The sequence below is a fragment of the Caballeronia sp. GAFFF1 genome (assembly GCF_023630705.1).
Classification (GTDB): domain Bacteria; phylum Pseudomonadota; class Gammaproteobacteria; order Burkholderiales; family Burkholderiaceae; genus Caballeronia.
Map to the genome: position 1 here is coordinate 1 of NZ_JALQEM010000002.1, position 110,949 is coordinate 110,949.

General features: G+C 64.0%; 112 protein-coding genes, 1 tRNA gene and 1 pseudogene (1 of these 114 only partly in view). 78 read left to right on the forward strand and 36 right to left on the reverse strand.

Annotation, left to right across the window (positions count from 1 at the left end):
- Positions 1-240, forward strand: a 240-nt coding sequence (locus NCR37_RS00835) for a hypothetical protein (protein ID WP_250471238.1), incomplete at its 5' end; no start/stop codon positions are given.
- A 376-nt stretch (positions 241-616) separates the two neighbouring features.
- Here the strand turns inward: NCR37_RS00835 and NCR37_RS00845 are convergent.
- The gene (locus NCR37_RS00845; RefSeq protein ID WP_250471091.1) at positions 617-1,432 is read right to left on the reverse strand and encodes an IclR family transcriptional regulator; all 816 of its coding nucleotides are present in this window, start codon (positions 1,430-1,432) and stop codon (positions 617-619) included.
- A 75-nt stretch (positions 1,433-1,507) separates the two neighbouring features.
- Between NCR37_RS00845 and NCR37_RS00850 the strand changes: the two genes are divergently transcribed.
- From NCR37_RS00850 to rfaE2, 7 genes are all read left to right on the forward strand, one after another.
- Positions 1,508-2,494, forward strand: a complete 987-nt coding sequence (locus NCR37_RS00850) for a fumarylacetoacetate hydrolase family protein (RefSeq protein WP_250471092.1) — start codon at positions 1,508-1,510, stop codon at positions 2,492-2,494.
- A 126-nt stretch (positions 2,495-2,620) separates the two neighbouring features.
- Positions 2,621-3,781 carry an ABC transporter substrate-binding protein gene (locus tag NCR37_RS00855; protein ID WP_250471093.1) on the forward strand — a complete coding sequence of 387 codons (1,161 nt, stop codon included), beginning with the start codon at positions 2,621-2,623 and terminating at the stop codon, positions 3,779-3,781.
- 16 nt (positions 3,782-3,797) lie between these two features.
- Positions 3,798-4,625 (forward strand): enoyl-CoA hydratase/isomerase family protein, encoded by an 828-nt coding sequence (locus NCR37_RS00860; protein WP_250471094.1) that lies wholly within the window; start codon positions 3,798-3,800, stop codon positions 4,623-4,625.
- 52 nt (positions 4,626-4,677) lie between these two features.
- The gene (locus NCR37_RS00865; RefSeq protein ID WP_250471095.1) at positions 4,678-5,445 is read left to right on the forward strand and encodes a PhaM family polyhydroxyalkanoate granule multifunctional regulatory protein; all 768 of its coding nucleotides are present in this window, start codon (positions 4,678-4,680) and stop codon (positions 5,443-5,445) included.
- A gap of 233 nt (positions 5,446-5,678) precedes the next feature.
- Entirely contained in the window at positions 5,679-6,692 is a 1,014-nt protein-coding gene (locus tag NCR37_RS00870; protein WP_250471096.1) for a MerR family transcriptional regulator, read from the forward strand.
- A gap of 428 nt (positions 6,693-7,120) precedes the next feature.
- Complete coding sequence (locus NCR37_RS00875) at positions 7,121-7,996, forward strand: ferritin family protein (RefSeq protein WP_250471097.1); 876 nt, start codon at positions 7,121-7,123, stop codon at positions 7,994-7,996.
- A 134-nt stretch (positions 7,997-8,130) separates the two neighbouring features.
- A complete protein-coding gene (rfaE2, locus tag NCR37_RS00880; RefSeq protein WP_250471098.1) occupies positions 8,131-8,613 on the forward strand; it encodes a D-glycero-beta-D-manno-heptose 1-phosphate adenylyltransferase in 483 nt (160 codons plus the stop codon).
- 10 nt (positions 8,614-8,623) lie between these two features.
- Here the strand turns inward: rfaE2 and NCR37_RS00885 are convergent, their stop codons facing one another.
- From NCR37_RS00885 to NCR37_RS00895, 3 genes are read right to left on the reverse strand one after another with little or no spacing between them, the layout of a single operon-like run.
- The gene (locus NCR37_RS00885; protein WP_250471099.1) at positions 8,624-8,866 is read right to left on the reverse strand and encodes a hypothetical protein; all 243 of its coding nucleotides are present in this window, start codon (positions 8,864-8,866) and stop codon (positions 8,624-8,626) included.
- Positions 8,867-8,894: 28 nt separating this feature from the next.
- Positions 8,895-9,722 carry a type III pantothenate kinase gene (locus NCR37_RS00890; protein ID WP_250471100.1) on the reverse strand — a complete coding sequence of 276 codons (828 nt, stop codon included), beginning with the start codon at positions 9,720-9,722 and terminating at the stop codon, positions 8,895-8,897.
- Complete coding sequence (locus NCR37_RS00895) at positions 9,719-10,624, reverse strand: biotin--[acetyl-CoA-carboxylase] ligase (protein WP_250471101.1); 906 nt, start codon at positions 10,622-10,624, stop codon at positions 9,719-9,721. The genes NCR37_RS00890 and NCR37_RS00895 overlap by 4 nt, the downstream gene beginning before the upstream one ends.
- A gap of 117 nt (positions 10,625-10,741) precedes the next feature.
- Here NCR37_RS00895 and NCR37_RS00900 point away from each other — a divergent pair, with 117 nt between their 5' ends.
- From NCR37_RS00900 to NCR37_RS00965, 14 genes are all read left to right on the forward strand, one after another.
- Positions 10,742-11,869 carry an MlaE family ABC transporter permease gene (locus NCR37_RS00900; RefSeq protein ID WP_250471102.1) on the forward strand — a complete coding sequence of 376 codons (1,128 nt, stop codon included), beginning with the start codon at positions 10,742-10,744 and terminating at the stop codon, positions 11,867-11,869.
- A 4-nt stretch (positions 11,870-11,873) separates the two neighbouring features.
- The gene (locus NCR37_RS00905; protein ID WP_250471103.1) at positions 11,874-12,749 is read left to right on the forward strand and encodes an ABC transporter ATP-binding protein; all 876 of its coding nucleotides are present in this window, start codon (positions 11,874-11,876) and stop codon (positions 12,747-12,749) included.
- A 30-nt stretch (positions 12,750-12,779) separates the two neighbouring features.
- Positions 12,780-13,739 carry an MlaD family protein gene (locus tag NCR37_RS00910; protein ID WP_250471104.1) on the forward strand — a complete coding sequence of 320 codons (960 nt, stop codon included), beginning with the start codon at positions 12,780-12,782 and terminating at the stop codon, positions 13,737-13,739.
- Positions 13,740-13,773: 34 nt separating this feature from the next.
- Positions 13,774-14,400 (forward strand): ABC-type transport auxiliary lipoprotein family protein, encoded by a 627-nt coding sequence (locus NCR37_RS00915; protein ID WP_250471105.1) that lies wholly within the window; start codon positions 13,774-13,776, stop codon positions 14,398-14,400.
- 49 nt (positions 14,401-14,449) lie between these two features.
- Complete coding sequence (locus NCR37_RS00920) at positions 14,450-15,598, forward strand: VanZ family protein (protein WP_250471106.1); 1,149 nt, start codon at positions 14,450-14,452, stop codon at positions 15,596-15,598.
- Positions 15,599-16,383: 785 nt separating this feature from the next.
- Complete coding sequence (locus NCR37_RS00925) at positions 16,384-19,083, forward strand: type VI secretion system Vgr family protein (RefSeq protein WP_250471107.1); 2,700 nt, start codon at positions 16,384-16,386, stop codon at positions 19,081-19,083.
- A gap of 12 nt (positions 19,084-19,095) precedes the next feature.
- Positions 19,096-20,196 (forward strand): DUF2515 family protein, encoded by a 1,101-nt coding sequence (locus NCR37_RS00930; RefSeq protein ID WP_250471108.1) that lies wholly within the window; start codon positions 19,096-19,098, stop codon positions 20,194-20,196.
- On the forward strand, positions 20,193-21,110 hold the full coding sequence (locus NCR37_RS00935; protein ID WP_250471109.1) for a hypothetical protein: 918 nt from the start codon (positions 20,193-20,195) through the stop codon (positions 21,108-21,110). Before NCR37_RS00930 ends, NCR37_RS00935 begins: the two co-directional genes overlap by 4 nt.
- Before the next feature lie 9 nt (positions 21,111-21,119).
- Positions 21,120-21,398, forward strand: coding sequence for a PAAR domain-containing protein (locus NCR37_RS00940; RefSeq protein ID WP_250471110.1), 279 nt, complete (start codon positions 21,120-21,122; stop codon positions 21,396-21,398).
- A gap of 292 nt (positions 21,399-21,690) precedes the next feature.
- A complete protein-coding gene (locus NCR37_RS00945) occupies positions 21,691-22,020 on the forward strand; it encodes a (2Fe-2S) ferredoxin domain-containing protein (protein ID WP_206467402.1) in 330 nt (109 codons plus the stop codon).
- A gap of 11 nt (positions 22,021-22,031) precedes the next feature.
- Entirely contained in the window at positions 22,032-22,658 is a 627-nt protein-coding gene (locus NCR37_RS00950) for an alpha/beta hydrolase (RefSeq protein ID WP_250471111.1), read from the forward strand.
- A gap of 487 nt (positions 22,659-23,145) precedes the next feature.
- Positions 23,146-24,378: a D-alanyl-D-alanine carboxypeptidase family protein gene (locus NCR37_RS00955; protein ID WP_250471230.1), complete on the forward strand. Its 1,233-nt coding sequence runs from the start codon at positions 23,146-23,148 to the stop codon at positions 24,376-24,378.
- Positions 24,379-24,409: 31 nt separating this feature from the next.
- Positions 24,410-25,327, forward strand: a complete 918-nt coding sequence (locus tag NCR37_RS00960) for a D-amino acid aminotransferase (protein ID WP_250471112.1) — start codon at positions 24,410-24,412, stop codon at positions 25,325-25,327.
- A gap of 10 nt (positions 25,328-25,337) precedes the next feature.
- Positions 25,338-25,652: a DUF493 family protein gene (locus tag NCR37_RS00965; protein ID WP_248320979.1), complete on the forward strand. Its 315-nt coding sequence runs from the start codon at positions 25,338-25,340 to the stop codon at positions 25,650-25,652.
- Here NCR37_RS00965 and NCR37_RS00970 read toward each other — a convergent pair.
- On the reverse strand, positions 25,636-26,595 hold the full coding sequence (locus NCR37_RS00970; protein WP_250471231.1) for a transcriptional regulator GcvA: 960 nt from the start codon (positions 26,593-26,595) through the stop codon (positions 25,636-25,638). The two genes, NCR37_RS00965 and NCR37_RS00970, sit on opposite strands and share 17 nt — an antisense overlap.
- A gap of 123 nt (positions 26,596-26,718) precedes the next feature.
- Here NCR37_RS00970 and NCR37_RS00975 point away from each other — a divergent pair, with 123 nt between their 5' ends.
- The 6 genes from NCR37_RS00975 (at position 26,719) to NCR37_RS01000 (ending at position 34,007) form a co-directional block, all read left to right on the forward strand.
- Positions 26,719-27,045 (forward strand): DUF2917 domain-containing protein, encoded by a 327-nt coding sequence (locus tag NCR37_RS00975; protein WP_175939120.1) that lies wholly within the window; start codon positions 26,719-26,721, stop codon positions 27,043-27,045.
- A gap of 71 nt (positions 27,046-27,116) precedes the next feature.
- Positions 27,117-27,920 (forward strand): lipoyl(octanoyl) transferase LipB, encoded by an 804-nt coding sequence (lipB, locus tag NCR37_RS00980; protein ID WP_250471113.1) that lies wholly within the window; start codon positions 27,117-27,119, stop codon positions 27,918-27,920.
- Positions 27,917-28,921 carry a lipoyl synthase gene (gene lipA, locus NCR37_RS00985; protein WP_250471114.1) on the forward strand — a complete coding sequence of 335 codons (1,005 nt, stop codon included), beginning with the start codon at positions 27,917-27,919 and terminating at the stop codon, positions 28,919-28,921. Before lipB ends, lipA begins: the two co-directional genes overlap by 4 nt.
- Positions 28,922-29,352: 431 nt before the next feature.
- On the forward strand, positions 29,353-30,639 hold the full coding sequence (locus tag NCR37_RS00990; RefSeq protein WP_175939127.1) for a dicarboxylate/amino acid:cation symporter: 1,287 nt from the start codon (positions 29,353-29,355) through the stop codon (positions 30,637-30,639).
- Positions 30,640-30,662: 23 nt separating this feature from the next.
- Positions 30,663-32,645 carry a sensor histidine kinase gene (locus NCR37_RS00995; RefSeq protein ID WP_502800465.1) on the forward strand — a complete coding sequence of 661 codons (1,983 nt, stop codon included), beginning with the start codon at positions 30,663-30,665 and terminating at the stop codon, positions 32,643-32,645.
- Positions 32,646-32,666: 21 nt separating this feature from the next.
- A complete protein-coding gene (locus NCR37_RS01000) occupies positions 32,667-34,007 on the forward strand; it encodes a sigma-54-dependent transcriptional regulator (protein WP_250471116.1) in 1,341 nt (446 codons plus the stop codon).
- A 48-nt stretch (positions 34,008-34,055) separates the two neighbouring features.
- Here the strand turns inward: NCR37_RS01000 and NCR37_RS01005 are convergent, their stop codons facing one another.
- Positions 34,056-34,595 (reverse strand): TlpA disulfide reductase family protein, encoded by a 540-nt coding sequence (locus tag NCR37_RS01005; RefSeq protein WP_250471117.1) that lies wholly within the window; start codon positions 34,593-34,595, stop codon positions 34,056-34,058.
- 229 nt (positions 34,596-34,824) lie between these two features.
- Here NCR37_RS01005 and NCR37_RS01010 point away from each other — a divergent pair, with 229 nt between their 5' ends.
- On the forward strand, positions 34,825-35,337 hold the full coding sequence (locus NCR37_RS01010) for a hypothetical protein (protein ID WP_502800467.1): 513 nt from the start codon (positions 34,825-34,827) through the stop codon (positions 35,335-35,337).
- 365 nt (positions 35,338-35,702) lie between these two features.
- Here the strand turns inward: NCR37_RS01010 and NCR37_RS01015 are convergent, their stop codons facing one another.
- Together NCR37_RS01015 and NCR37_RS01020 are read right to left on the reverse strand one after the other, a co-directional pair.
- A complete protein-coding gene (locus NCR37_RS01015; protein WP_250471119.1) occupies positions 35,703-37,250 on the reverse strand; it encodes a YifB family Mg chelatase-like AAA ATPase in 1,548 nt (515 codons plus the stop codon).
- 96 nt (positions 37,251-37,346) lie between these two features.
- A complete protein-coding gene (locus NCR37_RS01020; protein ID WP_159835097.1) occupies positions 37,347-37,607 on the reverse strand; it encodes an accessory factor UbiK family protein in 261 nt (86 codons plus the stop codon).
- Between the two features lie 396 nt (positions 37,608-38,003).
- On the opposite strand from NCR37_RS01020, the gene NCR37_RS01025 reads away from it, so the two are divergent.
- The 7 genes from NCR37_RS01025 (at position 38,004) to ptsP (NCR37_RS01060) (ending at position 45,473) form a co-directional block, all read left to right on the forward strand.
- Positions 38,004-38,342: a P-II family nitrogen regulator gene (locus tag NCR37_RS01025; RefSeq protein ID WP_014190273.1), complete on the forward strand. Its 339-nt coding sequence runs from the start codon at positions 38,004-38,006 to the stop codon at positions 38,340-38,342.
- A gap of 30 nt (positions 38,343-38,372) precedes the next feature.
- Positions 38,373-39,842: an ammonium transporter gene (locus NCR37_RS01035; protein WP_284506744.1), complete on the forward strand. Its 1,470-nt coding sequence runs from the start codon at positions 38,373-38,375 to the stop codon at positions 39,840-39,842.
- A 294-nt stretch (positions 39,843-40,136) separates the two neighbouring features.
- Positions 40,137-41,426, forward strand: a complete 1,290-nt coding sequence (gene gshA / locus NCR37_RS01040) for a glutamate--cysteine ligase (RefSeq protein WP_175939214.1) — start codon at positions 40,137-40,139, stop codon at positions 41,424-41,426.
- Between the two features lie 50 nt (positions 41,427-41,476).
- Complete coding sequence (gene gshB / locus NCR37_RS01045) at positions 41,477-42,433, forward strand: glutathione synthase (protein ID WP_250471122.1); 957 nt, start codon at positions 41,477-41,479, stop codon at positions 42,431-42,433.
- Positions 42,434-42,690: 257 nt separating this feature from the next.
- Positions 42,691-43,179 carry a PTS sugar transporter subunit IIA gene (locus NCR37_RS01050; RefSeq protein WP_248321004.1) on the forward strand — a complete coding sequence of 163 codons (489 nt, stop codon included), beginning with the start codon at positions 42,691-42,693 and terminating at the stop codon, positions 43,177-43,179.
- A gap of 36 nt (positions 43,180-43,215) precedes the next feature.
- Entirely contained in the window at positions 43,216-43,485 is a 270-nt protein-coding gene (locus NCR37_RS01055; protein ID WP_159835102.1) for an HPr family phosphocarrier protein, read from the forward strand.
- A gap of 227 nt (positions 43,486-43,712) precedes the next feature.
- Positions 43,713-45,473, forward strand: coding sequence for a phosphoenolpyruvate--protein phosphotransferase (ptsP, locus tag NCR37_RS01060; protein ID WP_250471123.1), 1,761 nt, complete (start codon positions 43,713-43,715; stop codon positions 45,471-45,473).
- 3 nt (positions 45,474-45,476) lie between these two features.
- Here ptsP (NCR37_RS01060) and NCR37_RS01065 read toward each other — a convergent pair whose 3' ends face one another.
- Entirely contained in the window at positions 45,477-46,232 is a 756-nt protein-coding gene (locus NCR37_RS01065) for a HesA/MoeB/ThiF family protein (RefSeq protein WP_250471124.1), read from the reverse strand.
- 234 nt (positions 46,233-46,466) lie between these two features.
- Between NCR37_RS01065 and NCR37_RS01070 the strand changes: the two genes are divergently transcribed.
- The 3 genes from NCR37_RS01070 to NCR37_RS01080 are packed head-to-tail and all read left to right on the forward strand — an operon-like array spanning position 46,467 to position 51,578.
- A complete protein-coding gene (locus NCR37_RS01070) occupies positions 46,467-46,718 on the forward strand; it encodes a PAAR domain-containing protein (RefSeq protein WP_250471125.1) in 252 nt (83 codons plus the stop codon).
- An 11-nt stretch (positions 46,719-46,729) separates the two neighbouring features.
- Entirely contained in the window at positions 46,730-50,734 is a 4,005-nt protein-coding gene (locus tag NCR37_RS01075; RefSeq protein WP_250471126.1) for a type VI secretion system Vgr family protein, read from the forward strand.
- A gap of 1 nt (position 50,735) precedes the next feature.
- A complete protein-coding gene (locus tag NCR37_RS01080) occupies positions 50,736-51,578 on the forward strand; it encodes a hypothetical protein (RefSeq protein WP_250471127.1) in 843 nt (280 codons plus the stop codon).
- A gap of 176 nt (positions 51,579-51,754) precedes the next feature.
- Here NCR37_RS01080 and NCR37_RS01085 read toward each other — a convergent pair whose 3' ends face one another.
- Together NCR37_RS01085 and gpmA are read right to left on the reverse strand one after the other, a co-directional pair.
- Positions 51,755-53,338, reverse strand: a complete 1,584-nt coding sequence (locus NCR37_RS01085; RefSeq protein ID WP_250471128.1) for a S41 family peptidase — start codon at positions 53,336-53,338, stop codon at positions 51,755-51,757.
- 258 nt (positions 53,339-53,596) lie between these two features.
- Positions 53,597-54,343 (reverse strand): 2,3-diphosphoglycerate-dependent phosphoglycerate mutase, encoded by a 747-nt coding sequence (gene gpmA / locus NCR37_RS01090; RefSeq protein ID WP_175939225.1) that lies wholly within the window; start codon positions 54,341-54,343, stop codon positions 53,597-53,599.
- A gap of 184 nt (positions 54,344-54,527) precedes the next feature.
- Here gpmA and NCR37_RS01095 point away from each other — a divergent pair, with 184 nt between their 5' ends.
- From NCR37_RS01095 to NCR37_RS01115, 5 genes are read left to right on the forward strand one after another with little or no spacing between them, the layout of a single operon-like run.
- Entirely contained in the window at positions 54,528-54,953 is a 426-nt protein-coding gene (locus tag NCR37_RS01095) for a rhodanese-like domain-containing protein (protein WP_248321010.1), read from the forward strand.
- Positions 54,950-55,210 (forward strand): glutaredoxin 3, encoded by a 261-nt coding sequence (gene grxC, locus NCR37_RS01100; protein ID WP_175939229.1) that lies wholly within the window; start codon positions 54,950-54,952, stop codon positions 55,208-55,210. The genes NCR37_RS01095 and grxC overlap by 4 nt, the downstream gene beginning before the upstream one ends.
- A 57-nt stretch (positions 55,211-55,267) precedes the next feature.
- Positions 55,268-55,738, forward strand: a complete 471-nt coding sequence (gene secB / locus NCR37_RS01105) for a protein-export chaperone SecB (RefSeq protein ID WP_175939231.1) — start codon at positions 55,268-55,270, stop codon at positions 55,736-55,738.
- Positions 55,739-55,776: 38 nt separating this feature from the next.
- On the forward strand, positions 55,777-56,775 hold the full coding sequence (locus NCR37_RS01110; protein WP_250471129.1) for an NAD(P)H-dependent glycerol-3-phosphate dehydrogenase: 999 nt from the start codon (positions 55,777-55,779) through the stop codon (positions 56,773-56,775).
- Between the two features lie 25 nt (positions 56,776-56,800).
- On the forward strand, positions 56,801-57,331 hold the full coding sequence (locus NCR37_RS01115) for an O-acetyl-ADP-ribose deacetylase (RefSeq protein ID WP_250471130.1): 531 nt from the start codon (positions 56,801-56,803) through the stop codon (positions 57,329-57,331).
- On the opposite strand, the gene trmL is transcribed toward NCR37_RS01115, so the two are convergent.
- Positions 57,304-57,774 (reverse strand): tRNA (uridine(34)/cytosine(34)/5-carboxymethylaminomethyluridine(34)-2'-O)-methyltransferase TrmL, encoded by a 471-nt coding sequence (trmL, locus tag NCR37_RS01120; RefSeq protein ID WP_250471131.1) that lies wholly within the window; start codon positions 57,772-57,774, stop codon positions 57,304-57,306. The two genes, NCR37_RS01115 and trmL, sit on opposite strands and share 28 nt — an antisense overlap.
- Positions 57,775-57,800: 26 nt before the next feature.
- Positions 57,801-58,574: a ComF family protein gene (locus tag NCR37_RS01125; RefSeq protein ID WP_250471132.1), complete on the reverse strand. Its 774-nt coding sequence runs from the start codon at positions 58,572-58,574 to the stop codon at positions 57,801-57,803.
- Positions 58,575-58,691: 117 nt separating this feature from the next.
- On the opposite strand from NCR37_RS01125, the gene NCR37_RS01130 reads away from it, so the two are divergent.
- The 8 genes from NCR37_RS01130 (at position 58,692) to NCR37_RS01165 (ending at position 65,736) form a co-directional block, all read left to right on the forward strand.
- Positions 58,692-59,687: a methyltransferase domain-containing protein gene (locus NCR37_RS01130; protein ID WP_250471133.1), complete on the forward strand. Its 996-nt coding sequence runs from the start codon at positions 58,692-58,694 to the stop codon at positions 59,685-59,687.
- A 269-nt stretch (positions 59,688-59,956) separates the two neighbouring features.
- Entirely contained in the window at positions 59,957-60,433 is a 477-nt protein-coding gene (locus tag NCR37_RS01135; protein WP_248321022.1) for a DUF2244 domain-containing protein, read from the forward strand.
- Between the two features lie 51 nt (positions 60,434-60,484).
- Positions 60,485-62,104: a cytochrome c oxidase subunit II gene (coxB, locus tag NCR37_RS01140; protein WP_250471134.1), complete on the forward strand. Its 1,620-nt coding sequence runs from the start codon at positions 60,485-60,487 to the stop codon at positions 62,102-62,104.
- Positions 62,105-62,199: 95 nt separating this feature from the next.
- Positions 62,200-63,813: a cytochrome c oxidase subunit I gene (gene ctaD, locus NCR37_RS01145; RefSeq protein WP_175939245.1), complete on the forward strand. Its 1,614-nt coding sequence runs from the start codon at positions 62,200-62,202 to the stop codon at positions 63,811-63,813.
- A 62-nt stretch (positions 63,814-63,875) separates the two neighbouring features.
- A complete protein-coding gene (locus NCR37_RS01150; protein WP_244847767.1) occupies positions 63,876-64,016 on the forward strand; it encodes a cytochrome oxidase small assembly protein in 141 nt (46 codons plus the stop codon).
- A gap of 1 nt (position 64,017) precedes the next feature.
- On the forward strand, positions 64,018-64,590 hold the full coding sequence (locus tag NCR37_RS01155) for a cytochrome c oxidase assembly protein (protein ID WP_350029036.1): 573 nt from the start codon (positions 64,018-64,020) through the stop codon (positions 64,588-64,590).
- Between the two features lie 5 nt (positions 64,591-64,595).
- Positions 64,596-64,799: a DUF2970 domain-containing protein gene (locus NCR37_RS01160; protein ID WP_250471135.1), complete on the forward strand. Its 204-nt coding sequence runs from the start codon at positions 64,596-64,598 to the stop codon at positions 64,797-64,799.
- Between the two features lie 79 nt (positions 64,800-64,878).
- Entirely contained in the window at positions 64,879-65,736 is an 858-nt protein-coding gene (locus NCR37_RS01165; protein ID WP_250471136.1) for a cytochrome c oxidase subunit 3, read from the forward strand.
- Between the two features lie 130 nt (positions 65,737-65,866).
- Here NCR37_RS01165 and NCR37_RS01170 read toward each other — a convergent pair whose 3' ends face one another.
- Positions 65,867-66,076, reverse strand: a complete 210-nt coding sequence (locus NCR37_RS01170; RefSeq protein WP_175939254.1) for a twin transmembrane helix small protein — start codon at positions 66,074-66,076, stop codon at positions 65,867-65,869.
- 130 nt (positions 66,077-66,206) lie between these two features.
- Between NCR37_RS01170 and NCR37_RS01175 the strand changes: the two genes are divergently transcribed.
- From NCR37_RS01175 to NCR37_RS01195, 5 genes are read left to right on the forward strand one after another with little or no spacing between them, the layout of a single operon-like run.
- Complete coding sequence (locus tag NCR37_RS01175; RefSeq protein ID WP_250471137.1) at positions 66,207-66,956, forward strand: SURF1 family protein; 750 nt, start codon at positions 66,207-66,209, stop codon at positions 66,954-66,956.
- Between the two features lie 22 nt (positions 66,957-66,978).
- Complete coding sequence (locus NCR37_RS01180) at positions 66,979-67,617, forward strand: SCO family protein (protein WP_250471138.1); 639 nt, start codon at positions 66,979-66,981, stop codon at positions 67,615-67,617.
- Between the two features lie 21 nt (positions 67,618-67,638).
- Positions 67,639-68,751, forward strand: a complete 1,113-nt coding sequence (locus NCR37_RS01185) for a COX15/CtaA family protein (RefSeq protein ID WP_250471139.1) — start codon at positions 67,639-67,641, stop codon at positions 68,749-68,751.
- A 12-nt stretch (positions 68,752-68,763) separates the two neighbouring features.
- Positions 68,764-69,669 carry a heme o synthase gene (gene cyoE, locus NCR37_RS01190; protein WP_250471140.1) on the forward strand — a complete coding sequence of 302 codons (906 nt, stop codon included), beginning with the start codon at positions 68,764-68,766 and terminating at the stop codon, positions 69,667-69,669.
- Positions 69,666-70,256, forward strand: coding sequence for an SCO family protein (locus tag NCR37_RS01195; RefSeq protein ID WP_250471141.1), 591 nt, complete (start codon positions 69,666-69,668; stop codon positions 70,254-70,256). The genes cyoE and NCR37_RS01195 overlap by 4 nt, the downstream gene beginning before the upstream one ends.
- Positions 70,257-70,320: 64 nt before the next feature.
- On the opposite strand, the gene NCR37_RS01200 is transcribed toward NCR37_RS01195, so the two are convergent.
- Positions 70,321-70,617 (reverse strand): YciI family protein, encoded by a 297-nt coding sequence (locus NCR37_RS01200; protein ID WP_250471142.1) that lies wholly within the window; start codon positions 70,615-70,617, stop codon positions 70,321-70,323.
- A 188-nt stretch (positions 70,618-70,805) separates the two neighbouring features.
- On the opposite strand from NCR37_RS01200, the gene NCR37_RS01205 reads away from it, so the two are divergent.
- Positions 70,806-71,618, forward strand: a complete 813-nt coding sequence (locus tag NCR37_RS01205) for a MetQ/NlpA family ABC transporter substrate-binding protein (RefSeq protein WP_250471143.1) — start codon at positions 70,806-70,808, stop codon at positions 71,616-71,618.
- A gap of 60 nt (positions 71,619-71,678) precedes the next feature.
- On the opposite strand, the gene NCR37_RS28480 is transcribed toward NCR37_RS01205, so the two are convergent.
- The gene (locus tag NCR37_RS28480) at positions 71,679-72,269 is read right to left on the reverse strand and encodes a GNAT family N-acetyltransferase (RefSeq protein ID WP_250471233.1); all 591 of its coding nucleotides are present in this window, start codon (positions 72,267-72,269) and stop codon (positions 71,679-71,681) included.
- Positions 72,270-72,386: 117 nt separating this feature from the next.
- A pseudogene (locus NCR37_RS28485) lies at positions 72,387-72,605 on the reverse strand (winged helix DNA-binding protein); the annotation flags it as partial.
- Between the two features lie 334 nt (positions 72,606-72,939).
- Here NCR37_RS28485 and NCR37_RS01220 point away from each other — a divergent pair.
- The 5 genes from NCR37_RS01220 (at position 72,940) to nagE (ending at position 80,415) form a co-directional block, all read left to right on the forward strand.
- Positions 72,940-73,674: a GntR family transcriptional regulator gene (locus NCR37_RS01220; protein ID WP_250471144.1), complete on the forward strand. Its 735-nt coding sequence runs from the start codon at positions 72,940-72,942 to the stop codon at positions 73,672-73,674.
- Between the two features lie 183 nt (positions 73,675-73,857).
- A complete protein-coding gene (nagA, locus tag NCR37_RS01225; protein WP_250471145.1) occupies positions 73,858-74,964 on the forward strand; it encodes an N-acetylglucosamine-6-phosphate deacetylase in 1,107 nt (368 codons plus the stop codon).
- Positions 74,954-75,961, forward strand: a complete 1,008-nt coding sequence (locus tag NCR37_RS01230; protein ID WP_250471234.1) for an SIS domain-containing protein — start codon at positions 74,954-74,956, stop codon at positions 75,959-75,961. The genes nagA and NCR37_RS01230 overlap by 11 nt, the downstream gene beginning before the upstream one ends.
- 11 nt (positions 75,962-75,972) lie before the next feature.
- Positions 75,973-78,561: a phosphoenolpyruvate--protein phosphotransferase gene (ptsP, locus tag NCR37_RS01235; protein ID WP_250471235.1), complete on the forward strand. Its 2,589-nt coding sequence runs from the start codon at positions 75,973-75,975 to the stop codon at positions 78,559-78,561.
- A 72-nt stretch (positions 78,562-78,633) separates the two neighbouring features.
- The gene (gene nagE / locus NCR37_RS01240) at positions 78,634-80,415 is read left to right on the forward strand and encodes an N-acetylglucosamine-specific PTS transporter subunit IIBC (protein ID WP_250471146.1); all 1,782 of its coding nucleotides are present in this window, start codon (positions 78,634-78,636) and stop codon (positions 80,413-80,415) included.
- A 136-nt stretch (positions 80,416-80,551) separates the two neighbouring features.
- On the opposite strand, the gene rpoH is transcribed toward nagE, so the two are convergent.
- Positions 80,552-81,487, reverse strand: coding sequence for an RNA polymerase sigma factor RpoH (rpoH, locus tag NCR37_RS01245; protein WP_206468175.1), 936 nt, complete (start codon positions 81,485-81,487; stop codon positions 80,552-80,554).
- Positions 81,488-81,837: 350 nt separating this feature from the next.
- On the opposite strand from rpoH, the gene NCR37_RS01250 reads away from it, so the two are divergent.
- Together NCR37_RS01250 and NCR37_RS01255 are read left to right on the forward strand one after the other, a co-directional pair.
- Positions 81,838-82,404 (forward strand): acyloxyacyl hydrolase, encoded by a 567-nt coding sequence (locus NCR37_RS01250; protein WP_250471147.1) that lies wholly within the window; start codon positions 81,838-81,840, stop codon positions 82,402-82,404.
- Between the two features lie 45 nt (positions 82,405-82,449).
- Positions 82,450-82,833, forward strand: coding sequence for a nuclear transport factor 2 family protein (locus NCR37_RS01255; RefSeq protein WP_250471148.1), 384 nt, complete (start codon positions 82,450-82,452; stop codon positions 82,831-82,833).
- A gap of 19 nt (positions 82,834-82,852) precedes the next feature.
- Here the strand turns inward: NCR37_RS01255 and leuA are convergent, their stop codons facing one another.
- Together leuA and ybiB are read right to left on the reverse strand one after the other, a co-directional pair.
- Positions 82,853-84,505 carry a 2-isopropylmalate synthase gene (leuA, locus tag NCR37_RS01260; protein ID WP_250471149.1) on the reverse strand — a complete coding sequence of 551 codons (1,653 nt, stop codon included), beginning with the start codon at positions 84,503-84,505 and terminating at the stop codon, positions 82,853-82,855.
- A 432-nt stretch (positions 84,506-84,937) separates the two neighbouring features.
- On the reverse strand, positions 84,938-85,909 hold the full coding sequence (gene ybiB / locus NCR37_RS01265) for a DNA-binding protein YbiB (protein WP_250471150.1): 972 nt from the start codon (positions 85,907-85,909) through the stop codon (positions 84,938-84,940).
- Between the two features lie 298 nt (positions 85,910-86,207).
- Here ybiB and NCR37_RS01270 point away from each other — a divergent pair, with 298 nt between their 5' ends.
- The 3 genes from NCR37_RS01270 to NCR37_RS01280 are packed head-to-tail and all read left to right on the forward strand — an operon-like array spanning position 86,208 to position 88,195.
- Entirely contained in the window at positions 86,208-86,906 is a 699-nt protein-coding gene (locus NCR37_RS01270; protein ID WP_250471151.1) for a fumarylacetoacetate hydrolase family protein, read from the forward strand.
- A 15-nt stretch (positions 86,907-86,921) separates the two neighbouring features.
- On the forward strand, positions 86,922-87,566 hold the full coding sequence (gene maiA, locus NCR37_RS01275) for a maleylacetoacetate isomerase (protein WP_175939292.1): 645 nt from the start codon (positions 86,922-86,924) through the stop codon (positions 87,564-87,566).
- Complete coding sequence (locus NCR37_RS01280) at positions 87,563-88,195, forward strand: LysE/ArgO family amino acid transporter (RefSeq protein ID WP_250471152.1); 633 nt, start codon at positions 87,563-87,565, stop codon at positions 88,193-88,195. The genes maiA and NCR37_RS01280 overlap by 4 nt, the downstream gene beginning before the upstream one ends.
- A gap of 159 nt (positions 88,196-88,354) precedes the next feature.
- Here the strand turns inward: NCR37_RS01280 and NCR37_RS01285 are convergent, their stop codons facing one another.
- Positions 88,355-89,098, reverse strand: coding sequence for a TetR/AcrR family transcriptional regulator (locus NCR37_RS01285; protein WP_250471153.1), 744 nt, complete (start codon positions 89,096-89,098; stop codon positions 88,355-88,357).
- A 548-nt stretch (positions 89,099-89,646) separates the two neighbouring features.
- Here NCR37_RS01285 and NCR37_RS01290 point away from each other — a divergent pair.
- Genes NCR37_RS01290 through NCR37_RS01305 form a run of 4 tightly spaced genes read left to right on the forward strand, consistent with a single transcriptional unit; the run spans position 89,647 to position 94,099 of the window.
- Positions 89,647-90,573: an HlyD family secretion protein gene (locus NCR37_RS01290; RefSeq protein ID WP_250471236.1), complete on the forward strand. Its 927-nt coding sequence runs from the start codon at positions 89,647-89,649 to the stop codon at positions 90,571-90,573.
- Entirely contained in the window at positions 90,570-91,514 is a 945-nt protein-coding gene (locus NCR37_RS01295; protein ID WP_250471154.1) for an ABC transporter ATP-binding protein, read from the forward strand. The genes NCR37_RS01290 and NCR37_RS01295 overlap by 4 nt, the downstream gene beginning before the upstream one ends.
- Entirely contained in the window at positions 91,511-92,653 is a 1,143-nt protein-coding gene (locus NCR37_RS01300; protein WP_250471155.1) for an ABC transporter permease, read from the forward strand. Before NCR37_RS01295 ends, NCR37_RS01300 begins: the two co-directional genes overlap by 4 nt.
- 12 nt (positions 92,654-92,665) lie before the next feature.
- Entirely contained in the window at positions 92,666-94,099 is a 1,434-nt protein-coding gene (locus NCR37_RS01305) for an efflux transporter outer membrane subunit (protein ID WP_250471156.1), read from the forward strand.
- Between the two features lie 305 nt (positions 94,100-94,404).
- On the opposite strand, the gene ftsY is transcribed toward NCR37_RS01305, so the two are convergent.
- Positions 94,405-95,628 (reverse strand): signal recognition particle-docking protein FtsY, encoded by a 1,224-nt coding sequence (ftsY, locus tag NCR37_RS01310; protein ID WP_250471157.1) that lies wholly within the window; start codon positions 95,626-95,628, stop codon positions 94,405-94,407.
- Between the two features lie 207 nt (positions 95,629-95,835).
- On the opposite strand from ftsY, the gene rsmD reads away from it, so the two are divergent.
- Positions 95,836-96,471, forward strand: a complete 636-nt coding sequence (gene rsmD, locus NCR37_RS01315) for a 16S rRNA (guanine(966)-N(2))-methyltransferase RsmD (RefSeq protein WP_250471158.1) — start codon at positions 95,836-95,838, stop codon at positions 96,469-96,471.
- A 100-nt stretch (positions 96,472-96,571) separates the two neighbouring features.
- Complete coding sequence (gene coaD, locus NCR37_RS01320; RefSeq protein WP_250471159.1) at positions 96,572-97,078, forward strand: pantetheine-phosphate adenylyltransferase; 507 nt, start codon at positions 96,572-96,574, stop codon at positions 97,076-97,078.
- 30 nt (positions 97,079-97,108) lie between these two features.
- Here the strand turns inward: coaD and NCR37_RS01325 are convergent, their stop codons facing one another.
- Complete coding sequence (locus tag NCR37_RS01325; protein ID WP_250471160.1) at positions 97,109-97,459, reverse strand: winged helix-turn-helix domain-containing protein; 351 nt, start codon at positions 97,457-97,459, stop codon at positions 97,109-97,111.
- Between the two features lie 92 nt (positions 97,460-97,551).
- Between NCR37_RS01325 and NCR37_RS01330 the strand changes: the two genes are divergently transcribed.
- The gene (locus tag NCR37_RS01330) at positions 97,552-98,121 is read left to right on the forward strand and encodes a hypothetical protein (RefSeq protein WP_250471161.1); all 570 of its coding nucleotides are present in this window, start codon (positions 97,552-97,554) and stop codon (positions 98,119-98,121) included.
- A gap of 13 nt (positions 98,122-98,134) precedes the next feature.
- Here NCR37_RS01330 and NCR37_RS01335 read toward each other — a convergent pair whose 3' ends face one another.
- A complete protein-coding gene (locus tag NCR37_RS01335) occupies positions 98,135-98,281 on the reverse strand; it encodes a hypothetical protein (protein WP_250471162.1) in 147 nt (48 codons plus the stop codon).
- 300 nt (positions 98,282-98,581) lie between these two features.
- On the opposite strand from NCR37_RS01335, the gene NCR37_RS01340 reads away from it, so the two are divergent.
- Positions 98,582-98,839: a YfhL family 4Fe-4S dicluster ferredoxin gene (locus tag NCR37_RS01340; protein ID WP_159835144.1), complete on the forward strand. Its 258-nt coding sequence runs from the start codon at positions 98,582-98,584 to the stop codon at positions 98,837-98,839.
- A gap of 3 nt (positions 98,840-98,842) precedes the next feature.
- On the opposite strand, the gene hisC is transcribed toward NCR37_RS01340, so the two are convergent.
- The 8 genes from hisC to NCR37_RS01380 form a co-directional block, all read right to left on the reverse strand.
- Positions 98,843-99,913 carry a histidinol-phosphate transaminase gene (gene hisC / locus NCR37_RS01345; protein WP_250471163.1) on the reverse strand — a complete coding sequence of 357 codons (1,071 nt, stop codon included), beginning with the start codon at positions 99,911-99,913 and terminating at the stop codon, positions 98,843-98,845.
- Positions 99,914-99,933: 20 nt separating this feature from the next.
- Positions 99,934-100,536 carry an aminoacyl-tRNA hydrolase gene (gene pth / locus NCR37_RS01350; protein WP_248321068.1) on the reverse strand — a complete coding sequence of 201 codons (603 nt, stop codon included), beginning with the start codon at positions 100,534-100,536 and terminating at the stop codon, positions 99,934-99,936.
- A gap of 140 nt (positions 100,537-100,676) precedes the next feature.
- Complete coding sequence (locus tag NCR37_RS01355) at positions 100,677-101,294, reverse strand: 50S ribosomal protein L25/general stress protein Ctc (RefSeq protein ID WP_250471164.1); 618 nt, start codon at positions 101,292-101,294, stop codon at positions 100,677-100,679.
- A 147-nt stretch (positions 101,295-101,441) separates the two neighbouring features.
- Positions 101,442-102,395 (reverse strand): ribose-phosphate pyrophosphokinase, encoded by a 954-nt coding sequence (locus NCR37_RS01360; protein WP_250471165.1) that lies wholly within the window; start codon positions 102,393-102,395, stop codon positions 101,442-101,444.
- A gap of 47 nt (positions 102,396-102,442) precedes the next feature.
- Positions 102,443-102,519, reverse strand: a tRNA-Gln gene (locus NCR37_RS01365).
- A gap of 55 nt (positions 102,520-102,574) precedes the next feature.
- Positions 102,575-103,456, reverse strand: a complete 882-nt coding sequence (gene ispE, locus NCR37_RS01370) for a 4-(cytidine 5'-diphospho)-2-C-methyl-D-erythritol kinase (protein ID WP_250471167.1) — start codon at positions 103,454-103,456, stop codon at positions 102,575-102,577.
- Positions 103,457-103,474: 18 nt separating this feature from the next.
- Positions 103,475-104,110: a lipoprotein insertase outer membrane protein LolB gene (gene lolB, locus NCR37_RS01375; RefSeq protein ID WP_250471169.1), complete on the reverse strand. Its 636-nt coding sequence runs from the start codon at positions 104,108-104,110 to the stop codon at positions 103,475-103,477.
- Positions 104,110-105,966 (reverse strand): tetratricopeptide repeat protein, encoded by a 1,857-nt coding sequence (locus NCR37_RS01380; RefSeq protein ID WP_250471170.1) that lies wholly within the window; start codon positions 105,964-105,966, stop codon positions 104,110-104,112. The genes lolB and NCR37_RS01380 overlap by 1 nt, the downstream gene beginning before the upstream one ends.
- Positions 105,967-106,050: 84 nt before the next feature.
- Here NCR37_RS01380 and mutM point away from each other — a divergent pair, with 84 nt between their 5' ends.
- Entirely contained in the window at positions 106,051-106,881 is an 831-nt protein-coding gene (mutM, locus tag NCR37_RS01385) for a bifunctional DNA-formamidopyrimidine glycosylase/DNA-(apurinic or apyrimidinic site) lyase (RefSeq protein ID WP_250471171.1), read from the forward strand.
- 5 nt (positions 106,882-106,886) lie between these two features.
- Complete coding sequence (gene mutY, locus NCR37_RS01390; RefSeq protein WP_250471173.1) at positions 106,887-107,948, forward strand: A/G-specific adenine glycosylase; 1,062 nt, start codon at positions 106,887-106,889, stop codon at positions 107,946-107,948.
- On the opposite strand, the gene NCR37_RS01395 is transcribed toward mutY, so the two are convergent.
- From NCR37_RS01395 to ptsN, 4 genes are all read right to left on the reverse strand, one after another.
- Complete coding sequence (locus NCR37_RS01395) at positions 107,945-108,586, reverse strand: LON peptidase substrate-binding domain-containing protein (RefSeq protein ID WP_250471174.1); 642 nt, start codon at positions 108,584-108,586, stop codon at positions 107,945-107,947. The two genes, mutY and NCR37_RS01395, sit on opposite strands and share 4 nt — an antisense overlap.
- A gap of 34 nt (positions 108,587-108,620) precedes the next feature.
- Complete coding sequence (gene rapZ / locus NCR37_RS01400; RefSeq protein ID WP_250471175.1) at positions 108,621-109,517, reverse strand: RNase adapter RapZ; 897 nt, start codon at positions 109,515-109,517, stop codon at positions 108,621-108,623.
- Between the two features lie 79 nt (positions 109,518-109,596).
- A complete protein-coding gene (gene hprK / locus NCR37_RS01405) occupies positions 109,597-110,565 on the reverse strand; it encodes an HPr(Ser) kinase/phosphatase (protein WP_008351692.1) in 969 nt (322 codons plus the stop codon).
- Positions 110,566-110,748: 183 nt separating this feature from the next.
- Positions 110,749-110,949 carry the 3' portion of a PTS IIA-like nitrogen regulatory protein PtsN gene (ptsN, locus tag NCR37_RS01410; protein ID WP_350029039.1) on the reverse strand. It continues 291 nt past the right edge of the window, so only the last 201 of its 492 coding nucleotides appear in the window; its start codon lies off the right edge, out of view — the gene reads right to left on this strand; its stop codon occupies positions 110,749-110,751.

Genomic DNA, 110,949 nt, shown 5'->3' on the forward strand with positions numbered 1-110,949 from the left:
CCCGGGGAAGGATTCCGGCATGCCGGCGACGATCACCTGATCGCCCGTGACGAGGTACCCACACACCCCCCCCCCCCCCCCCCCCGCCCCCCCCCGCCCGCCCCCCCCCCCCCCCCCCCCCCCCCCCCCCCCCCCCCCCCACGCCCGATGCCGCCGCGGGTTCACCGGGCAGCGGCGTCGCCGCGCTCAACACGGGCGCGGGCGAAGCGGGCTTCGGAGCCGGCGCAGGCGCGGCTTTGAGCGGCGCAGGCCGCGCCACATGCGCAGGCGCGGCTGGTTTGACAGGCGCAAGCGGCGCCACGGGCTTGGGCGTCAGCAATTCCACCTGAACCGGCGGCTTCTGCTCCGGCGTGCTGTTCGCCGGCTGCTTCGCGTGTTCGATCCAGCGCATCGCGGTCCAATGCAGCCCGGCGACGATCAGCGCCGCCGCAACCCAGCGCGCCCAGCGGCGAGGCGCATCCGGCGCGGACGCGGCAGCGGAAGGCTCGCCCGGCGCAGCAGGCGGACGATGAAACGAAAACAGGGGCATCGAGGAAGCGGAGAGAGAAGGGATTGCGCGACGACAGAAGCGGTTATGACACGCGCGCTCGCAGCGATGTTCCGCGCGCAGGAGCGATCACCGTTCGCCCGCCTTGTACCCCAGTTCATACGACAGACTGCGCGCGCATTCCCGCAGCGCCGAATCGATCTCGCCGCCCCAGCGCGTATCGAACGCGCCTTCGTGTCCGAGCGCGATGAGCCCGAGCGCGAGTTCGCCGGTCGAATCGAAAACGGGCATGCAGAAGGCGTGAATCGACGGCAGCAGCATGCCTTCGACGCGCGCCGCGCCATGTTCGCGGACATCGGCGAAAAGCGGCTCAACATCAGCGAGTGTTTGCTTGCTCGCAGCGAGTTCGCGTTCGAGCATGGGCTGCGTCTTACTGCGCGGCAGATACGCGGCAAAGAGCAATCCCGTGGCCGACGACAGCAGCGGCATTACGTCGCCGAGCTTCAGCGATGCCTTCGCCGGGTAGCTCGACTCCATCCAGTGGACGACCGTCGGGCCCTGATTGCCCCATACCGCGATGCCCACGGTCTGATCGATGCGCTCGCGCAACTCGGCCAGCGCAATGCGCGCGAGCTTCACGCCATCGACGCGTGCGAGGCGCGCGAGGCCCATCTGCAAGGCAAAGCCGCCGAGTTCGTAGCGCCCCGTGAGCGGGTCCTGCGAAGCGAGCCCGAGCCGCACGAAGCTCACCAGATACCGATGCGCCTTCGCCGGGCTCATGCCCGCGCGCTGCGCGAGATCACGCAGCATCATGGCGCGCGGCTCGTGAGTCAGCACGTCGAGCAATCGGAAGCCGACTTCGATCGACTGAATGCCCGAGCGCAGCTTCTCTTCGGATGCGTCGAGGTCGAGTTCGTCGCCGGTGGCGGGCGCGTTGGATGGCATGGAAAGCGTGAAGGCGGTGGATTCACCATCGTAAAATAGATTTCCCTCAACGTCATCTCAGCCCGACTCCGCCTTATGAAACTCGCCACGCTGAAGGACGGCACGCGCGACGGCCAGCTCATCGTCGTATCGCGCGATTTGCGCACGGCTGTCATTCCCGATGGAATCGTCTCCACGCTGCAACGCGCGCTCGACGACTGGACGTTCTATGCGCCGCAGCTTTACGACGTCTACGAAGCGTTGAATCAGGGCCGCGCCCGCCACGCGTTTTCGTTCGATGCCAAGTCTTGCATGGCGCCGCTGCCGCGTGCGTTTCAATGGGCCGATGGCTCGTCCTACGTGAATCACGTGGAACTCGTGCGGCGCGCACGCGGGGCCGAAATGCCGTCCGAGTTCTGGACCGACCCGCTCATGTATCAGGGCGGCAGCGACGACTTTCTCGGGCCGACCGACGACATCGTGTGCGCGTCGGAATCGTATGGCATCGACTTCGAGGCGGAAGTCGCCGTCATCACCTCCGATGTGCAGATGGCGCCCACGCCCGACGAAGCATTGAAAAGCGTGCGCTTGCTGATGCTGGTCAATGATGTCTCGCTACGCAACCTGATCCCCGCCGAACTCGCGAAGGGCTTCGGCTTTTTCCAGAGCAAGCCCGCCACCGCGTTCTCGCCCGTGGCCGTCACGCCCGACGAACTCGGCGACGCGTGGCGCGAAGGCCGCGTGCATCGCCCGATGACCGTGCACTGGAACGGCAAGAAGGTCGGCCAGCCGGATTGCGGCGTGGACATGGTGTTCCACTTCGGCCGGTTGATCGCGCACGCGGCGAAGACGCGCAATCTGCGCGCAGGGTCGATCGTCGGTTCGGGCACGATCTCGAACAAGGACACGAAGCGCGGCTACTGCTGTATCGCGGAGAAGCGGTGCCTGGAGACGATCGAGCACGGCGCGCCGCAGACGGAGTTCATGAAGTTCGGCGACAGCGTGAAGATCGAAATCTTCGACGACGCGGGCAAGTCCATCTTCGGCGCGATCGATCAGGCCGTCGTCCAACTCGAACGCTGATATCGCGCGATGAAACAAACGGCGCAACGGGTTTCGCCCGATGCGTCGAGAGCATCGGCCACCGTACACTCTCCGGGCGTTGCGGCTTACGCGCCGCGCGACGACAAAAAACAAAAGGAGACTTCCATGCGCAGAAGCAAGTGGGTGGCGGCAGCCGTGCTCGCATTCGCCGCGACGACAGCGGCGTTCGCGCAGAGCCCGCACGTCAAGATCGGGCTCGTGCTGTCGCTGACGGGACCGGCCGCGTCGCTCGGCATTCCCGCCCGCGATACCGTCGCGCTTCTGCCGAAGGAAATGGGCGGCGCGAGCGTCGACTACATCGTGCTCGACGACGCCTCCGACACCACGCAAGCCGTGCAGACCACGAAGAAGCTCATCAGCGAAAATCAGGTCGATGCGATCATCGGCTCGTCGATCACGCCGAATTCGCTCGCGATGATCGATGTCGTCGCGCAAGGCCAGACGCCGATGATTTCGCTGGCTTCGTCGGCGAAGATCATCGAGCCTGTCGACGACAAGCGCCGCTGGGTGTTCAAGACGCCGCAAACCGACGCGATGATGGCCTCCGCCATTGCCGAGCACGCGAGCAATCACGGCGTGAAGACGCTCGCGTACATCGGCCAGGCGGACGCGCTCGGCGAAACCTTCTACGCGGAAGTCGCGAAGTTCGCGCAACTGCACAAGATCACGGTGGTCGCCAACGAGCGGTTCAATCGCACGGACCCGAGCGTGACCGGGCAGATTCTGAAGATTCTCGCGGCCAAGCCGGATGCCGTGGTGGTCGGCGCGGCCGGCACGCCCGCCGCGCTGCCGCCGAAGACGCTCGCGCAGCGCGGCTTCAAGGGCAAGGTCTATCACAATCACGGCGTGGGCAACCGCGACTTCCTGCGCGTGTGCGGCGCGGATTGCAACGGCACCTTCCTGCCGACGAGCCCGGTGCTCGTCGCGGCGCAGTTGCCGGACGATCATCCGGCCAAGCGCCTCGCGCTCGACTACATCAAACTGTACGAAGGGAAGCAGGGCGCGGGCACCGTTTCCGCGTTCGGCTCGTATGCGTGGGACGCGGGCATGCTGCTTCAACGCGCCGTTCCCATCGCGATGAAAGCCGGCGCGCCGGGCACGCCCGCCTTTCGCGGCGCGCTGCGCGATGCGCTCGAAGGCACGAAGAACTTCGCGGACACGAACGGCGTCGTCAACATGACGCCCAACGATCATATCGGCCTCGACCAGCGCGCCCGCGTGATGGTCGAGATTCGCGACGGCAAGTGGGTGTATCAGCCGCGCTAGACCACATCGAACGGACATGAGCGATCTCTCCTTGTATTCGGGCTACACGTCGCTGCGCTTGCGCCGTCACGCGCATGGCGTGCTGGAAGTCGTCATGCCGGGCGCGGGCGCGAACAAGAGCGGCCTGTCCACCGCCGACGCCAACATGCACCGCGAACTCGCGGAGATCTGGCGCGACATCGACCGCGATCCCGAGACGCGCGTCGCGCTGATTCGCGGCGAGGGCAAAGGCTTCTCGGCGGGCGGCGACCTCGCGCTCGTCGAGGAGATGGCGAACGACTTCGACGTGCGCTCGCGTGTCTGGCGCGAGGCGCGCGATCTCGTGTACAACGTGATCAATTGCAGCAAGCCGATCGTTTCCGCGATGCACGGTCCGGCGGTCGGCGCCGGGCTGGTCGCGGGCTTGCTCGCGGATATCTCCATTGCGTCGAAGTCGGCGCGCATCATCGACGGACATACGCGGCTCGGCGTCGCGGCGGGCGATCACGCGGCGATCATCTGGCCGCTGCTGTGCGGCATGGCGAAGGCCAAGTACTATCTGCTTCTGTGCGAGCCTGTGAGCGGCGAAGAGGCGGAGCGCATCGGGCTGGTATCGCTTGCGGTGGAAGAGAACGAACTCATGCCGAAGGCGATCGAAGTGGCGAACCGGCTCGCGCAGGGATCGCAGACGGCCATCCGCTGGACCAAGTACGCGCTGAATAACTGGCTGCGCATGGCGGGGCCGACTTTCGATACATCGCTCGCGCTGGAATTTATGGGCTTTGCCGGACCCGACGTGCACGAAGGCATGCGTTCGCTACGCGAGCGCCGCTCGCCGGACTTTCCCGGCGGCGCGCCGTTCTGACGCGGCCCGGCGTGGCTAGCCGAAGCGATCAACCAATCAAGAGGAGCGACGAATGACGGACACCTCAGGCGGCACCCCGCCGTGTTTGATTACCGGCTTCCCCCGTTTCTCCGGCTTGGGCCAGGCGGACATGATGGGCAAGATGTGGGAGATGATGCGCCTGAATCCGTTCGCGGCCGCCATGTCGGGCGGCGCGCAGGGCGCGAATCCCTCGCTTTCGATGATGTCGGACATGCTCGCGCCGCTCACGAACATCGAGGAACTGGACAAGCGCGTGACGGACATGCGCGCCGTCGAGCAGTGGCTCAAGCTCAACCTGAACATGCTGCAATCGGCGATTCAGGCGCTCGAAGTGCAGCGCGCGACGCTCGCCACGCTGCGCGCGTTCGGCGCGTTCGCGCAGACGTCCGTCGAGAACGCGCACAACGCGGCGGCGGAGACATCGAAGGCGGCGGGCCGCTGGCCGATGGGCGGCGCCGCATCGAGCGACGCGCCCAAGGCTGCGCCGGGCGAGCGCGCGGCGCCCACGGAAAGCGACAACCCGGAAGCGGGCGCGAAGCCGGACGCGCCGCTGCCGCCGGGCTTCGATCCGAGCGGCTGGTGGAACGCGCTGCAATCGCAGTTCAACCAGCTCGCGCAACTGGCGATGATTCAGCCGGGCATGGCGGGCGCGCCGGCGGGCGAGGCTACGACTTCGGCCGAAGAAAGCGGCACCGCGCCAGCCACGGGCAGCCAAACCGGCGACGACACCTCAGCCGCCGCAGCCGCGGAAAAAAAAGCGGCCGCGCGTAAGACGCCGCCGCGAAAAAAACCCGAGTAGGCATCGCGCGGGTGTCGCGCGAGCGGCATCGGCTGGTACACAACGCCTGGCGGCCCGCGGTCGCCAGGCGTTTTCATTTGGATGCGCGCCGACTCATGTGGCGTCGTGACGTCGCTACCCATTGACATAATTTGTCTATCATTCACTATGCAGTAAGAACGGTTTTGTCCACCTGCCGACGCAGGCATGCAACGTGCAACGGACCGTCCGTGTGTTCAATTACCGTTTTGTCCATGACAAACTCATCGGAAGAAAACCTGCAGTCCGAGCCCGACGCGGATGATTCGGGACAGGCTGAATCGCCGTCGGAGGCTCCGCTTCTGCGTTCCATGGGATCGAGCTTGAGCGGCGTCGGCATCGGCGCCATCGCTCAGGAGATTGGTCTGACGAAGGACACGCTGCGCGTCTGGGAACGACGCTACGGGTTTCCGCAGCCCATGCGCTCGCCCGGCGGCGAGCGTCTGTATCCGCAGGAACAAGTGACGAAGCTGCGGCTCGTCAAACGCCTGCTGGACGCGGGGCATCGGCCGAGCAAGGTCCTCGCGCAGCCGATCGAGGCGTTGCAGCAGCTCGCGGAGTCGTCGGGCGTCGGGCAGGACGCGCCGGACGCCGAGCTGGACCACTTCATCGCGCTGTTGCGCAACGGCGCCTACGAGGACTTCCGCTTCGGACTGCTGCGACGCGCGACGCGCGACGGTCTGGAACGCTTCGTGGTCGACGTCGCCGCGCCGCTTGCCGCGCGGGTGGGGAACGCGTGGGCGGCGGGCACGCTCCAGGTCTACCACGAGCACTTGTTCAGCGAGTCGATCCAGTTCACGCTGCGCACGCTGATGCGCCCGCTTTCCGAAGCGCTGCGCGGTCGCGGCGGCCGGCCGCGCGTGCTGTTGACGACGCTCTCCGGCGAAGGCCACGGTCTCGGCATTCTGATGGCCGAGGCCATGTTCAGCCTCTGCGAGTGCGAATGCGTGCAGTTGGGGTTGCAGACGCCGCTGCACGATATCGTCAGCGCGGCGGTGGCGCACGAGGTGGATGTGGTCGGGTTGTCGTTCACGGCGGTGCTTCCGGCTCAGGTCATCGCGAACGGACTGACCGAGTTGCGCAGCATGTTGCCGTCGCACATCCGCATCTGGGTCGGCGGCAGCAGCCCGGCGCTGCGCCGCAAGCTGAACGAGGGCGTGGAGCATCTCGCTGGTTTGACGCCGATCGAGGAGTTCGTGGCGGCTTGGCGCGAAAGCGCCGTGCTATGATCGGGAAGGCTTGCTAGCGCGAGCCCGAGCGGGCCTGCGGACGTCGCGGCATCGACCCAACGTGCGTCCGCGCGCCGGCGCTAAGTCGCATCGCCGCGCTGTCGTGGCGCACGTAGGCGTCATGCTGCAAATCGGCGAGCAGGCGGCACGGCGAAAGCCTCGACGGAACCTGGGCACAGGTTTCGCTTCTCACCCAAGGTAGAACACGACGCACGCAAGGCGGCACGCGCGCAAGAACGCGCATGTCGAAGGCGGCTGGCGCGTTGCCACGGCGCTGCATCGGATGCTTCCTTGTCGTTTTTCGCCTGTGGCCGCCGGAATCCCGCGTAAAATTGAAAGCTTGGTTGCGCGTGCGCAGCGGTTATCGCGCACGTTTGGCCGACCGTCATACAGATATAACGTCGCATAAGTGGCTTCAGGGGTGGACTATGAACACCATGCTTTATCCGGAACTTTATAAATCGCTGGAATCCGTCCGTTGGGATATGGAGAAGGACATCCCTTGGGACACGTTCGATGCGTCCCTGCTCACCGACGAGCAGGCCCGGACCATCAAGATGAACGCGATCACCGAATGGTCCGCTCTTCCCGCAACCGAAATGTTCTTGCGTGACAACCACCATGACAGCGACTTTTCCGCGTTCATGAGCGTGTGGTTTTTCGAAGAGCAGAAGCATTCGCTGGTGTTGATGGAATATCTGCGCCGCTTCAGGCCCGAACTCGTGCCGACGGAAGAAGAACTGCACGCCGTGCGCTTCGAATTCGATCCGGCGCCGCCGCTCGAAACGCTGATGCTGCACTTCTGCGGCGAAATTCGCCTGAATCACTGGTATCGCCGCGCGGCCGAATGGCACACCGAGCCGGTCATCAAGCACATTTACGAAACCATTTCGCGCGACGAGGCGCGTCACGGGGGCGCGTATCTGCGCTACATGAAAAAGGCGCTCGCGAATGCAGGCGATTCGGCGCGGGCCGCGTTCGCGAAGATCGGCGTGCTGATGGCCTCCGCCCGTCGCACGGAAAAGCCGCTGCATCCGACGAACCTGCACGTCAATCAGGCGCTCTTTCCGCGCGATACCGTGCAGTCGCGTTTGCCCGACCCCGAGTGGCTCGAACGCTGGCTCGACGATCAGATCCGCTTCGACGATAGCTGGGAGAAGAAGGTCGTCGAGCGCATTTTGCACAACCTCTCGATTCTCTTCGAGCGGTCGTTCGTCACCGCGCAGGAGTTGAACCGCTATCGCAAGGAAGTGGTGCAGCGTCTGCAAGCCGCGTCCGGCGGTTCGAGCGGACAGCCCGCGTAACAGCGTGTCGCTCGCATGAACACACGGCCTGCCGGCTTACGTCGGCGGGCCGTTTTGCTTTCCAGGCCGCGTGCTTCGCCGGCGAACCGCCGTGGCACAATGCGCGCTTTCCGAACCATCCGTTGAGCATCGCCATGCCCGCCATTTTCGAACGCAAGATCACCACGCGCGACGCGCTCGCCGCGCTCCGCCCGACGCTCGCGGGGCCGGTCGTGTTCACCAACGGCGTGTTCGACATCCTGCATCGCGGACACGTGACCTATCTTGCCGACGCGAAGGCGCTCGGCGCGACGCTGATCGTCGGCGTGAACAGCGATGCCTCCGTGCGCACGCTCGGCAAGGGCGACGATCGCCCGATCAACCGCGAGGACGACCGCATGGCGCTGCTCGCGGCGCTAGAAAGCGTGGATTGGGTCGTGAAGTTCGAGGAATCGACGCCGCTGCAACTGATCGGCACCCTGCGCCCGGACGTGCTCGTCAAAGGCGGCGACTACGACATGGACAAACTCGCGGAATCGGCGCTCGTGCGCGGCTGGGGCGGCAAGGCGCTCGCCATTGCGTTCGAGCATGACCGCTCCACCACGGCGCTTTTGAAGAAAGTCCGCGCGCAGTCCTGAACGCGGCGCGTTACTGGCCGAGCGGCTTCGTCTCTACGTTCGCGGCGGGCGCGGGACCGCCGACCTGCGGCTGATCGGCTGCTTCCTCGGGGCGCAGCGGCCGCGTCGTCAGCGTTTCGGGCCGCACCTGTTGCAAGAGATGATGCGGCTCGCGCGCGCCCGCGGCGGGCAGCGACGATCCGAACATGCCGTGCACGAGCGCGAACACCAGCACGTTGGCCAGAATGAGAAAGGCAATGAGCCAGCGCAGCATGCTAGGGGCTCCGTCAGTCGGTCGGTAATCAGTCAGTTCGATGTGCGGCCGATTCGCGCGCGATGAGCGCGAGGCCGGCGAGCACGAGGGAATCGTGGCGAGTGTGCGGCACCGCGAGCGCGCCCGCAATCTCGTTGGCCGCGCCGCCGCCCAGCACGAGCCGAACGTCCGCTTGCCAGTCCGCGCGCAAATCGCGCCATGCGCGTTCGATCAGGCTCGCTTGCGCGAGCAGGCAGCCGGCCGAAAGCGCGGCGGCCGTATCGGCGGCGAAGAGGCTGCGCGGGGCCGCTTCCGCGTGGCCGAGGGCGCGGCGCGCGGCGGCGGCATCGAGTGTCGGCAGTTGCGCGGTGTGGCTGCCGAGCGATTGCATCATCAGCGACCAGCCCGGCGCGATCAATCCGCCGGTGAAGACGCCGTCGGCACGCAATGCTTCGAGCGTCGTCGCGGTGCCGAAGGTAGCGATCAGCACGTTCTCGCCGGGAAACGCGGCGCGCGCGCCGATCAGGCCCGCCCAGCGGTCGCTGCCGAGCTTCTCCGGTTCGGCGTAGCAGTTCTTCACGCCGCATTGCGCGGCCTTCGCGCGCACGACGGTGCGCGGCAGCGCCGGCCAGTGCGCGTCGATCATGCGTTCGATGCGCGCCTGCGCCGCCGCGCCGGCCACGTTCGAGATCCACGCGCTGTCGGGCCGAGGCAGCGCCGACCATGCGGCGAGCGCCGGATCGGCGGCATCGCGCGGCGCGGATTCACGTTCGTGCTCCAGCGCGCCGCCCGCGATGGCCGCGCCGTCCGCATCCACGAGCGACCACTTGACGCGGCTGTTGCCCGCGTCGATCAGCAGCACCGGCGCGTCGCTCACGGACGCTCCTTCGCGAGCCGCAGCGACAGTTCGCCCGTCGCGACGGCGCGCGGTCCTTCGGGCGCGTCGATCAGCAAGTGCCCGCTGTCGTCGACGCCAGCGGCGATGCCGCGCGTCACTTCCTGTCCTTGGTCGATCAGCACGACTTCGCGGCCCGCGTAGGCGTGCGCGTCGGTCCAGCGCTGGCGGAACGGCCGGAAGCCGTCCGCTTCGAAGCGGGGCAGCGCCGTGTCGAGCGCATTCAGCAGCGCGGCGAGCGTGTCCGTGAGATTCGCGTCCGGCCACGCGCGGGCGAGCGCGGCGGGCGAGGCACCGGGAATGGCGGCGGACGGCGACTGGCGGTTGGCGTCGTCCACTTGCGCGGCGAGTTGCTCCGCGCCGTGCAGATTCACGCCGATGCCGATCACCACGGCCGTCGCGCCCGGCGCATTCCACGCCGTCTCGATCAGGATGCCGGCGAGCTTGCCGTCGTCGAGCAGCACGTCGTTCGGCCACTTCAGCGCGGGGCGCGCGGACGGCGTGAGCGGCAGGCGCGCGAGCGCGTCGAGCACGGCAGTGCCGATGGCGAGACTCAAGCCCGATAGCCCTTCGATGGGCCGCCGCAGCACGTATCCAACCGACATCAGGAGCGCATTGCCCGGCTCGGCGAGCCACGCGCGGCCGCGCCGCCCGCGCCCGGCGGTCTGCGCATACGCGATGCGCGCCACCGGCGCGGGCGGCGTGCGTTGCGCGATGTCGCGGGCGAGCGCGCGCATGCGCTCGACGAGATCGGCGTTGGTGGAGCCGGTCTCGTCGACGATCTCGATGGTCCAGTCGCGCGCAGGACGCTCGGCGAGCGTGGCGAGCCGGTTACGGTCGATGCGCCAGGGCGCGTCGGGGGCGAAGGCGGGAGTCGGGGTCATCGGGATATTGTAGCGGGCGGGGTCGGCGCTTTCGCGTGGCGGATCGCGCCGCCGCGCAACGAACCTTCGTTACAATGTCCCTCTCCCTCAACCCGCGTTCCAACGCCCCTTCGATCCTTGAACTTCGACACGCCGCCCCGCCTGCGAGTGGAAGCCGGTCAGCAAGGCAAGGTGGTCCGTCTTTCGGGCCAGTGGACGGCGCTCGCGCTCGCGCGTGACCGCTCGAAAACCGGCGTCACGCGGCGGCTGCGCGCCATCGGGCGAGAGGCTATCGGGCAGTGGGACTTACTGTCCATCGAACGGCTCGATCACGTCGGCGGGCAGGCGCTCTGGCGCATCTGGGGGCGCAAGATGCCCGCGACCGTCGCGCTGTCGGACACCCAGCGCGAAATCTTCGAGCGCGTCGCGCTGCTCGACGCCGAGCGCGAGGAGCCCGAGGCCATCGATCGCGTCGATCCGGTCACGCGGCTCGGACACCTGATTTTCGCGTTCTTCGATCATCTGCACGGCGGTCTCGCCATGTTCGGCGGCTTCGTGCTCGATCTGCTCGGATTGATTCGTCGCCCACAGCGTACTCCGTGGACGGAGATCTCCGCGAACATCTATAGCGCCGGCGCGCAGGCGCTCGCGATCACGGCGCTTGTCGCGTTTCTGATCGGCATCGTGCTCAGTTATCTGTCGGCGCAGCAGTTGCGCATGTTCGGCGCGAACCAGTACATCGTGAATATTCTCGGGCTGTCGGTGATTCGCGAGCTCGGGCCGGTGCTGTCCGCGATTCTGGTCGCCGGGCGTTCGGGCTCCGCGATCACCGCGCAAATCGGCGTGATGCGCGTCACCGAGGAACTCGACGCGATGCAGGTCATGGGCATTCCGCACGGCCTGCGCCTCGTGCTGCCGCGCGTGCTCGCGCTCGGCGTCGCCATGCCGCTGCTCGTGATGTGGACCAACATCATCGCGCTGACGGGCGGCGCGCTCGCGGCGAAGCTCGTGCTGTCCATCGACATTTCGTTCTTCATCCGCTCGCTGCCGTCCGTCGTGCCGATTGCGAATCTGTGGATCGGGCTCGGCAAGGGCGTCGTGTTCGGCATGTTGATCGCGCTCGCCGCGTGCCACTTCGGCTTTCGCATCAAGCCGAATTCGCAGAGCCTCGGCGAAGGCACGACGACGTCCGTGGTCACGTCGATCACCGTCGTGATTCTCGCGGACGCGGTGTTCGCCATTCTCTTTCAGAACGTGGGGCTCTGACGCCATGTCGACGACGCTCGCCACCGCCGTGCGCCATCAGCCGCCGCCCGTGATCGCGGAGCCGGTCATCGAAGTGCGCGATGTCACCAAGCGCTACGGCAGCACGGTGATTCACGAGCATCTGAATTTCGACGTGCGCCGTGGCGAGATCGTCGCGCTGCTGGGCGGCTCGGGCTCCGGCAAGACCACGCTCGTGCGGCAGATTCTCGGTCTCGAATCGCCGACCTCGGGCGTGATTCGCGTGCTCGGCGAGGAATGGGCGCGCATGGACGCCGAGACCGCGAAGATGCTGCGCACGCGCTCCGGCATGATGTTCCAGCAAGGCGCGCTCTTCTCGTCGCTGTCGGTGTATGACAACATCGCGCAGCCGTTTCGCGAACTCGGCAAGATTCCCGAAGACCTGATCCGCGAATTCGTGATGTTGAAGCTCGAAATGGTCGGCCTCTCGTGCAAGCACGCGACCAAGATGCCGTCCGCGCTCTCGGGCGGCATGGTCAAGCGCGTCGGCATTGCGCGGGCCATCGCGCTCGAACCCGAATTGCTCTTTCTCGACGAGCCCACGGCCGGCCTCGATCCGAAGGCATCAGACGAGTTCGTCGATCTGATCGCGACGCTGCATCGCGCGCTCGGTCTCACCGTCGTCATGGTCACACACGATCTCGATACGATGGTCGCGCTTTCCACGCGCGTCGCCGTGCTCGCGGACCGGCGCGTGCTCGTCGCGGCCCCGGTGGAAGAAGCAGTCGCGGTGGATCATCCGTTCATCCGCGAGTATTTTCTTGGGCGGCGCGGACGGCGCGCGCTTCAGGCGCTGCCGCCCGAACGCCGCGCGAAGCTGCCCGCCGCCGCGCTCGACGACGCCACCATCACCGTGAAGTAGTCCAGCGCAAAAGGGACAAGGAACCTGCCGATGGAAAACAAATCACACGCGTTTTGGACCGGGCTTTTCACCATCGTTCTCGTGCTGGCCATTGCGTTCGCGGCGTTTTTCTTCAACGTGGACCGCACGGTGCGCGTGCCGTATGACCTGATCGCGCGGACCAACGTGACGGGCCTCTTCACCGATGCCGCCGTGCGTTATCGCGGCCTCGGCGTCGGCAAGGTCGAGTCGATCCGCTTCGACCGGGCGCATCCGGGGCAGATCCGCATCCGCATTCTTGTCGATAAAAACGCGCCGATGACGCACTCCACCTTCGCGACGCTCGGCTTTCAGGGCGTGACGGGCATCGCGTTCGTGCAGCTCGACGACAGCGGCAAGGACACGACCGCGCTCGCGTCGTCGCCGCAGCACGTCGCGGAAGTGCCGATGCGTCCGGGGCTTTTCGAGCAGTTGCAGGAACGCGGCGATGTGATCCTGCGCAAGTTCGAACGCCTTTCGGAAGACGCGGACAAGTTCCTCTCCGACGACGTGCGCGATCAGCTGCTCGACACCACGAAAAGCCTGAAGGGCGCGGCGGACGGCATCGCGTCGCTCGCGAGCCAGGTCGCGCCCGCAACCGCGCATCTGCCGCAGACGCTGAATCAGCTCGATCGCACGCTCGCTTCGACGAACGCGCTGATCCAGAACCTGAATCGCGAGAACGGACCGTTCGTGACCAACCTGAACAAAGCGGGCGACGCGGCGCAGCAGGCGGCAGCCGCGCTCGCGGACATGAACGAATCGCTGCGCGACGTGACGGCGCGCGTGAGCTTCGAGGCATTGCCGCGCCTCTATTCGTTCACCGAAGATCTCGGCGCCGCCGCGCGCTCGCTCGACCGCGCCGCCGATACGTTCAGCGCGAGTCCGCGCAGCGTGCTGTTCGGCGCGCCGTCGATGCCGCCGGGGCCGGGCGAGCCGGGCTTCGCGTGGCCCGCGAATCCATCGCGCTGAACGAGGCCATGGAACAGGACAACGAAGGATTCATATGTCACGTGCTGAGTTGAAACGACCGTTGGCGCTTGCGCTCGCCTGCATCGCGATGCTCGCGGGCTGCGCGACAAGCCCGCCCGCGACGCCGGACGCGCGGTACGACCTCGGCGCGCGGCCCGCCGCCAATCCTGCGAGTCCTGCGACTGAAGCGCCGATGCCGCCGGTCAAAGTGCTGGCGGTGCGCGCGTCGCGCGATCTGGAAACCGACGCGTTCGTCTATCGCCTGGGTTACGTCGATGCCCAGCGCACCGGCAGCTATGCGACGAGCCACTGGACGATGCCGCCCGCGCAGCTTCTCACGCAGCGTTTGCGCGATACGCTTTCGCAACGCGGCCCGGTGCTCACGGGCGCGGACACGGTGCGCGCGCCGTTGCTGGAGATCGAGCTGACCGGCTTCGAACAGGTCTTCGATGCGCCGGAAAAGAGCCACGGCGTCGTCTCGGTGCGCGCGACGCTCACGCAGCATGGCCGCGTCATCGCGCAGCGCATGTTCACGGCGAGCGCGCCCGCGCCGAGGGCCGATGCATCGGGCGGCGCGCGGGCGCTGGCGGCGGCATCGGACGATCTGATCGCGCAACTGGGCGCGTGGCTCGGCGCGCAGCCGCTCACTGCATCGCGATGACGGCGCGTTTCATCGCCCTTCCGCTCGGATGGACGCGCTTGGGCGGCTCATGACGATCAAGCAATGGCAGCGCCGACCGTCGGCGTTCTCGCGGCAGGCGCTCGTCGCGTACGCGGTGCTCGTCGTGTACGGCTCGCTGTATCCGTTTTCCGGCTGGCGCTCCCTCGGCCTCGGGCCGTTCGCGTTCTTGACCGATCCGCTGCCGCGTTACCTGACGGCCTTCGATGTCGTCACCAACGTGCTCGGCTATATGCCGCTCGGCGCGCTGATCGTGCTCGCGCTGTATCCGCGCTGGCGCGGCTCGCTGGCGGTGTGCGCGGCGTTCGCGGGCGGCGCGCTCTTGTCGGGCGCGATGGAATCCATCCAGACGTATCTGCCGACGCGCGTCGCGTCCAACCTCGATCTCGCCGCCAATGCGCTCGGCGCTTTGATCGGCGGCGTGCTGGCCGCGCCCGCGACCAGTTCGCTGCTCGACCGCGGCTTGCTGCGGCGGATTCGCTTCACGTGGTTCGAGCGACACGCGGCCTACGTGATCGGGCTGTCGGCGCTGTGGCCGTTCTCGTCGATGTTTCCGGCGCCGTATCTCTTCGGCGGCGGCGACTTGCCGCGCGTCCTGTGGGATCAGCTCGATCCGGCGATGCAGGACGCGATTCTCGCGTGGACGCCCGCCGCGTGGGACGTGGAAACGTGGCCTGACCGGCTCGGCGCGCTGTTGCCCGACGAATCGTGGGAAGCGATGATCACGTCGTCGAATCTGTTCGCGGCGCTCGTGCTCGTCACGCTGCTCACGCGCGAGCGCGCGCCGCGCATCCGGCTGATGCTCGGGCTGATCGTCGCGACGCTGGTGGCGAAGGCGGGCGCGTCGTTCCTGCAGTCGCGCGCCGGGCTCACCTTCGACTGGGCGACGGACGGCGCGCTCGAAGGCATCGGGATCGGCGCGGTGGCGGGCTTGCTGGCCGTGTCGCTGCCGCGTGCGCTGCGGGCGGCGCTGGCGGGCGCGGCGCTCGTCGCGGGGCTCGCGCTCGTGAACCTGCTGCCGGTGAATCCGTACTTCGACATCGTGCTCGCGGATTGGCGGCAGGGGCGGTATCTGCATTTCAACGGGCTGCTGCACTGGCTCGCATGGGTGTGGCCGTATGCGGCGCTCGGGTGGCTCGCGTCGGCGGCGGAAAGGGCGTGGATGGGAAGGCGGGGTTAGAGCGAAGGCGTGCGCGCTCCCCAGCACCGCTCTGATGAACCAATGGCGTTGCGTAAAACGCCGTCGTTAGACGATTGCCGATCCGGGCGGACATCTTGGCGGCGTGGCGTTGCCGTTACCCGCGACGTTCAGCGCTGAGCCTGCTTGCGCATCGTTGATGCGGCGCGGCCTGTGCCGACCTCGGGAATCGACGAGAAGGCCCAAGCGCCTATTGCGGGCGCTAAAAGAACAGAACATGCATCGATAAGCTGCAGACGCGCACGCCAATTTTCTTTAGGAAAAGTCGTATCCCACTATTAGGGCCCGACTGGTAACTTACGGGCATCTTTGCCGCGTGATCGCTTACGCGCTTGCCGTTCGCATTCCTATGCTTCTCTTGACCGCCGTACGACCACGGCGTCGGCCGGCTGCGGAATGTCGCGCATCGGCCGGCGTGAGTCGTATCAATCCGCGCGTTCGCCACGTCTAGCTTGGCGCGTCGCGTCTCACGTAAGCGACGGGGCACGAGTTCGCTCAGCATCATCCATAGACTCGCGCACTCTGAGATGGTCATTGGAAGCATCGGCGATCCGCACCTTATTTGTGCTGCTTCGGAGCATGCCTATTAGCAGACGGTGCGTCGAGATGCGTCTCGATGACAAGTCGCGTGGCTTCGTCTCGTCGCTGCGGCAGTTATTTGCATAACCTGACGCCGAGCGTTGGTTGATATGAGGCAAGGAAAATTCAAGTCACTCTTCACACGGCACAAGCGGTGACTCAGTTGAAAGAACCTGGAGAAGTATCCGATGTTCAACCCGCTGCAAAGCCGCACGCTGAGAATCGAGTGCGACGCGCTGCCCGCCTGGGGCTGCAAGGAGATCCTCATCCCTCAGCGGGTGCGGGGCGTCGAGGCGCTCGGCGAGCTGTTTCAATATGAGGTGGACTTAGCATCCGTCGACAGCCCGACGTTTCGCATCTGGGACGCACGCAAGCTCCTCAAGCCTGATGATTTGATTGGTAAAACGATCGCCATCCAGATCGAATTCGAGGGCAAGGGAACGTTCATTCCCGGGCTACCCGGCGATCTCGGCGCGGGCAACGTCGGCGCGGGCGTGCGCACGATCAACGGCATCATCACCGAAGTGCAGCAGACCGGCAGCGATGACCGGCGCGTCTACTACCGTTTCACGGTGAGGCCGTGGCTGTGGCTCGCCACGCAGAATCGAGATAGCCGGGTGTTCCAGGACATGAGCGTCTTGGACGTAACCGAGAGTGTTCTCAAGAGCGGAAACTATAAGTTCCCGTGGAAGACGCGCCTCGCGGCGGTCGCGCTGAACAACAACGTCTTTCCGAAGCGCGACTTCATCCGACAGTTCTGGCAGAGCGACTACGAATTCCTACAGCAGCTCTGGACTGAGTGGGGCCTTTATTACCACTTCGATGGCATGACGCTCGTCTTGTGCGATTCGCCCGGCTCGCACAAGAAGCGCGGCAACGCCTACGACACGGTCCTGTATCACGCGCCCGAAGATAAGCGCATTGACGAGGAGCACATCCATAGCCTCAAGGTGCTGCGTCAGATCACGCCGGGCGACGTGACCGTCAACGACTACGACTATACGTTGTCGAACGGCTCCTTCGATCGCAACCAGCAACGTTACAGCGAGTCGTCGTTCGACAACATCGCGCAGTACCACTGGGGCGATTACACGCAGCCGCTCGCAGGCGCGATGGGACTGGACGGCCAGCCGAACGATCATCGCAATGAGGCCGATTATCTGGCGCGCGTGCGCGTGGAGGCGCTACGCAGCGAAGGCTTTCGTGTGCACGCCACGGCGAACGCGCGCGGCATCATGACGGGCAGAAGGCTCAAGATCGAGGGGCATCCCGAGCAAAAGCTCAATGCGAACTATCTAGTGGTGTCGACTTCGATCGACATCCGCAATCCCGATGAACTCACGGTCACGCCCGGCAGCGATGCCCAGTACCACTGCGTGACGGAGATGGTGCTGCAGCCGGCCACCATCTTCTTCAAGCTCGTGCCGACGCAAAAGCCACGTGCCCATCCGGAGACGGCGGTCGTCGTGGGACCCGAGAAGCAACCGCTGTGGCTGGACGGTTACGCGCGCGTACGCGTGCAGTTCAAGTGGGACCGGCTCGGGCAGATGGACCAGAACTCGAGCTGCTGGGTGCGCGTGTCGTTGCCGTGGCACGGCGGGCCGCATAGCTTCGTGTCGGTGCCGCGCATCGGCGATGAAGTGACCATCGGCTATCACGAGGGCGATCCCGATAAGCCGTTCGTGATGTCGAGCAAGGTCAATCAGTTCAATCCGCCGCCGTTCGAGCTGCCGAAGAACATGGCGCTCACGGGGCTGGTGAGCCATGCGTTGCAGGGGCAGGGGCACAACTATGTCGTGACCGATGACACGCCCGGTCAGCAGCAGGTGCAGGTGGCGAGTGATCAGGCGAACTCGCGGCTCGTGCTGGGTTACAACACGCGAATCGTGTACCAGGCAGGGCGCCAGCAGGCGCGGGGGCTCGGTTGGGAGTTGGCCACGGACGCGTGGGGCGTGTTGCGGGCGAATCGGGGCATGCTCGTGACCACGGAGAGGCGCGACGGCGCAAGTTGCCCTGCGATGGACATAGGCGAGACGATTCAACGTTTACAGCAGGCTCACGAGCAGCAGGATGTGCTTGCCCGTGCGGCCGTCGAGGCTAATGTACGAGAAGCGCCGGATCGGCGCGACGTATCGCAGGCTCTTGAAAAACAGCTATCCGCGTTGCAGAGTTCGATTGCCTCCGGCGCCGCGGATCTTCCGGGGCCCAGCAGTCCACATGTCGTTCTTGCGTCCGCTGCGGACATCGTGCAGACCGCTGCAGATAATGCAGTCATCCATAGCGGCGCACATACCGTCGTAACCACCGGGGGGCATCTGGCGGCGAGCACGGGCGGGAGCCTGTTGGCCTCCGCCCATAAGGCAATTCGCTTTTTTGCCTACAAGCTAGGTATACGCATGGTGTCTTACGCAGAGGACATCGACGTGCAGGCTCTTAAGAAGAGCATCCACCTGTTAGCGAAACTTGACATCACACAGACGGCCAATCGCATAACGATCAAAGCCAGCGAAGAGGTAATGATTCATGGCGGCGACAGCTATATCAGCTTAAAAAACGGGAAGGTCACGGTAGGTGCAGGCGTCTACGAGGTTAACGCAAGAGCCAGGAACATGCCTCCCAAGCCGATCGGTTTGAGTCTGCGGGGGCTGCCGGACGTACAGGCGAACGATCAAGTGTTCCGGGTTCTTTCACCTACCGGCCAGCCGTTGCCGGGAGTGGACTACGTCGTGCAAGCGGCATCCGGCGGACACGTTTCTCGCACAGACGCTGCGGGACGAACGCCGTCACTAAACACCGAACAGTCAGAAAGCGTGAAATTCGCGCTGCATTGGGACGAGTTCGCAGCTGCATCCGGCGCAGCGGCGGATCCGGGCGCGCAACAACGATGAAGAGGAATTCTTGTGGCTGACAACCTTACTGTTACCGGCGAGACAAATCCCGAGCCAGATACCTGCGTGGATGCGAAATGTTGTTGCAACATCATTTGGTCGCTCGCACAACAGTTTGCGATGCGACAGATCGTGACTCACGCGCCGACGCACAATCACATGCCCGACTATCGCGAGGGAGATCGTTGCCTTTCGCGCAGACAACTGGAAACGTCCGCTCCCGAATTCGTTAGCAACTACGAGCTACGTGCACGCCGGATCGCAGCTGCCTACGCACGCGTGTTTCTCGAGGACTTTCACCTTGGAGACAAAAGCAAGATCGGCCGATTTTATTGGCTTGGTTTGGGCGCTTTCGCGTCGAAACAGGTAGCGGCGACATTACATCAATGGCAGGTGAAGTATTTAGCAAGATGGTCCGAGCTCTATGAAGGGCTGGGTCGAGGTAATCTTTGGCTCTTTAATGATGTATTGGCCTGGTTCTATGGGTATGCCGCAGGTTCAGATACCTTCATGGCCTGCGCGCCGTCGCGGAACAGCGAGAAATTTGTCGCACAGGTTTCGGCTAACTTCAAGCGTCAGAAGGGTTATGCTGAATCAATTGACAAAATTCCTTACGTTATAGATGCGGAGACCGGAGAGAAGAAAAAGCAGCTGGGTTACTTGCAATGCACGCCCACAGTAATGCGAGGTTTCAACGCGATCGCTATGTGGGAACTAATCCAGGATCCCATCCTGAAGGCTACATACGCTTTCGCGCACTTGCTAGCGATTGCTCAACACGAGCAGGGCGAGGTGTTGCAAGGTCTGATTTATGACGATCCTTCCTTTTGCGGATGGTTGGGAACCCAGCGAATCGCTTCGAAGGCGCCGCTCGTTGGCGCGTTAGTGCCAAGCCTTCGACTTGTATTGAGCCCCGAGTATCAGACCGATGACGAGGAGTTGAACTCTGATGCACCTGAGGGACTTGTCCTTGAAGATTACAGGCAGCGTATGAGTTGGATAAAAGGTGCAGCCCGAAAATACCATAATCTCATGCAAGGGAAGAGAAGATCGCAGATGTACGTCTTCTTGACGGAAATAAAGAGCTGGGGCGATGCCGAGGTGTCTTCATGAGAGGGGTCTCTGCAGCAGGTATTCTTCTCGCAGTACTGGTGGTCTGCGCAACGATTCTTCATGCGCCGCACTGGGCGCTCGGCTCAACCGCAATTTTAGGGAAAGAGATGTCTCAGACGCACACACTTATCCGCCTTGGCAATCCCCAGCTGTCTGACCTCGATGGTCCCGGCGCGTCTATCGATAAGCATCCAACTGGCACGACGTTTTATCAGCGTGAGTGGCAGAGAGGTAGCTTGGGTACAGTCGAATTTGCTCATGGAAAGCACACCTTTGTACTGGACAATGTGTTGTCCGTGCTTGGGACTGCGGATGAGGACGTGCCCAAAGGAATCTATCAGTGGGACATCAATTTCGGCGTGAGTCCAGAACAGGCTGACACGCACGAAGCTGCGCGCGGTCGTGTCATGTCGTTGCTGGCGCTACTACGTGCTGTGGGATGGAAACGTTACATTCCTGCGAGCCTGCCTCGTTTAAAAGGTAGAGAAGCGTGGATCTACAATGCTTCTTCAGGAGTAGGCGGCGTTTACTCCCTAGATTCCACTTACACTCCCACCATTGAAGAGTGGAAGTCGATGTTGCCGAACCGTCCCCGATGGTTATTCCAAGCCGATGGCGTGTATCTGGAAGTCGTCGTCGATGAGAGCAATATGGCAGGACTTGTCGGTAAGAGTACCTATTTACTAGGCGTGGATGCGCAGAGCGAATTCGGTTTTTACGGGATTGGTTACTTTGCAGGTAATGCTGAGCGAATCGACAATTGGAAAGTACTGATCTCCGCTGAACTTGCAAAATACCACGAGGACCGCATCAAGGCAGAGGCAAGATTGCGTGCTGCGGGTTATACAATCGACACGACTTACCAAGATCCGCCCATCTTGAGCCTTAAAGCCTCAGAAAACCGCACGCAATAGGAGATGCGAATGGAACGCTCAACGGTGGCTGGCAGGGCGCAGATTGTCGTCGGCGATGCCACCGATCATGGAGGTCGAGTTGTTTCCGGTAGCCCGTCATCGACTTGGGGCCCGAGTGATATTCCGATCGCCCGCAAAGGCGACAAAGTCACGTGCCCTCGGTGCACACCGCACGTGTTCGTGATCGCTGAAGGCTATGACGATAGCTTGGACTTCGGCGCTCCGGTTGCACTCGAAGGGCATTCGACGACATGCGGTGCGTTACTCATTGCTCGACTTGTCGATTAGCAACTGGAGGAAGATCACGGCACCGTTTGCGCAAGCTGCTCAAAGTCGCCGGTTGCGAGGGGGCTCGAATCCGCCAACTCCCGCCGAGCGTCTTGCATCGGGCACGAGTAAGGCGCTGAAGCGCCAACTCCCGCCGACCGCTCTGCATGGGGCGGGAGTAAGGCGCTAAAGCGCCAACTCCCGCCGACCGCCTTGCATGGGGCGGGAGTAGGCGCTGAAGCGCCAACTCCCGCCGACACGTCCCCCGACATCGCTCGCTATAATCGACCGACACCCCCATCGCCGGACGCTCATGGACTCCTTCTACAAGTACCACGTGTTCTTCTGCCTGAATCAGCGCGATGCCGACGCCTCGCGTCCCAGTTGCGCGAACTGCAACGCGCAAGCCATGCAGGAGCACGCGAAAAAGCGCGTGAAGAAGCTCGGCCTCGCCGGCGAAGGCAAAGTGCGCATCAACAAGGCCGGCTGTCTGGACCGCTGCGAGCAAGGGCCGGTCGTCGTCGTGTATCCGGAAGGCACGTGGTACACGTATGTCGATGAAACCGACATCGACGAAATCGTCGATTCGCATCTCGCCAACGGCAAGATCGTCGAGCGTCTTCTGATCGATCAACCCGTCTGACGCCCGCCTTCATGAACGCGCAAACAGAAAAGTTTCTCATCGACGGCCCGGCGGGCAAGATCGAAGTCGCGCTCGATCGCACGGAGTCCGCGCCGCGCGGCATCGCGCTCGTCGCGCATCCGCATCCGCTCTTCGGCGGGACGATGGACAACAAGGTCGCGCAAACGCTCGCGCGCACCTTCGTGCAGCTCGGCTATACGACGTATCGCTCCAATTTCCGCGGCGTCGGGCAGACCGAAGGCGAGCACGACAACGGCATCGGGGAGCGCGAAGACCTGCTCGCGGTCATCGAACACATGCGCGCGCAGCCCGGCCAGCGCGACGTGCCCATCGTGCTCGCGGGCTTTTCCTTCGGCACCTTCGTGCTGTCGCATGTCGCGAAGCGCATGCAGGAAAGCGGGCAGGCAATCGAGCGCATGGTGTTCGTCGGCACGGCGGCGAGCCGCTGGGAAGTCGCGCCGGTGCCCGAGAACACGCTCGTGATCCACGGCGAAGTGGACGATACGGTGCCCATCGCCTCCGTCTACGACTGGGCGCGGCCGCAGGAACTGCCGGTCGTCGTCATTCCGGGCGGCGAGCATTTCTTCCATCGCAAGCTGCATATTCTCAAGCGCGTGATCGTCGACGCCTGGCGTTAGCCTTCCGAAGGCTTTCGCCGCGCGCCGGCTCAGGCCGTCATCGCAATTCGACTTTTCGCTTAAGGCATCGCCTGAAAAAGCGCGGATTGGCGCCGGTCTCACGCAGATTCGCCGTAATCACGCTCTTGGCCGCGCGTATAATGGCGCAGAATTTTTTCGCCGCGACTCCGTGTCACAACGCTGCTTTCCAACGCTGCTTTCCAACGTTGTGTCCGCACGCTGTGACCCGACGCTGCGGCGAAAAGCCCGACGCCAGAGCGCCGGCTCATTGCCGGCCTACGCGACGTTCGAAAACAAACGTTTGAGAACCGATGGCGCGGCCGTCTGTCGAATGTGCGCTCCTTCGCCGCGGTACCCCCGCGTGCCCGTTTCCGCCAGCAGGCGAAGAGCGCGACCGGCACGAACGGTCTGCCTGTTCAACCCGCGCTTCGCCGCCTTTCGGATCATCCCGGGCGGAGCGCCGATGCTCTTTCTGCCGACCGATCCTATGCGCTTTTTCCCTTCCGGCTTTTCTGTTTCGCCCGTCTCCGCTTTCGTTTCCACTACCGCCATTCACCGCCGCGCATTCAAGGCCGCCGTCGTGCTGCCGGCCATGCTCGCTGCCGCGAGCGCGTTCGCGCAGGTGCCGCCGCCCGCGGTGACGGCGCATTCGTGGGTGCTCGTCGATGCCACCAGCAATCAGGTGCTCGCATCCGGCAATCCGGATGAACGCGTCGAGCCGGCGTCGCTCACGAAGCTGATGACCGCGTATCTCGTCTTCGACGCGCTGAAGTCCAAGAAGATCAACATGGACCAGACGGTCATGCCGACCGAGGCGGTGCGCCGCGTGAGGACGGACGAGTCGCGCATGTTCATCGAGGCGAACAAGCCGGTCACGGTGCATGACCTCGTGTACGGCATGATCATCCAGTCGGGCAATGACGCGGCCATCGCGCTCGCGGAACTCGTCGGCGGCAGCGAGGCCAACTTCGTCAATCTGATGAACGGCGCGGCGCAGCGCATCGGCATGAAGCACACGCACTATGCCGACGTGAACGGCATGCCTGATCCGCAGCACTACACGACGGCAGGCGACCTCGCCGTGCTGTCGACGCGCCTGATCCGCGACTTTCCCGAGTACTACAGCATCTTCTCGGAGAAGGAATTCACGTACAACAAGATCAAGCAGCCGAACCGCAACCGCCTGCTGTGGCTCGATCCGAGCGTCGACGGTCTCAAGACCGGCCACACGAAAGCGGCGGGCTATTGCCTGATCGCCACGGCCAAGCGTTCGCTGCCGGGCATGCCGGACGCGAGCCGGCGTCTCGTCGCCGTCATGATGGGCGAGCCGAAGGAATCGGCGCGCGTGCAGGACAGCCTCAAGATGCTGAACTACGGCTACACCGCGTATGACGCGCTGCGCCTCTACAAGGCGAACCAGGTGATCGAATCGCCGCGCGTGTACAAGGGCGCGACCGACAACGTGCAGGCGGGCGTCGAGACGGATCAGTACATCACCGTGCCGAAGGGTCTCGGCGACAAGGTCAAGCCGACTATCACGCGCAACGACTTGCTGATCGCGCCGATCAAGAAGGGCCAGCAGATCGGCACCGTGCGCATGATGGCGGACGGCCGTGACGTAGCGCAGTTCCCGCTCGTCGCGTTGCAGGACGTGCCGCAAGCCGGCCTCTTCGGCCGCCTGTGGGATTCCGCGCTGCTGATGTGGCAAAAGAAGAAGTAATCGCGTTTTCTGTTCCAACGGAGCGGTCCGAATGAGTCAAAGCCAAGCCGACGACTTCAACCCGACGGTCTATCTGAACGGCGAGTGGGGACCGCTTTCCGAAGCGCGCATTCCGGTGCTGGATCGGGGCTTCATCTTCGGCGACGGCATCTATGAAGTCGTCCCGCTCTACGCGCAGGGCGGCGGCGCGCGTCTGCCGTTCCGGCTCACGCAGCATCTCGCGCGGCTGAACCGGAGTCTCGGCAAGATCCGCATCGAGAATCCGTTCGACGACGCCGGCTGGCGCGCGCTCATCGCCCGCGCGATCGAGGCGAACGCTGGTCCGGGCGACGCCCTTGTCTACATTCAGGTGACGCGCGGCGTCGCGAAAAAGCGCGGGCACGCGTTCCCGGCCGGCATCACGCCGACCGTTTTCGTGATGCTGAGTCCGCTCGTGCTGCCGAGCGCCGCGAGCCGCGCGCAAGGCGCGGTCGCCGTGACGGCCGAGGACAAGCGCTGGCTGCACTGCGACATCAAATCGGTCTCGCTGCTCGGCAACGTGCTGATGGCGCAGCACGCGGCGGAAAACGACGCGCTCGAAACCATCCAGTTGCGCGACGGCTTGCTTACCGAAGGTTCGTCCTCAAATGTGTGGGTAGTGAAGGACGGCGCGCTGCTGGGCGTGCCGCGCGGCCCGCGCATCCTCGAAGGTATCCGTTACGGGCTCGTCGAGGAACTCGCGGCCGAGGCGGGCATTCGGTTCGAGGAACGCGACATCACCGAGGCCGAGCTGCGCGCCGCCGACGAAATCATGATCAGCTCGGCGACGAAGGAAGTCATGCCGATCACCACGCTCGACGGCCAGGCCGTCGGCGACGGCCGTCCCGGCCCGGTCTATGCTGCGCTGTACGACGCCTACCAGCGGGCGAAGTCGCGCGAGTTCGCGCAGCAGGCGAGCCGCGCCGGTTAAGGAGAAACCCATGTCCGATTCATTCGATTCCAAGCCGCAGTCGGCCGATCCGACGCAGGCCAGCAGCACCGACGAGCTGTTCAACTTCCCCTGCGATTTCCCGATCAAGGTGATGGGCAAGTCGCATCCCGAGTTTCAGGACACCATCGTCACCGTGATCCGCGAGTTCGACAACGAGTTCGACGTGACGCGCGTCGAAGCGCGGCCGTCGTCCGGCGGCAACTACACGGGTCTGACGTGCACGGTTCGCGCGCAGAACCGCGCGCATCTGGACGACATCTATCGCGCGCTCACCGGGCACCCGATGGTCAAGGTAGTGCTCTGAGATTGCCTGCGGCTGCGGGCGCATCGCACACGGCGGGCGTGCGCTCGTAAAGCTGCCTGAACTTCTCCGCTTCGGAGAAAATCCACTCCCTGAAAGCCTGCACGCGCTTGGTCGCCAGCAACTCCGGCGGACACACGAAGAAGTAGGTCCACGGACTCGGACCATCCACGTTGAAAAGCCTCACGAGCCGCCCGTCGATGATTTCCTGCATCGCGAGCGAGCGCCGCACGAGCGCGATCCCCTGGCCGTCGATGGCCGCCTGCAGCGAATTCGACGAATCCTCGAACAAGACGCCGCGCTTGGGCTCCGGCATGTCCGGCAAGCCGGCCGCGTCGAACCACGGACGCCATAGTTCGTCGCCGGAGCGCAGGAGCGGCATGTTCGCGAGATCGGCGGGCGCGCGCGGCAACGCGCCGCCGTTGAAGCGCGGCGAGCACGCCGGAAAAAACACTTCGTCGAGCAACGGCTCGGCGTGCACGCCCGAATACTTGCCATAGCCGAAGCGGATGGCCACGTCCACGTCGTCGCGGCTGAAGTCGGTGAGCGCGTTCGTCGACAGCAGTTCGAGATCGAACTCCGGATGCTTTTCGATGAATCCGCCCACGCGCGACGTGAGCCACCGCGCCGAAAACGACGACAGCATGGACACGACGAGCCGCCGGTCCCGGTCGCCCGAGCGCATGCGCCGCGTCGATTCCGCGAGCGCCACGAGCGCCGCGCGCACGTCGGCTGCGTACTGGCGGCCGCGGTCGGTGAGGCGCACGCGCTTGCCGTCGCGGGCGAAAAGCGCCACGCCGAGTTCGGCCTCCAGCGCGCGTATCTGATGACTGACCGCGCCGTGCGTGACGAAAAGCTCGTCGGCAGCGCGCGAAAAGCTTTCGTGACGGGCGGCGGCTTCGAAGGCCCGCAGCGCGTTCAGCGCGGGAAGCTGGCGCAGGTCCATGTGGATGTTCGCGGATGCGTTTGTCAATGCGGCTCACATAGCGGTGAAAATTGATCGTTTGGTCCCATGCCTTGCTACGCCTAGGATTGTAGTCATCGAAACGTTCCGTTGGCGGAGTCGATCATGCGAGAAATATCAACAAGCGTCACGTTCGAAATCAATCCCGGCGAAACCGTGCCGATGCGCATTGCGCGCGGCACGCGGCTCACCGTGCACGGAAGCCCGGTCTGGGCGACACGCAGCAACGACATCGAAGACTACTGGCTCGCGCCCGGCGACCGGCTAAACCTGCGCGAGCGCGAACGTCTATGGCTTTCGGCGGAAGGCGAGAAGCCCGCGCGCGTCGTGTTCACCATCGTGCCGCGTCGCGACGAGCGCGCGATTCGTTGGCTGTCCGCGCGCATCGAGCGGCTCGCGCTGCGCTTTCGCGCCGGCTGGCGCACCGTCTGAGCGTGCGCATTGGTCTATCTTCGTCTTCACGGCCGGCGGGCATGAAGCGATTTCGGTAAACTACCGGGATCATGTCCGCCACGCCGCTTGCATTTTCTACCGAGCTTATCTCCGAGCCTGCCATCGACCTCGCTGGCGAGCTCAGGCTGCGCTGGCGCGGCCTCGAACCGTACGGCGAGAGTTTCGACGCGATGCGCGCGTTCACCGACGCCCGCACGCCCGACACGCCCGACGAAATCTGGCTCGTCGAGCATCCGCAGGTCTTCACGCTCGGTCTCGCGGGCGATCCCGCGCATCTGCTCTTAGCCGACAGCGGCATTCCGCTCGTCAAGGTGGATCGCGGCGGACAGATCACCTATCACGGGCCGGGGCAGATCGTCGCGTATCTGCTCATCGACTTGCGCCGTCGCAAGCTCATGGTGCGCGAGATGGTGCGGCGTATCGAAGAGGCCGTGATCGAAACGCTTGCAACGTATAATCTGGCGACCGACCGCAAGGCGGGCGCGCCGGGCATTTACGTGGCCGCGCCGACGGCGCTTCAGGCGCAACGCGGCGCGAACGTTCGGTTGCACGAACTGCATGAGGGCGCGAAGATCGCCGCGCTCGGGCTCAAGATCCGCAACGGCTGCAGCTACCACGGCGTCAGCCTGAACGTGAAGATGGACCTTCGGCCGTTCCTCGCGATCAACCCGTGCGGCTACGCGGGACTCGAAACGGTCGACATGGCGACGCTCGGCGTCGTGGCCGGCTGGCGCGATGTCGCACTCACGCTCGCCGAAAAACTGGCGCATCAGATGGACGGCACGCCGAGCGCCGCCGCTCAACCGCAAGACGGCGCGAGCCGTCCCGCTGCATCTACCGGATCAACCGAATGACTGACGCAACCGCAAACCTGGCAGGCGACACCGCTCCCGCTTCCCCGACGATCCCCGCGCCCTACGACGCCACCGCGAAACAAAAGGCGCAGGCGAAGACATCGCGCATTCCGATCAAGGTCGTGCCGATCGAGAAGCTGAAAAAGCCGGAGTGGATTCGCGTGCGCACGGCGACCGGCAATTCGCGGTTCAACGAAATCAAGCAGATTCTGCGCGAGCACAACCTGCACACCGTCTGCGAAGAAGCGAGCTGCCCGAATATCGGCGAATGCTTCGGCAAGGGCACGGCCACGTTCATGATCATGGGCGACAAGTGCACGCGCCGCTGCCCGTTCTGCGATGTCGGCCACGGCCGTCCCGATCCGCTCGATCCCGAGGAGCCGCTGAACCTCGCGCGCACCATCGGCGCGTTGAAGCTAAAGTATGTGGTCATCACCAGCGTGGACCGCGACGATCTGCGCGACGGCGGCGCGGCCCACTTCGTCGAGTGCATCCGGCAGGTGCGCGAACATTCGCCGGAAACGCGCATCGAGATTCTGACGCCGGATTTTCGCGGGCGTCTGGACCGCGCGATCAATATTCTGACCGCCGCGCCGCCCGACGTGATGAACCACAATCTCGAAACGGTGCCGCGTCTTTATAAGGAAGCGCGTCCGGGTTCGGATTATCACCATTCGCTGAGGCTGCTGAAGGACTTCAAGGCGCTGCATCCGGAAGTGGCGACCAAGTCGGGCCTGATGGTCGGATTGGGCGAAACGGAAGAGGAAATTCTTCAGGTGATGCGCGATTTGCGCGCGCACGATGTCGATATGCTGACCATCGGCCAGTATTTGCAGCCGTCGGAGCACCATCTGCCGGTGCGCGCATATGTGCATCCGGATACGTTCAAAATGTACGAGGAAGAAGCGTACAAGATGGGCTTCACGCACGCGGCGGTCGGCGCGATGGTGCGGTCGAGTTATCACGCGGATTTGCAGGCGCACGGGGCGGGGGTGGTTTGATTGGGCTGCGGCGTGCTGCTAACGAAAACCCACGGTGACGTGGGTTTTTTTTCGCGCTCTTGAATCGGCAAGGAAGCGGGCGGCGTCCAGATCATCGGACAGCCGCGCAGCGCTTTTCCGGAAACCCGGAGCCGCATTAGCCCGCGTTCGGCGCGGCGCCTTTGGTTTCAACGGCTTGGAGCTATTCGCACACTGGCATCTCCCTTGCATAAAAAGACCCAAGGCCCGCGAAGCCGCCCATAAAACCCAAGGAGACAAGCCGATGCCCCCCTTCGCACTCAACCGACCCTGATCCGTCGACGTAGCGGCTCTCGCTAACGCGACGCGATCCGGCACGCGCGGTTTCTCACCACGCGTCGCCGCTTTGCCCGCACTTCGCGGCTCGCCGCTGGCGCTTTCATTGCCAACTGCTGATATTGCCTGGAACCATCGTGAAGAAACCTTTCTACAAAGTCCTGTACGTGCAGGTGCTCGTGGCCATCGCCATCGGTATTGCGCTCGGGCATTTCTATCCCTCGCTCGCCACCGACATGAAGCCGCTCGGCGACGGCTTCATCAAGCTCATCAAAATGGTGATCGGGCCGATCATTTTCTGCACCGTCGTGACCGGCATCGCCGGCATGGAGGACATGAAGAAAGTCGGGCGCGTCGGCGGCAAGGCGCTCTTGTACTTCGAAGTCGTCTCGACGTTCGCGCTGATTCTCGGCCTCGTCGCCACGCACCTGCTGCGGCCGGGCGTCGGCTTCAACGTCGATCCGGCGACGCTCGATCACAAGGCCATCGACACGTACGCCGCGAAGGCCGCGCACGGTCAGAGCGCGGTCGATTTCTTCCTGCACATCATTCCGGACACGCTCTCGTCCGCGTTCGCGCAGGGCGAAATCCTTCAGATCCTCTTGATCGCGCTGTTGTTCGGCGCGGTGCTCGCACATCTCGGCGAGCGCGGCAGGCCGGTGACGAGCTTCATCGAAAGCCTGTCGAGCGTGCTCTTCGGCATGGTCGGCATCATCACGAAGCTCGCGCCCATCGGCGCGTTCGGCGCGATGGCGTTCACCATCGGCAAATACGGCATCGGCTCGCTCCTGCCCATGCTCAAGCTCATCGGCACGTTCTATCTGACGTCCGTCGTGTTCGTCGTGGTGGTGCTCGGCATCATCGCGCGAATGGTCGGCTTCTCGGTGCTGCGCTTCGTCGCGTACATCAAGGAAGAGTTGCTGATCGTGCTCGGCACGAGTTCGTCCGAAGCCGCGCTGCCGCAACTGATGCTGAAGCTCGAAAAGCTCGGCTGCTCGCGCTCGGTCGTGGGTCTCGTCGTGCCGACCGGCTATTCGTTTAATCTCGACGGCACCAACATCTACATGACGATGGCGGTGCTTTTCATCGCGCAGGCGACCAACACCGACCTGTCGTGGGGGCAGCAGTTGACGCTGCTCGCGGTGACGATGCTGACCTCGAAGGGCGCGAGCGGCGTGACCGGTGCGGGCTTCATCACGCTGGCCGCGACGCTTGCGGTGGTGCCGACCATTCCGCTCTCGGGCATGGTGCTGATTCTCGGCGTCGACCGCTTCATGAGCGAATGCCGCGCGCTGACCAACATCGTCGGTAACGGCGTGGCGACGGTGGTTGTCTCGGCGTGGGAGCGCGAACTCGATCGCGCCAAGCTGCGCGCGGCCTTGCATCGCAATGTGGACGTGACCGAAGAGGCCGAAACGGTCTGAAGCGACTCGGGACGGACGCGAACATGCGAGCGGCGAAGCTTCCGACTGCGGACGCTTCGCCGCGCGCGTGTAGGCAGGCTTATCCCGAAAACGCCTATGCCACAATGAGGGATTCTCAATCGCGGGAATCTCATCACGTGACGCGCCGTATCCTCGTGTTCTTTGCGCTCGCCGCGTTGCTCACGGCGTGCTGCGCGCTCACGTGGCACGTCGAGCGGCAGCGCGGCATCGACGAGTTACGGCGCAACGCGGCGGCGCGCGTCGATCGCACGACGAGCACGCTGAAAAGCACGCTCGACCGCTACGAATATCTGCCGTATCTGCTGTCGCGCCATCCGTTCGTGCAGGACGTGCTCGTCTCGCCCGATGCGCGCAATGTCGATCGCGCGAACCGCTATCTCGAAGACCTCAACCGCCGCTCGCATGCCACCGCGACTTACCTGATTCGCGCCGACGGCTACTGTGTCGCGGCAAGCAACTGGAGCGGGCCGGACAGCTTCATCGGCGTGGAATATCACTTCCGGCCGTATTTCGTCGATGCCGTGAAAGGCGGCGTCGGACGGTTCTTCGGACTCGGGACGATTTCGCTCGAACCGGGTTACTACATCTCGCAGCCGGTGTATCAGGAAGGCGGGCACGAGCTGATCGGCGTCGCGGTCGTCAAGCTCAATCTCGAATGGCTGCAAGGCGCGGATGCGTCCGAGCCGCTCCTCGTCACCGACGACCACGGCGTGATCTTTCTGTCCTCGGTGCCGTCGTGGAAATATCACACGGTGCGGCCGTTGCCGCAGAGCGTCGAGGCGTCGGTGTATCAGACGCGACAGTACGCGCAGCAGCCGATCACGCCGCTGCCTCTGTCCGTCGTCGAAACGCTCGAAGGCGGCGCGCAGATCGTGCGCGTCGGCGGCGGACACAACGCGCCGAGTTTTCTGGCGACGCGCCGTTCCATCGGCGAGCCGGACTGGCAACTCATCACGATGGCGCCGCTCGATCCGGTCGAAAGCGCGGCGCAGACGGCGGTCGTCGTGACGGCGCTCGTCTTCGTTTCGCTCTGTCTGCTCGCCTTTTACTGGCGCATGCGGCGCGCGCGCGTGCGCGAGATGATCCGCAGCCGCGAGTTGTTGCAGGCGGCGTATGCGGAACTGAACCAGCGCGTGGCGGAGCGCACGGCGGATTTGTCTGAGGCGAACGCGCAACTCACGAAGGAAGTGAACGAGCGCACGCGCGCCGAGCAGGACCTGCGCGCCGCGCATGACGAACTCATTCAGGCGAGCAAACTGGCCGCGCTCGGGCAGATGGCGGCGGGCATCACGCATGAGTTGAATCAGCCGCTAGCCGCGTTGCGCAGTTTTTCGGACAACACGCGCGTCTTGATCGAGCGCGGCGATCAGGCGGCGGCGCGCGAGAATCTCGAAGCCATTGCCGCGCTGACCGAGCGCATGGGCAAGATCACGAATCAGCTGAAGCTCTTCGTTGCCAAGGCGCGGCCGAAGAACGCGCGCACGGACGTCGCGCGAGCGCTGCGTAATGTGCTCGGCATGCTCGGGCCGCGTCTTGCGAACGTCGTGCTCGACATTGCGCCGGAACTGGAAGGCGACGGCCCGCCGATCATGGTGCGCTGCGAAGATTTGCGACTGGAGCAGGTGTTCATCAACCTGATCGGCAATGCGCTGGATGCCGTCGCCTCCTGCGACGCCCCGCGCATCGTGATCGAACTGGACGCGCGGGCGGATGCGGTCGAGATCGTCGTACGCGACAACGGGCCGGGCATTCCCGCCGACGCGCTGCCGCACCTGTTCGAGCCGTTCTTCACGACGAAGGAGACGGGTCATGGGCTCGGCCTGGGGCTGGCGATTTCATCGGCGATCGCGCGGGACTACGGCGGCACGCTCGTCGCGCGCAATCGCGTGGCGCCCATCGTCGCGGACGGCCCGGAAGGCGGCACGCAAGCCGACGCCGATCACTCGCACGGCGCGGAATTCGTTTTGACGCTGCGACGCGCGTAGCAACTTGAATCGAGGCAAGACATGACTGCCGGTTTGCAGGTGATCTTTATCGAAGACGACGAGCTCGTGCGCCGCGCGAGCGTGCAGAGCCTGCAACTCGCGGGCTTCGAGGTGGCGGGCCACGGCAGCGTCGAATCGGCCGCGCGCGTCATCGACGCGAATTTTCCCGGCGTGATCGTGAGCGACATCCGGCTGCCGGGCGCGAGCGGCCTCGATTTGCTCGCGCAGTGCCGCGAACGCGCGCCGGACGTGCCCGTGATTCTCGTCACCGGACACGGCGATATTTCGATGGCCGTGCAGGCGATGCGCGACGGCGCGTACGACTTCATCGAGAAGCCGTTCGCCTCCGAGCGTCTCGTGGAAGCGGTGCGGCGCGCGCTGGAACGTCGCACGCTTGTTCTTGAGAATCAGGCGCTGCGGCGCGAGTTGGCCGATCAGAGCGGCGTCGCGCCGCGCATCATCGGGCGCAGTCCGGCCATCGAACAGGTGCGCCGGCTGATCGCGAACGTCGCGCCGACGGACGCCTCCGTGCTCATCAACGGCGACACGGGCGCCGGCAAGGAACTGATCGCGCGCAGTTTGCACGAGATGTCGCCGCGCCGCGACAAGCCGTTTATCGCGGTGAACTGCGGCGCGCTGCCCGAGCCGATGTTCGAATCCGAAATGTTCGGCTTCGAAGCGGGCGCGTTCACGGGCGCGCAAAAGCGGCGCATCGGCAAGCTGGAGCACGCATCCGGCGGCACGCTTTTTCTCGACGAAATCGAAAGCATGCCGCTCTCGCTGCAAGTGAAGCTGCTGCGCGTGTTGCAGGACGGCGTGCTGGAACGGCTCGGGTCGAACCAGCCGGTGCAGGCGAATCTGCGCGTGGTGGCCGCGGCCAAAGGCGACATGAACGAGCACGTCGCGGACGGCACGTTCCGGCGCGACCTGCTGTACCGGCTGAATGTCGTGACCATCACGCTGCCGCCGCTCAACGAGCGCCGCGAGGACATCGTGCCGCTTTTCGAACACTTTCTGCTCGATGCCGCCGTGCGCTACGGCCGGCCCGCGCCGCTCATCACGGACCGGCAGCGCGCCGAACTCATGCAGCGCGACTGGCCCGGCAACGTGCGCGAACTGCGCAACGCGGCGGATCGCATGGTGCTCGGCGTGATGGACGACGCGAGCGCGTCGCTCGACACGGCGACGCAATCGCTCAAGGAGCGCGCCGAGCAGTTCGAGCGCGCGGTCATCGCGGAAACGCTGGAGCAGTGCGGCGGCGCGGTCGCGATGGCGGCGGACCGCTTGCAGGTCGGCAAGGCGACGCTCTACGAGAAGATCAAGCGTTACGGGCTTGCCGCGAAAGGCGATTCCGACCGCTAGAAAAAGCAACGCCCGCGCGAGCGGGCGTTGTCTCGAGACGGGCTGCGCTCACGCCGCAGAGCCGAGCGCCTTGTCCAGCAAGGCATCCAGTTCCGCGAACGTCGGCTCGCCGACATAGCGTTTCAGGATCTTGCCGTTCTTGTCGATGACGAAGGTAGTCGGCGTCAGTTGCACGTTGCCGAACTGCTTGGCGGCGCTGCCGTCGTCCATCGCGACCTTGAACGGCAGATTGCGCGTTTGCGCGTAATTGCTGACGTACATCGGCGCGTCGTAGTTCATGGCGACGGCGACGAACTCCAGCCCGCGCCCCTTGAACTTGTTGTACGTGTTGATCATCTCGGGCATTTCCTTCATGCAGGTCTCGCAACTCGTCGCCCAGAAGTTGACGAGATAGACCTTGCCCTTCAGATCCGCGGATGTCGAAATCTTCTGTCCCGACAGCAGCGTGAACGTGGCGTCCGGCACGCGCTGCTGGCCGCCGAACGCGAAGTAGCCGGTACAGGCGATCACGCCCGCGACGAGCGCCATGACGACATAGCGCAGCGGGCTTTTGGCGCGGCCGGAAGTATCTTGCGTGGTTTGGGACATGGGAACCTCGGATTGCAGAGTCCAGCGCCCTGAGCGGCGCAACCGCAATAGGAAAGTGCCGGTTATTTTAGCGCCAAACGCCGGGCGGCATCATGACAGAACGGAAAGCCCGGCATCGCGGCGCGATAATGATGCTTTCTCACGCAAAAAATCGGACATGAAGCAGGCTTTTCTCCCCGTGGTAGCCGTAGTGCGCCATTTTGCCGCGCTCGGCGCGTGGCGCGCGTCGATGGCGGCTGTTGCCTGTGGCGCGCTGCTGGCCTGCACGCCCGCCTATGACTGGCGCACCGTCATGAACAACGACGACGGCTACGAAGTGACGCTGCCCGCCAAGCCTCGCGCGGACGAACGCAAGATCGAGATTGCCGGCCAGCCGATGACCATGCGCATGCAGACCGCCGAAGCGAACGACGCGGTCTTCGCCGTCGGCACGGTCGTGCTGCCGAGCGCGGACCCGGCGCTGCAACGCGCGGCGCTCGACTACCTGGAGCAGGGCCTCGCGCACAACGTGAATGCGCATCCGGCAGCGCGCGCGACGCAGATCGACCTGGCGGCGGGCGGGCGCGTGCTCGGCAGCGAGATGCAGGTGGCAGGCCAAAGCGGCGAAAAGCGCGAGCCCCGGACGATTCACGCGCGTTTCGTCGCCCGCGGCATGCATGTGTATCAACTGGCGATCGTCTCTGACAAAGCGCCGCCCGCCGAGCAAGCGGATCAGTTCTTTACGTCCTTCAAACTTTTTTAGAGGGCACGCTCGAATCCATGCAAGTGCTGGCTTAAAACCGCCGCGCGCACGCGAAATGAAATGCAAGTCGATTCGCAAAACTGAGCCGTAATACACGGATTTGTCAGGACTTTTTCGTCTATCCACAAGTTCTGTGGATAACTTTGTGGAGAAGAGCGTGCGCTGGCCCTCAAAAGCCCGAGATAAGCGGCTGGCGTTACTTTGCCTCCGATGACGGCAATTTAATTAGTTCAATAAAATCAATGGGCTGCGGAATCGAGGTCTAGCCAGCGTCAAATCCGATGAAAGAGGGGCGCGGATCGCGTCGGTGTGCATAAGTCAAGACTTGACAAGCATTTTTGCGCTGGCGCGAACTGCCTCAATCCTCATGCGATGCCGAGCGCGCGCCGGTACTGGACCGCCTCCGCGACGTGCGCCGCGTCCGGCGTGTCGACGCCGGCGAGATCCGCGATGGTTCGCACCACTTTCAGCACGCGGTAGTAGGCCCGCGCCGACCAGCCGAACCGCTCTCCCGCCGAGCGCAGTAGCGCTTCGCCGGCGGAATCGGGGCGGCAGACGTCGTCGGCTTCGCGGCCATCCAGCTCGCGATTCGTCTTGCCTTGCCGGCGCCACTGCGCCTCCCGCGCGACGGCCACGCGCGCCGCTACCTGCGCGCTCGATTCACCGCGCTTCGCGCTGCGCGCTGACAATTCCGCCGGCGAGAGCGCGGGCAGTTCGATCTGAATGTCGATGCGGTCCATGAGCGGCCCGGACAGCTTGCGCAGGTAACGCGCGGCGATCTCCGGCGAGCATCGGCAACGGCCCGAGGGGTCGCCGCGCCACCCGCACGGACACGGATTCATCGCGGCGACGAGTTGGCAGGCGGCAGGGAAGTCGGCTTGCTGCGCGGCGCGCGAAATGGTGATACGGCCGGCTTCGAGCGGCTCGCGCAGCGTTTCGAGCACCTTGCGATCGAATTCGGGAAGCTCGTCGAGAAAGAGCACGCCCAGATGCGCGAGCGTGATTTCGCCCGGTTGCGGCGGATTGCGCCCGCCGACGAGCGCCACGGAACTCGACGAATGATGCGGCGCGCGAAACGGCCGCTGCCGCCACTGCGCCGGGTGAAAGCCGAGCGAGCTTGCCGAGAGAATGGCGGCGGACGTGAGCGCTTCGTCGTCGGACATCGGCGGCAGAAGGCCGGGCAGACGCGCGGCGAGCATCGACTTGCCCGCGCCCGGCGGCCCGACCATCAGCAGATGATGCCCGCCCGCCGCCGCCACTTCGAGCGCCCGCCGCGCGCCCGGATGACCGATGACATCGGCGAGGTCGGGCGTGGGCACGGACGACGCGTCTGAAAGCGTTGCGGCTTGCGCGGGTCGCAACCGCGCGTCGGGGACTCCGTTGAGGTGGGCGCACAGCGCAGGCAAGTCGGCTGCGCCGTACACGTCGATGCCCGGGACCAGCGCGGCCTCCGCCGCGCTCGCCAGCGGCACGTAGACCTCGGGCACGCGGGCGCTAGCGGCTTCGGCAACTGCGTACTGGCGCGCCGCGCCGCAGACCATCGCGAACGCGCCGCGCATCGGGCGCAGCGCGCCGGTCAACGATAGCTCGCCCGCGAATTCACGGTCGGCGAGCGATTCCGCGGGAATTTGCCCGCTCGCGGCGAGAATGCCGAGCGCGATCGGCAGATCGAAGCGGCCCGATTCTTTCGGCAGATCGGCGGGCGCGAGATTGACGGTGATACGGCTGACGGGAAAATCGAAGCCGCAGTTCTGCAACGCGGCGCGCACGCGCTCCCGGCTTTCGCGGACTTCGAGATCGGGCAGGCCGACGATGGAGAAAGACGGCAGCCCGTTGGCAAGATGGACTTCGACGACAACTTCCGGCGCGCGCCCAGGAGCGGGCGCGCGGCTGCGTACCACGGCAAGCGACATGATTTCACCTGAAACGGCGCGCGCCGGAAACGGCCGCGCCGACAATAAGACTAGGACTTCACGGCTCGCCGGCCGGGTACCAGAGAAACAGCGGGCTTAGTCTTGCGCCGCGCCGGTGCTTGTCAACCGTTGTTCCAGTTGAGCGACGCGCTTTTCCAGTTCTTCGAGACGCGCGCGCGTGCGCACGAGCACTTGCGTCTGCGTATCGAATTCTTCGCGCGTGACGAGATCGAGCTTCGAGAAGCCTTGAGAAAGCATCGCCTTCATGTTTCTTTCGACGTCCTTCGCGGGCGAGTTCTTGAAAAGCTCGCTCATTTTCTGCTGCAGGTCGTTGAACACGTCGTTGGGCTGCTTCATCGTTTCTCCCTTCTGCACAAATAAAGTGCATTCATTGTTAGGTCAGTGCCCCGAAATATCGAATGTTCGATCTTGGTGCGCGCGCCTATATCGCGAACGCACGCCGGGGACATCTCACAGGCGACGCGATTTTAGCGCCGGCTCGCGGCTGCGATGGCCGTCCATGCCCTTTTTGCGGACCTCGCGACCACTCTAGCAATGAACCTGCCCCCGCGCCAGCACGCGCGGCGCGCGTTAGCCGTTCGGCAGAGGGGCGCCCCGCATTTTGTCGCAGCTTTGCTGGAAGGCTTGCCAGTACTCGATTGGCATACGAGTTGCATAAGTGGCGCGACCTTTTCTGAACGCGTTCTTAAGCGGAACGGCAGGCGGAAGGAAGGCAACCACAGCGAGGGACACATGAAACTCATCACCGCAATCATCAAGCCGTTCAAGCTCGACGAAGCGCGCGAGGCGCTTTCGGCCATCGGCGTTTCGGGCATTACCGTCACGGAAGTGAAGGGCTTCGGCCGCCAGAAAGGGCATACCGAGCTGTATCGCGGCGCGGAATACGTCGTCGACTTCCTGCCGAAGGTGAAGATCGAGGCAGCCGTTTCGGACGACATCGTGGATCAGGCAATCGAAGCCGTCGAACGCGCGGCCCGCACGGGCAAGATCGGCGACGGCAAGATCTTCGTCACCGCAATCGAACAGGTGATTCGCATTCGTACCGGCGAGACCGGCGCGGACGCGCTCTAAGAAAAATCGGCGATAAGAGGAACCAGAAGAATGCGCAACTTTTTGATGTCATTGATGGTGGCGGGCGCGCTGATCGGCGCGAATGTCGGCACCGCACTCGCAGAGGACGCGTCCGCTCCGGTCGCCGCCTCCGCACCCGCGTCCGACGCGGCTTCGACGGCAAGCGCGCCCGCCAGCGCTAACACGGCGATGGCTTCGTCGGCAGAAGCGGCTGCTGCGGCATCGGGCGCGTCTGAAGCGGCGCCCGCCGCGCCGACCGAGCCGTTCTCGGTCGATTCATCCAAGATCAGTTCCGGCGACACCGCGTGGATGCTGACCTCGGTTGCGCTCGTGCTGTTCATGACGATTCCCGGTCTCGCGCTCTTCTACGCCGGCATGGTGCGCAAGAAGAACGTGCTCGCGACCGCCATGCAGAGCTTTGCGATCTGCTGTCTCGTGACGATCCTCTGGACGGTCGTAGGCTACAGCATCGCGTTCACGCCGGGCGGGTCGTTCATCGGCGGCTTCTCGCGCGTGTTCCTGCACGGCATGGCCTACATCAAGGGCGACAAGGCGACGACGCTCACCGTCAGCCATCTCGCCTCGACGATTCCGGAGTCCGTCTACTTCGCGTTCCAGTTGACGTTCGCTATCATCACGCCCGCGCTCATCACCGGCGCGTTCGCGGACCGCATGAAGTTCTCCGCGATGCTCGTGTTCATGGCGCTGTGGTCGCTGATCGTCTATTCGCCGATCGCGCACATGGTCTGGGAACCGACCGGCTGGCTGGCGACGGCAGGCGTGCTCGACTTCGCGGGCGGCACGGTGGTGCACATCAACGCGGGTATCGCGGGTCTGATGTGCTGCCTCGTGCTCGGCAAGCGCGTCGGCTATGGCCGCGAAGTGATGGCGCCGCATAACCTCGTGCTCTCGCTGATCGGCGCGTCGATGCTGTGGGTCGGCTGGTTCGGCTTCAACGCAGGTTCGGCGGTCGCGGCCGACGGCCGTGCCGGCTTCGCGATGCTCACCACGCAAATCGCCACCGCATTTGCCGCCTTCGGCTGGATGTTCGCGGAGTGGATCACGAAGGGCAAGCCGTCGGTGCTCGGCATCATCTCGGGCGCGGTCGCGGGTCTGGTCGCGGTGACGCCGGCTTCAGGCTTCGTCGGCGTGCCGGGCGCGATCGTGATCGGCATCGTCGCGGGCGTGGTCTGCTTCTGGTCGGCGACGTGGCTCAAGCACAAGTTCAACTACGACGACTCGCTCGACGCGTTCGGCGTGCACGGCGTGGGCGGGATCATCGGCGCGCTGCTGACGGGCGTGTTCGCGGTGAAGGACATCGGCGGGTTCGACGGCTCGGTGCTCGTGCAGGCGAAGGGCGTGCTTGTTACGCTGGTCTACTCGGGCGTGGTGAGCTTTGTCCTGCTCAAGATCATCGACATGACCATGGGCCTGCGCGTCACGGAAGAACAGGAACGCGAAGGTCTCGACGTGACGCTGCACGGCGAACACGTCGAGTGACGAATGTGCCGGCAAGCGTGCGCGTATCGATCACGCGCGCGCTACGGCTACAAGAACGAGCGCAGCGACTTGGCCCGCCTTCATGGCGGGTTTTTTTCGTTTGAAGGGGAATAAAGACCGCGCGTCCGGGTTTCGTCCATTGACGTTCGTCTTGCATTGCCGGACGGGGCGCAGGAGACCTTGGTAATTGCCGGCTCATCCCCAATTAGGCAAAACAATTGCTCTACAATCTTTGGTCTTCTATCGGCCGGGCGTCACGCTCCGGTCCCGTGCAAAGCTGTCCGCGAGAAATCAATGGTCCCGCACTTAGTTACGGCGTTGAGTGGCCCTCTGCTCGATCTCGAGCGGAAAATCCTCGAGGCCACGCCAGCCATCGAGCGGTGGTTCCGTCTCGAATGGCAAGAGCACACGCCGCCGTTTTACTGTTCCGTCGATCTGCGTAACGCAGGGTTCAAGCTCGCGCCTGTCGACACCAACCTCTTTCCCGGCGGATTCAACAATCTGCCGCAGGAAGTGCTGCCGCTCGCCGTGCAGGCGGCCATGGCGTCCATCGAGAAGATCTGTCCCGACGCGAAGAATCTGCTCGTGATTCCGGAGCGCCACACGCGCAACGCGTTCTATCTGGAAAACGTCGCGCGGCTCGCGACCATCATGCGGCAGGCGGGACTGAACGTCCGCTTCGGCACGCTCGATGAAAACATCCACGGCCCGGTGACGATTCCGCTCGCCGACGGCCAGAAGATCGTGCTGGAGCCGCTCGAACGCACGCCGCGCAGGCTCGGGCTGAAGAACTTCGATCCCTGCTCGATTCTGCTCAACAACGACCTTTCGGCGGGTATTCCGCCTGTCCTCGAAAACCTGCACGAGCAGTATCTGCTGCCGCCGCTGCATGCGGGGTGGGCCGTGCGCCGCAAATCGACGCACTTCGCCTGCTATGACGACGTGGCGAAGAAGTTCGCGAAGATGGTCGAGATCGATCCGTGGATGGTGAACCCGTACTTCGCGCATGTGGAAGGCGTGGACTACGAAGCGCGCACGGGCGAAGAGGCGCTCGCGGACGCCATCGACGGCGTTATCAAGAAGATCGCGAAGAAGTACCGCGAATACGGCATCAGCGAGAAGCCGTACGTGGTCATCAAGGCCGACGCCGGCACGTACGGCAAGGGCGTGATGACCGTGCACGACGCGAGCGAAGTGGCCGCGCTCACGAAGCGCGAGCGCGCGAAGATGAACGACGCGAAGGACGGCCTGCAAGTCCACGACGTGATCGTGCAGGAAGGCGTGCATACCTTCGAGCGCGTGGAGAACGCGGTGGCGGAGCCGGTCGTGTACATGATCGACCGGTATGTCGTCGGCGGGTTTTATCGCGTACACGATTCTCGCGAGCGCGATCAGAACCTGAACGCGCCGGGCATGCACTTCGTGCCGCTCGGTTTCGAGCATACGGCGCTTCCGGACGCGCACGCGAAGCCAGGCGCCGCGCCGCCGAACCGCTTCTACATGTACGGCGTCGTCGCGCGGCTGGGGCTGCTCGCGGCGTCGGTGGAACTCGAAAAGACCGATCCGGAAGCCATTCAGGTATAAGCGCGCGGCTTGCGGTAAGCTCGCAGGCCGCGTGAACCCAAGCGAAGACCATGGACATTCTTTTTATCGCCGACCCGCTCGATCACTTCAAGATCTACAAGGACACGACCTACGCGATGATGGCCGAAGCCGCGCGCCGCGGTCACGTGCTCTACGCGTGCGAGCCGCAGCACCTCGCGTGGACGGGCAGCGCGGTCGAGGCGAACGTGCGCCGCATCCAGATTGTCGGCGACGAAGCGGACAGCGACCGCTCGCCGTGGTTTTCGGCGGCGGAGCCCGAAAATCTGCCGCTCGCGAAGTTCGGCGCGGTGCTGATGCGCAAGGACCCGCCGTTCGACCTCGAATACGTGAACGCCACCTGGCTGCTCGAAATCGCCGAGCGCGCGGGCGCGCGCGTGTTCAACAAGCCGCAGGCCATTCGCGATCATTCGGAGAAACTCGCCATTGCCGAATGGCCGCAGTTCGTCGCGCCGACGCTCGTCACCCGGGACCCGGCGCGCTTGCGTGCATTTCACGCCGAGCACGGCGATGTCATTCTGAAGCCGCTCGACGGCATGGGCGGCATGGGCGTGTTCCGCGTGAAGGCGGACGGCATGAATCTCGGTTCGATCATCGAGATGCTGAGCGAGAACGGCGCGCGCATGGTGATGGCGCAGAAGTTCATCCCCGAGATATCGGATGGCGACAAGCGCATTCTGGTGATCGGCGGCGAGCCCGTGCCGTATTCGCTCGCGCGTATTCCTCAAGGCAGCGAAGTGCGCGGCAATCTCGCGGCGGGCGGGCTCGGCCGTGCGCAGCCGTTGACGGCGCGCGACCGCGAGATCGCCGAAACGCTCGGTCCGGTGCTGAAGGCGCGCGGACTGCTGCTCGCCGGGCTCGACGCCATCGGCGACTATCTCACCGAAGTCAACGTGACGAGCCCGACATGCTTTCGCGAGATCATGGATCAGACGGGCTTTGACGTGGCGGGCATGTTCATCGACGCGCTGGAGCGCGCAGCCGGCTGACGCCTCTCGCCGCATGCGCCTCCATGCGTTTGGCGCACTGCAAAACGCGCGCTGCCAGCACTGTTACAATTGACTTCCCGATGGCTTGCGATCTGGGGCTGGAACAGCTTCTGCAAGCCGGCAAGACGGGAAGGCCGCTTGCGCCCGCCGGTTGATTTCCCGACCGGCCGGATGCATATATGGCCTGTAACACGCGACGCTCGCGCGTTTCGAGCGATCTCTGACGTATTCGTCGCTACAGAGGTAGCAATCCCGACATGGCTGGCATTCTGATCATCGCGCACGCACCATTCGCCACGGCGCTTCGTGAGTGCGTCGCTCATATCTACGGCGGCTTGCCCGCGCGCATCGGCGTCATCGACGTGACCGCCGACTGCGATCCGGTGGAGGTCCGCGCATTCGCCCGCTCGGAAATCGACCGCCTGAAGGAAGACAACGGCGCGATCGTGCTCACCGACGTCTTCGGCGCGACGCCCGCCAACATCGCGGCGAGCCTCGCTGAAGCCGACGTGCGCGTGCTCGCGGGCGTGAATCTGCCGATGCTCGTGCGCGCCGTCTGCTATCGCGCCACGCCGCTCGACACGCTCACGGAGAAAATCCTGCAAGGCGGGTCGAAGGGAATCCAGGAGCTCGATTCTTCCACGCCGCTCAATCCTTGCGCGCTTGCAACCAAGGTGGCCGGCTCGCCGGATCCCGCCTGTTCCGCGAGCGCCGATCTCGCCGCCGCGAAGGCGGCCAGCCACTGACGCCGCTTCCCTCATCCATTCGCGTTCCGGAGCATCATGCAGCAACAAGAAACAACTATCGTGAACAAGCTCGGGCTGCACGCGCGGGCATCCGCGAAGCTCACGCAACTCGCCGGCAACTATCAGTCTGAAATCTGGATGAGCCGCAACGGCCGCCGCATCAACGCGAAGAGCATCATGGGCGTGATGATGCTGGCAGCGGGCATTGGCAGCACGGTGACGATCGAAACCGAAGGCCCGGACGAAGCCGAAGCCATGCAGGCGATACTCGGCCTGATCGCCGACAAGTTCGGGGAAGGGCAGTAAGCGCATCATCGAAAGCCGTACGCATGCAACGAAAAGCCGCGCATCGACGCGGCTTTTTTGCGGCCGCTTCATTTGGTCTCGCGGTAACGCGGGGAAATCGCCTCGTTCCCGCCGCGACAGGCCGTGCAGGGACTTTCCATAGGTTCGAACTTATAATTGCCTGTGCGGCCAAGCGCCCGCCGCGGGTCTGAGAGGCCGCGGATACATCACAACTAGAGGAGGTGCGCGTGTCCTTCACGCTGCATGGAATTCCCGTATCACGAGGCATCGCCATCGGGCGAGCGTATCTCATTGCGCCGGCCGCGCTCGACGTCGCCCATTATCTGATCGAGCCGGATCAGATCGACGCGGAAATCGCGCGTTTCCATGCGGCGCAGGCCGCCGTAGCGCAGGAACTCGAAGCACTGCGGGAAGACCTCTCCGCCGACGCGCCGACCGAAATGGGCGCGTTCATCGACGTCCACATGATGATCCTGAACGACGCCATGCTCGTGCAGGAGACCATCGACCTCATTCGCGCGCGCCGCTACAACGTCGAATGGGCGCTTACCGAACAACTCGAAATTCTGGGCAGCTTCTTCGACGACATCGAAGACGAATACCTGCGCGAGCGCAAGGCGGACATTCAGCAAGTCGTGGAGCGCCTGCTGAAGGCGCTGGCGGGTGCGCCGACGGCGGCGTCGCTCGTCGTGCACACGGCCGCGAGCAACGGACACAACGAGATGATCGTCGTCGCGCACGATATCGCGCCGGCCGACATGCTCCAGTTCAAGACGCAGGCGTTCAAGGGCTTCGTGACCGATCTCGGCGGGCGCACGTCGCATACGGCGATCGTCGCGCGCAGCCTCGGAATTCCGGCGTCGGTCGGCGTGCAGCAGGCGAGCGCGCTGATTCGCCAGAACGATCTCATCATCGTGGACGGGGATCATGGCATCGTGATCGTCGATCCGGCGCCCATCGTTCTCGAAGAATATTCGTATCGGCAAAGCGAAAAGCTGCTGGAACAGCGCAAGCTCCAGCGCCTCAAGTTTTCGCCGACGCAGACGCTCTGCGGGACGAAGATCGAGCTATGCGCGAACATCGAACTGCCGGACGACGCGCAAGTCGCAGTCGAAGCCGGCGCGATGGGCGTCGGCCTCTTTCGCACCGAGTTCCTGTTCATGAATCACAAGGACCAGCTGCCGGAAGAGGAGGAGCAGTTCGAGGCGTACAAGCGCGCGGTCGAGCTGATGAACGGCAAGCCGGTGACGATCCGCACCATCGACGTGGGCGCGGACAAGCCGCTCGATTCCATGACCGGCGGCGACGGTTACGAAACCGCGCCGAACCCGGCGCTCGGCTTGCGCGCGATCCGCTGGAGCCTGTCCGAGCCGCAAATGTTCGTGACGCAACTACGCGCGATTCTGCGCGCGTCGGCGTTCGGCCCGACCAAGATTCTGATACCGATGCTGGCGCACGCGCAGGAGATCGATCAGACGCTCGATTTGATCCGCGAAGCGAAGCGCCAGCTCGACGACGCGGGCATCGCGTATGACCGCAAGGTGCAGATCGGCGCGATGATCGAGATTCCGGCGGCGGCTATCGCGGTGCGGCTGTTCCTGAGCCGGCTCGATTTCCTGTCGATCGGCACGAACGATTTGATCCAGTACACGCTCGCCATCGACCGCGCGGACAACTCCGTCGCGCATCTTTACGACCCGCTGCATCCGGCGGTGTTGCATCTGATCGCGCTGACCTTGCGCGAGGCGAAGCGCGCAGGTGTTCCCGTCTCGGTATGCGGCGAAATGGCGGGCGATCCGGCCGTCACGCGCCTGTTGCTCGGACTGGGCCTGACCGAATTCTCGATGCATCCGAGCCAATTGCTCGTGGTGAAGCAGGAGATCTTGCGCTCGAATCTGAAGGCGCTGGAGAAGCCGGTTGCCGACGTGCTCGCGGCGTACGAGCCGGCCGAGCTTCAGGCTGCGCTCGCGCGTTTGCAGAAAGCCTGAGCTTTAGAGATGACGCGCGCCGCAGACCGGGCAATCCGGCTGCCGCGCGATCTTCATCGTGTTCCATTCCATGCGCAGCGAGTCGAGCATCATCAGCCGGCCAGCGAGCGTTTCCCCGAATCCGCCGATCACGCGCAGGGCTTCGGCCGCCTGCATCGCGCCGATGATGCCGACCGTCGGCGAGAACACGCCCATCGTCGAGCACGCGACTTCCTCGAACGCCTGATCCGGCGGAAACACGCATGCGTAGCAGGGCGACGCGGGCGAGCGAAAGTCGAATGTGCTGATCTGTCCGTCGAAGCGCAAGGCCGCGCCCGACACGAGCGGCACGCCATGCGCGACGCACGCGGCGTTGATCGCGTGGCGCGTGGCGAAGTTGTCGCTGCAATCGAGCACGACGCTCGCGTGCGGCACGTTGGCGTCGAGCCAGGCGGCGTCGGCTCGGGCGTTGATCGCCTGAATTTCGATGTCCGGGTTCAGCGCGTGCAGCGTGTGTCGTGCGGATTCCACTTTCGGTTGACCGACCGATTGCGTCGCATGGACGATCTGCCGCTGGAGGTTCGTGAGGTCGACGGTATCGGCATCGACGAGCGTGAGCTTGCCGACGCCCGCCGCGGCCAGATACATCGCGGCCGGCGCGCCCAGTCCGCCCGCGCCGACGATGATCGCGTGCGCATCGAGGAAGCGCTGCTGCGCTTCGATGCCGATTTCATCGACGAGAATGTGGCGGGAATAGCGGAGGAGTTGGTCGTCGTTCATCGGCTCGGGGGTGCTGCGAGGGGCGCGGGGAGACGGTGCGGTTCCGAGAGATTCTAAGCTAGAAGATGCGCCGTCCATTGAATTCGAGGTGCCATGTTCTGCATGCGCTCGTTTCTCGACTCCGGGAACAAAGATGGCGACCGGGCTGGTTTAAGCGGACTCCGATAGCGACCACAATGCCCGTGCGCTGAAATGTTCTAGAGTTTCACTAGCGAGCAATAAGGACAACAAAGGATGAGAGATGCAAGCGGTCGCGAAGCCGCGCGCCTTGGCGACAAGACCGACCACGGCGGCGTAGTCATTCAAGCGGCGCCAGATTTCAGGCATTTAGGGATTCCCATCGCGCTCGATCAACACCTGACCGAGTGCCCGAAGTGCGGCGGAACGTCTCCAATCATCGCTTCCGGCAGCATGACCCATAAAGGACGGCGTGTCGCGTACATCGGCGACAAGACGGCTTGCGGTGCAACGCTAGTTAAGCCGTGAGGACGTAATCCATGTTCAACCCGCTGCAAAGCCGCACGCTGAGAATCGAGTGTCAGGCGCTGCCTACCTGGGGCGGCAACGAGATCCTCATCCCTCAGCGGGTGCGGGGCGTCGAGGCGCTCGGCGAGCTGTTTCAATATGAGGTGGACTTCACGTCCGTCGACAGCCCGACGTTTCGCATCTGGGACGCACGCAAGCTCCTCAAGCCTGATGATTTGATTGGTAAAACGATCGCCATCCAGATCGAATTCGAGGGCAAGGGAACGTTCATTCCCGGGCTACCCGGCGATCTCGGCGCGGGCAACGTCGGCGCAGGGGTGCGCACGATCAACGGCATCATCACCGAAGTGCAGCAGACCGGCAGCGATGACCGGCGCGTCTACTACCGGTTCACGGTAAGGCCGTGGCTGTGGCTCGCCACGCAGAATCGAGATAGCCGGGTGTTTCAGGATATGAGCGTCTTGGACGTAACCGAGAGTGTTCTCAAGAGCGGAAACTATAAGTTCCCGTGGAAGACGCGCCTGGCAGCGGTCGCGCTGAACAACAACGTCTTTCCGAAGCGCGACTTCATCCGACAGTTCTGGCAGAGCGACTACGAATTCTTACAGCAACTCTGGACCGAGTGGGGCATCTACTACCACTTCGATGGCATGACGCTCATGCTGTGCGATTCGCCCGGCTCGCACAAGAAGCACGGCAACGCCTACGACACGGTCCTGTATCACGCGCCCGAAGATAAACGCATCGACGAGGAGCATATCCATAGCCTCAAGGTGCTGCGCCAGATCACCCCGGGCGACGTGACGGTCAACGACTACGACTACACGTTATCGAACGGTTCGTTCGATCGCAACCAGCAACGTTACAGCGCGTCGTCGTTCGACAACATCGCGCAGTACCACTGGGGCGATTACACGCAGCCGCTCGCAGGCGCGATGGGACTGGACGGCCAGCCGAACGATCATCGCAATGAGGCCGATTATCTGGCGCGCGTGCGCGTGGAGGCGCTGCGCAGCGAAGGCTTTCGTGTGCACGCCACGGCGAACGCGCGCGGCATCATGACGGGCAGAAGGCTCAAGATCGAGGGGCATCCCGAGCACAAGCTGAATGCCGACTATCTCGTGGTGTCGACCTCGATCGACATCCGCAATCCCGATGAGCTCACGGCCACGCCCGGCAGCGATGCGCAGTACCACTGCGTGACGGAGATGGTGCTGCAGCCGGCCACCATCTTCTTCAAGCTGGTGCCGACGCAAAAGCCACGTGCCCATCCGGAGACGGCGGTCGTCGTTGGACCCGAGAAACAACCGCTGTGGCTGGACGGTTACGCGCGCGTACGCGTGCAGTTCAAGTGGGACAGGCTCGGGCAGATGGACCAGAACTCGAGCTGCTGGGTGCGCGTATCGCTGCCGTGGCACGGCGGGCCGCATAGCTTCGTGTCGGTGCCGCGCATCGGGGACGAAGTGACCATCGGCTATCACGAGGGCGATCCGGACAAGCCGTTCGTGATGTCGAGCAAGGTCAATCAGTTCAATCCGCCGCCGTTCGAGCTGCCGAAGAACATGGCGCTCACGGGGCTGGTGAGCCATGCGTTGCAGGGGCAGGGGCACAACTATGTCGTGACCGATGACACGCCCGGTCAGCAGCAGGTGCAGGTGGCGAGTGATCAGGCGAACTCGCGGCTCGTGCTGGGTTACAACACGCGAATCGTGTACCAGGCAGGGCGCCAGCAGGCGCGGGGGCTCGGCTGGGAACTAGCCACGGATGCGTGGGGCGTGTTGCGGGCGAATCGGGGCATGCTCATCAGCACCGAGACGCGTGACGCGGCGACCGCCCCGGCGAGGGACATGGGCGAGACCTTGGCGCGGCTCACGCAGGCGCGCGATGTCCACGAGAGTATGGTCCAACTCGCGCGGCAGCACGGGGCGCAGGACGCAAGCGGTAATCAAAGCGAGGTGGCGAAGTCCATCAAGACGGCCAACGACGAGCTACGCGGCACCGGCAAGGCGAACCGGAACGCAGGCGACTTTCCCGAATTCGCTGCGCCGCATCTGACACTGGCGAGTCCGGCCGGTATCCAAACAACGGCGGCGGGCAGCACACACATTGCGAGCGACCGAGACTTTGCGGTGACGACGGGCGGAAACGTCAGTTTCGCGGCGGCGCGGTCGTTCTTTGCAAGCGTCATGACTGGCTTCGCGCTGTTCGTGCGCAAGGCGGGAATCAAGCTCGTGGCAGCGGCAGGAAAAATCCGTATCGAGGCGCAAGCCGATGGTGCGCAGATTGTGGCCAAGCAAAACGCGGACATCATTAGTTCAGACGGCTGGATCAATCTAACTGCCGCCAAGGGCGTCCGCATCAATGGGGGCGGTAGTGCCATTGAGATCAGCGCGCAAGGCTTGATGGGCTATACCAACGGTGCGTTTCTCGTTCATGCGGCGAGTCATTCGACGGACGCACCGAAGGAGAAGCCGGTCAAGATGACACTGACGGATGTTGGGGATGCGAAGGTGGCTGAGGTGTTCACGCTCGTGGACAACCGTTCTGGTCTGCTGATCCCAAATCAGCCATACCGCATTACGCTCGACGACGGACAGGTCGTTCAAGGGCGGACCGACGCCGATGGGCGAACGGCGCTCGTGTTATCCGAGTCGATCCAAGCCGCGACAGTCGAGATACTCCATAACGACGGCACGGGAAATCCGGTTGCCATTCTCCCGGCTATGTTGACGATGCCAGCAGACGAAGTGCAGGCGCCTACTATGGTCAGTCAAAGGAAGGAGGTTAGCCCAATCAACGGTCGGGACCTCCGGCGCAATGAGGCAGACCAACTCAAGTTCGATTGGTATCTCGCTTCGTGCCAGCCCTACAACTGGGGAATGCGGTACAGCACGAGGAAAAGCAAAGACTCGGCGCGTCTTGACTTCCCGGTGATGCGCCATTACGCGGTTGAACTGAGAGATGTATTGATCGAGCAGATCAAATGGGGAGACAACTACTTCGGAAAAGGCACCCCGACGTTGACCATCACGCCGATCTGGAAGGAGGTCACGGCGCTCATGCCGAATGGTAAAACGGACAACATCAAGTGGGTTCAGGTGGACGAGGACGGAACCAAGGAACTATCGAAACGAATAAAGCAGGTTCTGGCTAAAACTCTTACCTCTAGTGAGTCCGGTGCCTTTGCGCTTCCAAGCGATGCTCTGCCTGATGTTATCGTCACAAATCAAAAACTGAGAGACGATGCGCAAGGTGAGTTCTCGGGTTCGACCTGGACTCTCCAAGTTAGTACGGCCACGTTCAAGCAATTATTCGTAAGTTCCGACAGGAAGGAGGCGTCTCTACGCGAATTCGATGCAAGGGTTGCGCTGCGAGACTTTGCGGATACCATTTATCACGAAACGCGTCATTGTCAACAATATTTCTGGATATATGCAATGGCGCAGAAACCCGAGGAAAACTTTCCAAGAACGCCAAGGATTCTGTATTGGCCCGGGCTTGTCGTAGCAGGACAGAATCCCAAGGCTTTCGATGTGGTGCGAATAGCGAGAGAACAAGTGCTGCCTGACGATAACCTCGCATTGGCGGGGCTAAAAAGGATGGCGGCGGGGATGTACGTGTGGAACCTAGGTAGTTGGAAACGCTACAACCAGCAGGCGCCTCAGAAATGGTATCCCGCTCCCATCGCAACTACAGAGGAGGAATTCGAAAGCGAGTATAAGAACGCGTTCGATCAGGCAGCGGAAATCTTGCACACAGTTGGAGCGGGAGGCACACAAATCGATGTCGAAAACATGGTCTACGAACACACGAGCGAGGGTTATAAATCTCGTCCATGGGAAGACGATGCGTTCTACTGTGGCGAGAACGCAGGTAGTTATTGGCTCAAAGATGAGGCACCTGATGGCATGTCTGATAGTCAGTGCAGCCGCGCTTATGCATCCGCATATCACGCGCGCGCAGGCGCTTCAACCGTCAACAGCGCAGGCAGCAACGGAAACAGGCAAGAAGGCTAATATGTCGCCGAGCTATGAAATCAATCAACATGAGATTACTGCGGACAGCCGCACGCGGCTTATAGAACTCGCGAAGATCGGGGTAGCGTGGGTTGCGGGTAGAGCACGGTTGGAAGACGTTGAAAAGCGTTTCGGTGCGTCACGGCTCATTGGACCACTGGACGATGAAAAGACGTACTCCTTCAGCAACAGTGACTATGGCGTATTCTTCAATTGGAATCCGCGCCTCGAGAATGCGAACCAGCGACTTGGGAGTAGGACGGTCGAGATTCGACTACAGTCTGACACCCGAGTCAAGATCAAAGGTGACGAATTGATGGAGGCATTGGGTCTTCGGCCAACCAAGGCCGGGGAACTTATTGATGGAGTGAGAAGGGAATCGCTAGAACATTACGCTTTCGTTCCAATCCCTGATGCAAACGCAAATCGCGTCCATTTGAATTACCGATTACCGCAGGCGGACGATTCGGATTTTGAAGTGTATGCGGGCTTCGAATATGAACGCTTTCCCGGACAGTTAAACACAGCGGTCGACAACATGGACAGTTTTCGACAATTGGAGGTTTCGCGCCAATACCTCACACCCGAGGAACTAAACCAGCGTAATCATGCAAAGCGCCAGAAGTACGGCTATATGGATCTGCGAACGGGCATGCTATGCCCCGAAACTGGATGGTGGGAAGGATGGACGATACACAATCATGTCGATAAAGCGATCATACGCGCGGGCCAGGCTTTTCCCAAAGCCAACCTACCGATAGGCGCCAATGCATCGCAAGGCGCGTGGTTTGTCGACGCTCAATGGCTGTGGCACGGTCCGTATGAGGAGGAGGGCGACACTTGACGGCGTGGGTTAGAAAGCTGCACGGTAACGGCGCTATCGCCTTAACCCCAGTTTCTCGAAGCTCACCAACATACGCCGTCTTCTGCTGCCGCTTCGTCCGCTAATCCTGGATACACAGACGCGATGCGTGCGTAGCCAAGCTTCGCGGCGCGATGCCGCGAAGCCCTCGACCAAAATTACTTCGACTGCTGAGCCGTAGGCGACGAAGCCGGCGCCGCGCCCGATGCCGGCGACGAACCCGGCGTCGCGGGCAATGCCGGCTGAGCCACCACCGGCGCCGATGCCGAACGCGCCGGCTTGTTCTGCGCGAGCTTGCGTTCGCTGAACGACTTCGACTCCACGACCGTCTTGCCTTCCAGCTTGTTCAGCGCCTGCTGAAGCATGAAGTCGTCGTTGCTGCCGAACTCCACCGGCTTGCGGTCGCGGTCCTTGCGGCGCTGCTCCGGCGTCTTCTTGTCGTTCTGCTCTTCCAGCAGACGCAGTTGATCCAGACGATCCTGCTCGCGCTGCTCCTGTTCCTTCTTCTCGTTCGGATCCTGCGTGTTCGCGAGGTGATTCGAATAATCCACTTCGCGGGTCACGAGCGCGTCGTCCGGATCGCCGTCCGCGTATTGATCGACCGGCACGTCCGGGCGCACGCCCTGATTCTGGATCGACTTGCCGCTCGGCGTGTAGTAGTACGCCGTCGTCAAACGCAGCGCGGTGTCGGCGGTCATGGGACGAACCGTCTGCACCGAGCCCTTGCCGAACGTCGTCTTGCCGACGATCAGCGCGCGATGATGATCCTGCAGCGCGCCCGCGACGATCTCCGAAGCGGAAGCCGAATACGCGTTGGTCAGCACGACCATCGGCACCTTCTTGAAGATGTCCGGCACGTTCTTCAGCGGATCGGAATCGAAGGAAGGCAGGCGATAGTTGTCGTAGGTATCGCGGAACGTCTGCTTCGCGTCCGCGATTTGTCCATTCGTCGAAACGACGACCGCGTTATCCGGAAGGAACGCGCCCGCCACACCGACCGCGCTCTGCAGCAAGCCACCGCCGTTATTACGCAGGTCGAGCACGAGACCCTTCAGGTTCGGCTGCTGACGCGCGAGGTCTTGCAGCTTCGCCGCGAGATCCGGCACCGTGCGCTCCTGGAAGCTCGTGATGCGGACGTAGCCATAGCCCGGCTCCGGCACCTTCATCTTGACCGACTGCACGCGGATCAGCGCGCGCGTGACGGTGAGCGGGAACGTGCGGTCGTCGCTCTTGCGGAAGATGGTCAGCGTGACCTTGGTGCCCGGTTCGCCGCGCATCTGCTTGACGGCCTTGTCGAGCGTCATGCCGCGCACCGGCTTGTCGTTGATGCGCGTGATGAGGTCGCCTGGACGGATGCCGGCGCGGAACGCGGGCGTGTCTTCGATCGGCGAGATGACCTTGATGAGCCCGTCTTCCGACGAAATTTCGATGCCCAAGCCCGCGAATCGGCCCTTGGTCTGTTCCTGAAGCTCTTCGTAGTCCGTCTTGTCGAGATACGACGAGTGCGGATCGAGGCTCGACACCATGCCCTTGATCGCGGCGGTGAGCAGCTTCTTGTCGTCGACGGGCTCGACGTATTCGTGCTTGATCTGCCCGAACACTTCGGCGAAGAGCCGCAGTTGATCGAGCGGAAGCGGTGACGATGCGGCTTGCTGAGCGGACGCGGAGATCTGCAGGGTTGCGAGCGCGCCAGCAGCAACGCCTGCGGCGATCAGGCTGAAGTTTTTCAGGTTCTTTCGCATAGAGGAGTGCGTGCGGAATCGAATGGGCTGCATCGTGGGTGACGGGCCAGTATACCCGCTCGCTTTCAAAGGCGACTTAAACGCAACTTAAATGCCTGGCGCCGCGTGCCGCGACAACTATCGCTCGTTGCGGGCGACGCACGCGCCTGTCGACGGCGACGGCGCGCGGTCAGGTGGGAGCCATCCGGGGCATTCGGATGCAAAACGGGCGCCGCCAAGCGACGCCCGCCAACGCCAACTTCGGCGCTCATGCGCGCTTTAGCCCGCCTTGCCCTGCTTCGCGACGGCAGCTTGCGCCGCAGCAATGGCGTCCGCGTCGCCGAGGTAGTAGTGCTTGATCGGCTTCAGGTTTTCGTCGAGTTCATAGACGAGCGGCACGCCGTTCGGAATGTTGAGCCCGACGATGTCCGCGTCGGAGATATTGTCCAGATACTTCACGAGCGCGCGCATGGAGTTGCCGTGAGCGGCGATCAGCACCTGCTTGCCTGCCTTGATGGCTGGCGCGATGGACTCGTTCCACACCGGCAGCACGCGCGCGACCGTGTCTTTCAGGCACTCGGTCAGCGGCAGTTGCTCGCGGGGAACCTTGGCGTAGCGCGGATCGTTGAAGGACGCGCGTTCGTCGTTCGGATCGAGCGCGGGCGGCGGCGTGTCGTAGCTGCGGCGCCAGATGAGAACCTGTTCGTCGCCGTACTTTTTCGCTGTCTCGGCCTTGTTGAGACCGGCGAGCGCGCCGTAGTGGCGCTCGTTCAGACGCCACGAATGGACGACCGGGATATACATGAGGTCCATTTCGTCCTGCACGTGCCACAGCGTGCGAATGGCGCGCTTGAGCACCGACGTGTACGCGATGTCGAACGTGTAGCCGGCCTCGCGCAGCAGCACGCCTGCCTGACGCGCCTCGCGGTTGCCCTGTTCGGTGAGATCGACGTCGACCCAGCCGGTGAACCGGTTTTCCTTGTTCCACGTCGATTCGCCGTGGCGGATGAGCACTAGCTTGTACATGTTTGATAGGTCGGTCAGTTGAGAAATCGGGTGCCCGATCGCACTCCGCCATCCTGCCCTCACGCGTGGAGTGCCGCCATCGGCCGGATGGCCAGGGCCATCGCGGGAAAGGGATATTTTATAATGCCCGGATTGCCCTCATTTCTCTTTCTCCCTTCTCCACTATCTTTCGGCGGCCCTAGACGTGAAGTTCTTCACCGATTACTCGAATATTGCACTCATCGTCATTGCGCTGGTTTCCGGCGCGCTGCTGCTCTGGCCGGCCATCACGCGACGCGGTCGCGGCGGCGTCTCCGCTGCGGAAGCCACCACGCTCATCAACCGTCGCAACGCCGTCGTCGTGGATTTGCGGCCGGCCGCGGAGTTCGCGAAGGGACATCTGCCGTCCGCCCGAAACATCGAGGCGTCGGAGCTTCAAGCAAAAATCGGCCAGATCGCGAAGAATAAGAGCAATCCGGTCGTGCTTGTCTGCCAGACCGGCCAACAGTCGCAGCGTGCCAGCCGCGCCGTGTCGGAAGCCGGCTACGCTGAGGTCCACGTCTTGCAAGGCGGGGTTGATGCCTGGCAGAAGGCAGGAATGCCGGTCGTGAAACAAGGAGCCGTCAAGTGAAAAAAGTCGTCATGTACAGCACGCAAGTGTGCCCGTATTGCCAGATGGCCGAACGTCTTTTAAAGTCCCGCGGGGTCGAAACCATCGAGAAGGTGCTGATCGACCGTGAACCGGGCCGCCGCGAGGAGATGATGCAGCGCACCGGGCGCCGCACCGTGCCGCAGGTTTATATCGGCGACACGCACGTCGGCGGTTACGACGATCTCTCGGCGCTCGACCGCAAAGGTGGTCTCGTGCCGCTGCTCGAGTCGGCCTGACATCACCACACGCTGCCCGGCCACGCGCCGGGCAACCGATTTACCTAGGAAATCACTATGTCCGACGAGAACAACCAGCCGTTTTTCAACATCCAGCGCATTTACCTGAAGGATATGTCGCTCGAGCAGCCGAACTCGCCCGCCATCTTCCTCGAACAGGAAATGCCGTCGGTTGAGGTCGAAGTCGACGTGAAGGCGGACCGTCTCGCGGAAAGCGTGTTCGAAGTGCTGGTCACGGGCACGGTCACGGCGAAGGTCGCCGACAAGGTCGCGTTCCTGATCGAAGCCAAGCAAGCGGGCATCTTCGACATTCGCAACATCCCGGCCGAGCAGATCGACCCGCTCGTCGGCATTGCATGCCCGACCATTCTGTTCCCGTATCTGCGCTCGAATATCGCCGATGCGATCACGCGCGCAGGCTTCCCGCCGATCCACCTGGCGGAAATCAACTTCCAGGCGCTGTACGAACAGCGCATCGCCCAGCTCGCGAGCGCGCAGGAAGGCGCGGCGAACGGCGCGACGCACTGAGCGTCACCCGCACTGACTCTGCCGAACCGGAGCCGAGCATGAAAGTAGCCGTTCTCGGCGCCGGCGCGTGGGGCACCGCACTGGCGGGCCACCTCGCGACGCGGCACGACACCCTGCTTTGGGCGCGCGACGCCGCGCTCATCGAATCCCTCTCTTCCTCGCACGAAAACACGCGCTATCTGGCGGGCGTTGCGTTGCCGCGCGCGCTTTCGTTCGAAGCGGATCTCGACGTCGCGCTCGCGCATGCCGCCGCGTCGGATGCGCTCTGCGTCGTCGCCACGCCCGTGGCCGGCTTGCGCTCGCTATGTCGCGCGATGCGGCAGGCGGGCGTCGTGCCCGCGCATATCGTCTGGCTGTGCAAAGGCTTCGAGGCGGACACGCACTGTCTGCCGAACGAGGTCGTCGCGGCTGAACTGCCCGCGCATCGCAGCAACGGCACGCTTTCCGGACCGAGCTTCGCGCGGGAAGTGGGGCGCGGTCTGCCGGTCGCGCTGACGGTGGCGAGCGCTTCGGCGTCGCTGTGCGCGCAGACGGTCGCCGCGTTTCACCACGGCGCCATGCGCATCTATACGGGCGACGACGTCATCGGCGTCGAAGTGGGCGGCGCGGTGAAGAATGTGCTCGCCATTGCCACCGGCATCTCCGATGGCCTCGGCCTCGGTCTGAACGCCCGCGCGGCGCTCATCACGCGCGGGCTCGCGGAAATGTCGCGGCTCGGCGTCGCGCTGGGCGGGCGCGCGGAGACGTTCACCGGCCTCACGGGTTTGGGTGATCTGATTCTCACCGCCACCGGCGATCTGTCGCGCAACCGCACGGTCGGCGTGCAACTCGCGTCCGGCCGCACGCTCGACGAGATTCTCGCCGCGCTCGGTCATGTGGCCGAAGGCGTGCGCTGCGCCCGCGCGGTGCTGTCGCTCGCGCAGTCGCGCGGAATCGACATGCCGATCACGCACGCGGTATGCCGCGTGCTCTTCGAAAACGTCGCGCCGCGCCACTCGGTGCAGGCGCTGCTCAGCCGCGATTCGAAGGCGGAATAGCGCGACGTTTCTCTCGGAGACGCGCATGGCGAAGCTCGAAGCCGTTCTGGCCGACATCACCACGCTTCCCGTCGATGCTATCGTCAACGCGGCGAACAAATCGCTGCTGGGCGGCGGCGGCGTCGATGGCGCGATTCATCGCAAGGCGGGCAAAGGTCTCTTGCGGGAGTGCGAAACGCTCGGCGGCTGCGAAACCGGCGACGCCAGAATCACCGGCGGCTACGATCTTCCCGCGAAACATGTGATTCACGCCGTCGGTCCGCGCTGGAGCGGCGGCAAACGCAACGAGGCGCAATTGCTCGCGAACTGCTACCGGCGTTCGCTCGAACTCGCTGCCGATGCGCGGTGCGCGTCCATCGCGTTTCCGGCCATTAGCTGCGGGATTTATCGCTTTCCTGTCGAGGACGCCGTGAAGATCGCCGTATCGACGGTCATCGAGAATTTGCCGCTCGCGCCTTCAATCGAGCACGTCGTCTTCGCGTGCTTCAGCAGCGACATGCTGGCGCTTTATCGCGCCGAACTCGACGCTCACGCGCCGCCCTCGAAGCCCGACTGACGCCACGCTTCGAACGTCACGATTGCCACCGTATTCGACAGATTCAGACTGCGATTGCCCGGACGCATCGGCAGCCGCACGCGCTGCTCCGTCGGAAAGCGTTCGAGCAATTCCGCCGCGAGGCCGCGCGTCTCCGCGCCGAATATGAACCAGTCGCCGGGCCTGAACGCATGATCGAAGAACGGCGTCGAGCCGCGCGTCGTGAATGCGAACATGCGCGTGGCGTCGGGCGATTCCTTCGCGATGAACGCATCCCAGTTCGCGTGGACGTTCATTTCGGCGTACTCGTGATAGTCGAGACCGGCGCGGCGCATCTTCGCGTCGTCGAGCGGAAAGCCGAGCGGCTCGATCAGATGCAGCCGTGCGCCGGTGTTCGCGCACAGGCGGATGACATTGCCGGTGTTCGGCGGGATTTCGGGTTCGACCAGTACGACGTTGAACATGGATGGCAGGGTTTCTGGCTGACGGGTTAGTCTTTCGGGGTGCGCAGCGCGACGAAGTTCGTCACGCGCCGCGCACCCGCGAGCTTGAGCGTGCGGGCGAGGGCATCGAGCGTTGCGCCGGATGTCATCACGTCGTCCACGACGCCGATATGTTTGCCGCGAACGTCGCCCTCGACGACGAACGCGGACGCGACATTGCGCCTGCGCGTCTCGGCATCCAGCCGCGACTGCTGGGCCGTGTGGACGGTGCGAGCGACGCGCATCGGATCGGCCGGCACGCATAGGCGCCGGGCGAGCGGACGTGCGATGGCCCACGCCTGGTTATAGCCGCGTTCGACGAGCCGCTTGCGCGAAAGCGGCACCGCAACGATCACATCGGGCGTCGGCAGGCCGCTGTCTTCGAAGCGCGCGTGCAAGTGCCGCGCGAACTCCGCGCCCGCCGCGAGACGCACGCGGAACTTCAATTCGACCGCCAGTGTATCGAGCGGCGCGCGATAGTCGGCGACGGTGAGCGTGTCGTTGAACGCGGGCGGATTGTCGAGGCACTCGGCGCAGTGCGCGCGCGTGTCTACGCGTTCGCGTCGCAGATAGGAAGGCGCGAGCGGCATCGCGCAGGTCGCGCATCGGAAACGCGGCTCGTTCCAGTACTGGTCATCGCAGCCGGCGCACAGCAATTGCTGCGACACATTGCCGCATAACGCGCACTGGTTAGGCAGCGCGAGTTCGAACGCGCGCTTCGCAAAGGCCGCAAAGGCGAAGGCGCGCGCCGACGACGGCAGCAAATCGCGGAGGACGTACATGAATGAAAGCGCGTGAGGCGGGCTCGGGTGATCGATTGCAACGGCACGCGCGAAGGCTGCGCCGGGCCTATTTCAAGACGACCGAGTATACTTCGCACTCTTCGCGAACAGATCGTCATGTCCCCAACGTCTCCCAAAACTGGCCGACCGGCCTATGATCCGCGCCGTTTGCGCGAGATCTTCGACCGTCGCGCCGCCACTTTCGACGACGTCGCGTTTCTGCCGCGTGAGATCGCGGACCGCATGCGCGAGCGTCTCGAATACATCAAGGTGGCGCCGGCGCGCGTCCTCGATGCGGCCTGCGGCGCGGGCGGGGACCTGCCGCGCTTGCGCGAGCGGTTCCCGGAGGCGTCGGTGCTGGGGGTCGATATGTCCTCCGCAATGCTCGCGCGCGCGCGTGCGGCCGAGACCGCGGAAGCGGAAAGCGGCGCGGGCTGGCGGCGCTTGCTGCCGGCGACGCTCGCCAAAGCGTTCGGCGCGCGCGGTCCGCAACTCGCGCAGGCCGACTTCTCGGCGCTGCCCTTCGCGTCCGCTGCATTCGAATTGCTGTGGTCGAACCTCGCGCTGCACTGGCATTCGCGGCCGGATGTCGTGTTTCCGGAATGGCAGCGCGTGCTCAAAGTCAATGGCTTGCTGATGTTCAGCACCTTCGGGCCGGACACGCTTCGCGAACTGGCCGCGGCTTATCGCGAAGCCGAGCGCACGCTCGGCCTCGCGCCGATGCGGCACACCATCGACTTCGTCGACATGCATGATCTGGGCGACATGCTCGTCGAGAGCGGCTTCGAAATTCCGGTGATGGATCAGGAAGTGCTGACGATCACCTACCGTTCGCCCGAATCGCTGCTCGCGGATGTCATGCGCTGGGGCGCGTATCCGTTCGAGCGTGAAGCGTTCGAACGCGAGGCCGCGAGCGCCCGCGCGGACGGCCAGGCCTTGCGCAAAGCGGTGCACGAGGCGCTCGAAGCCCTGCGCCGCGACGACGGCACGATCCCGCTCACGTTCGAAGTGATCTATGGTCACGCGTGGAAGGCGGCGCCGCGAACGACGGCGGAAGGACATGGAATCGTGCGGCTGGAAGACATCGGACGCGGTCCGAAAAGGAATCGCTAGCGCGTCGGAAAGGAGTTCGGGAGGCAGATCGACGAGGCGGTAAAGAGGGCACGTGTTATGTCATAAATTTGCGCGCGAAGGACACGTCAAAAGGTGCGTCAATTCGGCGCAGAGGCTTGTGCCGTCTGGCTTTGCGACGTTTGCGCCCTTGCTTGTGGATGCCACCTAACCCGCCTATAATGCGTCAGTTTGTCGCCTGAAGTGACACAAATTTGGGCAAAATCCGAGCAAAAGTATGTGATTGCATGTGCGGATGGATGGAGGCAGCGATGCAGGTCAGCCAGACGCTGACGGAGTCCGAGCCGGTCATCAAGGACTGGCTGATGAAACGCAACTGCTCGGTGTCGCCGCGTCAGTTCGTGGGCTTTTATGTGTCGCTGGCGCTCTTCTCTCTTGCCGTCGCGACGCCGCTTTTTCTGAACGGCGCCTGGCTGGTGCTGCCGTTCACCGGAGTCGAGTTGACGGTCGTGACCGTCGCGTTCCTGATTCATGCGCGACACGCCGTCGATTACGAACGAATCCGGCTGTTTGAGAACCGGTTGTTGATCGAACAGATGAACGCCGAAGAATTGACGCGCTTCGAGTTCAATCCGCGCTGGGTGCGGGTCGAAACGGGCGCGACGCCGAGGGAACCGCTCACGATCGTATCGCGCGGCCAGTCGGTGAAAGTCGGACAACACCTTGCACAGCATCGTCGCAAACAATTTGCTGCCGAACTGCAGGCGTCACTGAGGCGCCTCGCTTGAGGAGGAACCGGGTGTGGCAGGCGCGATGCGCAACGGGGGTCGAGGGTTTGAATGGAAATTTTGGGTAAGGATGCTATGAAAACAATCAAGCGAGCCCTCTCGGGCGTGCTGGCGGCGGGCGCACTGCTCAATGCCGGCGTAGCCCTGGCGGTCAACGACAGTCCTGGCGGTCCCGCTGTGAATGAGATCAATTTCCAGCAGCCAGTGACGAAGATCGCCGAGGAGCTCTACGGCCTCCATATCTTCATGCTCATCATCTGTACCGTCATCTTCATCGGCGTGTTCGGGGTGATGTTCTATTCGGTCGTCAAGCATCGCAAGTCCAAGGGTTTCAAGCCCGCGCACTTCCATGAAAGCACCACGGTCGAAATCATCTGGACGATCGTGCCGTTCATCATCGTCATTCTGATGGCGCTGCCGGCCACCAAGGCCGTCGTCGCGATGAAGGACACCACCAACGCCGATCTGACCGTGAAGGTCACGGGCTATCAGTGGAAGTGGGGCTACGACTACGTGAAGGGTCCGGGCGAAGGCATCAGCTTCCTCTCGACGCTCTCCACGCCGCGCAGCCAGGTGAACGGCCAGACGCCGATTTCCGATACGTATCTGCAGGAAGTCGACAACCCGCTCGTCGTGCCGGTCGACAAGAAGATCCGCATCATCACCACCGCGAACGACGTCGTTCACTCGTGGTACGTGCCGGCGTTCGGCGTGAAGCAGGACGCGATTCCCGGCTTCGTGCGCGACACGTGGTTCAAGGCGGAGAAGGTGGGCACGTATCGTGGCTTCTGCACGGAACTGTGCGGCAAGGAGCACGCGTACATGCCGGTCGTCGTGGAAGTGCTGTCCACCGACGACTACGCGAAGTGGGTCGACACGCAGAAGAAGAAAATGGCTTCTTCCGCCGACGATCCGAACAAGACTTACACGATGGACGAGCTGAAGACGCGCGGCGCGCAGATCTACGCGTCGAACTGCGCGGTCTGCCACCAGCCGACCGGCAAGGGCGCGGGCCAGTTCCCGGCGCTCGACGGCAGCAAGGTGGCGAACGGTCCGATCGCCGGTCACGTGAATATCGTGCTGCACGGCAAGGGCGCCATGCCGCCGTGGCAGACGACGCTGAACGACGTCGAAATCGCGTCGGTCGTCACGTACGAGCGCAACACCTGGGGCAACCACACCGGCGACATTTTGCAACCGAAGCAGGTCGCGGACGCGCGCAACGGCAAGATGCCCGAGGGCGGCGATCACACGGCGGCGGCGGGCGGCGAAGCGGCAAGCGGCGCGGCGGCAAGCGGCGCGGCAGAAGCCAGCGCGCCGGCTGCAGCGTCCGGCGAACAGTCGGCGCAGGCGGGCGCGCTGCCGGCCAGCATCTACTTCGAGACGGGCAAGAGCGATCTGCCCGCCGATGCAAACAACGCAGTGCAGGCAGCCGCCGCTTACGTGAAGGCGCATCCGGACGCGAAGATCGCGCTCTCCGGCTTCACGGATGCAACCGGCGGCGCCGACCTGAACGCGGACCTGGCCAAGAAGCGCGCGCAAGCCGTTCGCGACGCGCTGAAGGCGGCCGGTGTCTCGGAAGAACGCATCGTGTTGAAGAAGCCCGAGTCGGTGACGGGTGGCACGGATGCGAAAGAAGCACGCCGCGTGGAAATCAGTCCGGCTGCTTGACATGCTCCGCGTGCGCTTCTCCTTCGCCCAAGGCAACGGAGAAGCACGCGGGCAACGCCAAGTGCCTCGAGTATTCGCTTTAGGAGATGATTGTCATGTCTAGCATCGGACACGATGTAGTCGCGGGTCACGACCACGCGCACGACGACCATGCGCACGAAACGCCGCATGGTTGGCGCCGGTGGCTTTTCGCCACCAACCACAAGGACATCGGTACCTTGTATCTGCTGTTCTCGTTCATCATGTTCCTCTCCGGGGGCGTGATGGCGCTCGGCATTCGTGCCGAGCTGTTCGAACCGGGCCTGCAGATCATGCGCCCCGAGTTCTTCAATCAGCTGACCACCATGCACGGCCTCATCATGGTGTTCGGCGCGATCATGCCGGCGTTCGTCGGCTTCGCGAACTGGATGGTGCCGCTGCAGATCGGCGCATCGGACATGGCGTTCGCGCGCATGAACAACTTCAGCTTCTGGCTGCTGCCGGTCGCGGCCGTGCTGCTCGTCGGCTCGTTCTTCGTGCCGGGCGGCGCAACCGCCGCGGGCTGGACGCTGTACGCGCCGCTCTCGACGCAGATGGGCCCCGGCATGGACTTCGCGATTTTCGCGGTTCACATCATGGGCGCGTCGTCGATCATGGGCGGCATCAACATCGTCGTGACGATCCTGAACATGCGCGCGCCGGGCATGACGCTCATGAAGATGCCGATGTTCGCGTGGACGTGGCTCATCACCGCATATCTGCTGATCGCCGTGATGCCGGTTCTGGCAGGCGCCATCACGATGGTGCTGTTCGACCGTCACTTCGGCACGTCGTTCTTCAACGCGGCGGGCGGCGGCGATCCGGTCATGTACCAGCACATCTTCTGGTTCTTCGGCCACCCCGAGGTGTACATCATGATCTTGCCGGCGTTCGGGATCGTGTCGCAGGTGATCCCGGCGTTCTCGCGCAAGCCGCTCTTCGGCTATAGCTCGATGGTGTACGCCACCGCGTCGATCGCGATTCTCTCGTTCATGGTGTGGGCGCACCACATGTTCGCCACCGGCATGCCGGTGACGGGCCAGCTCTTCTTCATGTACGCGACGATGCTGATCGCCGTGCCTACGGGCGTGAAGGTGTTCAACTGGGTCGCGACGATGTGGCGCGGCGCGCTGACCTTCGAAACGCCGATGCTCTTCGCGATCGGCTTCCTGTTCGTGTTCACGATGGGCGGCTTCACGGGCCTGATCCTCTCGATGGCCCCCCTCGACATCCAGATGCACGGGACGTATTACGTGGTCGCGCACTTCCACTACGTGCTGGTGGCGGGTTCCCTCTTCGCGCTGTTCGCGGGCTGGTACTACTGGTCGCCGAAGTGGACCGGCTGGATGTACAACGAAATGCGCGGGAAGATCCACTTCTGGGCGTCGATGATCTTCTTCAACATCACGTTCTTCCCGATGCACTTCCTGGGTCTCGCGGGCATGCCGCGCCGCTATGCGGACTACCCGGCGCAGTTCACGGACTTCAACCAGATCGCGACCATCGGCGCGTTCGGTTTCGGTCTCGCGCAGGTGTATTTCCTGTTCGCGGTCGCGCTGCCGACGTATCGCGGCGGCGGCGAGCATGAAAAGGCCAGCGACAAGCCGTGGGATGGCGCGGAAGGACTCGAATGGACCGTGCCGAGCCCGGCGCCGTTCCATACGTTCGAGAACCCGCCGACCGTCGAATAAGTCGTCTCTCCGTTCTGTGAGGCTTCCGCGCGAAGCCTCACAGACTCCCGAGCAAGAAACGCATGGCCCCGAATCCACAAAAAAGACGCTCCCGCGAGGACATCCGCGCGGGCAACAAGCGGCTCGGTCTCATCATGGTGCTGATCGCCGCCGTCTTCTTTCTGGGTATCGTCGTCAGGCAATACCTGTTGTCGCGAGGCTAACGTGTCCACTCAGCAGGAAGATTCTCATATCGACCGCTCGTTCAACCGGTCGATGCTGCTCAAGCTGTTCGTCGTCGCGGCGATGATGTTCGGCTTCGGCTTCGCGCTCGTGCCGATGTACCGCGCGATCTGCCAGATTACGGGCATCAACAATCTGGTTCAGCGCGATGTCGGCGCGCGCGAAGCGAAGAACACGCAGGTCGACGCGAGCCGCACCGTGTCCATCGAATTCGATGCGAACGCGCGCGGGCCGCTGCAGTTCAAGCCGGAGCAGTCGAACCTCGACATACACCCCGGCGAAGTGATGACGGTGATGTATCAGGTGACGAACGAGCAGCCGCGCACGGTGAAGGCGCAGGCCATTCCGAGCTATGCGCCGAAGCAGGCCACCGAGTTTTTCAAGAAGATCGAATGCTTCTGTTTCACCCAGCAAACGCTCGCGCCGAACGAAACGAAGCGCATGCCGGTGGTGTTCGTCGTCGATCCGAAGCTGCCGAAGGACGTGAAGACCATCACGCTGTCGTACACGTTCTTCGAACTCGACGCGCCGAAGACGGCCGCCAAGGGATCGTGAACATCATGAACGGACAGACGCAGAAGAGCGGCGGGTTCGTGAAGCTGGTGAAGGCCGTATTCTGGTCGTTCTTCGGCGTGCGGCGGCGGGCCGACCTGGAAAACGACGCCGCGCAGCTGAATCCGCTGCATCTGATCGCGGCTGGCGTGATTGGTGCTGCGCTTTTCATCCTCGTGCTGCTGGTGATCGTGCGCGCGGTGGTTCGGTAGGGCAACGCGAAACGCGCTCGCGCCGTTGGGCGCTGCGGCAAAATAATTCAAGCAACTGGATCGAAGTGGAGAATCAACGATGAGCGGTCAAAACGAGAGCCCGTACTATTTCGTGCCGCATCCGTCACGGCATCCGATCATGGCTGCGTGCGGATTACTGGTAATGCTGTCGTCGCTGGCAGCGTGGGTCAACGGGCATTCCTTTGCGCCGTTCGGCACGTTCCTCGGCCTGCTGTTTCTGCTCTTCGTGCTGTGGCACTGGTTCGGCGACGCGATCTCCGAATCCGAAGGCGGCATGTACGGCAAGCGCGTGGATGTGTCGTACCGCTGGAGCATGAGCTGGTTCATCTTCTCCGAAGTCATGTTCTTCGGCGCGTTCTTCGGCGCGCTCTTCTATGCGCGCGCCATCGCGCTGCACGAACTCGGCAGTCTCGACTACAAGCTGATCTGGCCGGATTTCTCCGCCGTGTGGCCGAACAACGGTCCCGCCGCGCTGGTCCCGCATTTCCGCGCGATGGTGCCGTGGCCTCTGCCGACCATCAACACGGCGCTGCTGCTTTCGTCGGGCGCGACGCTGACGGTGGCGCACCACGCGCTGCGCGAAGATCATCGCAAGAAGGCGATCGGCTGGCTCGCCGCGACCGTGCTGCTCGGCGTCATCTTCCTGTTCTGCCAGGGCTACGAATACTTCCACGCGTACAACGAACTGAACCTGACGCTCGCATCCGGCGTGTACGGCTCGACGTTCTTCCTGCTCACGGGCTTCCACGGCTTCCACGTGTTCCTGGGCGGCACGATGCTGGCCGTGGTGATGGTCCGGCTGATTCGCGGACACTTCACGCCGGAGCATCACTTCGCGTTCGAAGGCGCCGCGTGGTACTGGCACTTCGTCGACGTCGTGTGGCTCGGGTTGTACGTCGTCGTCTACTGGCTGTAACTGCGCGTCTCCGGCGGGCTTCAGGCCCGCAGCGCAACCACGCCGCCCCGACGTTCGAGGGCGGCGTTTTGTTTTGTTCCGCGACGTTGCCGCGACAATACGCCTCGTTCTTGCGAACCTTCGCGGCGGGTTATCGTCCGAGGGGAATGCCCGTCGACTGAATCCAGCCCATCCAGTGAGCGAACAGGATGAACAGGAAGAGCGAGATGGACAGCCCGACGCGCATGGCGAGCGACCACACCATCCGCTTGGTCTTGCCGCGGTCGGTCATCATGAAGTACAGCGCCGAGGCGAGGCTGCCGAGAATGAGGATGAAAGCGATGGCGACGATAATGTGCATAAACCAGCCGGCAAAGTTGCTCAACTTGCCCGGATAACGCATTGAGCAGTATGGAAACGAGTCATCTCATTATCTCACTCGACGGATTGCGCCGCGCGGCGGCGCACCGCGTCGCGCGGCGGCTGCGGTCATGAAGATCCGCTTCTGGCCCACGCTCGTCATCTTGATCGTCGTTGCTGTGACGGTGCGCCTCGGATTCTGGCAGCGCGACCGCGCGCATCAGAAGGAGGCGCTCAACGCGCGCATCACGGCGTTCGCGAATGCGCCGGCAACGCGCGTGGGCGTCGATCCGATTCCGCTGCAATCCGTCGAATTCCACCGCGTGAAGGCGCGCGGCGAGTTCATTCCGGAGCGCGCCGTTTATCTCGATAATCGTCCGTATAACGACCAGCCGGGGTTTTATGTCGTGATGCCGCTTAAACTCGAGGGCGGCGGCTACGTCCTCGTCAATCGCGGGTGGCTGCCGCGCAATCTGGCTGATCGCACGGGCATCGAGCCGTACGAGACGCCGAAGGGCACCGTGGAAGTCGAAGGCATTGCGCGCGCCAATCCGTCGCAGGCGTTCGAACTGGGAACGGGCGGATCGGCCGGGCATCAGCAGATTCGCCAGAATCTCAGCATTCCGGCCTATGCCGCCGAAACCGGACTCGCTTTTCAGCCGTTCGTGATCCAGCAGACGAACCACACGCGCGACCGGCTCGTGCGCGACTGGCCCGCGCCGACGACGGGCGTGGAGCGCAATTACGGCTACATGCTCCAGTGGTGGGGCATGGCCGCCGCCGCCGTGGGCTTCGGGCTATACGCCGCCCGCCGCGCCGCGAAGAAAGACGACACGCGTCTCGTAGACGACCCCGACGACGAAGCCGCCGACCACGCGTGACCCAACTCTCACCGAATTTCTGATGCCATCTCAACGTCCCACGACTGCCGACAAGCCCCGCACGCCTCAAAAAGGATCGTGGATCAGCGGGCGCTGGATGCTCGTGCTGCTCGCGCTCGTCTGCGCGGCGCCGGTCATCGCTTCGTATCTGATGTACTACGTGTTCAAGCCGGCTGGCGGCACATCGAGCTATGGCGCGCTGATCGACCCGCAGCGGCCCATTCCGGCGCAACTCGTCGTGACGGACGAAAAACGGCAGGCCGTGCCGCTCAGGTCACTCGAAGGCAAGTGGCTGATGATCATCGTCAACGGCAGCGCCTGCGACGAGCAATGCGTCACGCGCCTCTACTACATGCGGCAAGTGCGCGTGCTGCAATCGGCGGAACGCGACCGCGTGGTGAACGTCTGGCTGCGCACGGATGACAAGCCCGTGGCCGATGTCATCAAGACGGCGTATCCGCAGCCGGACACGCGCATGCTGATCGCCGATCCGCGCGCGGTCGCCGACTGGCTGCCGGTCGCTGACGGCACGAAGGTGACGGACCACATCTATCTGGTGGATCCGAACGGCAATCTGATGATGCGCTTCCCGAAGAATCCCGATCCCAAGAAGATCAACGCGGATCTGGCGAAGCTGCTGAAGTGGTCGCGGATCGGCTAAAACGCGGGTTGAAGGTGAAACATGAGTTATGTATTGCAATTGGGGATGATCGGCTTGTGCATTGCGCTGCTGCCGCTGTCCTTCGTCTGGGTGAAGGCCGATGACAACAGGTTTCGCAAGCTCGTCTGGCTGACCACGTTTCTGACGCTCGATCTGATCATGTTCGGCGGCTTCACGCGCCTGACCGATTCCGGCCTCGGCTGCCCGGACTGGCCGGGCTGCTACGGCACGTCGTCGCCGTTCATCGCGCACGCGCAAATCGCTGCCGCGTATCAGGCGATGCCCACCGGCCCGGTCAGCATGGTCAAGGCGTGGATCGAGATGCTGCACCGCTATTTCGCGATGGCGATCGGCGTGCTCATCATCGCGCAGGTCATCATTGCGTGGACGGCGCGCATCAAGCGTCGTCCGCTGCATGTGTCGCCGTGGTGGCCCACCGGCATCCTGCTGCTGATCTGCCTGCAAGGCGCATTCGGCGCGTGGACCGTCACGTTGAAGCTGCAACCGGTCATCGTCACGACGCATTTGCTGCTCGGACTCGCGCTGCTCGGCGCGCTCGGCTGGCTCGCGGCACGCCAGACGCCGATTCCGTCGCTCGATCCCGCGGCCGCGCGCTGGATGCCGGCCGCGCTCTTCGGCCTCGCGTTGCTCGTGGTGCAGATCGCGCTGGGCGGCTGGGTGAGCACGAACTATGCTGTGCTGGCCTGCACGGACTTTCCGCTTTGCAACGGCCAATGGATTCCGCCGATGAACTTCGAACACGGCTTTCACCTGTGGCGCGCGCTCGGCATGACGGGCGACGGCGATGTCATCTCGCAGGACGCGCTCGTCGCGATTCACTGGACGCATCGCACGTTCGCGGTCGTCGTCGTGCTGTATCTGCTGTGGCTGGCGGCGAAATTGCGCCGCTTCGAATCGCTCCGCAAGCCGGCGAACGGCGTGCTGGCGGTCATCGTCATTCAGTTTTTGACCGGCATGTCGAACATCGTGCTGCAATGGCCGCTGCCGATTGCCGTCGCCCATAACGGCGGGGCGGCGATCCTGTTGCTCCTGCTCGTCATGCTAAACTTTCGAATCTCTTCCAGCCGTCCCGGCCGCGCCGCGCTCCCCGCACGCGACGTCGTTTCAGCGTGATGGCGCCTTCCCATGGATAGCACGACACTCAATTCCCCTCTCGGCAGCCGCGTCTCGCAATACATTGCGCTGACGAAGCCGCGCGTCACGCAACTCGCCGTGTTCTGCGCCGTTATCGGCATGTTTCTGTCGACGCCCGGCATGGTTCCGTGGACGAGGCTGCTCGGCGGCGCCATCGGCATCTGGCTGCTGGCGGGCGCGGCGTTCGCCATCAACTGCCTCGTCGAACAGAAAGTCGATGCGAAGATGCGCCGCACCGCATGGCGTCCGTCGGCGCGCGGGCAGATCACGAGCGCGCAGATTCTGACCTTCTCGGCAGTGCTCGGCGGCATCGGCATGTGGACGCTGTACCGCTTCACCAATCCGCTGACGATGTGGCTCACGCTCGCGACTTTCGTCGGCTACGCGGTCATTTACACGCTGCTGCTCAAGCCGTACACGCCGCAAAACATCGTGATCGGCGGCGCATCGGGCGCCATGCCGCCCGCGCTCGGCTGGGCCGCGGTCACGGGCGCGGTGCCCGGCGACGCGTGGATTCTCGTGCTTATCATCTTCGTCTGGACGCCGCCGCATTTCTGGGCGCTGGCGCTTTATCGCCGCAAAGACTACGAGAACGCCGGCCTGCCGATGCTGCCCGTCACGCATGGCGAAAAGTACACGCTGCTGAACATTTTTCTGTACACCATCGTGCTTTTCGCCGTCACGTTGATGCCGTTCGTTTCAGGCATGAGCGGCGTCGTTTATCTGGCGAGCGCGGTCGGACTGGGTGCGGTGTTCTTGGGCTATACGTGGAAGCTGTACCGCGAATACTCGGACGCGCTCGCGCGCAAGACTTTCCGCTATTCCATCGTGTATTTGTCGCTGCTTTTCGGCGCGCTGCTCGTCGATCACTACGTTCGCACGGTGATCGGCGCATGAGGCGGATCGTTTTTCGGCTGTTCGCGCTGTTTGTCTGCGCGTTTGCGCTGTGCGCGTGCGATAAGGCGCCCGATTTCAAGAATCTCGACATTACCGGCAACAAGCAATTCGGCAGCGACTTTTCGTTGCCGGATACGACCGGAAAGATGCGCACGCTCGCTGACTTCAAAGGCAAGGCGGTCGTGCTGTTCTTCGGCTACACGCATTGCCCGGACGTCTGCCCGACGACGCTCGCCGAGCTGTCGCAAGCCATGCAGCAGCTCGGCGACAAGGCGAAGGACGTGCAAGTGCTGATGGTCACCGTCGATCCCGCGCGCGATACGCCCAACCTGCTCGGCCAGTACGTGACCGCGTTCAATCCGACGTACATTGGTTTGCGCCCGGCCAATGACGCGGAACTGCAGAAAGTCGCGAAGGACTTCCGCGTGTACTACGCGAGGGCGGCAGGCAAGACGCCCGGCGACTACACGATGGATCACACCGCCGCGAGCTACGTGTTCGACAAAGACGGCAAGCTGCGGCTTTTCGCCCGCGACGGACAAGGCGTCGAACCGTGGGTCCACGATCTGAAGTTGCTGATCGACTGATCGACTGATCGACGGATCGACTGACCGACGGATCTCGACAAGCGGCCTGCGGGCCGCTTTTGCTTTATGGCTTCGTCGGCTGCGGCAGGTTCCATCCCGGCGCAAGACGCGTCGCCTTGAATTCGATGATCTCGTAATGCGCGAGTTGCTGCCGGGCGAACGGATCTTCCGCGATGATCTCGTCCAGCCGCGCGCGGTCGATGCCCGACGCGACGATCACGCCGCCGTCGCGCGGAACCTTCGGCCCCGCCATTACGAATACGCCCGCCGCGAAGTAGCGCTCGAGGAAGAGGCGATGTTCTTCGAGCGCATCGTCGATTTCGGCGAGCGCGCCGGTGTATCGCAGGTTGATCACATACATGTTTATCGCCGTCCGAGAGTGGGTCCCAGGCCCGATTCTAAGCGGACAGTGCGCCGGATATTCACATGAGGAAACTGTATTTCCGCTCGCACCAAGGCTGTGCGAACATGCGGCACGCCGGCCCGAGGCTCGCGCCGGAGCCGGCGTCAAGTTATCCCGCAGTCATTTGCTTTTGAAACAGGAAGACCATGCAGCGCAGAAATATGCTTAAAGCTTTGGCGGCCGTCGCGGCGTCGGCCGCGTTCGCCACGAGTCTCTCGGCACACGCCGACGACAAGGTCATCAAGGTCGGCACGATCAGCGGCCCGGACGCTCAAATCTGGCAAGTCGTGCAGAAGGTCGCCAAGCGCGAGGGCCTCAACGTGAAGGTGGTCGAGTTCAACGACTACATTCAGCCGAACGCCGCGCTCGATGCCGGCGATCTCGATGCGAACAGCTTCCAGCATCAGCCGTATCTGGACAGTCAGATCAAGCAGCGCGGCTACAAGATCGTGAGCGCCGGCCTCACCTACATCTCGCCGCTCGGCGTGTACTCGAAGAAGCTGAAGTCGCTGAAGGACTTGCCGCAAGGCGCGAGGGTCGCGGTGCCGAACGATCCGTCGAACGAGAATCGCGCGCTGTTGCTCCTGCAATCGCAAGGCGTCATCAAGCTGAAGGCGGGCGCGGGCGCAAACGGCAATAATGCGACGGCGCTCGACGTCGCGGAAAATCCGAAGAAGATCAAGCTCGTCGAACTCGACGCCGCGCAATTGCCGCGCACGCTCGCGGATGTCGACGCCGCCGCCATCAACACCAACTTCGCGCTGGCCGCGGGCCTGCAGCCGACGAAAGATGCGATCGCGCTAGAAGACGTGCATAGCCCGTACGCGAACCTGATCGCGGTGCGCGTGAAGGACAAGGATCAGCCGTGGGTGAAGAAGCTGGTCGCCGCATATCAGTCCGACGACGTGCGCCAGTTCCTGAAGAGCGAGTTCAAGGGCTCGGTCGTGCCTTCGTTCTGAGCGACGGCAAACTCATGTGCGAAACGGCGTCTTCTGAGACGCCGTTTTCATTTGCGAGCGCTAGTCTGCGTAGATGCGCCGCAACTCGCGCTCCCAGACAAGGCTTGCGTCCACGCCCTGTTGCGCCTTGAAACCGGTGCGCATGAAAAGCCCGCACAGATCTTCGCGCGCTTGATCGAGCCGGCACACGACGCTCTCGTAGCCCGCGCCCTGAGCGAAGTTCGTACACGCGGCGACGAGTTGTTCGCCGAGCCCCCGACGGCGCGCGCCCGGCTCCACGAACAACAACTCGATGCACGCCCGGCCGTCCGAAGCGGCGGTCAGCAACGCGGCGCCGACGCGCGCGTCGCCTTCCTGTTCCGCGACCCAGCACGCGATACGCGGCGTGTTCGTCTGCATGGCGCCGAGAAAGCGGGACACCACTTTTGCCGCGTGGGCCTCGTAGGCGAGACTCGCGCGGTCGGAAACGTCGAGGTGCGCGTGACGTTCGATCATCCACCCGAAGTCGCCGCAGCGGGGGCTGCGCAAGCGCGTGGCGGCGTTGTGCGATGCCGGCGACAAGAGTCGCTCGATGTCCGCCATCGCCAGCGACAACTGCTCGATCTCGCCCGGCGCGAGGCAATCCAGCAGCGACGCAGTTTCGGCGGACACGTGGAGATCGAGCTCGTCCACCTTGGCTTTCGCTTCGGGTGTCATGGTGAGGAGATGCGCGCGGCCGTCCGATTCGTTCTTTCGGCGCACGACCAGGCCGAGCTTCTGAAAATTGGTGATGAGGCGGCTGAGATAGCCCGTATCCAGCCCGAGGTTGCGCGACAGATCCGCGGCGGTGTGCGCGCGGTCGTGCGCAAGCTCGTGAAGAATGCGCACTTCCGTCAACGAAAAATGGCTCTTGTGCAGGCGTTCGTGAAAAGCGCCTGCGTGACGCGCGTAAAACCGGTTGAAGCGCCGCACGGCCTCGACAGCCCGACTCCGATCAAAACATCCCATTGTGCCTTTGCTCTCTCAAAAATATGTGGTTCTATTTGAATTAGTTGCGATTCCGAACTAATGGACGCATTGTGCCAAAGAAAGCACGCTCGTGCGAATACGAAAATGCCCGAATTTCCGGACCCATCCGGCGGTGAATGGCGACTGGTTCCATTCAGCCCGGTATGCGGGTAAGTCCCGATAGCGGTTGTGTTGCGAAATCACTGTCTAAACAAGTTGTAACTTATTGATTAAAGACGCGATTTGACTTCCGTCACGAGGCGTTTATTGCTCGTTGACTGGTATTATGTTGGTTATATAATGGGCTCCACTCAAGGCCGCGTGAGGCTCTTTCATGAGAGGAAGTTGGAAGAATCTCACTCCGGATGAACGCAGTGATACGCCGCTTTATCTTCAGCTTGCCGCGCGCCTGGCGTCCGCGATACACGCAGGAACGTGGTCGGCGGGAGAGGCGCTGCCTTCGGAGCGCACGTTGTCGGAGGGTGTCGGCGTATCGCGTATCACGGCGCGCAAGGCCATCGCTTTGCTCGTCGAGCAAGGGCTGATCAAGCGGGTGCGCGGCGCGGGCAATTTCATCACGCCGCGCGTGGAAGATCCGTTGTCCCGACTGACTGGCTTCACGCGCAAGATGGAGCAGCGCGGCTTTCTGCCGGATTCGGTGTGGCTCGGCCGCGGACTGAGGCCCGCGAATCGCGACGAGACGGTGCAACTGGGTTTGTCGCCCGGCGCGGTCGTCGCGAGTCTTAGGAGATTGCGGCGCGCGGACGGCATCGTGATGGCGGTGGAGCATTCCACGCTGCCCGCGTGGCTGGTGCCGGACCCGTTTCTCATCGGCGCGTCGCTATACCGGTATCTGGAGGCGCGCGGTCAGGCAGTGGTGCGCGCGTTGCAGCATTTTCGCGCGGTGAACGCGGGCGCCGAAGTTGCCCGGCTGATGGACGTGGCGCCCGGCGCTGCGCTGCTCGTCATCACGCGCATCGGTTATTCGGCGGAACGGCGGGCGATCGAACTAACGGATACGTATTGCCGCGACGACTACTACGACTTCGTCGCGGAGCTGCATCGATGAGCGCGGGTGCAGCACGGCCGGCGTCATCAGGCATCGAAAGAAGAGAGCAAGAAAGAGAACGAGAGGACCAAAAGAAGCCGTTCGCCGGCCGCGCGCCGAAGCATCCGCGCGGACCAGCGTGCTCGCAGCACGGCGCGAACCGCACCTGAACCTCCTACGCATTGCGTACTTCCAGAGAACTTCATGCTGAAAGGAAACATACTGACGAACGACGGCTGGATTCACGGCACCGTGCGTTTCGAGAACGGCCGCGTGACGGCGCTCGAAGGTCACATAGCCGATCCCACGTCGAACGACGCGCCGTACATCCTGCCGGGCTTCATCGACCTGCACGTGCACGGCGGCGGCGGCCGCGACATCATGGAAGGCGGCGACGCGGCCGATACCGTCGCGCGCCAGCATGCGCAGCACGGCACGACGAGCCTGCTCGCCACGACGATGACCGCGCCGCGCGACGAATTGTTGCAGGTCGTCGCTGGCCTCGGCGAACAAGCGAAGCGCCGCGCGCCGAGCGGCGCGCGCGTGCTCGGCGTGCATCTCGAAGGGCCGTACATCAATCCGGGCAAGCTCGGCGCGCAGCCGGACGCCGCCGCGGTCGCCGTGCGCGACGAAGTGCTCAAGTACCTGGACCTTGCGCCGATTCGCGTCGTGACTATCGCGCCGGAGATCTCGGGTCATCTCGACATCATCTCCGAGATGGCGGCGCGCGGCGTGCGCGTGCAGCTGGGCCATTCGCTCGGCACGTACGACGACGCCGTCAACGCGCTGAAGCACGGCGCGCGCGGCTTCACGCATCTCTTCAACGCGATGTCGCCGCTGCATCATCGCGATCCCGGCATGGTCGGCGCGGCGCTCGCGCATGCGGAGTACGCCGAACTGATTCCCGACCTGCTGCACGTTCACCCCGGCGCGATCCGCGCCGCCATGCGGGCCATTCCGCGACTCTACGTCGTGACCGACAGCACGTCGGCCGCCGGCATGCCCGACGGCGAATACCGCCTCGGCAGCCAGCACGTTACCAAGTGCATGGGCGGCGTGCGGCTCGCGGACGGCACGCTCGCAGGCAGCACGCTGACCATGGATCAGGCGCTGCGCAATCTCGTCTCGCTGGGCATTCCGCTCGCGGACGTTTCGAATCGCTTGTCGCGCTATCCCGCCGACTATCTCGGACTCGAAGACCGCGGCCGCATCGCGCGCGGCGCGTGGGCCGACATGGTCGTGCTCGACCGGGACTTCGCGCTGACCGCCACTTATGTCGAAGGAGAATCGATTGTCGAATATGCTCACTGAGGCGCTGGAGTCCGCGGACGTCGTCGCGGCCCAACTCGCCGATACCTCCCACATCGAGGCGCTTGCCGTGAAGCTCGCGGAACAGCCGCGTCACGTCGCGTTGACCGTCGCTCGCGGCAGCTCGGACCACGCCGCAAGTTACTTCGCCAGCCTGACGATGAGCCGCATCGGCGTGCCGGTCGCGTCGCTGCCCATGTCCGTCGCCACGTTGCAGCAAGCGCCGCTGCGCGTGTCCGGCCAGCTTGCCGTCGCGTTCTCGCAGTCGGGCAAGAGCCCGGATCTCGTCGGCACCATGCAGGCGTTGCGTGAAGCCGGCGCGTTCACCGTCGCGGCGGTCAACGTCGCCGGCTCGCCGCTGGAAAACGCCTGCGAATACTATCTGCCGCTGCTCGCCGGACCCGAGCTTTCGGTCGCCGCCACCAAGAGCTATATCGCAATGCTGTCGCTGTCGGCCATCGTGATCGCGCACGTTCAGCGCGACGCCGAACTGCTGAACGCGCTCAAGTCGCTGCCGGACGCGCTGCGCGCGGCGGGCAAGCTCGACTGGACGCGCGCGGTGGACGAACTGAAGGGCGTCGACCGCATGATCGTCGTCGGGCGCGGCCTCGGGCTCGCCATCGCGCAGGAAGCGGCGCTCAAGCTGAAGGAAACGTCCGGCATTCAGGCCGAAGCGTTTTCGAGCGCGGAAGTGCGTCATGGTCCGATGGAGATTATCGACCGCGACTATCCGCTGCTGGTGTTTGCGCCGCGCGGGCCGGAGCAGGCGGGTCTCATCCAGTTGGCCGCGGACATGCGCGCGCGCGGCGCGCGCGTGCTGCTCGCAGCACCTGACGACGTGCCCGGCGCGGAGTTGCCGCTCGTCGCGACCGACCACCCGGCGCTCGATCCGATCGCCGCGATCCTTTCGTTCTACGTGATGGCCGCGGGTCTTGCCGCCGCGCGCGGGCGCAACCCCGACGCGCCGCGCCACCTGAACAAGGTCACCGAAACCCATTGAGTGAGATAACGATGCGCCGTGCCGAGGAGTCCGTGTTGAACCATTCCACCGATAACGCGAGCGATATTGTTCTGCTCGCTCCGTTTACCGGTCCCGTCGTGCCGCTCGCCGACGTGCCCGACCCTGTGTTCGCACAGGGGATGTTCGGCGACGGCATCGGCATCGATCCGCTCGATAACGTGCTTCTCGCGCCGTGCGACGGCACGGTGACGCATCTCGCGCGCACGCATCACGCAGTCACGCTGCGCACGGCGGAGGGCGCGGAGATTCTCGTGCATATCGGCATCGACACGGTCGAACTGGGCGGCGAGGGCTTCGCGCCGATGGTCGAACAGGGCGCGACCGTGCGCGCGGGCCAGCCGCTCATCGAATTCAACACGGATTTCGTCGCGCAGCACGCGCCGAGTCTCGTCTCGGTGATCGCGGTCGCCAATAGCGACGCGTTCGAGGTCGCCCAGCGCGCCGGCCGTGGCGTGCTGAAGGCGGGCGCGCGCATGCTCGTGCTGCGCGCGAAGGACGGCGCGGCGGCGCACGTGGCGCGCTCGTCGTCCAACGTCATGACCGAAGCGCGGCGCACCGTCACGCTGGCCCACGCGGGCGGCTTGCACGCGCGGCCGGCGGCGCGGGCGCGCGAGGCGGCGCGCGGCCTGGACGCCAAGGTCGAAGTTCGTTTCGAAGGCCGCAAGGCGCCGGTCGAAAGCGTGGTCGGCCTGCTCGGGCTGGGCGCGGGCGAGGGCGCGACCATCGAACTCGTCGGCATCGGCGCGCAGGCGCAAGAAGCAGTGGATGCCGTCGCCACCGAACTGCTGCGCGCGGCGCAAGGCGAAGTCGAAGAGACGCCCGCGCGTGAGAAGTCTCCCGCGCCGGTCGCGGCGGTTCGCGCGCCCGCCGAGCCGCTGCCGCCGAACACGCTTGCAGGCGTGTGCGCGGCGCCGGGCATCGCGGTCGGCAAGCTGGTGCGCTGGGACGATCAGGAGATCGTGCCGCCGGAACAGGCGAGCGGTCCGTCGGCGGCGGAGAGCCGCGCGCTGGATAAAGCCATCGCGCAAGTCGATGCCGACCTCGAAGTCACCGTGCGCACTGCGTCGCAGCGCGGCGCGGTCGGCGAAGCGGGCATTTTCGCGGTGCATCGCGTGTTGCTGGAAGACCCGACGCTCGTCGATGCCGCCCGCGATCTGATCAGTCTCGGGAAGAGCGCGGGCTTCGCGTGGCGCGAGGCGATCCGCGCGCAAATCGCGCTGCTGAACAACGTGAACGACGCGCTGCTCGCGGAACGTGCCGCCGACCTGCGCGATATCGAAAAGCGCGTGCTGCGCGCGCTCGGTCTCACGAATACGGCGGCGCGCGCGCTGCCGGAGGAAGCCGTGCTCGCGGCCATCGAATTCACGCCGTCCGATCTGGCGTCGATCGACCGCACGCGCGTCACGGCGCTCGTGATGTCGCGCGGCGGCGCGACCTCGCACGCGGCTATCATCGCGCGGCAGATCGGCATTCCGGCGCTCGTCGCGATCGGCGATGCGCTGCACGGGATCTCCGAAGACGCGCAGGTGGTCGTGGACGCGTCGGCGGGCCGCCTCGAATATGCGCCGAGCGCGCTGGACGTCGAGCGGGCGCGTCACGAGCGCGAGCGTCTCGCGGGCGTGCGCGAGGCGAACCGCAAGATGTCGCAGCAAGCGGCCGCGACGCGCGATGGCCGTCATGTCGAAATCGCGGCGAACATCGCCACGCTCGACGACGCCAAGGCCGCGGTGGAAAACGGCGCGGACGCCGTGGGCCTCTTGCGCACCGAACTGCTGTTCATTCATCGCCAGGCTGCGCCGACGGTCGCGGAACACGCGTCGAGCTATCAGGAAATCGTCGAGGCGCTGGCGGGTCGCAGCGCGATCATCCGCACGCTGGATGTCGGCGCCGACAAGGAAGTGGACTATCTGACGCTGCCGCCCGAAGAGAATCCGGCGCTCGGCTTGCGCGGCATCCGGCTCGCGCAAGTGCGCCCCGATCTGCTCGACGACCAGTTGCGCGGCCTGCTCGCCGTCAAGCCGGCGGGCGCGGTCCGCATTCTCCTGCCGATGGTCACCGATGCCGGCGAATTGCAGCGCCTGCGCACGCGCATCGACGAACTGGCGCGCGAAGCCGGCCGCACCGATCCGGTGGAAGTGGGCGTGATGATCGAGGTGCCGTCGGCGGCAATGCTGGCCGACCAGCTCGCCAAGTACGCGGATTTCTTCTCGATCGGCACGAACGATCTCACGCAATACACGCTCGCGATGGACCGCTGCCAGCCCGATCTCGCGGCGCAGTCCGACGGTTTGCATCCGGCCGTGCTGCGGCTCATCAGGACGACGGTGCAGGGCGCGGAAAAGCACGGCAAGTGGGTCGGCGTGTGCGGCGCGCTCGGCGGCGATCCGCTCGCCGTGCCGCTGCTGGTGGGCCTCGGCGTGACGGAATTGTCGGTCGATCCGTCCGCGGTGCCCGGCATCAAGGCGCGCGTGCGCAATCTCGATTACCAGCTTTGCCGTCAGCGCGCGGAAGACGTGCTCGCGCTCGAATCGGCGCAGGCAGTAAGGGCGGCCAGCCGCGAAATCTGGCCGCAGGACTAAACGCTTGATGCTTCATTCCTAGCCACAACCCGAGCAGCAACGACAAGACCTATATTTTTTGGAGAACCCCCGATGGACGCTAACCCGTTTGCAAAGATGCAGCGCCTAGGCCGCGCCCTGATGCTGCCGATTGCCGTTTTACCGGTGGCCGGCCTGCTGTTGCGTCTAGGCCAGCCCGATGTCTTCAACATCAAGATGATCGCCGACGCGGGCGACGCCATCTTCTCGAATCTGCCGCTCCTGTTTGCAATTGGCGTGGCGGTGGGCTTCGCGAAGGACAACAACGGCACCGCGGGTCTCGCCGGCGCGATCGGTTATCTGATCGAAACGGCCGTGATGAAGGACATCAACGACAAGCTCAACATGGGCGTGCTGTCGGGGATCATCACGGGTATGGTCGCGGGGTACATGTACAACCGCTTCAAGGACATCAAGCTGCCCGAGTATCTGGCGTTCTTTGGCGGCAAGCGGTTCGTGCCGATCGTGACAGGCGTCGCGTGTCTGTTTCTCGGGATCGTGCTCGGTTACGTGTGGCAGCCGGTGCAATCCGGCATCGACACGGCCGGCAACTGGCTCACGACGGCCGGCGCGCTCGGCACCTTCGTGTTCGGCGTGCTGAACCGCATTCTGCTCGCGACGGGTCTGCATCACATCATCAACTCGCTCGCGTGGTTCGTGTTCGGGTCGTTCACGCCGCCGGGCGGCGGCGCGGTGGTGCACGGCGACCTGCATCGCTTCTTCGCAGGCGACCAAACGGCGGGCGGCTTCATGACCGGCTTCTTCCCGATCATGATGTTCGGCTTGCCGGCCGCGTGTCTCGCGATGTTCCATGAAGCACCGAAGGAGCGCCGCGCGGTCGTCGGCGGCCTGCTGTTCTCGATGGCGCTGACCGCGTTTCTCACGGGCGTGACCGAGCCGATCGAATACAGCTTCATGTTCCTCGCGCCGGTGCTCTACGGCATCCACGCGGTGCTGACGGGCCTGTCGCTCGCCATTTGCTCGGCGCTCGGCATTCACCTCGGCTTCACGTTCTCGGCGGGCGCGATCGACTACGTGCTGAACTACGGCCTGTCGCAGCGCGGCTGGCTGGCGATTCCTATCGGCCTCGTGTACGGCATCGTGTATTACGGCCTGTTCCGCTTCTTCATCCGCAAGTTCAACATGGCGACGCCGGGCCGCGAGCCGGCCACGACGGACGCGCAAACCGATGCCACGCCTGTCGGCGGCTATGTGCCGGGCGACGTCGCGCCGGCAGCGGCGAGCACGCGCGCAACGAAGTACATCGCGGCGCTGGGCGGCGCGTCGAACCTGACGCTCGTCGATGCCTGCACGACGCGCCTGCGCCTGTCGGTGGTGGATACGGAAGCGGTGTCGGAACCGCAATTGAAGACCATCGGCGCGCGTGGCGTGTTGAAGCGCGGCAAGACGAACGTGCAGGTCATCATCGGACCGGAAGCAGACCTGATCGCCGATGAAATTCGCGGCGAACTCGAGCACTCGTCGACGCGCGGCGCGACGCCGGCTTCGTCGGCTCCCGCGCAGCCTGCGGTTGCAACGGCAGGCGTGACCGATCAGACGGCGGGCCCGCTCGATCCGGACCCGCTGCGCTGGCTCGCAGTGTTCGGCGGCGCGACCAACGTCGTTTCGCTCGATGCGGTGGCGCAAACGCGCCTGCGCGTGGTCGTGCGCGATCCGTCGTCGGTGGATCGTCAGCGTCTGTCGCAACTGGATGTGGCGTGGGTGTCGGCGGACACGTTCCACATCGTCGTCGGCGCGGCAGCGCAGCGGTACGCCGCGCAGATGGCCACGCGACTCGCGGGCAACGGCGGCGGCGCGGCGCCGATGCCGGCCTGATGCGGTAAGCGGTTAGTCGTGGAAACGGCGCCTTCGGGCGCCGTTTTTGTTTTCAGACGCGCTGCGCGGGCAAAGAAAAACCCCGCTGTCTTTCGACAGCGGGGTTCGAACACGCTTGGCTGGTTCTGCCGCGGCGTTACGCGTAGTCGTGCAGCGCGGTGCGCATCTTCTTCATGGCGCTCGCCTCGATCTGGCGAATGCGCTCCGCCGACACGCCGAACTCGTCGGCCAGTTCATGGAGCGTCTTGCCGCCCGATCCGTCGTCCTGCACGTCGAGCCAGCGCGCCTTGATGATGCGGCGGCTGCGCTCGTCGAGCGATTCCAGCGCCGTCGAAAGACCGTCGCTTTGCAGCTTGTCGAACTGGCGCGCGGCGATCACGTTCGTCGGCTCGTTGTGCGAGTCCGCGAGATAGGCGATCGGCGCGAACGCTTCTTCGCCGTCTTCCACCTGGCCTTCGAGCGCGATGTCGCCGCCCGAAAGGCGCGTTTCCATCTCTGCGACTTCCTCGCGCTTAACGTTCAACTCGCTCGCCAGGCCTTCGATCTCGCCGGGCGTGAACGCCGCGTGGCCGGTCTTGTGGCTGCGCAGGTTAAAGAACAGCTTGCGCTGCGCCTTGGTCGTCGCGACTTTCACCATGCGCCAGTTGCGCAGGATGTACTCGTGGATCTCCGCCTTGATCCAGTGCATGGCGTACGACACGAGGCGCACGTTTTGCTCGGGGTCGAACCGCTTCACGGCCTTCATCAGACCGATGTTGCCTTCCTGAATCAGGTCTGCGTGCGGCAGGCCGTAGCCCAGATAGTTGCGGGCAATCGACACGACGAGACGCAGGTGCGACAGCACAAGCTGCCGCGCGGCGTTCAGGTTGCCGTGCTCGCGGAATTCGGTGGCGTACTGACGTTCCTCTGCCGGCGACAGCATCGGAATACGGTTCACTGCTTGTATGTAGGAATCGATGTTGCCGATCTGACCGGTCAGCATCGACGACTGTGCGTACGTCAGCGCGCCTGCCGAAGATGCCTTGGCAGGTGCCGAGCCTACAACATTCGGAAGGGTCATCGCATTGGTCACGCTCATAAGCTCCTTGTCAATTGCCTGCGGCCGCAACGGCGGCAGCAGGCCAGTCACGATATTAGCACTCCGTCCAACTGAGTGCTAAGTGTTAGAGGGAAACGACGTGTGGCAGTTCCCACAAAACTATCGATTTTGCGGGCTTGATAGGCGGTCCGGCCCTGGAGCGCGAGCCGAAATTACCGAAGGATGAGCGGTTAATCGAACGAATTACCGAAATAACGCCGTAAGGCAGCGGATTATTCAGCCGAAACGGCAACAATCGCTGGTTTGTGCAAATATATGTCTGCCTAAATACAATGCGCCGACAACCGCTCGGCGGGACAACCACACCCTCATATGGGGCGCTCATGCAGAAAAACCAACGTTTCTGGCGCAGTTTTTTGTCTCACGGCGCCATCGCGGTTTCGCTCGGTCTTGCATCGGCGGCAGCGCATGCCGACCGGTTTGGGCTTCAGATAGCGGGCGGCGTCGCCAACCATGACTTCAAGAAAGCCGACGTCGGCATTGTGTGGGACCCGAACCTGACGTGGTGGGAAATCGGCGGGTTCCACTTCACGCTGCTCGGCGAGGGACACGTCGCGTACTGGCACACGAAGGAAAGCAACGCCGTCAATCCGAACGTCTGGGAATTCGGCGTGACGCCGGTTCTGCGTTTCGTCAAAAGCTCGGGCTACATCCGGCCGTTCTTCGAGGCGGGCATCGGCGTCCGGCTGATCTCGCACGCCCGGATCACGGAAGACTACACGCTGTCCAGCGGCTTTCAGTTCGCCGATATGGTCGGCGTGGGCGCGATCTTCGGCGAGAAGCAGAACTATCAGGCCGGTTTTCGCTTCCAGCATCTCTCGAACGCGAGTATCAAAGAGCCGAATCCTGGTATAAATTTCAGCCAGCTATATCTGCAATACAACTTCTGACGGGGCGCCGGCGCATCGGTTCCCCGGCGCAAGGGGAACCGACAGATGCCGGCAAAAACCTTTGAGGCCATCCGCGGCCTGGAGCGCGACCGCTTTCGGGCGATGGTCGAGGGCGACGGCGCCGCGCTCGAAGCGTTGCTGGCCGAGAACGTCAGCTATGTCCACACCAACGGCAAGCGCGAGACGAAGCGTCAGTTCATCGACGCGATCACCGCCGGGCGCCGCCGCTATCGGCAGATCGAGATCCAGACTCAGGACGTAGTCTCCGCCGGGCCGGAGACGTGCCTCGTGTCGGGCCGCGCGCTGATCGAAATGGAATCGAAGAACGGCGCGCTGCTTTTTCCCATCGCCTATACGGCGATTCACGTGCAAACCGGCGGCCAGTGGCAACTGCTCGCGCTCCAGGCGACGCGCGTGGCGCTGGAATAGCGCGCCGCCGGCCGCGCCGTCAGGCTTCCACGGCCTCGTCCTCTCGCACCTTCCGCGCGATTCCCTTCGACCGATTCACCGCGCTCACGACCGCATCGACGACCGCGAGCGCCGCATTCGCGTGCACCGCGACGCCGAAGCGCATCGGTTCATCGGCGACGCGGCAGCCCACGAAGACCGCTGTCTCGCCGTTCGCCGTCACCGTCGATTCGAACCAGCTCACGCTCGCGCCGACGTTCAGGCTCGCTGCGACGGCCTGCGCATAGTGTTCCTCGCTCGCGGCGCCTGAAGCAGGCGGCATCGCGATGTGTCGCCCGAAGACGGAAACCGCCGCCGCATCCACGCGCGATACCGGCCCGCCCGCGTCGAAATACTCGCGCTTGAAGAGCGCGCAGATGGCGTCGCCGCTGATTTCCTCGCCCGATTCGTCCGCCACTGCCTGCACCGCGTGACTGAACTCGATCTGCACGCGGCGCGGCGGCGTGAAGCCCAGACCGCGTTCGAGCAGATAGGTCGCGCCGCCTTTACCCGACTGGCTGTTCACGCGAATCACGGCGTCGTAGCTGCGGCCGAGATCGGCGGGATCGATCGGCAAGTAGGGCACTTCCCACGGCGTGCCGGGCACGCGCTGCGCGAAGCCTTTGCGGATGGCGTCCTGATGCGACCCGGAAAACGCGGTGAAGACGAGATCGCCCGCGTACGGATGGCGCGGATGCACCGGAAGCTGATTGCAGCGTTCGACCACACGCCGCACCGCGTCGATGTCCGAGAAGTCGAGACCGGGATCGATGCCCTGCGTGTACAGATTGAGCGCGAGCGTGACGAGATCGACGTTGCCCGTGCGCTCGCCGTTGCCGAAGAGACAGCCTTCGACGCGATCCGCGCCCGCGAGCAGCGCAAGTTCCGCCGCTGCGACCGCCGTGCCGCGATCATTGTGCGGATGCACCGAGAGCACGATGCTGTCGCGAAAGCCCATGTTGCGGTCCATCCATTCGACCTGATCGGCGAACACGTTGGGCGTGGCGGATTCGACCGTCGCCGGCAGATTGACGATCATCTTGTGATCGGGCGTCGGACGCCAGATTTGCGCGACGGCATCGCACACTTCGCGCGCGAACGACAACTCCGTCATGCTGAACGTCTCGGGCGAGTACTGGTAGATCCAGTGTGTTTCCGGCCGCGCCGCGGCGCATTCGTTGATGATGCGCGTGCCCTCGACCGCCAGCGCCTTGACTTCTTCCTTCGACTGATTGAACACGATGCGCCGAAACGACGGCGCGATCGCGTTGTAAAGATGCACGATGACCTTGCTCGCGCCCTTCACCGCTTCGAACGTCCGCTCGATCAGTTCGCGGCGCGATTGCACGAGCACTTCGATGGTGACGTCGTCGGGGATGCGCTTCTCGTCGATCAGCTTGCGCACGAAGTCGAAATCGGTCTGCGACGCCGACGGGAATCCCACCTCGATCTCCTTGAAACCCGTTGCCACCAGCATCTCGAAGAATTCGAGCTTCGCTGCGATGCTCATCGGCTCGATCAGCGACTGGTTGCCGTCGCGCAGATCGGTGCTCATCCAGATGGGCGCTTTCTCGATCGTGCGATTCGGCCAGCGTCGGCCATGCAGACGGACTTGCGGGAACGGGCGGTATTTCTCGGCGGGGTTCGGCATCATGATCGTCGATCTCGTTCGGGAGCGTAGCGCCTGCGAGAGCGGCCGACGCCGGCGGCTGGCCGGCTGCGGCGCGATGCACATGAAGCACGCGAAGCAAAACCGCGCGCGCGATCCCATTGCGCACCGGCGACGGTGACGCCTGCGACCAACGTGAACGTGCGCGAAGCAGCGTGCATGTGACCCTCGCGTTTTCGATTCGCGGGATGCGCGAACGAAAAGCTGACGACTACTAGGTGGTAAGGAAGGAACTGCGGGAACGGCTGGCGGGAACGCGCGCCGCTACGTCTGGCGACTTACGCTAGACGTAGCGATAGGGGCCGCGCTAGGCGGCCCGAAATAATTCGGAGGGAGAAGAGTTGGGTGAAACGCATCGGCCTACTTTAAACCAGCGTTGAAGAAGGTGTCAAATGCGAATTTCTGCGCGGTCGGCGCCTATGCGGGCCGGCGCACGACATCCGCGATCAGCTCCACCTGACGCGCGATGGCGGGCGGCACCGGCACGTCGCCGCGCATCACGTCTTCGATCCAGCGCGCGGTGGTGGCGGCATCGAGCGATTCGGGCATCTCGACGGCGGGCGCGTCCGCCTGCGAGCGTTCGGGCGCAACGAGCGTCTCGGCGTGGCCGTCGTGAAACCAGTCGATCTGCACCTGGCGGCGCGTGTCCGCGACCGCCTCGCCTTCGGTGCCGCGCGCGAGCAGCGCGCCGCCTTGCGCAGCATCCGGATGCTCGGTGAAAAGCGCGGTGAGGCTGTCGCGATATTCGGGGTGCGTGTAGTTGACGAGCCGCAGGCCCGGCTCGGCGAACGGCTGCAGAATCTTGACGAGCGTATGGGTGGAATTGCGCACGCCCATCACGCGGCGAAGGTCGAGCAGCCGCGCGAGCTTCGGCGCGAGCGCCGTCACGGGCGCAAACGCGAGGCGGCGGGAGGCGAGGCTGTCCTCGATTTCGTCGGGCGACGCGGCGTGCGGGATTCCCACCTCGGCGAAGATCGCGGCGCTCGTCACGCGGCCGGGATCGTCCACGACGCCATGCACCAGCACCGGCACGCCTTCGCGCGCGAGCAGGAGCGCGAGCAGCGGCGTCAGGTTCGGCTGCTTGCGCGCGCCGTTGTAGCTCGGGATCGACACTGGCCGGGCGTGCTCGCGGCCTTCCTGCACGTGCAGCGGCTCGAAGGAACGATGCGCCGCCGCCAGCATCGCGGCGAGTTCGGCGGCCGTCTCGCCCTTCACGCGATACGCGAGCAGCACGGCGCCCAGTTCGACGTCGGAGACGCGGCCATCGAGCATGGCTTCGTAGAGCGAATAGGTGTCGTCGCGCGACAGCGCACGCGCGCCGTTCGGGCCGCGCCCGATTTCCTTGATATAGCGCGCGCAGGGGAAAGAAGGAGGTGAAGTGTCGGTCATCGGAAGCGTGCGCAAAGCGGGCGTTTCATTTCCGTGGTCCTGAGCGGCGCCGTCGCGAGTGGAAGATGCGGTATGACACTCAGTATCGCATTTAAGCGCCGCTTGCAAGTTCGGGGACAGGCATCCGCTGAGATTGCGCGGCGACCCGAAGGATGACCGCAGGCCGTCCGAAAGCTCGCGCGCCCGCGCCGGACAAGGCTCGCCACGATTCGCGCCGGCACGTTACACTCGCTTTTTGCGACTCCGGCTGCGAGCGTGGATGCGCCGGCTACCGAATAACATCAAACAGGAGAGCGGGATGACTTACGTGTTTCCCCCGGCGCCGGCGACCGCCGTTCCGGTCGCGGGTTCGAACGAGCAGTTTCCCGTGCGCCGCATCTACTGCGTAGGGCGCAACTACGAAGCGCACGCGCGGGAAATGGGCCACGATCCCGACCGCGAGCCGCCGTTCTTCTTCAGCAAGCCCGCGGACGCCGTGTTGTACGTCGCGCCGGGTTCGACCGGCGAGTTGCCGTACCCGTCGCAGACCAGGAACCTGCACTTCGAGATGGAACTCGTCGCGGCGATCGGCAAGCAGGGCAAGGACATTCCCGCCGACAAGGGCCTCGACTACGTGTACGGCTACGCGCTCGGGCTCGACATGACGCGTCGCGACCTGCAAGCCGAAGCGAAGAAGCTCGGCCGTCCGTGGGATACGGCGAAAGGCTTCGACCATTCCGCGCCGCTCGGCCCGATTCATCCGGTGTCGAAGGTCGGGCATCTGGAAAAGAGCGCGATCTGGCTCACGGTCAACGGTGAGGAAAAGCAGCGTTCGGACATCTCGCAGCTGATCTGGTCGGTCGGCGAGACGGTGGCCTATCTGTCGACGCTCTTCGAGCTTTTTCCCGGCGATCTCATCTTCACCGGCACGCCCGAAGGCGTCGGCGCGGTCGTGAAGGGCGATCTGCTGAAGGGCGGCGTGGACGGCATCGGCGACTTTTCCGTGCGCGTGGTCTGAGGCGGCGTGCGGACAATGAAGCTCTACAGCTATTTCCGAAGCTCGGCGGCGTATCGCGTGCGCATCGCGCTGAATCTGAAAGGTCTCGACTACGAGTACGAGGGCGTTCATCTGCTGCGCGATGGCGGCGTGCAACTGAAGCCCGAGTATCGCGCGCTGAATCCGGACGGCATCGTGCCGACGCTCGTCGTCGACGGCGACGTGCTCACGCAGTCGCTCGCCATCATCGAATATCTCGACGAGACGCATCCCGAGCCGCCGCTTTTGCCGCGTGGGGCGTCGGATCGCGCGTTCGTCCGGTCGGTGGCGCTGCAGGTTGCCTGCGAGATTCATCCGCTGGACAACCTGCGCGTGCTGAAGTACCTCAAGCATCAGGTCAAGGTGCCGGACGAGGCGAAGGACGCGTGGTACCGGCATTGGGTGGAAACGGGCTTCGAATCGCTCGAAAAGCGTCTCGCGGCCGATTCGCGCGTCGGCAAGCTGACGTTCGGCGACACGCCGACCATCGCCGATCTTTGCATCGTGCCGCAGGTGTTCAATGCGCGGCGCTTCGGTATCGACCTCGCGCCGTACCCGACCATCGAGCGCATTGCCGATTTCGCGAACCAGATCGACGGCTTCATGCGCGCCGCCCCCGCGCAGCAGCCGGACGCCGAATGACGGCGGCGGTATCTGCGGGAGCCCTGTCGAGTTACTTGTCGGGTGCGGGACTGGGAGCGAGCCTGATCGTGGCGATCGGCGCGCAGAATGCGTTCGTGCTGCGGCAGGGGCTCAAGCGCCGGCACGTGGGCATCGTCGTGTCGATCTGCGCGTTCATCGACGTCACGTTGATCGCGCTAGGCGTCGGCGGCATGGGCGCGCTGATCGCGCGGGCGCCGTTTCTGCTCGACGTGATTCGCTGGGCGGGCGCGGTCTTCCTGTTCCTCTACGGCTTGCGCGCGTTCGTCGCGGCGTGGCGCGGCCCCGGGCATCTCGACGCGTCGGACGGCGATTCGCAGACGGCGGTCGCGGCGGCGTCGACCGTGGTCGCGCTCTCGCTTTTGAATCCGCACGTTTATCTCGATACCGTCGTGCTGCTCGGCGGTATAGGCGCGCGGCATGCGTGGCCGGGCAACGCGTGGTTCGCGGCCGGCGCGATGTGTTCGTCGATCATCTGGTTTACGGCGCTCGGCTATGGTGCGCGTCTTTTGGAGCCGTGGTTTCAGAAGGACGTGTCGTGGCGCGTGCTCGATGTGATCGTCGGCTGCGTCATGTGGTGGATTGCTGCGGCGCTGGTGTTCTCGCGGTAAGGCGTAGCGTCTCGGAGGCAGCCGTCGATTGGCGGGTTTGAGGCGCTGCTTGCCGGTCGGTCGTCGTCAATCGCTGAAACGCAGGCGTACGGACCGGATATCTCTGAGCAGGGTCTGCGGTTGCGGATCAGACGTGAAGAGCGCCCGCAATGAGCGGACCTATTTCGACTCGGGAACCGCCACTTTGCTCCGTCGCCCGGAGTGGCCGTGCGCGGACGCATGTGTTGGCGATGATGGACAAAGACCGGCAAGCACTGTCGTTGCGTGTTGTCGAGCCAGCGTGCTCAAGTCCACCGGCTCAAAACCTAGCGGCGCGAGCACCTGGCGTGACAGGATCGCGGCGAACATCGGCCCCACCAGCGAAAAGACATGGGCCCGCGAATCGCCCTCGCGCACCTCGCCTTTTTTCTGCGAGCGCTCGACGAGCGCTTGCAGCGCTTCGAACATCGGCGCCACCACCTCTTCCACCCAGATTCGTCCAAGGTCTGGGAAGCGTTCGCTTTCCTTCAGAATCAGCGCGGCGATTCGCGGGCTCAGACTGTTGCCGATAGACGTCGCTACCCGCGAAAGGAACAGCGGCACGAATTCGACGAATGCCCCGTCGAACTGCCGGATGGTGTCACTCAGCTGCCGGACGTTGCTTGCGGTCACCTGCTGGACGACCGCGCGAAACAAGTGTTCCTTGGTCTCGAAGTACAAATAGACGGTTCCTTTCGCGACACCCGCGCGCCGCGCCACGTCATCGAGCCTCGTCGCCTCATAGCCGGCTTCAAGAAAGCACATAAGCGCCACATCGATGATTTCGCCTGGCCGCGCATCCTTGCGACGCCGGCGCTTGGCGGGTTCGGCTGCGGCAACGACTGCCGATCCAGCTTCTGTTTCGGGGCGTGCGATACGTTTCATTCTTCCTTCTGCATTCGATGGGCGTCGAGCGAGCGCAATTCGGGCTGGACGTCTGTGTTCACCCTCCGGCCACGCCGTCATCATAGCTGCGCCTGTTGGCCCGGTTGTTCTCTATCTCCAGCAGGCGCCTAGCATCCCGCCCGCGCTGGCCTAGTTCAGGGTGTGTTCCCTTAGCGCGCCGGTCGATGCGACACAGCCAACTTGGCTGGTTTAGCTTCCTCGAAGCGCCACTTGCAGTTTACTGACTTTAAAGTCATTATCCGACCATGACGACGACAGCCCCGTCGGAATGAGTGGCCGGTGAGCAGTCGGGGCTGATACCGGATAACTGTGCACGCCCCACTGCGCAAGTGAACGCCAGAACGCGCGAGGAAGAATTGACACGCAACCATGTACCGCCGGCAGCCGGAAAGCTGGCCAGTCCCATCCTCGCGCAGCTACTCCGGCAGGCGAGCGACGCTGGCGTGCGCCGCCATCGCTGCACGCGCAACGCGGCGCAACTTGTCGAGGCTCGGTCGCTGACGCGTACGGCGCGCGTCGCAGGATGCATGCTCGCTTTTGCCGCGCTCGCGGGCTGTTCGCGCGAGGATGCGCCTTCTTATCAGGGCTATGTCGAAGGGGAATTCGTCTATCTCAGTTCGTCGCAGGCGGGAACGCTGACGCAACTGCCGGTCAGGCGCGGCCAGACGGTGGATTCGGGCGCATCCCTGTTCGCGCTCGAATCGGGCAACGAAACCGCGGCCCTGAATCAGGCTAGGGAGCAACTCGCATCGGTGCGTGCCCAGTTGCACGACATCCAGACTGGCAAGCGCCCGGTAGAAATCGACGTGACGAAGGCGCAACTCGCACAAGCCGCCGCGAACGCGCGCAAGGCCGCGCTGCAACTCACGCGCGATGAAGCGCAATACCGTGCGGGCGGCATTTCGAAAGGGCAATTCGACGATTCGCGTGCGAACGCCGAAGCGAGCGCCGCTCAGGTCCGTGAGTTGTCCTATCAAATCGACGTTGCGCGGCTACCCGGACGCCACCAGCAGATCACCGCACAGTCGGCGCAAGTCGAGGCCGCGCAGGCCGCCGTCGCTCAGGCGCAGTGGAAGCTCGATCAGAAGCGGGTAGCGGCGCCTGCCCAGGGCCGTGTGTACGACACGCTGTTTCGCGTCGGGGAGTGGGTGCCGGCGGGCAGCCCGGTCGTGCAGATGCTGCCGCCGCAGAACGTCAAGGTACGATTCTTCGTGCCCGAAACGGTGGTCGGCGCCTTGCAGCCGGGCCGCGCGCTGACGATTCATTGCGACGGCTGCGCGGCCGACGTAGCGGCGCACATCACTTACGTCTCGAACGAGGCTGAATTTACTCCGCCGGTGATCTACAGCAACGAGCGCCGCTCGAAACTCGTCTATATGGTCGAAGCGCATCCCGCCGTCGGCGATGCCGACAGGCTTCGGCCCGGACAGCCCGTCGCGGTGACGCTGCGATGAACGAACCGGGCCAGCAGTACGCGATCGACGTCCACGGACTCAACAAGCATTTCGGCGACAAGCATGTGGTCAACGATGTCTCTTTGCAGGTCGCGCGCGGCGAGATCTTCGGATTCCTCGGGCCGAACGGGAGCGGCAAGACCACGTCGATCCGGCTGATGTGCGGATTGTTGACGCCGGACTCAGGCAGCGGCACGTGTCTCGGCTACGACATACTGACGCAGAGCGCCCTGATCAAGCGCAACGTCGGCTATATGACGCAGCGCTTCTCGTTCTGGGAAGACATGACCATCCGCGAGAACCTCGACTTCGTCGCGCGGGTGTATCGAATGAAAAACCGCCGCGAGAAAGTCGACGCAACCTTGGAAGCGCTCGGCCTGCAGAGCCGCTCCAACCAGCTGACCGGGGCGCTGTCGGGTGGCTGGAAGCAGCGCCTCGCGCTCGCCGCCTGCATGCTGCATGAGCCGCGTCTGCTGTTGCTCGACGAACCGACCGCCGGGGTCGATCCGACCGCACGGCGCGATTTCTGGGAGGAACTGCATCGTCTTGCCGCGCGTGGAATCTCGGTTCTCGTCAGCACGCACTACATGGACGAGGCGGAACGCTGCCACAAGCTCGCCTATATCGCGTACGGCAAGCTGCTCGCGCATGGGACGTCGAAGGACGTGATCGACTCGCAAAACCTCGCGACATGGTCGATTTCCGGCGAGCATCTCACGGAGCTGTCCGAACTGTTGCGCCAGACGGAGGGCGTCGATCAGACCGTCGTATTCGGCTCGGCACTGCATGCGAGCGGTCACGACCATGCCGCACTGGAAGCCGCGATCCGGCGGGCGACCGACGGCAAGCCGGTACGCATCGAGCAAATCGGTACGGGCCTCGAGGACGTCTTCATCTACATGATGAACCGCTCTGCCGACAACTATGGAATCAGACCGTGAACTTCGATGCTTTCTTCTCGCCCACGCGCTGGTGGAGCATTGTGCTGAAAGAGCTCTTGCAATTGCGACGGGACCGCATCACGTTCGCGATGATCGTCGGCTTGCCGGTCGTGCAACTCGCGCTCTTCGGCTTTGCGATCAACACCGACCCGAAGCACTTGCCCACCGCGGTGATTCTGCCCGACCAGAGCCCGTTCTCGCGCAGCTTCGTCGCGGCCATGGAGAACTCGGCGTACTTTCGGATCGTCGACACGCTGCGTACTGAGGAGGAGGGACGTCGCGCGCTCGCTGAAGGGCGCGTGCAATTCGTGCTGACAGTCCCCGCCGATTTCTCAAGGAGATTGCTGCGCGGCGAACGGCCCGCGTTGCTGGTCGAAGCGGATGCGACCGACCCGACGGCGACGGGCACGGCGCTCGGCGCGTTGCCGAGCCTCGTTCAGCCGGTCGTGGACAAGGACCTCACCGGGCCGCTCGCGCGCCTGAACGGAACACCCGCCGCTTTCAGCGTGCAGGTGCAGCGTCTCTACAATCCGGAAGGCATCACGCAGTACAACGTCGTGCCAGGGCTGATGGGCGTCATCCTGACCATGACGATGGTGATGATGACGGGCCTCGCCATCACGCGCGAACGCGAGCGCGGAACGATGGAAAACCTTCTCGCGACACCGGTGCTGCCGCTCGAGGTGATGACCGGCAAGATCGTGCCCTACGTGGCGATCGGGCTGGTGCAGGTGTCCATCATCCTCGCCGCGTGTCGTTACGTTTTCAACGTGCCCTTCGAAGGCAGTGTGCTGGCGATCTATCTGACGTCGCTGCTATTCATCGCCGCTAACCTGACCGTGGGCATCACGCTGTCGTCGCTCGCGCAGAACCAGTTGCAGGCCGTGCAGCTCACTTTCTTCTACTTCCTGCCGAGTCTGTTGTTATCCGGCTTCATGTTTCCCTTCGCGGGCATGCCACGCTGGGCGCAATGGATCGGCGACGTGCTGCCGCTCACATACTTCAACCGGCTCGTGCGCGGCATCCTGCTCAAGGGCAACGGATGGGCCGAACTGTGGCCGTCGGTCTGGCCTCTGATGGTGTTCACGGTGGTCGTGCTGGGCATCGCGTTGCGCTTTTACCGGCGCACGCTCGACTAGGAGGATCCGTCGATGAAGATCTTCGCAGGCGCCACCGTCCTCGCCGCGGCTTTCGCGGTTTGCGGCTGCGCGGCAGGCCCCGACTTCGAGTCGCCGGCCGCGCCCACCGCAAAGTCATATACGCGCGACGCCCAGCCCGTGACCGCCGAGGCAGAGGGAACGACGCAGACCTTCACCCACGCCGATACCGCGTTGCCCATGTGGTGGACGCAGTTCGGCTCCGACGCGCTGAACCGTCTCGTCGACACAGCGTGGCACAACAGCCCGACGCTGGCGCAACCGCGAGCCAGGTTGACGGAAGCGCGCGAGAACTATGTGGCGGAAGCCGGCGCTACGAGGTATCCCGAGATCGACGCCGGTTTGTCCGCCACGCGCCAGAAAGTCGACCTGAATTCGTTCGGTATTACGTCAGTACCGAGTCCAGGTCCTTTCACCGTCTACAACGCGTCGCTCAGCGTGTCTTATGCGCTCGATGTTTTCGGCGGCAACCGGCGCACGCTGGAAGGGCTGATGGCGCAGGTCGATTACGAAGCCTACGAGCTCGAAGCGGCCAAGCTCTCGCTCGCCGGCAACGTCGTTGCGTATGCGATCCGCCGGGCGTCGCTACAGAACGAGATTGACCTGACGGAAGGCCTCGCTGACACCCAGGCGCGCCAGTTGTCGATCATCGAACGACGATTCGCGGCCGGCGGCGTGTCGCTGCTCGACGTGAGCAGTCAGCGCACGCTGCTCGCGCAAACACGCGCGACACTGCCGCCACTGTCGACGCAACTTGCCCAAGCCGATCATCGACTGGCGATATTGCTCGGTACTGCGCCTTCCGATGCCGATTTTCACGACATCACGCTCGCCTCGTTACAGCTGCCGTCGGTTGTTCCGGTGACGCTGCCTTCAACCCTCGCGCAAGAACGCCCCGATATTCGCGCGTCCGAAGCGCTGCTGCACCAGGCGAGCGCGAATGTAGGCGTGGCAACGGCCAACCTGTATCCGCAGTTTGCGATTTCGGCGGGGATCGGCTCGCAGCGCACGCGAATAGCGGACGTGCTGAATGGAATGAACATCTGGAATATCGGCCTTAATTTGACGCAGCCGCTCTTTCATGGCGGCGAGCTGCGCGCGAAGAAGCGCGCCGCACAGGCACAGTATGAAGCGGCATTGGCCAGCTATAAGCAAACCGTGCTTCAGGCGCTGCAGCAAGTCGCCGATGCATTGCAGGCGCTGAATCACGACGCACAAACGCTGAGCCAACGCAGCGACGCGCAGCGCGAAGCCGAGGCAAGTCTTGCTATCGCGCAAGCGCAGTATGCGGCAGGCGGCGTCAGTCAGTTCGGCCTGCTCGATACGCAACGCTCGGCGCTGCAGACCACATTGGATCGAAGCCGTGCTCATGCCGACCGGTTGTCGGACACGGCGGCGCTGTTTCAGTCGCTTGGACGGGCATGGTGAATTTGCGCTAGGGGCGCAGAAGCCGCGTTTCTGGCCTTTCTATGCCCGAAGCAGACACGCACGCACGATCGTCGATGGATCAATCCTTCGCGCGAGAGAACTGGCTTGGCGTCCTATCGTCGGTGCGTGACCGGCGTCCACACCAACGTGCTCTGGCTTCTTCGCCTTGCTATGGCAACTTCGTCCGATACAACGCACCGCGCTCGCGGTGCGGGACACAGAGTGTGTCTCGGAAGTCGGAATGAGCCTTCGCTCGCGCACGACGAAAAAAAAGGGCGTCTCCCCGACGCCCTTTTTCGCGAACATCAACCCAGCAGCGCGTCGGCGAACTCTTCCGCCTTGAACGGCTGCAAGTCCTCGACTTTCTCGCCGACGCCGATGAAGTACACCGGAATCGGCCGCTGCCGCGCGATGGCGGCGAGAATGCCGCCCTTGGCCGTGCCGTCCAGCTTCGTCACGATGAGGCCGGTCAGACCGAGCGCATCGTCGAACGCCTTCACTTGCGCCAGCGCGTTTTGCCCCGTGTTCGCGTCGATGACGAGCAGCACTTCGTGAGGCGCATCCGGCATGGCCTTCGCGATCACGCGGCGCACCTTGCGCAACTCTTCCATCAGATGCAGCTGAGTCGGCAGACGGCCGGCGGTGTCGGCCATCATCACGTCGATCTTGCGGGCGCGCGCCGCGCCCACGGCGTCGAAAATAACGGCGGCCGCGTCGCCGCTTTCCTGCGCGATCACCGTCACGTTGTTGCGCTCGCCCCAGACAGTGAGCTGTTCGCGGGCGGCGGCGCGGAAGGTGTCGCCGGCGGCAAGCAGCACCGACTGGTTGAAGCTCTGCAAGTGCTTCGCCAGCTTGCCGATGCTCGTTGTCTTGCCGACGCCGTTCACGCCCGCGATCATCATCACGAGCGGCTGCGCGCGGCCGAGCATCAGCGACTTTTCGAGGGGATGCAGCAAATCGACGAGCAGCGCGCGCAACGCCGCCTTCACCTGCGTGGCCTCGGTCAAGCGCTCGGCGCGCACTTTCTCGCGCAGTGATTCGAGCAGGAATTCGGTGGCATCGACGCCCGCGTCGGACATCAGCAGCGCGGTTTCGAGCTCCTCGTACAGGTCTTCGTCGATCTTCGCGCCGACAAAGATTCCCGTCAGGCTCGAACTCGTCTTCGACAGGCCGTTCCGCAGGCGCGACAGCCACGACTTCTTAGCGGCCGCGTCGGGCTCGGGCGGCGGCAGGACTTCTTCGCTCGCCTCGTCGGTTTCCGGCGCGCGCAGCCATTGCGACTGCGTGCGTCCCTGCCAGTGCGGCTTCGAATCGCCGTTCGCGGCAGCTTCGGCGGGCGGTTCAGGCTCGACTTCGGCAGGCGGTGCTTCCGAAGGAATGGCGGCGTCGACGGCCGGCTCGCGTTCCAGCTCCGCCTCGATCACGGGAGCGGACGCTTCTTCGTCCTCTGCGGCGTCGGGCGTATTCTCGGCGGATGGGTCGAGCGGCGCGTCAGCCGGCTTTTTGAATCGTTTGAAAAAGCTGAACATGGTCTCGGACGATGATGCGCGCGTCAATCGACGGCCCGGCGCGCTCGTGGAAGAACGCCGCGCAATGGCCCGCGCAAGAAGAGGTAAGCCGCGTATTTTATCAGGCGTCGTCTATCGCGCTTGTGCGCCAGCCGCCTGTGGTAACGTTGGCTTTCACCATGCGCGCCGTGCATTCGGCGCTCGCGCCCGATTCCAACGCTTTCCCCTATGTCCCGTTCTTCCGTATCACGCCCGACCGCTTCTGCCGCCTCTCACCGCGCGCCTTCGCGCGGCGGCAAGCCGCATACCATCCGCATCATCGGCGGCAACTGGAAGCGCACGCCGTTGCCCGTGCTCGACCTCGACGGCCTGCGTCCGACGCCCGACCGCGTGCGCGAGACGCTCTTCAACTGGCTTGGTCAGGATCTCGACGGCCGCCGCTGCCTCGATCTCTTCGCCGGCAGCGGGGCGCTCGGGTTCGAGGCGGCGTCGCGCGGCGCGTCGCGCGTGCTGATGGTCGAGCGCAACGCGCGCGCCGCCGCGCAGCTTCGCGCGAATCTCGACCGGCTCGCCGCCCGCAACATCGAAGTGGCCGAAGCCGATGCGCTGCGACTCGCCGCCGGCCTCGCGCCCGGTTCGTTCGACGTGATCTTTCTCGATCCCCCTTTCGGCGATCAAGCGTTGCTCACGCGCGCGCTCGAACTCGCCGCGCCGCTCGCCGCGCCCGATGGCGCCATTTACGTCGAATGCGGCGAGCCGCTGGACCCCGCCGCCATCGACGCGCTTTCCGGCTGGACCGTGGCCCGCGAGGGCAAGGCGGGCGCGGTTCGGTATCATTTGCTGCGCCGCCAAAATGAGGAATAATGCGCCTGCCGAATCCGGGCGCCGAGGCGTACCGGAGCGGGCATCGCGGGAATGACGGTCGCCGGAGCGCGGCCCAAGGTCAATAAAAGAGGAGAAGCTCATGGTTGTCGCCGTGTACCCGGGAACATTCGACCCGCTGACGCGCGGGCATGAAGACATCGTGCGGCGCGCATCGAGCATTTTCGATACGCTGGTCGTGGGCGTGGCCGACAGCCGCGCGAAGAAGCCGTTTTTCACGTTGCAGGAGCGGCTCGATATCGCGCATGACGTGCTCGGGCATTATCCGAACGTGCAAGTGAGCAGCTTCACCGGGCTACTGAAGGACTTCGTGCGCAAGAACAATGCGCGCGTGATCGTGCGCGGACTGCGCGCCGTCTCCGACTTCGAGTACGAGTTTCAGATGGCCGGCATGAACCGCTATCTGCTGCCCGACGTCGAAACCATGTTCATGACGCCGTCGGACCAGTATCAATTCATCTCGGGCACCATCGTGCGCGAGATCGCGCAACTCGGCGGCGACGTCAGCAAGTTCGTGTTCCCTTCCGTCGAGAAGCGGCTCATCGACAAGGTCGCGGCTGTTCCTCAAAAAGATCCTGCCGCGCCATAAGCATGCGCACGAGCATGGGCGCCGGGGCGCTCAATCCGGCGCGCCGTGCTTGTCTGCCGCTTTGGAGAATGCTTCCGCGAGCTTGTCGAAATGACGTAGCGCGCCGGGCGTCAACTCGATCTGCTTGCGGCGCGCGTCTTCGGTATCGGTGAGGACGATCCAGCCCTTCTCGCGCATCGACGTGATGCGCGCGTGCAGCGTCGCGGGCGATCCGAACTGGCTTTGCGCCATCACGTCTCGCACGGAAAGACGCGCTTTCTGCTGGCTCATGCGCGCGACGAATTCGAGGATGCGCTCCTCCAGCGGATCGAGCGCGGGCAGGCCGCGCAGCGCTTCGGCGAGCTGAAGGAATCGGAGATAGATATCGGCGGGGCGGGTCATGCCTGTGCTTCATCCAGTGTGACGGCTCGATCCGCATCAACCGCGTGAGCTAAGATGAGCCGATAACAACGGGTGGCGGCCATTCTACTCCCATGTCCAATCTGCGCTTGCACGTCGTCTCCGTGCTCGGCACAGCGGCCGTGTTCGTGCTGTCTCTGTGGCTCAACGAACGCGTCTTCGCGCACACCGAGTTCGTTCGGGGCGTCAACTGGATCTATCTGCCGTCGGGCGTGAGGCTGCTCAGTACGCTTCTTTTGGGCGGCGACGGCGCGCTCGGCCTGTTGATCGCAAGCTGGCTCGTCGACTTCTTTTACTTCTTTCCGCACGACCCGGTGCGAGCTTTCGCCGGGGGCATCATCGCGACGGTTGCGCCGTATGCGGTGTATCGGCTAGCGCGCGAGTGGTACGGCCTCAAGGCGTCATTGGGAAACCTCACCGCGAACCGCCTGTTGATTCTCGCGCTCGCCTATTCCATCGCGAACCCGCTGTTGCATCACATCTGGTTTGCGCTGCGCGGGGATACGCAGAATATCGTCGAGCGGTTCTTCGTGATGGTCGTAGGCGATCTGGCCGGCGCGTTGATCGTGCTGTACGCGGCGAAAGCGTTGCTGGCCATCGTTTTCAGACACGGGCTGCCTCGCGGCGAACGGCTCGAAGACTAGCGCCAACGCGCCGCTATGCGCGTTGTTGCATGAAGGCGTTCGGATAGAGCAGCGAAAGCGTGATGATGACGACGCAAAACGTCCAGAACACGACATAGAGCGTGCTGCCCAGGGCGGTAAGCGTGCGCTTGCGGTTCGACAACGTGATCATGGTGAACAATGCCACTCCGGGCCGGCGGCACGTGGCGCAGACCAGAAGCAGCGACAAGCATCCAGCGAGACCGAGAAGCGCAAGCATAAGTCGCTCTTACAGTGATGAATATCGGTGAAACGAAGCCGGAGATCGATATGAAATCTATAACAATTGGGCCGCGTGACGGGCACTCGTAGTTCACTGCTGGTTTACGGCAGGAGCCCGCCAAACCTGAGGGTCCGCGCGCTGTTCATGGTGGCGCGCACCGGCGGGCAACGCGCCGGCACGTTATAATCGCTTGTTTTTTAACGCAAAGCTGGCTGCGACATGTCTCTGATCATCACCGACGAGTGCATCAACTGCGACGTCTGCGAGCCCGAGTGCCCCAACGACGCCATTTCGATGGGTACGGACATCTACGTGATCGATCCGAACAAATGCACGGAATGCGTCGGCCACTTCGATGAACCGCAGTGCCAGCAAGTCTGCCCCGTTGAGTGCATTCCGCGCGATCCGGCACACGTCGAAACGCCGGAGCAACTGCTGACGAAGTATCACGCGTTGATGGCGGCGAAGGGCCGATAAGACTCAACCGCCGATCAGTTCTTCGAGCGCAGCCGTCAGCGCATCGCATTCGGCGTCCGTGCCGATGGAAATGCGCAAATGCTGGTCGATGCGCGGCAGCTTGAAGTGCCGCACAAAAATCTCGCGCTGCCGGAGCGCGGCGGCGAGGGCGGCGGCATCGTGAGCGGCATGCTTCGCGAACACGAAGTTCGCCGCCGAAGGCACCACGTCGAACCCCAGGCTTTGCAACCGCGCGTTCAACCTTTCGCGGCTTTCCACGACTTTCCTGCAGCTTTCCTCGAACCATGCGCGGTCTTCGTACGACGCGAGCGCGGCCGCTTGCGCGAGCCGATCGAGCGGATACGAATTGAAGCTGTCCTTCACGCGCGTCAGTCCTTCGATCAGCGCCGCATCGCCGAACGCGAAGCCCACGCGCATGCCCGCGAGCGAGCGCGCCTTCGATGTCGTCTGCACGACGAGCAGATTCGGATAGGCGTCGATCAGGCTCACGGCGGATTGCGCGCCGAAATCGACATAGGCTTCGTCGACAATCACCGGCACCTCCGGATTCGCCTTCAACAACGCTTCGATGTCCGCGAGCGGCAGCGCGCGGCCGGTCGGCGCGTTCGGGTTCGGAAGCAGCACGCCGCCGTTCGGCGCACGATACGCGTCGATATCGACGGCGAAAGCCGCATCGAGCGGAATCGTCTCGTACGCCACGCCGTATAGCTGCGCGTAGACCGGGTAGAAGCTGTACGTGATATCGGGGAAGCGGATCGGCAGGTCGCGCTTGAGCAGCGCCTGGAATGCATGCGCGAGCACTTCATCGGAACCGTTGCCCGCGAAAACCTGCTCGACGCGCACGCCGTGGTGCGCGGCCACCGCCTCGCGCAGCGCGCGGGCCGTCGGATCGGGATACTTGCGCAGCGACGCGCCGTCTTCGCCGAGTTCGCGGCGGATCGCCTCGACCACGCGCGGCGACGGCGGATACGGATTTTCGTTCGTGTTCAGCTTGATCGGATGCGTCAGCGCGGGCTGCTCGCCCGGCACATACGGCGTCAGACGATGAACGATATCGTTCCAGAAACGGCTCACGTTGGGCTCCAGATTCGTGGTCAGGAATTGCGGTGCAGATTCATCATCGCGCGTTCGGTCTCGCCCGCGACGACGAAAGGCATGACGGCGAGCGCGCGCTCGATCGACTGGTCGATGACGTCCTGTTCCTCGCGTCGCGGCGGCTTCAGCACGAAATTCGCGACGTCCGGCTTCGCGCCCGCCCGCGCGCCTTCGGGAATCAGATCGCGCGGATGCCCGATGCCGATGCGCAAGCGCCAGTATTGCTGCGACGACAAGTGCGCCGAAATGTCCTTCAGCCCGTTGTGGCCGCCGCTGCCGCCGCCGAGCTTCATCTTGACGGTGCCTGGCGGAAGATCCAGTTCGTCGTGCGCGACGAGAATCTCGTCCGGCAGAATCTTGAAGAACTGCGCGACCGCGACGACCGACTGGCCGGAGCGGTTCATGAACGTCTGCGGTTCCAGCAGGTGAATCTCATGGCCGTGCAGACGCCCTTTGCCGTAGTGCCCGTGGAAGCGCCGCTCGTCGCGCAACGTCGCGCCGGCGTCGCGCGCCAGTTGATCGACGAACCAGAAGCCCGCGTTATGGCGTGTCGCCGTATATTCGGCGCCCGGATTGCCGAGGCCAACGATCAGCTTGATCATGTCGAATCGTCGCGAGCCGCAGCCCGCGTGTTGTCATGCGAAAAAAAAACCCGCCGGGGCTTGCACACCGGCGGGTCACGTCGACCGTTCCGTGAACGGATCGAGAGGATACTACAGCGCCGTTAGGCACCTTGCGAAGCTTAAGCAGCCGGCGTTTCGCCTTCCGCTGCGTCGCCTGCCACATCCGACTGCTTCGCAGCCGGCACGGTCGCCGATGCCACCACCGGGTTTTCCGCCTCGACGTGCGCGGTCAGCACGACGCCCTTCGGCAGCGTGATGTCCTTCGCGTGCATCGTCTGGCCGGCTTCGATCTTCGCCAGATCGATTTCGAGGAATTCCGGCAGGTCGCCCGGCAGGCATTCCACTTCCAGTTCGGTGACGACGTGCGAAATCACGGCGCCCGCCAGCTTCACGGCCGGATTCGATTCCTGATTCATGAAGTGCAGCGGCACCTTGGTGTGCAGCTTCTTCGTCGCATCGACGCGCTGGAAATCCACGTGCAGCACCAGTTGCTTGAACGGGTGATATTGCACGTCGCGCAGCAGCACTTGCTGCGAGTTGCCACCGACTTCCAGGTCGAGAATCGACGAATGGAACACTTCCTTCTTCAGGGCGTGCCACAGGGCGTTGTGGTCGAGTTCGACCAGTTGAACGTCCGCGTTACCGCCATACACGATACCCGGGGTCTTGCCCGAGTTACGCAGGCGGCGGCTCGCACCCGTACCTTGCTTGCTACGCTCGAAAGCGACGACTTTCATCTTTGACTCCTATAACTGCCCGCGACCAGGCAGGGAAACCGGGATCATCGAAAGCGACGATCCCATAACAAACGGCGCGAACCTTCGTACGTTCGCGCCGATCATGCAAGAACGCGAAGCCTGAGCCTCGCGTGTATTGCCAATGCTTTAGCCTTCGGCGAAGAGCGACATCACCGAGTCGCCGCGCCGGATGCGCGAGAACGTCTCCGCAAGCAGTCCTGCGCTCGTCAGCGGACGAATCTTCGGGCATGCCAGCGATTCCGCCGACAGCGGAATGGTGTCCGTGACGACGAGTTCGTCCAGCTGCGAAGCCGTGATGCGCTCCGCGGCGCCACCCGACAGGACCGGATGCGTGGCGTAGGCGAAGACCTGCTTCGCGCCGCGATCCTTCAACACTTGCGCGGCCTTGCACAGCGTGCCGGCGGTGTCGACCATGTCGTCCATGATGACGCACGTGCGGCCCTCGACTTCACCGATGACATTCATCACCTCGGCGACGTTCGCCTTCGGACGGCGTTTGTCGATGATCGCGAGGTCCGTGTTCATCTGCTTCGCGAGCGCGCGGGCGCGCACGACGCCGCCGACGTCCGGCGATACGATCAGCAGATGATCATGGTTCTGCTTGCGCAGATCGCCGAGCAAAACGGGCGTTGCGTAGATATTGTCGACAGGAATGTCGAAGAAACCTTGAATCTGGTCGGCGTGAAGGTCCATGGTGATCACGCGATCGACGCCGGCAATCTCCAGCATGTTCGCGACGACCTTCGCCGAGATAGCCACGCGCGCGGAACGCGGACGGCGGTCCTGGCGCGCATAGCCGAAGTAGGGGATGGCTGCGGTGATCCGGCCTGCGGATGCGCGCTTGAGCGCATCGACCATGATCATGAGTTCCATCAGGTTATCGTTCGTCGGTGCGCACGTGGACTGAAGAACGAAGACGTCTTTGCCTCGAACGTTTTCCTGGATCTCGACCATGATTTCGCCGTCGGAGAAACGGCTGACCATTGCTTTGCCGAGAGGGATTCCTAGGATCTTGACGACTTCCTGAGCAAGCGCGGGATTCGCGTTGCCAGTAAAAACCATCAGGCCGTCACTGCTCATCGTGCACCTGTCTGCGGCTGGAGGCGTGAGGAAAACGCGAGAAAGAATGGCAGGGGAGGAAGGACTCGAACCCTCGCATGCCGGAATCAAAATCCGGTGCCTTGACCAACTTGGCGACTCCCCTACACTTAACCTTGAATCTTGCCGGGAAGTGTAGGACATACCCGACAAAACTAAATCTATGACGCGAAAGCGAAGAGAGGATGAGAATCCAGACTGCTTGTCACCACGCTACTCCAGCTTGCCGGCAGCTTGGCTTGCGCCAACTCCGCTTCGGCCTGGCTGGGGAAAGCGGCGAACACGCTTGCTCCAGATCCGGTCATTCGCGCCGGTGCGAGATTGGAAAACCACTCGAGCACCTTTGCAACTTCCGCGTACTTTTCTGCAACTACAGCCTGCATGTCGTTCCGACCGAAGCTGTCTGGCCAGTTAGTGTCTGACCTTTGCTGTGCAAGAAAGTCCATGATTGTGGCGACTTTCGTATTCCGTGTCAAGCTTTTTTCGGAAAAAATCGCCGCGGTCGGAACGTGCACATCGGGCGTGACTACCAGGAAGAAGCGTTTCGGCAATTCGACCGCCTGTAACGCCTCGCCCACACCCTCTGCAAATGCATTTTGCCCGAAGACAAAAAACGGCACGTCCGCGCCGAGTTGCAGGGCGAGATTCTGCAGAGTTTCACGCGAAAGGTCAACTCCCCATAGACGATTCAACGCCAAAAGAGTCGTCGCTGCGTCGGAACTTCCTCCGCCAAGCCCCGCGCCCATCGGCAGGCGCTTGTCGATCTCGATCTCGACGCCATAGCGGCTGCCCGTGTGCTTCTGAAGCAATCGGGCGGCCCGCACGACGAGGTCGTCGTCCTCGGCCACGCCGGGCACGTCGGTCTTGCGCGTTACTATGCCGTCTTCGCGGCGCCTGAAGTGTAGGACATCGCCCCAGTCGAGTAGCTGAAAGACGGTTTGCAGGTCGTGATAGCCATCCGGACGACGGCCCGTGATGTGCAGGAACAGGTTCAGCTTCGCGGGCGCGAGGCAATCGCGCATCGAATCGTTGAAAGAAGACATGCGGCAGGCGATAGAGCGTTACTGGTCGATGACGAGCTTGATGTCGAGCGGCGGCTCGCTGCGCGTGAGGTTGACGCGCTTGACGCCGGTGGCGGGCGGCTCGGCATAGGCGAGGTAGTCGATCGTCCAGCCGTCCTGCTTGATTTCCTTGGGACGGCCATTGTTCGATTCCGGGTCGAGCGTCGTCTCTGCGCGCGATGTCGGCGCCGCCGACGGTTGCAGCCAGTAGCGCAAGCCTTCGACGGGCAGCGCGAAGCCGAGCGCGTTTCGCATCAGATCGGAGACGTTGTCCGCGTTGAGAGGCTGGCGATTCGGCAGTTCGAGCGTCGCGAGGGAAGGCGACGACGTGACGATCGCCATGGTCTGCCCGAGCGGATTGCGCAACTGAAGCGTGACCGTATCGCCCGTTTCCTGCCAGTCGAAGTTGCCGTAGGCGTTACGCGCGACGCCGTTCTGATCGTCGTATTGCACGGCGAAGCGCCCGTGGTACATGCGGCTCGTCTGCGTCGCGAGCGATCTCGAGCCTTCCGACGTGGTCGGCAGGCGCGGTTGCAGCGCACAGCCGGACAAGACCAGCGCGGCAGCCGCCGCGAATCCGAGCGCGCAGCGCCGCGCCCCGGGACGCTTCGCGCCGGCGAAGAAGTCGAATGCCATCAAAGATCGTTCACCTGAAGTCGTTTCAGCGTTTTGACGAGCGTATCGTTGCCCGGTTCGAGCTTCTGAGCCTGCCGCCACGTAGCGCGCGCCTGGTCCTGCTGGCCGGACTTCCACTGCACTTCGCCGAGATGCGCGCCGATTTCGGCATTCGGCTGAAGGTCATAAGCATTCTTGAGGATCTTCTCGGCTTCGGCTGCGTTTCCTTGACGGAAGCGCGCCCAGCCGAGGCTGTCCATGATGAACGCGTCGTTCGGCGCGAGCGACACCGCCTTTTCGATCAGATGCACCGCTTCGTCGAGCCGCTGATTGCGATCGACGAGCGAATACCCGAGCGCGTTGTACGCCTGCGGGTTGTTCGGCTGCGTGCGCATCAGCGTGCGCAGTTGCGTTTCCATCACGTCGTAGTGGCCGTTCTTTTCGGCGGCCATCGCGTAGTCGTACACGAGGTCGGGATCGTCCGGAAACGCGGCGACCGCCTTCGCCAGGTTGTCCTCGGCTTCCTGATAGCGATGCGCTTCGAAGAGAATCGCCGAATCGGTGCGCGCAAGAAGCGCGAGATCGCGCGGATCCGAGCTTTGCAGACTGTTGATGAGCGCGCGGGCATCATCCACCTTGCCCTGCTTCGCGAGCAATTGCGCGCGGGTGATCTGCGCCGGCAGATACTGCTGGCTCGTGCGCGGAATCTTGTCCAGCCACTGTGCGGCGGCGGCTTCGTCCTTCTGCTCCAGCGCGAGCTGCGCGAGATAGATGTACGCCTGGCCCGGGTCTGCGCCCGGCGTGCTTTCCGCGGCCTTCGCGTATTGGTTCAGATAGTCCTTCGCCTTGTCGAACTGCTTCTTCTGGACGTCGATGAGCGCGAGCGCCATCAGCGGCGTCAGGTCTTTCGAATCGTTCTTGCGCATGATTTCGAACTGCTTCTGCGCGTCGTCGAGCCGGTCGGACGACAGATACAGTTGCGCGAGCGCGAGCCGCGCGTCATGCGACTTCGGGTTCTTCGTCAGATACTTCTCGAACGAAGCGATGCCTTCGGCGCGCTCCTGCGGCCCCATGCGCGCGAGCGTCAACGCAGCCGGCAGGTAGTCGGGCCGCAACTGCAGCGCCTTTTCGAGCGATGCCTTCGCGCCCGGCTGATCGTCCGCGAGCAACTGCTGACGCGCGAGCGCGAGTTGCGCTTCCGGACGATCGCGGTCGTTCGCGGTGAGGTCCTTCAGCACGTTGAGGCCGCCCACCCGATTCGGCCCGCGCGCCAGCAGCGATTGCAGCGAGAGAAGCGCCTCGCCGCGCTGCTCGGGCGGCACCTTCGCGAGTTCGCGCTCGAGCGTGGGCTTCGCGTCGTCGGGCTTGCCGGAGACGATCAGGAGCGATGCGCTCAACTGCGCCGCGCGCTCTGAATGCGGCGCGAACTGCTGCCAGAGTTGGGCGGACGTGAGCGCGTCGTTGGGACTTTGCGCGGCAATGGCGATTTCGGTCGCGCGCTGAGCGAAGCGCGGATCGTGCGTGTCGCGGGCGAGCGAGAGATAAGTCTGGAAAGCGGGCGCGGGCTGTCCGCGCTGCAACGCGACTTCGGCGGCCAAAACCTGAAACACGATCTGGCTCGACACCGCCACATTCGGCAGGTCTTGCTGCTCCGCGCCGCTGACGGGCGCGGTCAGCGCGTCGGCGGCCGTCTGGGCAGCGGAATCGTCGTCGCCAGGAACGGGCGTCGCATTGGGCGACTGCGCATGCGCGGGCGCAAACGCGATTGCGGCGAGTGCCAGCGCTACCGCGCCGGCGGCGCGTGACATTGGCATCGCGAACGATTGCGTCAAGCCGGCCTGACGCTTCGCAAACAGCTTCGTGACGAACGAGTTCATGGAAATCCAGACGATGTTTCGGTCGATTGTAACGCGGTGGCTAAAATACCGGCACAACCGCTGAAGCAAGTCTCTCTCCAGAAAATGCCCGAACTTCCGGAAGTCGAAGTCACCCGCCGGGGAATCGAACCCTACGTGGCGGGAAGGCGCGTCGAGCATGTCGACGTTCGCACGCCGGCGCTGCGCTGGCCCATCCCGAAGCATCTCGCGAAGACGCTCGGGCATCTGAAAATCGAGAAGGTCGAGCGGCGCGGCAAGTATCTCCTGTTCGAGACGGCCGAAGGATGGCTCATCGTTCATCTCGGCATGACCGGCACGCTGCGCGTGCTGCGCAACGTGCCGCGGCCGCCGGACGCCGCGAAGCACGATCACGTCGATCTGGTCTTCGACGAATTCATCCTGCGGTTTCGCGATCCGCGCCGCTTCGGCGCGATTCTCTGGCATCCGCGCAAAGACGGCGACGTTCTCGCGCATCCGCTGCTCGCAAGTCTGGGCGTCGAGCCGTTCTCGCCGGAGTTCTCGGGCGCGCTGCTGTTTCGCGAGACGCGCGGGCGCAAGGTCTCGGTGAAGCAGGCGCTGCTTGCGGGCGGCATCGTCGTCGGCGTGGGCAATATCTATGCGTCGGAGAGCCTATTTCGCGCGGGCATCCGGCCGACGACCGCCGCTGGCCGCATTTCGCTCGTGCGCTACGACCTGCTCGCGGATGCAGTGCGCGTGACGCTCGCCGCGGCGATCGACAAAGGCGGCAGCACGCTGCGCGATTTCGTCGGCAGCAATGGCGAATCGGGCTACTTCCAGCTCGACTACTTCGTCTATGATCGCGCGGGTCTGCCGTGCCACGTCTGCGGCACGCCGATCCGCCAAATCGTCCAGGGACAGCGTTCGACTTACTTTTGTCCGCGCTGCCAACGCTAATTCCGATGCTCGCACTCACCGATTTCTCCGCGCGCCTGATCGCGTGGCAACGCATTCATGGTCGTCACGATCTGCCGTGGCAAAACACGCGCGACGCCTATCGCATCTGGCTCTCGGAGATCATGCTGCAGCAGACGCAGGTAACGACCGTCATTCCGTACTACGCGCGCTTTCTCGAACGCTTCCCGACCGTGACCGCGCTCGCGGATGCGCCTATCGACGACGTGATGGCGCTGTGGGCCGGTCTCGGCTACTACTCGCGCGCGCGCAATCTGCATCGCTGCGCGCAGGTCGTCGCGCACGAACATGGCGGCGAGTTTCCCCGAACTGTCGATGAACTCGCGGAATTGCCGGGCATCGGGCGCTCGACGGCGGCGGCGATCGCGTCGTTCGCGTTCGGCGCGCGAGCGACAATTCTCGATGGCAACGTGAAGCGCGTGCTTGCCCGCGTCTTCGGCGTGGAAGGCTTTCCGGGCGAGAAGCGCGTTGAAAACGCGATGTGGACGCTGGCTGAATCGCTCTTGCCCGACGCCGCAGACAAGAACGAAGTTACCGCCTACACGCAAGGCCTGATGGACCTCGGCGCGACGCTCTGCGTGCGCGGCAGGCCGGACTGCGCGCGGTGTCCGTTCGCCGCGGATTGCGTCGCGAATGTCGAAGGGCGGCAGCGCGAACTGCCGGCGGCGCGCCCGAAAAAGACGGTGCCGACGCGCAAGACGTGGATGCTGGTGCTGAAGGACGGCGATTCGATCCTGCTGGAGAAGCGCCCGCCGACGGGCATCTGGGGCGGCCTGTGGAGTCTGCCCGAAGCGGCCGACGAGGCGGCGCTCGCGGCCGTCGCGCACGACAACGGCTGCGATGCGGACTTGCAGCGCCTCGCGCCTTTCTCGCACACCTTCACGCACTTCAAGCTAGACATCGAGCCGCGTCTCGGCGAAATGCGCGGCGCGCCGCCCGAGGCAGCGGATGCGCGCACCGTATGGGCGCCGCTCTCGCGCATCGACTCGTTCGGCCTGCCCGCGCCGGTGCGCAAGCTGCTCGACGCGCTGACCGGCACGCTGCTCTAAAGCAGTTGATGGTGCTGCATGTAGTGATGCACGACGTCGATACGCGCGCCGGCGTCGAGCAGTTCCATCAGCTTCTGGCGGGAGCGCATGGGAATCGGCAGGATTTCGGAGAGGCGGTTGGAGACCCACGTGGGATCGTCCAGCAGAAACGGCTCGATGAACGGCAGGTTCTCCGGCTCGCGCGTCTTGATGGCCCCGATGATCCTTTCGAGCACTTCCGCGCACGCGCCGAACTTGGCGAGCGTCTCCGCGCCTTGCAGCGGCCGGTCGTCGCCATATAGCTCGGCGGTGCCGACGAGCAGATTGCTCGCTTCCACGCGATGCGAAAGCAGCCGGAAACGCTCCGTGCCGCGCGCCTGCACGAGCAGCAGGCCGAAGGTATCGACATCGCACTCGATGATTTCCGCGAGACAGCCCACGTTCTCGGGCACCGACGGATCGCCCGGCGACGCGATCTCGTGCCCGCTCTTCAGCAGACACACGCCGAACGGCGTCTTTTCGCGCAGGCAGCCGCGCGCCATGTCGAGATAGCGTGCTTCGAAAATCTTGAGCGGCAGAAGCCCGCCGGGGAACAGCACGGTGTGCAGCGGAAACAGCGGCACGTCGAACAGAACGGGATTCGCGGGATTCGAGGACATCGCACCCCTCCAGGGTGGACCGCCGGCGCGGCGATCAGGTTCGCGTGGTGCTCGCGCTCTCATCCACGGAAATGGGCGCGTCACGATGCCGCACGATCACGGTTGCAGCGTCGCGAAAGCGCGCGGCGAGCGCCTCCGCGATATACACCGAGCGATGCTGCCCGCCCGTGCAGCCGATCGCGACAGTGAGATAACTCCGATTGTCGTCGCGAAAACGCGGGAGCCACTTGCCGACGAAGCCGCCGATATCGTCGATCATCTCGCCGACCATCGGCTGGGCCGAGAGATAGTCGATGATCGGCTGATCGCAGCCGGTAAACGGGCGCAACTCGCGGTCGTAGTACGGGTTCGGCAGCGTGCGCACGTCGAAGACGAGATCGGCGTCGAGCGGCACGCCGCGCTTGAATCCGAACGATTCGAACATCAGCGTGAGATCGGCGGCGTCCGTTTCGACGAAGCGCCGGACCCACGCGCGCAGCACGTTCGCGCGCAGGTTGCTCGTGTCGATCTGGTGCCCGTACTCAGCGAGTCCCGCGACGAGTTCACGCTCCCGCTCGATGGCTTCGCCAAGCGAGTTCAGCACGCCCACGCTCGCGTCGTGCCCAGGCGGACCGGACAGCGGATGACGGCGGCGCGTCTCGGAAAAGCGTTGAATGAGCGCCTGCGTGCTGGCGTTGAGGAACAGCACGCGCAGGTCGTAGGCGCTCGTCAAGTTGTCGATGATGGACGGGACTTCGTCGAGCGACAGGCTCGAACGGGCGTCGATCGCGACGGCGAGACGCTGCTGCCCCTCGCTCGCGAGATACGCGGCGAGTTCGGGCAGAAAGCGCGGAGGCAGGTTGTCGACGCAGTAATAACCGCCGTCTTCGAGCGCATTGAGCGCGACGGACTTGCCGGAGCCGGAAATGCCGGTAATCAGGATGATACGCATGGAAGTGTGCTCGTTCGCTTCATCTTAGCACCAGCGTATCGTACGGACTTCGCGCGGATTCCGTGAAGATACGCGTGCTTCAGATGAGTTTGCCGGGAAACTGGCTGTCCGGGTCCTGCATGGCAAGCCGCTGACGGTCCATGAAATCGCGCAATGTGTCGATGCCGCGCAGTTGCAGAATCGTGTTGCGCACTGCCGCTTCCACCAGCACAGCAAGGTTGCGGCCTGCGGCGACCTGAATCGTCACTTTGCTGATGGGCAGGCCGAGCACATCGACGGTCTGGCTTTCGAGCGGCAGGCGCTGAAACTCGCCGTCCGGGCGGCGCACGAGTTGCACGATCAGCTTGAGCTTCATCTTCCGGCGCACGGCGGTCTCGCCGAAGATGGTCTTGATATCGAGCAGGCCGAGGCCGCGTACTTCCAGCAGGTTTTGCAGGAGCGGCGGGCAGCGCCCTTCGACGAAATCGGGCCCGAGACGCACGAAATCGACGGCGTCGTCGGCGACGAGTCCGTGGCCGCGGCTGATGAGTTCGAGGCCGAGTTCGCTTTTGCCGAGGCCGGAATCGCCCGTCAGCAGCACGCCCATGCCGAGAATGTCGATGAACACGCCGTGCAGCGTGGCGCGCGGCGCGAGAATGCGCGACATATACGCGCGCAGACTGTCGATGACGGCCGCCGCCGACATGCGCGTGGTGAAAAGCGGCGTCGACGAGCGCGTGCAGCGAAGCACGAGTTCGGGCGGCGCGCCCACTTCGCCCGCCACGACCAGAAACGGCGGCTCCAGCGCAATCAGCTCGGCCATGTGGCGCGAGCGGTCTTCATCGGATTGGCGCTGGTAATAGTTGATCTCGGCGTCGCCCAGCACCTGAATGCGGTTCGGGTGAATGAGGTTCAGGTGGCCGACGAGGTCGGCGCTCGACGTTGCGTTCGCCACCGTTTCACTCGAAAACCCGCGTTCCCAGCCTTCGTGCCCGGTGAGCCAGCTGAGCTTCAGAGCGGCGGCGTTGTCGTCGAAAATACTTTGGGCGTTGATGCTGGACGTATCCATGAGGCCGGAACTCCGTTGGAAGCCGGGAGCAGCCTTCGCGTGACGAAGCCTGTGCTTCGATTCGCCGCATGGCGCTGCGTGTGACCGATTGTGCCGCAGAAGCACCGCGCATGCGAGACGCGTCAAAAGCGCGCGAGCGGCGCGGCGCTTTGTCGAAAGCGGTGGCCCGCGTCTATGCAGCGTTTATGGTTGCCATTGCGTGAGCACCTGATACAGCGCCTCACGGTTCTCTTCCTTGTGCAGACGCTCGCGCGCTTCGCTGTCGGAGAGCAGCTGGGCGATCTCCGAGAGAATTTCGAGGTGCTGCTGCGTGGCCTGTTCGGGCACGAGCAGGAAGATGAGGAGCGACACCGGCTGGCCGTCGGGCGATTCGAACGCGACAGG

Coding starts and splice junctions, on each gene's coding strand:
- NCR37_RS00850 (WP_250471092.1), top strand. CDS start 1,508: ATGAAACTCGCCACGCTGAAGGACGGCACGCGCGACGGCCAGCTCATC.
- gshB (WP_250471122.1), top strand. CDS start 41,477: ATGGACATTCTTTTTATCGCCGACCCGCTCGATCACTTCAAGATCTAC.
- NCR37_RS01340 (WP_159835144.1), top strand. CDS start 98,582: ATGTCTCTGATCATCACCGACGAGTGCATCAACTGCGACGTCTGCGAG.
- coxB (WP_250471134.1), top strand. CDS start 60,485: ATGGAAATTTTGGGTAAGGATGCTATGAAAACAATCAAGCGAGCCCTC.
- NCR37_RS01165 (WP_250471136.1), top strand. CDS start 64,879: ATGAGCGGTCAAAACGAGAGCCCGTACTATTTCGTGCCGCATCCGTCA.
- NCR37_RS01160 (WP_250471135.1), top strand. CDS start 64,596: ATGAACGGACAGACGCAGAAGAGCGGCGGGTTCGTGAAGCTGGTGAAG.
- NCR37_RS01330 (WP_250471161.1), top strand. CDS start 97,552: ATGTCCAATCTGCGCTTGCACGTCGTCTCCGTGCTCGGCACAGCGGCC.
- NCR37_RS01050 (WP_248321004.1), top strand. CDS start 42,691: ATGGCTGGCATTCTGATCATCGCGCACGCACCATTCGCCACGGCGCTT.
- ftsY (WP_250471157.1), bottom strand. CDS start 95,628: ATGTTCAGCTTTTTCAAACGATTCAAAAAGCCGGCTGACGCGCCGCTC.
- NCR37_RS00865 (WP_250471095.1), top strand. CDS start 4,678: ATGACGGACACCTCAGGCGGCACCCCGCCGTGTTTGATTACCGGCTTC.
- NCR37_RS01085 (WP_250471128.1), bottom strand. CDS start 53,338: ATGCGAAAGAACCTGAAAAACTTCAGCCTGATCGCCGCAGGCGTTGCT.
- NCR37_RS00970 (WP_250471231.1), bottom strand. CDS start 26,595: ATGGACCTGCGCCAGCTTCCCGCGCTGAACGCGCTGCGGGCCTTCGAA.
- NCR37_RS01280 (WP_250471152.1), top strand. CDS start 87,563: ATGACGGCGGCGGTATCTGCGGGAGCCCTGTCGAGTTACTTGTCGGGT.
- hprK (WP_008351692.1), bottom strand. CDS start 110,565: ATGGATACGTCCAGCATCAACGCCCAAAGTATTTTCGACGACAACGCC.
- NCR37_RS01220 (WP_250471144.1), top strand. CDS start 72,940: ATGAGAGGAAGTTGGAAGAATCTCACTCCGGATGAACGCAGTGATACG.
- NCR37_RS00875 (WP_250471097.1), top strand. CDS start 7,121: ATGAACACCATGCTTTATCCGGAACTTTATAAATCGCTGGAATCCGTC.
- NCR37_RS01185 (WP_250471139.1), top strand. CDS start 67,639: ATGAGTTATGTATTGCAATTGGGGATGATCGGCTTGTGCATTGCGCTG.
- NCR37_RS01285 (WP_250471153.1), bottom strand. CDS start 89,098: ATGAAACGTATCGCACGCCCCGAAACAGAAGCTGGATCGGCAGTCGTT.
- NCR37_RS00910 (WP_250471104.1), top strand. CDS start 12,780: ATGGAAAACAAATCACACGCGTTTTGGACCGGGCTTTTCACCATCGTT.
- NCR37_RS00955 (WP_250471230.1), top strand. CDS start 23,146: ATGCGCTTTTTCCCTTCCGGCTTTTCTGTTTCGCCCGTCTCCGCTTTC.
- nagE (WP_250471146.1), top strand. CDS start 78,634: ATGGACGCTAACCCGTTTGCAAAGATGCAGCGCCTAGGCCGCGCCCTG.
- NCR37_RS00915 (WP_250471105.1), top strand. CDS start 13,774: ATGTCACGTGCTGAGTTGAAACGACCGTTGGCGCTTGCGCTCGCCTGC.
- NCR37_RS01065 (WP_250471124.1), bottom strand. CDS start 46,232: ATGAACGACGACCAACTCCTCCGCTATTCCCGCCACATTCTCGTCGAT.
- NCR37_RS01130 (WP_250471133.1), top strand. CDS start 58,692: ATGTCCCCAACGTCTCCCAAAACTGGCCGACCGGCCTATGATCCGCGC.
- NCR37_RS00905 (WP_250471103.1), top strand. CDS start 11,874: ATGTCGACGACGCTCGCCACCGCCGTGCGCCATCAGCCGCCGCCCGTG.
- ybiB (WP_250471150.1), bottom strand. CDS start 85,909: ATGACCGACACTTCACCTCCTTCTTTCCCCTGCGCGCGCTATATCAAG.
- rsmD (WP_250471158.1), top strand. CDS start 95,836: ATGTCCCGTTCTTCCGTATCACGCCCGACCGCTTCTGCCGCCTCTCAC.
- NCR37_RS01110 (WP_250471129.1), top strand. CDS start 55,777: ATGAAAGTAGCCGTTCTCGGCGCCGGCGCGTGGGGCACCGCACTGGCG.
- mutM (WP_250471171.1), top strand. CDS start 106,051: ATGCCCGAACTTCCGGAAGTCGAAGTCACCCGCCGGGGAATCGAACCC.
- NCR37_RS01025 (WP_014190273.1), top strand. CDS start 38,004: ATGAAACTCATCACCGCAATCATCAAGCCGTTCAAGCTCGACGAAGCG.
- NCR37_RS01175 (WP_250471137.1), top strand. CDS start 66,207: ATGAAGATCCGCTTCTGGCCCACGCTCGTCATCTTGATCGTCGTTGCT.
- NCR37_RS00950 (WP_250471111.1), top strand. CDS start 22,032: ATGAACGCGCAAACAGAAAAGTTTCTCATCGACGGCCCGGCGGGCAAG.
- NCR37_RS01070 (WP_250471125.1), top strand. CDS start 46,467: ATGAGAGATGCAAGCGGTCGCGAAGCCGCGCGCCTTGGCGACAAGACC.
- NCR37_RS01080 (WP_250471127.1), top strand. CDS start 50,736: ATGTCGCCGAGCTATGAAATCAATCAACATGAGATTACTGCGGACAGC.
- NCR37_RS00945 (WP_206467402.1), top strand. CDS start 21,691: ATGGACTCCTTCTACAAGTACCACGTGTTCTTCTGCCTGAATCAGCGC.
- NCR37_RS01205 (WP_250471143.1), top strand. CDS start 70,806: ATGCAGCGCAGAAATATGCTTAAAGCTTTGGCGGCCGTCGCGGCGTCG.
- NCR37_RS00860 (WP_250471094.1), top strand. CDS start 3,798: ATGAGCGATCTCTCCTTGTATTCGGGCTACACGTCGCTGCGCTTGCGC.
- ctaD (WP_175939245.1), top strand. CDS start 62,200: ATGTCTAGCATCGGACACGATGTAGTCGCGGGTCACGACCACGCGCAC.
- NCR37_RS00975 (WP_175939120.1), top strand. CDS start 26,719: ATGCGAGAAATATCAACAAGCGTCACGTTCGAAATCAATCCCGGCGAA.
- maiA (WP_175939292.1), top strand. CDS start 86,922: ATGAAGCTCTACAGCTATTTCCGAAGCTCGGCGGCGTATCGCGTGCGC.
- NCR37_RS01325 (WP_250471160.1), bottom strand. CDS start 97,459: ATGACCCGCCCCGCCGATATCTATCTCCGATTCCTTCAGCTCGCCGAA.
- NCR37_RS01255 (WP_250471148.1), top strand. CDS start 82,450: ATGCCGGCAAAAACCTTTGAGGCCATCCGCGGCCTGGAGCGCGACCGC.
- NCR37_RS01180 (WP_250471138.1), top strand. CDS start 66,979: ATGCCATCTCAACGTCCCACGACTGCCGACAAGCCCCGCACGCCTCAA.
- NCR37_RS00920 (WP_250471106.1), top strand. CDS start 14,450: ATGACGATCAAGCAATGGCAGCGCCGACCGTCGGCGTTCTCGCGGCAG.
- NCR37_RS01005 (WP_250471117.1), bottom strand. CDS start 34,595: ATGTCCCAAACCACGCAAGATACTTCCGGCCGCGCCAAAAGCCCGCTG.
- NCR37_RS01000 (WP_250471116.1), top strand. CDS start 32,667: ATGACTGCCGGTTTGCAGGTGATCTTTATCGAAGACGACGAGCTCGTG.
- NCR37_RS01290 (WP_250471236.1), top strand. CDS start 89,647: ATGCTCGCTTTTGCCGCGCTCGCGGGCTGTTCGCGCGAGGATGCGCCT.
- mutY (WP_250471173.1), top strand. CDS start 106,887: ATGCTCGCACTCACCGATTTCTCCGCGCGCCTGATCGCGTGGCAACGC.
- NCR37_RS00960 (WP_250471112.1), top strand. CDS start 24,410: ATGAGTCAAAGCCAAGCCGACGACTTCAACCCGACGGTCTATCTGAAC.
- NCR37_RS00995 (WP_502800465.1), top strand. CDS start 30,663: ATGCGAGCGGCGAAGCTTCCGACTGCGGACGCTTCGCCGCGCGCGTGT.
- leuA (WP_250471149.1), bottom strand. CDS start 84,505: ATGATGCCGAACCCCGCCGAGAAATACCGCCCGTTCCCGCAAGTCCGT.
- NCR37_RS01395 (WP_250471174.1), bottom strand. CDS start 108,586: ATGTCCTCGAATCCCGCGAATCCCGTTCTGTTCGACGTGCCGCTGTTT.
- NCR37_RS00965 (WP_248320979.1), top strand. CDS start 25,338: ATGTCCGATTCATTCGATTCCAAGCCGCAGTCGGCCGATCCGACGCAG.
- NCR37_RS00845 (WP_250471091.1), bottom strand. CDS start 1,432: ATGCCATCCAACGCGCCCGCCACCGGCGACGAACTCGACCTCGACGCA.
- NCR37_RS01270 (WP_250471151.1), top strand. CDS start 86,208: ATGACTTACGTGTTTCCCCCGGCGCCGGCGACCGCCGTTCCGGTCGCG.
- NCR37_RS01295 (WP_250471154.1), top strand. CDS start 90,570: ATGAACGAACCGGGCCAGCAGTACGCGATCGACGTCCACGGACTCAAC.
- NCR37_RS01125 (WP_250471132.1), bottom strand. CDS start 58,574: ATGTACGTCCTCCGCGATTTGCTGCCGTCGTCGGCGCGCGCCTTCGCC.
- NCR37_RS01355 (WP_250471164.1), bottom strand. CDS start 101,294: ATGAAAGTCGTCGCTTTCGAGCGTAGCAAGCAAGGTACGGGTGCGAGC.
- trmL (WP_250471131.1), bottom strand. CDS start 57,774: ATGTTCAACGTCGTACTGGTCGAACCCGAAATCCCGCCGAACACCGGC.
- NCR37_RS00935 (WP_250471109.1), top strand. CDS start 20,193: ATGAGAGGGGTCTCTGCAGCAGGTATTCTTCTCGCAGTACTGGTGGTC.
- NCR37_RS01200 (WP_250471142.1), bottom strand. CDS start 70,617: ATGTATGTGATCAACCTGCGATACACCGGCGCGCTCGCCGAAATCGAC.
- lipA (WP_250471114.1), top strand. CDS start 27,917: ATGACTGACGCAACCGCAAACCTGGCAGGCGACACCGCTCCCGCTTCC.
- lipB (WP_250471113.1), top strand. CDS start 27,117: ATGTCCGCCACGCCGCTTGCATTTTCTACCGAGCTTATCTCCGAGCCT.
- NCR37_RS01020 (WP_159835097.1), bottom strand. CDS start 37,607: ATGAAGCAGCCCAACGACGTGTTCAACGACCTGCAGCAGAAAATGAGC.
- ispE (WP_250471167.1), bottom strand. CDS start 103,456: ATGTCTTCTTTCAACGATTCGATGCGCGATTGCCTCGCGCCCGCGAAG.
- NCR37_RS00855 (WP_250471093.1), top strand. CDS start 2,621: ATGCGCAGAAGCAAGTGGGTGGCGGCAGCCGTGCTCGCATTCGCCGCG.
- NCR37_RS01075 (WP_250471126.1), top strand. CDS start 46,730: ATGTTCAACCCGCTGCAAAGCCGCACGCTGAGAATCGAGTGTCAGGCG.
- NCR37_RS00870 (WP_250471096.1), top strand. CDS start 5,679: ATGACAAACTCATCGGAAGAAAACCTGCAGTCCGAGCCCGACGCGGAT.
- NCR37_RS01055 (WP_159835102.1), top strand. CDS start 43,216: ATGCAGCAACAAGAAACAACTATCGTGAACAAGCTCGGGCTGCACGCG.
- ptsP (WP_250471235.1), top strand. CDS start 75,973: ATGCGCCGTGCCGAGGAGTCCGTGTTGAACCATTCCACCGATAACGCG.
- pth (WP_248321068.1), bottom strand. CDS start 100,536: ATGATCAAGCTGATCGTTGGCCTCGGCAATCCGGGCGCCGAATATACG.
- NCR37_RS00940 (WP_250471110.1), top strand. CDS start 21,120: ATGGAACGCTCAACGGTGGCTGGCAGGGCGCAGATTGTCGTCGGCGAT.
- NCR37_RS01380 (WP_250471170.1), bottom strand. CDS start 105,966: ATGAACTCGTTCGTCACGAAGCTGTTTGCGAAGCGTCAGGCCGGCTTG.
- NCR37_RS01195 (WP_250471141.1), top strand. CDS start 69,666: ATGAGGCGGATCGTTTTTCGGCTGTTCGCGCTGTTTGTCTGCGCGTTT.
- NCR37_RS01150 (WP_244847767.1), top strand. CDS start 63,876: ATGGCCCCGAATCCACAAAAAAGACGCTCCCGCGAGGACATCCGCGCG.
- lolB (WP_250471169.1), bottom strand. CDS start 104,110: ATGGCATTCGACTTCTTCGCCGGCGCGAAGCGTCCCGGGGCGCGGCGC.
- gshA (WP_175939214.1), top strand. CDS start 40,137: ATGGTCCCGCACTTAGTTACGGCGTTGAGTGGCCCTCTGCTCGATCTC.
- NCR37_RS01360 (WP_250471165.1), bottom strand. CDS start 102,395: ATGAGCAGTGACGGCCTGATGGTTTTTACTGGCAACGCGAATCCCGCG.
- gpmA (WP_175939225.1), bottom strand. CDS start 54,343: ATGTACAAGCTAGTGCTCATCCGCCACGGCGAATCGACGTGGAACAAG.
- NCR37_RS01035 (WP_284506744.1), top strand. CDS start 38,373: ATGCGCAACTTTTTGATGTCATTGATGGTGGCGGGCGCGCTGATCGGC.
- cyoE (WP_250471140.1), top strand. CDS start 68,764: ATGGATAGCACGACACTCAATTCCCCTCTCGGCAGCCGCGTCTCGCAA.
- NCR37_RS01230 (WP_250471234.1), top strand. CDS start 74,954: ATGCTCACTGAGGCGCTGGAGTCCGCGGACGTCGTCGCGGCCCAACTC.
- NCR37_RS00885 (WP_250471099.1), bottom strand. CDS start 8,866: ATGCTGCGCTGGCTCATTGCCTTTCTCATTCTGGCCAACGTGCTGGTG.
- nagA (WP_250471145.1), top strand. CDS start 73,858: ATGCTGAAAGGAAACATACTGACGAACGACGGCTGGATTCACGGCACC.
- NCR37_RS01015 (WP_250471119.1), bottom strand. CDS start 37,250: ATGTCGCTTGCCGTGGTACGCAGCCGCGCGCCCGCTCCTGGGCGCGCG.
- NCR37_RS01135 (WP_248321022.1), top strand. CDS start 59,957: ATGCAGGTCAGCCAGACGCTGACGGAGTCCGAGCCGGTCATCAAGGAC.
- rfaE2 (WP_250471098.1), top strand. CDS start 8,131: ATGCCCGCCATTTTCGAACGCAAGATCACCACGCGCGACGCGCTCGCC.
- NCR37_RS01010 (WP_502800467.1), top strand. CDS start 34,825: ATGGCGGCTGTTGCCTGTGGCGCGCTGCTGGCCTGCACGCCCGCCTAT.
- coaD (WP_250471159.1), top strand. CDS start 96,572: ATGGTTGTCGCCGTGTACCCGGGAACATTCGACCCGCTGACGCGCGGG.
- NCR37_RS00925 (WP_250471107.1), top strand. CDS start 16,384: ATGTTCAACCCGCTGCAAAGCCGCACGCTGAGAATCGAGTGCGACGCG.
- NCR37_RS01170 (WP_175939254.1), bottom strand. CDS start 66,076: ATGCACATTATCGTCGCCATCGCTTTCATCCTCATTCTCGGCAGCCTC.
- NCR37_RS01305 (WP_250471156.1), top strand. CDS start 92,666: ATGAAGATCTTCGCAGGCGCCACCGTCCTCGCCGCGGCTTTCGCGGTT.
- NCR37_RS00895 (WP_250471101.1), bottom strand. CDS start 10,624: ATGACCCCGACTCCCGCCTTCGCCCCCGACGCGCCCTGGCGCATCGAC.
- rapZ (WP_250471175.1), bottom strand. CDS start 109,517: ATGCGTATCATCCTGATTACCGGCATTTCCGGCTCCGGCAAGTCCGTC.
- NCR37_RS01250 (WP_250471147.1), top strand. CDS start 81,838: ATGCAGAAAAACCAACGTTTCTGGCGCAGTTTTTTGTCTCACGGCGCC.
- secB (WP_175939231.1), top strand. CDS start 55,268: ATGTCCGACGAGAACAACCAGCCGTTTTTCAACATCCAGCGCATTTAC.
- NCR37_RS01115 (WP_250471130.1), top strand. CDS start 56,801: ATGGCGAAGCTCGAAGCCGTTCTGGCCGACATCACCACGCTTCCCGTC.